General features: G+C 71.6%; 100 protein-coding genes, 1 tRNA gene and 1 pseudogene (2 of these 102 only partly in view). 35 read left to right on the top strand and 67 right to left on the bottom strand.

From position 1 onward, the window contains the following. From ACH414_RS09240 to ACH414_RS09230, 3 genes are all read right to left on the bottom strand, one after another. Positions 1–286, bottom strand: the 5' portion of a protein-coding gene (locus tag ACH414_RS09240; protein WP_382537996.1) for a DUF3817 domain-containing protein. 47 nt of this gene lie to the left of the window's left edge; the window shows 286 of its 333 coding nt (coding positions 1–286); its start codon is at positions 284–286; its stop codon lies off the left edge, out of view. Between the two features lie 64 nt (positions 287–350). Continuing rightward, entirely contained in the window at positions 351–860 is a 510-nt protein-coding gene (locus ACH414_RS09235; RefSeq protein WP_382537993.1) for a MarR family winged helix-turn-helix transcriptional regulator, read from the bottom strand. A gap of 9 nt (positions 861–869) precedes the next feature. Next, entirely contained in the window at positions 870–2,150 is a 1,281-nt protein-coding gene (locus ACH414_RS09230; protein WP_386565749.1) for an MFS transporter, read from the bottom strand. A gap of 78 nt (positions 2,151–2,228) precedes the next feature. Between ACH414_RS09230 and ACH414_RS09225 the strand changes: the two genes are divergently transcribed. Together ACH414_RS09225 and ACH414_RS09220 are read left to right on the top strand one after the other, a co-directional pair. Continuing rightward, the gene (locus ACH414_RS09225; protein ID WP_382537987.1) at positions 2,229–3,227 is read left to right on the top strand and encodes a DUF5937 family protein; all 999 of its coding nucleotides are present in this window, start codon (positions 2,229–2,231) and stop codon (positions 3,225–3,227) included. Between the two features lie 91 nt (positions 3,228–3,318). After that, entirely contained in the window at positions 3,319–4,332 is a 1,014-nt protein-coding gene (locus ACH414_RS09220; protein WP_382537984.1) for a glycoside hydrolase family 6 protein, read from the top strand. Positions 4,333–4,339: 7 nt separating this feature from the next. Here the strand turns inward: ACH414_RS09220 and ACH414_RS09215 are convergent, their stop codons facing one another. The 7 genes from ACH414_RS09215 to ACH414_RS09185 all read right to left on the bottom strand — a co-directional run bounded on the left by ACH414_RS09215 (position 4,340) and on the right by ACH414_RS09185 (position 11,137). Next, positions 4,340–6,307 carry a galactose oxidase-like domain-containing protein gene (locus ACH414_RS09215; protein ID WP_382537981.1) on the bottom strand — a complete coding sequence of 656 codons (1,968 nt, stop codon included), beginning with the start codon at positions 6,305–6,307 and terminating at the stop codon, positions 4,340–4,342. A 3-nt stretch (positions 6,308–6,310) separates the two neighbouring features. Then, positions 6,311–8,128: a glycosyltransferase family 2 protein gene (locus tag ACH414_RS09210; RefSeq protein WP_382537978.1), complete on the bottom strand. Its 1,818-nt coding sequence runs from the start codon at positions 8,126–8,128 to the stop codon at positions 6,311–6,313. Between the two features lie 102 nt (positions 8,129–8,230). Then, positions 8,231–8,839 carry a TetR/AcrR family transcriptional regulator gene (locus ACH414_RS09205; protein ID WP_382538450.1) on the bottom strand — a complete coding sequence of 203 codons (609 nt, stop codon included), beginning with the start codon at positions 8,837–8,839 and terminating at the stop codon, positions 8,231–8,233. A gap of 26 nt (positions 8,840–8,865) precedes the next feature. Beyond that, positions 8,866–9,561, bottom strand: a complete 696-nt coding sequence (locus ACH414_RS09200) for a DUF4166 domain-containing protein (RefSeq protein WP_382537975.1) — start codon at positions 9,559–9,561, stop codon at positions 8,866–8,868. Beyond that, the gene (locus tag ACH414_RS09195; RefSeq protein ID WP_386565754.1) at positions 9,558–10,280 is read right to left on the bottom strand and encodes a hypothetical protein; all 723 of its coding nucleotides are present in this window, start codon (positions 10,278–10,280) and stop codon (positions 9,558–9,560) included. The genes ACH414_RS09200 and ACH414_RS09195 overlap by 4 nt, the downstream gene beginning before the upstream one ends. Before the next feature lie 222 nt (positions 10,281–10,502). Then, positions 10,503–10,796 carry an MTH1187 family thiamine-binding protein gene (locus ACH414_RS09190; protein WP_382537970.1) on the bottom strand — a complete coding sequence of 98 codons (294 nt, stop codon included), beginning with the start codon at positions 10,794–10,796 and terminating at the stop codon, positions 10,503–10,505. Beyond that, a complete protein-coding gene (locus tag ACH414_RS09185; protein WP_382537966.1) occupies positions 10,793–11,137 on the bottom strand; it encodes a DUF3817 domain-containing protein in 345 nt (114 codons plus the stop codon). Before ACH414_RS09185 ends, ACH414_RS09190 begins: the two co-directional genes overlap by 4 nt. A 107-nt stretch (positions 11,138–11,244) precedes the next feature. Between ACH414_RS09185 and ACH414_RS09180 the strand changes: the two genes are divergently transcribed. The 4 genes from ACH414_RS09180 to ACH414_RS09165 all read left to right on the top strand — a co-directional run bounded on the left by ACH414_RS09180 (position 11,245) and on the right by ACH414_RS09165 (position 13,924). Continuing rightward, positions 11,245–11,883, top strand: a complete 639-nt coding sequence (locus tag ACH414_RS09180; RefSeq protein ID WP_382537964.1) for an AIM24 family protein — start codon at positions 11,245–11,247, stop codon at positions 11,881–11,883. Beyond that, a complete protein-coding gene (locus ACH414_RS09175; protein ID WP_382537961.1) occupies positions 11,883–12,533 on the top strand; it encodes an AIM24 family protein in 651 nt (216 codons plus the stop codon). Before ACH414_RS09180 ends, ACH414_RS09175 begins: the two co-directional genes overlap by 1 nt. Beyond that, entirely contained in the window at positions 12,530–13,315 is a 786-nt protein-coding gene (locus tag ACH414_RS09170) for an AIM24 family protein (RefSeq protein ID WP_382537958.1), read from the top strand. Before ACH414_RS09175 ends, ACH414_RS09170 begins: the two co-directional genes overlap by 4 nt. A 132-nt stretch (positions 13,316–13,447) precedes the next feature. Further along, positions 13,448–13,924, top strand: coding sequence for a MarR family winged helix-turn-helix transcriptional regulator (locus ACH414_RS09165; RefSeq protein ID WP_382537955.1), 477 nt, complete (start codon positions 13,448–13,450; stop codon positions 13,922–13,924). Between the two features lie 78 nt (positions 13,925–14,002). On the opposite strand, the gene meaB is transcribed toward ACH414_RS09165, so the two are convergent. Next, positions 14,003–14,959 carry a methylmalonyl Co-A mutase-associated GTPase MeaB gene (gene meaB / locus ACH414_RS09160; RefSeq protein ID WP_382537952.1) on the bottom strand — a complete coding sequence of 319 codons (957 nt, stop codon included), beginning with the start codon at positions 14,957–14,959 and terminating at the stop codon, positions 14,003–14,005. A 41-nt stretch (positions 14,960–15,000) separates the two neighbouring features. Then, the gene (locus ACH414_RS09155) at positions 15,001–16,203 is read right to left on the bottom strand and encodes an acetyl-CoA C-acetyltransferase (RefSeq protein ID WP_382537950.1); all 1,203 of its coding nucleotides are present in this window, start codon (positions 16,201–16,203) and stop codon (positions 15,001–15,003) included. A gap of 137 nt (positions 16,204–16,340) precedes the next feature. On the opposite strand from ACH414_RS09155, the gene mce reads away from it, so the two are divergent. The 7 genes from mce to ACH414_RS09120 all read left to right on the top strand — a co-directional run bounded on the left by mce (position 16,341) and on the right by ACH414_RS09120 (position 26,369). Then, positions 16,341–16,793, top strand: a complete 453-nt coding sequence (gene mce / locus ACH414_RS09150) for a methylmalonyl-CoA epimerase (RefSeq protein WP_382537947.1) — start codon at positions 16,341–16,343, stop codon at positions 16,791–16,793. 186 nt (positions 16,794–16,979) lie between these two features. Beyond that, a complete protein-coding gene (gene scy / locus ACH414_RS09145) occupies positions 16,980–21,359 on the top strand; it encodes a polarized growth protein Scy (protein WP_398941329.1) in 4,380 nt (1,459 codons plus the stop codon). Positions 21,360–21,473: 114 nt separating this feature from the next. Beyond that, positions 21,474–22,409, top strand: coding sequence for a cellulose-binding protein (locus tag ACH414_RS09140; protein ID WP_382537941.1), 936 nt, complete (start codon positions 21,474–21,476; stop codon positions 22,407–22,409). 69 nt (positions 22,410–22,478) lie between these two features. After that, positions 22,479–23,447, top strand: coding sequence for an ABC transporter ATP-binding protein (locus ACH414_RS09135; RefSeq protein WP_382537938.1), 969 nt, complete (start codon positions 22,479–22,481; stop codon positions 23,445–23,447). Between the two features lie 4 nt (positions 23,448–23,451). Next, positions 23,452–24,231 (top strand): ABC transporter permease, encoded by a 780-nt coding sequence (locus ACH414_RS09130; RefSeq protein WP_382537935.1) that lies wholly within the window; start codon positions 23,452–23,454, stop codon positions 24,229–24,231. A gap of 237 nt (positions 24,232–24,468) precedes the next feature. Beyond that, entirely contained in the window at positions 24,469–25,563 is a 1,095-nt protein-coding gene (locus ACH414_RS09125; protein ID WP_382537932.1) for an ATP-binding cassette domain-containing protein, read from the top strand. After that, positions 25,560–26,369, top strand: coding sequence for an ABC transporter permease subunit (locus tag ACH414_RS09120; protein ID WP_382537929.1), 810 nt, complete (start codon positions 25,560–25,562; stop codon positions 26,367–26,369). Before ACH414_RS09125 ends, ACH414_RS09120 begins: the two co-directional genes overlap by 4 nt. Positions 26,370–26,395: 26 nt before the next feature. Here ACH414_RS09120 and ACH414_RS09115 read toward each other — a convergent pair whose 3' ends face one another. Next, on the bottom strand, positions 26,396–26,722 hold the full coding sequence (locus ACH414_RS09115; RefSeq protein WP_382537926.1) for an ATP/GTP-binding protein: 327 nt from the start codon (positions 26,720–26,722) through the stop codon (positions 26,396–26,398). 208 nt (positions 26,723–26,930) lie between these two features. Here ACH414_RS09115 and ACH414_RS09110 point away from each other — a divergent pair, with 208 nt between their 5' ends. Beyond that, positions 26,931–27,965 (top strand): LLM class flavin-dependent oxidoreductase, encoded by a 1,035-nt coding sequence (locus ACH414_RS09110; RefSeq protein ID WP_382537924.1) that lies wholly within the window; start codon positions 26,931–26,933, stop codon positions 27,963–27,965. An 88-nt stretch (positions 27,966–28,053) separates the two neighbouring features. Here ACH414_RS09110 and ACH414_RS09105 read toward each other — a convergent pair whose 3' ends face one another. Further along, positions 28,054–28,446 (bottom strand): SCO5389 family protein, encoded by a 393-nt coding sequence (locus ACH414_RS09105; RefSeq protein WP_132913375.1) that lies wholly within the window; start codon positions 28,444–28,446, stop codon positions 28,054–28,056. 239 nt (positions 28,447–28,685) lie between these two features. Between ACH414_RS09105 and nucS the strand changes: the two genes are divergently transcribed. Further along, positions 28,686–29,366: an endonuclease NucS gene (gene nucS, locus ACH414_RS09100; protein ID WP_382537919.1), complete on the top strand. Its 681-nt coding sequence runs from the start codon at positions 28,686–28,688 to the stop codon at positions 29,364–29,366. 74 nt (positions 29,367–29,440) lie between these two features. On the opposite strand, the gene ACH414_RS09095 is transcribed toward nucS, so the two are convergent. From ACH414_RS09095 to ACH414_RS09080, 4 genes are all read right to left on the bottom strand, one after another. Then, positions 29,441–32,035, bottom strand: coding sequence for an ATP-binding protein (locus tag ACH414_RS09095; protein ID WP_398941326.1), 2,595 nt, complete (start codon positions 32,033–32,035; stop codon positions 29,441–29,443). Between the two features lie 199 nt (positions 32,036–32,234). Next, complete coding sequence (locus ACH414_RS09090; protein ID WP_024761898.1) at positions 32,235–32,558, bottom strand: STAS domain-containing protein; 324 nt, start codon at positions 32,556–32,558, stop codon at positions 32,235–32,237. Positions 32,559–32,731: 173 nt separating this feature from the next. After that, the gene (locus tag ACH414_RS09085) at positions 32,732–33,580 is read right to left on the bottom strand and encodes a 3-hydroxyacyl-CoA dehydrogenase family protein (RefSeq protein WP_398941324.1); all 849 of its coding nucleotides are present in this window, start codon (positions 33,578–33,580) and stop codon (positions 32,732–32,734) included. 181 nt (positions 33,581–33,761) lie between these two features. Continuing rightward, entirely contained in the window at positions 33,762–34,400 is a 639-nt protein-coding gene (locus ACH414_RS09080) for a TetR/AcrR family transcriptional regulator (protein ID WP_382537910.1), read from the bottom strand. An 84-nt stretch (positions 34,401–34,484) separates the two neighbouring features. Between ACH414_RS09080 and ACH414_RS09075 the strand changes: the two genes are divergently transcribed. From ACH414_RS09075 to ACH414_RS09065, 3 genes are all read left to right on the top strand, one after another. Continuing rightward, positions 34,485–35,258, top strand: coding sequence for an ABC transporter ATP-binding protein (locus ACH414_RS09075; RefSeq protein WP_382537907.1), 774 nt, complete (start codon positions 34,485–34,487; stop codon positions 35,256–35,258). 21 nt (positions 35,259–35,279) lie between these two features. After that, positions 35,280–36,029 (top strand): ABC transporter permease, encoded by a 750-nt coding sequence (locus ACH414_RS09070; protein ID WP_386565769.1) that lies wholly within the window; start codon positions 35,280–35,282, stop codon positions 36,027–36,029. Positions 36,030–36,144: 115 nt separating this feature from the next. Beyond that, positions 36,145–36,717, top strand: coding sequence for a cob(I)yrinic acid a,c-diamide adenosyltransferase (locus tag ACH414_RS09065; protein ID WP_382537901.1), 573 nt, complete (start codon positions 36,145–36,147; stop codon positions 36,715–36,717). Here ACH414_RS09065 and ACH414_RS09060 read toward each other — a convergent pair. Further along, positions 36,637–37,266 (bottom strand): hypothetical protein, encoded by a 630-nt coding sequence (locus tag ACH414_RS09060; RefSeq protein WP_382537898.1) that lies wholly within the window; start codon positions 37,264–37,266, stop codon positions 36,637–36,639. The genes ACH414_RS09065 and ACH414_RS09060 overlap by 81 nt on opposite strands. 151 nt (positions 37,267–37,417) lie before the next feature. On the opposite strand from ACH414_RS09060, the gene ACH414_RS09055 reads away from it, so the two are divergent. The 3 genes from ACH414_RS09055 (at position 37,418) to ACH414_RS09045 (ending at position 41,221) form a co-directional block, all read left to right on the top strand. After that, positions 37,418–38,614, top strand: a complete 1,197-nt coding sequence (locus tag ACH414_RS09055; RefSeq protein WP_382537896.1) for a sensor histidine kinase — start codon at positions 37,418–37,420, stop codon at positions 38,612–38,614. Then, positions 38,611–39,249 carry a response regulator gene (locus ACH414_RS09050; protein WP_382537893.1) on the top strand — a complete coding sequence of 213 codons (639 nt, stop codon included), beginning with the start codon at positions 38,611–38,613 and terminating at the stop codon, positions 39,247–39,249. The genes ACH414_RS09055 and ACH414_RS09050 overlap by 4 nt, the downstream gene beginning before the upstream one ends. Positions 39,250–39,457: 208 nt before the next feature. After that, positions 39,458–41,221 (top strand): glycosyl hydrolase family 18 protein, encoded by a 1,764-nt coding sequence (locus tag ACH414_RS09045; protein ID WP_386566032.1) that lies wholly within the window; start codon positions 39,458–39,460, stop codon positions 41,219–41,221. On the opposite strand, the gene ACH414_RS09040 is transcribed toward ACH414_RS09045, so the two are convergent. The 26 genes from ACH414_RS09040 to ACH414_RS08915 all read right to left on the bottom strand — a co-directional run bounded on the left by ACH414_RS09040 (position 41,218) and on the right by ACH414_RS08915 (position 67,768). Beyond that, positions 41,218–41,877 (bottom strand): 4'-phosphopantetheinyl transferase family protein, encoded by a 660-nt coding sequence (locus ACH414_RS09040; RefSeq protein WP_382537890.1) that lies wholly within the window; start codon positions 41,875–41,877, stop codon positions 41,218–41,220. The genes ACH414_RS09045 and ACH414_RS09040 overlap by 4 nt on opposite strands. Before the next feature lie 58 nt (positions 41,878–41,935). Then, the gene (locus ACH414_RS09035; RefSeq protein WP_382537887.1) at positions 41,936–42,382 is read right to left on the bottom strand and encodes a DUF2550 domain-containing protein; all 447 of its coding nucleotides are present in this window, start codon (positions 42,380–42,382) and stop codon (positions 41,936–41,938) included. A gap of 144 nt (positions 42,383–42,526) precedes the next feature. Next, entirely contained in the window at positions 42,527–42,901 is a 375-nt protein-coding gene (locus ACH414_RS09030) for a F0F1 ATP synthase subunit epsilon (protein WP_382537884.1), read from the bottom strand. A gap of 113 nt (positions 42,902–43,014) precedes the next feature. Then, positions 43,015–44,454 (bottom strand): F0F1 ATP synthase subunit beta, encoded by a 1,440-nt coding sequence (gene atpD, locus ACH414_RS09025; protein WP_382537882.1) that lies wholly within the window; start codon positions 44,452–44,454, stop codon positions 43,015–43,017. Then, complete coding sequence (locus ACH414_RS09020; protein ID WP_382537880.1) at positions 44,454–45,371, bottom strand: F0F1 ATP synthase subunit gamma; 918 nt, start codon at positions 45,369–45,371, stop codon at positions 44,454–44,456. Before ACH414_RS09020 ends, atpD begins: the two co-directional genes overlap by 1 nt. A 20-nt stretch (positions 45,372–45,391) precedes the next feature. Then, positions 45,392–46,987, bottom strand: coding sequence for a F0F1 ATP synthase subunit alpha (gene atpA, locus ACH414_RS09015; RefSeq protein WP_382537878.1), 1,596 nt, complete (start codon positions 46,985–46,987; stop codon positions 45,392–45,394). A 132-nt stretch (positions 46,988–47,119) separates the two neighbouring features. Further along, the gene (locus ACH414_RS09010; protein ID WP_382537875.1) at positions 47,120–47,935 is read right to left on the bottom strand and encodes a F0F1 ATP synthase subunit delta; all 816 of its coding nucleotides are present in this window, start codon (positions 47,933–47,935) and stop codon (positions 47,120–47,122) included. Continuing rightward, entirely contained in the window at positions 47,932–48,477 is a 546-nt protein-coding gene (locus ACH414_RS09005) for a F0F1 ATP synthase subunit B (protein WP_382537873.1), read from the bottom strand. Before ACH414_RS09005 ends, ACH414_RS09010 begins: the two co-directional genes overlap by 4 nt. A 41-nt stretch (positions 48,478–48,518) precedes the next feature. Next, positions 48,519–48,752 (bottom strand): ATP synthase F0 subunit C, encoded by a 234-nt coding sequence (gene atpE / locus ACH414_RS09000; protein ID WP_010474382.1) that lies wholly within the window; start codon positions 48,750–48,752, stop codon positions 48,519–48,521. Positions 48,753–48,846: 94 nt separating this feature from the next. Further along, positions 48,847–49,656 (bottom strand): F0F1 ATP synthase subunit A, encoded by an 810-nt coding sequence (gene atpB / locus ACH414_RS08995; RefSeq protein WP_132913413.1) that lies wholly within the window; start codon positions 49,654–49,656, stop codon positions 48,847–48,849. A 222-nt stretch (positions 49,657–49,878) separates the two neighbouring features. Beyond that, positions 49,879–50,292, bottom strand: coding sequence for a hypothetical protein (locus ACH414_RS08990; protein WP_382537870.1), 414 nt, complete (start codon positions 50,290–50,292; stop codon positions 49,879–49,881). A 274-nt stretch (positions 50,293–50,566) separates the two neighbouring features. Further along, a complete protein-coding gene (locus tag ACH414_RS08985; protein WP_382537867.1) occupies positions 50,567–51,898 on the bottom strand; it encodes an MraY family glycosyltransferase in 1,332 nt (443 codons plus the stop codon). A 107-nt stretch (positions 51,899–52,005) separates the two neighbouring features. Beyond that, the gene (gene glyA, locus ACH414_RS08980; protein WP_382537865.1) at positions 52,006–53,259 is read right to left on the bottom strand and encodes a serine hydroxymethyltransferase; all 1,254 of its coding nucleotides are present in this window, start codon (positions 53,257–53,259) and stop codon (positions 52,006–52,008) included. A gap of 259 nt (positions 53,260–53,518) precedes the next feature. Beyond that, a complete protein-coding gene (locus ACH414_RS08975) occupies positions 53,519–54,172 on the bottom strand; it encodes a protein-tyrosine-phosphatase (RefSeq protein WP_382537862.1) in 654 nt (217 codons plus the stop codon). Beyond that, entirely contained in the window at positions 54,169–54,816 is a 648-nt protein-coding gene (locus ACH414_RS08970; protein ID WP_382537859.1) for an L-threonylcarbamoyladenylate synthase, read from the bottom strand. The genes ACH414_RS08975 and ACH414_RS08970 overlap by 4 nt, the downstream gene beginning before the upstream one ends. Positions 54,817–54,859: 43 nt before the next feature. Next, positions 54,860–55,705 (bottom strand): peptide chain release factor N(5)-glutamine methyltransferase, encoded by an 846-nt coding sequence (gene prmC, locus ACH414_RS08965; RefSeq protein ID WP_382537856.1) that lies wholly within the window; start codon positions 55,703–55,705, stop codon positions 54,860–54,862. 48 nt (positions 55,706–55,753) lie between these two features. Continuing rightward, a complete protein-coding gene (prfA, locus tag ACH414_RS08960) occupies positions 55,754–56,830 on the bottom strand; it encodes a peptide chain release factor 1 (RefSeq protein WP_382537854.1) in 1,077 nt (358 codons plus the stop codon). A gap of 117 nt (positions 56,831–56,947) precedes the next feature. After that, on the bottom strand, positions 56,948–57,166 hold the full coding sequence (gene rpmE / locus ACH414_RS08955) for a 50S ribosomal protein L31 (RefSeq protein ID WP_382537851.1): 219 nt from the start codon (positions 57,164–57,166) through the stop codon (positions 56,948–56,950). A gap of 164 nt (positions 57,167–57,330) precedes the next feature. Next, entirely contained in the window at positions 57,331–58,422 is a 1,092-nt protein-coding gene (locus tag ACH414_RS08950) for an LCP family protein (RefSeq protein ID WP_382537848.1), read from the bottom strand. A gap of 205 nt (positions 58,423–58,627) precedes the next feature. Then, the gene (gene rho, locus ACH414_RS08945) at positions 58,628–60,640 is read right to left on the bottom strand and encodes a transcription termination factor Rho (RefSeq protein WP_398941316.1); all 2,013 of its coding nucleotides are present in this window, start codon (positions 60,638–60,640) and stop codon (positions 58,628–58,630) included. Positions 60,641–61,064: 424 nt separating this feature from the next. Next, on the bottom strand, positions 61,065–61,982 hold the full coding sequence (thrB, locus tag ACH414_RS08940) for a homoserine kinase (RefSeq protein WP_382537843.1): 918 nt from the start codon (positions 61,980–61,982) through the stop codon (positions 61,065–61,067). A gap of 259 nt (positions 61,983–62,241) precedes the next feature. After that, positions 62,242–63,312, bottom strand: a complete 1,071-nt coding sequence (gene thrC, locus ACH414_RS08935) for a threonine synthase (RefSeq protein WP_382537841.1) — start codon at positions 63,310–63,312, stop codon at positions 62,242–62,244. Between the two features lie 6 nt (positions 63,313–63,318). Continuing rightward, positions 63,319–64,611, bottom strand: a complete 1,293-nt coding sequence (locus ACH414_RS08930; protein WP_398941314.1) for a homoserine dehydrogenase — start codon at positions 64,609–64,611, stop codon at positions 63,319–63,321. 147 nt (positions 64,612–64,758) lie between these two features. Then, positions 64,759–66,150, bottom strand: coding sequence for a diaminopimelate decarboxylase (gene lysA / locus ACH414_RS08925; protein WP_382537835.1), 1,392 nt, complete (start codon positions 66,148–66,150; stop codon positions 64,759–64,761). 14 nt (positions 66,151–66,164) lie between these two features. Next, the gene (gene nrtL / locus ACH414_RS08920; RefSeq protein ID WP_382537832.1) at positions 66,165–67,208 is read right to left on the bottom strand and encodes an ArgS-related anticodon-binding protein NrtL; all 1,044 of its coding nucleotides are present in this window, start codon (positions 67,206–67,208) and stop codon (positions 66,165–66,167) included. Between the two features lie 92 nt (positions 67,209–67,300). Next, entirely contained in the window at positions 67,301–67,768 is a 468-nt protein-coding gene (locus ACH414_RS08915) for a response regulator (protein WP_398941313.1), read from the bottom strand. A 158-nt stretch (positions 67,769–67,926) separates the two neighbouring features. On the opposite strand from ACH414_RS08915, the gene ACH414_RS08910 reads away from it, so the two are divergent. Continuing rightward, positions 67,927–67,998 (top strand) — tRNA-Arg (locus tag ACH414_RS08910). A gap of 95 nt (positions 67,999–68,093) precedes the next feature. Here ACH414_RS08910 and ACH414_RS08905 read toward each other — a convergent pair. From ACH414_RS08905 to ACH414_RS08875, 7 genes are all read right to left on the bottom strand, one after another. After that, the gene (locus ACH414_RS08905; RefSeq protein ID WP_398941311.1) at positions 68,094–68,438 is read right to left on the bottom strand and encodes a hypothetical protein; all 345 of its coding nucleotides are present in this window, start codon (positions 68,436–68,438) and stop codon (positions 68,094–68,096) included. A gap of 242 nt (positions 68,439–68,680) precedes the next feature. Further along, the gene (locus ACH414_RS08900; RefSeq protein WP_386566033.1) at positions 68,681–70,222 is read right to left on the bottom strand and encodes a M4 family metallopeptidase; all 1,542 of its coding nucleotides are present in this window, start codon (positions 70,220–70,222) and stop codon (positions 68,681–68,683) included. 370 nt (positions 70,223–70,592) lie between these two features. Next, on the bottom strand, positions 70,593–71,249 hold the full coding sequence (locus ACH414_RS08895) for a disulfide bond formation protein DsbA (protein ID WP_398941310.1): 657 nt from the start codon (positions 71,247–71,249) through the stop codon (positions 70,593–70,595). Positions 71,250–71,340: 91 nt separating this feature from the next. Next, positions 71,341–71,691: a DoxX family protein gene (locus tag ACH414_RS08890; protein ID WP_382537769.1), complete on the bottom strand. Its 351-nt coding sequence runs from the start codon at positions 71,689–71,691 to the stop codon at positions 71,341–71,343. Between the two features lie 140 nt (positions 71,692–71,831). Then, complete coding sequence (locus ACH414_RS08885; RefSeq protein WP_398941308.1) at positions 71,832–72,869, bottom strand: methyltransferase; 1,038 nt, start codon at positions 72,867–72,869, stop codon at positions 71,832–71,834. Positions 72,870–73,179: 310 nt separating this feature from the next. Next, positions 73,180–74,109 (bottom strand): NADP-dependent oxidoreductase, encoded by a 930-nt coding sequence (locus ACH414_RS08880; protein ID WP_398941306.1) that lies wholly within the window; start codon positions 74,107–74,109, stop codon positions 73,180–73,182. A 51-nt stretch (positions 74,110–74,160) separates the two neighbouring features. Further along, positions 74,161–74,628, bottom strand: coding sequence for a luciferase family protein (locus ACH414_RS08875; protein WP_386565823.1), 468 nt, complete (start codon positions 74,626–74,628; stop codon positions 74,161–74,163). Between the two features lie 128 nt (positions 74,629–74,756). Here ACH414_RS08875 and ACH414_RS08870 point away from each other — a divergent pair, with 128 nt between their 5' ends. Further along, complete coding sequence (locus tag ACH414_RS08870; protein WP_382537757.1) at positions 74,757–75,122, top strand: winged helix-turn-helix transcriptional regulator; 366 nt, start codon at positions 74,757–74,759, stop codon at positions 75,120–75,122. Between the two features lie 216 nt (positions 75,123–75,338). Here ACH414_RS08870 and ACH414_RS08865 read toward each other — a convergent pair whose 3' ends face one another. The 12 genes and pseudogenes from ACH414_RS08865 to ACH414_RS08810 form a co-directional block, all read right to left on the bottom strand. Beyond that, positions 75,339–76,799 (bottom strand): multicopper oxidase domain-containing protein, encoded by a 1,461-nt coding sequence (locus tag ACH414_RS08865; protein WP_391769477.1) that lies wholly within the window; start codon positions 76,797–76,799, stop codon positions 75,339–75,341. Positions 76,800–77,099: 300 nt separating this feature from the next. Beyond that, a pseudogene (locus ACH414_RS08860) lies at positions 77,100–77,405 on the bottom strand (chorismate mutase); the annotation flags it as partial. A gap of 124 nt (positions 77,406–77,529) precedes the next feature. Then, complete coding sequence (locus ACH414_RS08855) at positions 77,530–78,897, bottom strand: class II 3-deoxy-7-phosphoheptulonate synthase (RefSeq protein ID WP_382537752.1); 1,368 nt, start codon at positions 78,895–78,897, stop codon at positions 77,530–77,532. Between the two features lie 89 nt (positions 78,898–78,986). Next, on the bottom strand, positions 78,987–79,667 hold the full coding sequence (locus ACH414_RS08850; RefSeq protein WP_398941301.1) for an FMN-dependent NADH-azoreductase: 681 nt from the start codon (positions 79,665–79,667) through the stop codon (positions 78,987–78,989). 54 nt (positions 79,668–79,721) lie between these two features. After that, entirely contained in the window at positions 79,722–80,648 is a 927-nt protein-coding gene (gene pheA, locus ACH414_RS08845) for a prephenate dehydratase (protein ID WP_382537746.1), read from the bottom strand. Between the two features lie 15 nt (positions 80,649–80,663). Beyond that, positions 80,664–81,068, bottom strand: a complete 405-nt coding sequence (locus tag ACH414_RS08840; protein WP_382537743.1) for a nuclear transport factor 2 family protein — start codon at positions 81,066–81,068, stop codon at positions 80,664–80,666. A 12-nt stretch (positions 81,069–81,080) separates the two neighbouring features. Continuing rightward, positions 81,081–82,007: an NAD-dependent epimerase/dehydratase family protein gene (locus ACH414_RS08835; RefSeq protein WP_386565832.1), complete on the bottom strand. Its 927-nt coding sequence runs from the start codon at positions 82,005–82,007 to the stop codon at positions 81,081–81,083. 26 nt (positions 82,008–82,033) lie between these two features. Further along, positions 82,034–84,796 carry an alpha/beta fold hydrolase gene (locus tag ACH414_RS08830; protein ID WP_398941299.1) on the bottom strand — a complete coding sequence of 921 codons (2,763 nt, stop codon included), beginning with the start codon at positions 84,794–84,796 and terminating at the stop codon, positions 82,034–82,036. Positions 84,797–85,059: 263 nt separating this feature from the next. Beyond that, the gene (locus ACH414_RS08825; RefSeq protein ID WP_398941297.1) at positions 85,060–85,764 is read right to left on the bottom strand and encodes a 4'-phosphopantetheinyl transferase family protein; all 705 of its coding nucleotides are present in this window, start codon (positions 85,762–85,764) and stop codon (positions 85,060–85,062) included. A gap of 302 nt (positions 85,765–86,066) precedes the next feature. Beyond that, positions 86,067–86,972: a hypothetical protein gene (locus tag ACH414_RS08820; protein ID WP_382537732.1), complete on the bottom strand. Its 906-nt coding sequence runs from the start codon at positions 86,970–86,972 to the stop codon at positions 86,067–86,069. Between the two features lie 44 nt (positions 86,973–87,016). Continuing rightward, positions 87,017–87,685, bottom strand: a complete 669-nt coding sequence (locus ACH414_RS08815) for a response regulator transcription factor (RefSeq protein ID WP_386565837.1) — start codon at positions 87,683–87,685, stop codon at positions 87,017–87,019. Between the two features lie 492 nt (positions 87,686–88,177). After that, complete coding sequence (locus ACH414_RS08810) at positions 88,178–89,347, bottom strand: Ku protein (protein ID WP_398941295.1); 1,170 nt, start codon at positions 89,345–89,347, stop codon at positions 88,178–88,180. A gap of 70 nt (positions 89,348–89,417) precedes the next feature. Between ACH414_RS08810 and ligD the strand changes: the two genes are divergently transcribed. The 8 genes from ligD to ACH414_RS08770 all read left to right on the top strand — a co-directional run bounded on the left by ligD (position 89,418) and on the right by ACH414_RS08770 (position 99,626). Continuing rightward, a complete protein-coding gene (ligD, locus tag ACH414_RS08805; protein WP_386565840.1) occupies positions 89,418–90,302 on the top strand; it encodes a non-homologous end-joining DNA ligase in 885 nt (294 codons plus the stop codon). Further along, positions 90,299–91,267, top strand: a complete 969-nt coding sequence (locus ACH414_RS08800; RefSeq protein WP_382537722.1) for a DNA ligase — start codon at positions 90,299–90,301, stop codon at positions 91,265–91,267. The genes ligD and ACH414_RS08800 overlap by 4 nt, the downstream gene beginning before the upstream one ends. Before the next feature lie 341 nt (positions 91,268–91,608). After that, complete coding sequence (locus ACH414_RS08795; protein ID WP_398941293.1) at positions 91,609–93,699, top strand: PBS lyase; 2,091 nt, start codon at positions 91,609–91,611, stop codon at positions 93,697–93,699. Positions 93,700–93,814: 115 nt separating this feature from the next. Continuing rightward, complete coding sequence (locus ACH414_RS08790) at positions 93,815–94,564, top strand: class F sortase (protein ID WP_398941291.1); 750 nt, start codon at positions 93,815–93,817, stop codon at positions 94,562–94,564. A gap of 37 nt (positions 94,565–94,601) precedes the next feature. Further along, positions 94,602–95,411: a hypothetical protein gene (locus ACH414_RS08785; RefSeq protein WP_382537714.1), complete on the top strand. Its 810-nt coding sequence runs from the start codon at positions 94,602–94,604 to the stop codon at positions 95,409–95,411. Further along, complete coding sequence (locus ACH414_RS08780) at positions 95,408–96,694, top strand: ATP-binding protein (RefSeq protein ID WP_382537711.1); 1,287 nt, start codon at positions 95,408–95,410, stop codon at positions 96,692–96,694. Before ACH414_RS08785 ends, ACH414_RS08780 begins: the two co-directional genes overlap by 4 nt. A 56-nt stretch (positions 96,695–96,750) precedes the next feature. Further along, complete coding sequence (locus ACH414_RS08775) at positions 96,751–98,151, top strand: FtsW/RodA/SpoVE family cell cycle protein (RefSeq protein WP_382537708.1); 1,401 nt, start codon at positions 96,751–96,753, stop codon at positions 98,149–98,151. Beyond that, the gene (locus ACH414_RS08770) at positions 98,148–99,626 is read left to right on the top strand and encodes a penicillin-binding transpeptidase domain-containing protein (RefSeq protein ID WP_398941290.1); all 1,479 of its coding nucleotides are present in this window, start codon (positions 98,148–98,150) and stop codon (positions 99,624–99,626) included. The genes ACH414_RS08775 and ACH414_RS08770 overlap by 4 nt, the downstream gene beginning before the upstream one ends. An 84-nt stretch (positions 99,627–99,710) precedes the next feature. Here the strand turns inward: ACH414_RS08770 and ACH414_RS08765 are convergent, their stop codons facing one another. Together ACH414_RS08765 and ACH414_RS08760 are read right to left on the bottom strand one after the other, a co-directional pair. Continuing rightward, positions 99,711–100,370: a hypothetical protein gene (locus tag ACH414_RS08765; RefSeq protein WP_398941288.1), complete on the bottom strand. Its 660-nt coding sequence runs from the start codon at positions 100,368–100,370 to the stop codon at positions 99,711–99,713. Between the two features lie 8 nt (positions 100,371–100,378). Next, a complete protein-coding gene (locus tag ACH414_RS08760) occupies positions 100,379–108,244 on the bottom strand; it encodes a ricin-type beta-trefoil lectin domain protein (RefSeq protein WP_398941510.1) in 7,866 nt (2,621 codons plus the stop codon). A 613-nt stretch (positions 108,245–108,857) separates the two neighbouring features. On the opposite strand from ACH414_RS08760, the gene ACH414_RS08755 reads away from it, so the two are divergent. Continuing rightward, positions 108,858–112,037 (top strand): DNRLRE domain-containing protein, encoded by a 3,180-nt coding sequence (locus tag ACH414_RS08755; RefSeq protein ID WP_382537700.1) that lies wholly within the window; start codon positions 108,858–108,860, stop codon positions 112,035–112,037. Between the two features lie 75 nt (positions 112,038–112,112). Here the strand turns inward: ACH414_RS08755 and ACH414_RS08750 are convergent, their stop codons facing one another. Then, positions 112,113–113,222 carry a ferritin-like domain-containing protein gene (locus tag ACH414_RS08750; protein WP_398941285.1) on the bottom strand — a complete coding sequence of 370 codons (1,110 nt, stop codon included), beginning with the start codon at positions 113,220–113,222 and terminating at the stop codon, positions 112,113–112,115. 111 nt (positions 113,223–113,333) lie between these two features. On the opposite strand from ACH414_RS08750, the gene ACH414_RS08745 reads away from it, so the two are divergent. The 3 genes in view from ACH414_RS08745 to ACH414_RS08735 are tightly spaced (at most 41 nt apart) and all read left to right on the top strand, a layout consistent with a single transcriptional unit that may run on beyond the window. Further along, a complete protein-coding gene (locus ACH414_RS08745) occupies positions 113,334–114,269 on the top strand; it encodes a diiron oxygenase (RefSeq protein ID WP_382537694.1) in 936 nt (311 codons plus the stop codon). A 41-nt stretch (positions 114,270–114,310) separates the two neighbouring features. Further along, positions 114,311–115,033, top strand: coding sequence for a TetR/AcrR family transcriptional regulator (locus ACH414_RS08740; protein ID WP_398941284.1), 723 nt, complete (start codon positions 114,311–114,313; stop codon positions 115,031–115,033). Positions 115,034–115,058: 25 nt separating this feature from the next. Then, a protein-coding gene (locus tag ACH414_RS08735; RefSeq protein WP_382537688.1) for a hypothetical protein crosses the window boundary here: on the top strand, positions 115,059–115,343 show its 5' portion. The gene runs 3 nt beyond the window's last position; 285 of the gene's 288 nt are visible here — the first part of the coding sequence; its start codon is at positions 115,059–115,061; the stop codon falls past the right edge of the window.

Below are 115,343 nucleotides of genomic sequence, written 5' to 3'. Positions count from 1 at the left end.
TCTCCCGGACGACCTTGCGCTCGACGAAGAAGGCGGCGGTCGGGATGGTGCCGGAGACCAGCACCCACAGGAGCTTCCCGAACGGCCACTTGGCCTTGGAGCCCAGGTCGAAGGCGAAGATCAGGTAGATGATGTAGAGCACACCGTGGGCCTGGGAGACCGCGAAGGTCAGGTCCTCACCGGTGTGGAAGCCGTACTTGGCGACCATGCACGCGCACAGGATCAGGAGCATGACGGCGGTCACGTAGGCCATGACGCGGTAGCGGGTCAGCACGCTGGATTTCATGCCGTCGAGCGTAACGGCACCTTCGGGGCGATCTTTCGCGGGGGTCTGCCCGCTTCCGGGCCGGTCAGCCCTCGTCGAAGTCGTGCGCCGCGACCCGCAGCGGCCGCAGCATCGCGAAGATCTCGCCGCACTCCTCGGCGTCGTACACCCCGAGGCCGAAGTCCATCTCCATCAGGTCCCGGGTGGCCGCCTCGACCACCTCGCGGCCCTTGTCGGTGATGGTGGCGAGGGTGCCCCGGCCGTCGTTCGGGTTGGGGCGCTTGGCGACCAGGCCGGACTTCACCAGGCGGTCCACCGTGTTGGTCACCGAGGTGGGGTGCACCATGAGCCGCTCGCCGATCTTGGACATCGGCAGCTCGCCGGCCTTGGAGAAGGTGAGCAGCACCAGCGCCTCGTAGCGGGCGAAGGTCAGCCCGTACGGCTTGACGACCGCGTCCACCTCGGCCAGCAGGATCTGGTGGGCGCGCATGATCGAGGTGATCGCGGCCATCGAGGGGACCGGACCCCAGCGCCGCTGCCAGAGTTCGTCGGCGCGGGCGATGGGGTCGAAGGGGAGACTGAGCGGCTTCGGCACGCGTCGACCTTACCCACTGGTCATATGACGGTCAGCCGCGTCTCGCCTTTCGGTCGCCTTGGCCTCCAGGACCAGCCCGAGCAGGCAGAGCGTCGCGAGGATCCCGGTGCCCGCGACCACGGTGTGCACCGGCGCGAACTCGGCGGCGAGCCCCGCGCCGGCCATGCCGACGCCCTGCACGGTCATCATGCCCGCGGTCATCAGGGTCATCGCCCGGCCGCGCTGCCGCTCGGGGACGGCGGCGACGAACCAGGCGTCGAGCCCCAGGCTGTACGCGCCGGCCGCCCCGGCCAGGAAGAGCGCGAGGGCCGCGAGCGCGAGGCCGGGGCGCAGCCCGTACAGCAGGAAGGGCAGGAAGCCGGCCAGGAGCAGCGGGTACACCAGCCGGGAGCGGGTGGCCGCGCTCAGGGCGGCGCCGGCCAGGAGCTCGCCGAGGATGGTGCCGACGGGCAGCGCGCACATGAGCAGGCCGAGGGCGGCGGTGGAGACGCCGATCTCGGCGGCGTACGGGGCGGCGAGCGCCTCCGGCACGACGAAGAAGAGCGGCGGCACCCAGAACAGCAGCATCAGCGCCCGGACCCGCCGGTCCCGCAGCACGCCCCAGGTGGCCCCGATGCCCTCGCGCCGCTCGGGGGCACGGGCGGGGCGGCGGGCGGTGCCGAGGCGCAGGAGCAGCGCGGAGAGCAGGAAGGTGGCGGCGGTGACGGCGATGGCGCCGCGCGGGGTGAGCACGCTGAGCAGCAGTCCGCCGACGCCGAACCCGGCGAGCAGGGCGCCCTGCGAGACGATCCGCAGCAGCGAGCGCCCGAGCACGAAGAGCTCGCCCTCGCCCAGGATGTCGGCGAGGGTCGCGATCCGGGTCCCGTTGAAGACGGGCGCGACGGCGGCGACGGCGCAGCGCAGCACGAGCAGGGCGGCGACGGGGGTGGCCGGCGCCACCATGAGCGCGACGCACCCGGCGCAGACCAGGTCGCAGACGACGAGCACCCGGCGGGGCGGGTGGCGGTCGGCGAGCCCGGCGAGCAGGGTCCCGCCGAGGAGGTAGGGCAGGAAGCCGAGGGCGAACGTGAGGGAGGACAGCAGCGGGGAGCGGGTGAGGTCGTAGACGAGCACGGTGAGCGCGAGCTCGCTGACGACGACGCCGAGGAGGGAGAGGAGGTGGGCGACGAAGACGAAGCGGAACTCGCGGACGGCGAGGACGGCGGCGTATCCGGGGGCGGCGGCTTCGGGCTCCCGGGCAGGGGCGGGCGCGGGCACCGCCGACGGCGCCCGGGTGTCGTTCGTGGGCATGGGAGCAGCGTGCCGCCCCCGGTGGTCCGGCCCTAGACTTTCGGCTCCAGCCGAATGTTCCGCAGCGGAGTCGTCCCCATGCCGTACCACCTGCACTTCGGCGAGGCCGACCCGTTGCGGATCCGCTTCGCGATCTCGCCGCTGTGGGAGACGCACTGCGCGGTGCGGGTGCTCGCGCGGCCTCGGCAGCAGGGGTACCACCTGCCGTGGCTGCGGCGGATCGCGGACGCGGCGGCCGGGGTGGACCTGGCGCCGCTGCACCTGCTGATGCCGTTGCGGGGGCACAGCCCGGACTTCCTCTATCCGCCGCCGATCGGGGCCACGGCCGGCTTCGAGCAGGAGATCGCTGCCGTGCGGGCGACCGACCCGGCCCTCGCCCTGGTCGACTTCCGGCGGGCGCTCGCCGAGACGCCGGGGGCGGCGGGGAGCGCGGAGGGCCGGCGGATGCTGGCGGATCCGGCCGGGTCCCTGGAGCGGCTCGCCGGTCTGCTGGAACGGGCCTGGGAGGCGCTGATCGAGCCGGAGTGGCCGCGGTTGCGGGCGCTGCTCGAGGCGGACGTGGCCTATCACTCGCGGCGGCTGGCCGAGGGGGGTCTCGAACGGCTGCTGACCGAGCTGCACCCGGCCTTCCGCTGGGCGGAGGAGAGTTCGACGCTGACGGTGGACTACCACGGCGAGCATGTGCGGGCCCTGGACGGCCAGGGTCTGGTGCTGATGCCGTCGGTGTTCACCTGGCCGGACGTGGTGAGCGGTTTCGATCCGCCGTGGCAGCCGACGGTGGCGTATCCGGCGCGGGGCATCGGCGGGCTGTGGACCGAGGCCCGCGACCGGACGCCGGACGCGCTGGCGCGGCTGCTCGGCCGGGCGCGGGCGGATGTGCTGTGCGCGCTGGAGGAGCCGGCCGGGACGACGGCGCTGGCCCACCGGCTGGGGCTCGCGCCCTCCTCCGTGTCGGCGCACCTGGCGGTGCTGCGGGCGGCCGGGCTGCTGACCTCGCGCCGCTACGGCCACCAGGTGCTGTACGAGCGGACGCCGCTGGGGATCGCCCTGGCGGTGTCGCAGCCGGACACCGACTGACCGTTATGCCAGGATGGCCCGGGTCTGTCCCTTCAGGCTCGCTCGTCCGACGCACGCTCACGCACTCCCGTATCCCGACCCTGGGGGCCGGATGTCCCGTCGCTCCGTCACCGCCGTCGCCCTTGCCCTCGCCGCCGCCCTGCTGCTCGGCGGCTGCGGCGACGACGAGCCCGTCTCCCCCGTCGGGCCGCCCGCCTCGCGCGGTGAGGCGGCGCCTCCCACGGGCGGCTCGCCCTTCTGGGTGGACCCGGACAGCGACGCGGCTCGGCAGGTCCGGCAGTACGAGGCGCAGGGCCGGACCGAGGACGCCAGGATCATGAAGCGGATCGCGGAGCGGCCGGTCGCCGACTGGCCGGCCGGCGACGATCCCGTACCGGACGTGACGAAGGCGGTGAAGGGCGCGGCGCCCGATCTGCGGACGGTGCTGTTCGTCGCGTACAACATCCCGCACCGCGACTGCGGCATGTACTCGGCGGGCGGGGCGCACGACGCCCAGGCGTACCGGAGCTGGGTGGATCGCTTCGCCTCGGCCATCGGCGACGCCCCCGCCGTGGTGATCCTGGAGCCGGACGCGGTGCCGCACATCGTGGACGGCTGCACCCCCGCGGAGTACCACGAGGAGCGGCTGCAGCTGCTGGCGGAGGCGGTGGAGCGGTTCAAGCGGCAGCCGCGCACCCGGGTCTATCTGGACGCGGGCAACCCGGCCTGGATCGAGCGCCCGGAGAAGCTGGTGGAGCCGCTGCGGCGGGCGGGCATCGCCAGGGCCGACGGCTTCGCGCTGAACGTGTCCAACTTCCAGACCAACGACGTGGTGCGCGGTTTCGGCGCCGGGCTCTCCCGGCTGCTCGGCGGCACCCACTTCACCGTGGACACCAGCCGCAACGGCGACGGTCCGCTCCCGGGCGACCGGCCGGAGGGCTGGTGCAATCCCCCGGGCCGGGCGCTCGGCGTGCCGCCGACGGACCGGACCGGGGACGAGCTGGTCGACGCCTATCTGTGGATCAAGCGTCCCGGCGACTCGGACGGCCCCTGCCGGGGCGGCCCGGCCGCCGGGACGTGGTGGCCGGACTACGCGCTCGGGCTGGCCCGCCGCGCGAAGGCCTGAGCCGGCCTCAGCCCTGCCCCACCTGGACCCACTTGGCCTCGGACGGGATCCCGTCCTGGTCGGTGACGAAGAGCATGTACCAGCCGGGCGGCACCAGGGTGCGGTCCTTCGGGACCTCGACGGTGACGGTCACCCCGTCCGGGTCCTTGGTCAGGCCGAGCTCCACCGAGCGCTGTTCGACGTCGGTGGTGTGGGTGACGGCGCTGGGCCGCATCAGCCGGGCCGTGGCGATCCGGGCGGCGTCCTTGGTCTTGAAGGTCGCGCGTCCGTTCTGGTCGAGCTCCTGCGGGCCCTCGCCGAGCACCGGCCGGTTGTCGCCGCCGCGGTACAGGGCGGGCGGGGTGAAGACCTCGATGCGCTGCTCGAAGGTGCCGAGCTTGGTGTTGTCGGCGTCGTCGAAGAGCGGGTCGGAGCCGAAGGTGGCGACCCGGCCGTCGGGCAGCAGCAGCGCCTCGGAGTGGTAGTTGCGGCCGACGGTGGGTTCGGCCGCCTCGTTGAAGGCGTTGGTCCTGGGGTCGTAGAACTGGGCCTTGAGGATGTCGCTGCCGCTGCGGCCGCGGTAGTCCCCGGAGCCGCCGCTGGTGAAGACGGTGTCGTCGGGCATGAGCACGCTGCTGAGGTAGCGGGTGCCCTGCGGCAGGGCGGGGCCGTCGCGGAAGACCGGGCTGTCCTTGGACAGGTCGACGATCGAGGTGCGGGCGGTGGAGGCCGGTGACTCGCCGACCCCGCCGCCGCCGAGGACCATCACCTTCTGCTGCTGGGCGGGCGGCAGCAGCAGGGAGGCGGAGGTCTCCAGCTGGTCGGGGTCGCTGAGCCCGCCCAGCTTGGTGAAGGCGTTCTTCTTCAGGTCCCACAGGCCCGGCTCGCGCCCCTTGTCGGCGGGGCCGTAACCGGCGTTGGAGCCGGTGTAGAGGAGCTTGCCGCCCTTGGTGAGGAAGAGCGAGGGGTAGGTGGGGAAGTAGCGGAAGGGGCCCTTGGACCACTTCTTGGTCTCGGGGTCGTAGATCTCGTTGTCTCCGGGGACGACGTCGCCGACGTCGTTGAGCCCGGAGACGGCGAGGACCTTCCCGTCCTCCAGGGTGACCAGGGTCGGGTACCAGCGGGCGTCCTTCATGGGCGCGACGGGGATGTACCGCTCCGCCTTGGGGTCGAACTCGTAGGCGGCCTTGATGCCCTGGAAGTCCTGCTTCTCGGTGGTGAGCTTCTGCGCGAGGCCGTAGACGTTGTCGGCCTCCTCGCCCTTGAGCCCGACCACCTCGTACTGGGCGGCCTCGGTGGTCAGCGCCTGCGGGCCCTCCTTCACGGCCTCCACGAAGACCCGTGCCTCGGCCGCGGTGACCTTGGTCTTCCAGGGCTTCATCTGGCCGGACTTGAAGTACGAGATCTCGAACTCGCGCTTGGCCTTGGGGACGGTGACATCGGTCTTGGAGACGTACTCGACCCCGGACGGGGAGCGGAAGACGGTGCCCTTCTTCAGGGTGACGGCCTTGTCGGGGCTCTCGTTCTTGACCCGCATGCCGCCGCCGGCCTTCTTCACCTCGCCGTCGAGGACCTCGTAGCGGGCGGTGCCGCCGGCGACGAGGAGCCGCCCGTCGGGCAGCGCGGTGTGGCCGGAGCAGAAGAAGTCCTCGGGGGTGGGGATCTTCTTGAAGGTGTTCTTCACCGGGTCCCAGAGGATGGTCTCGAAGGTGCCGGCGTCGAACTTCTTCTGGTTGTTGCCGGAGCCGGCGATCAGGAGCACCTTGCCGGTGTGCAGCAGGGCCGCGTGGATGGCGTTGATCCGGTACTGGTCGGGGACGTCCACCACCGCCCACGAGCCGTAGGCCTTCTTGTAGCCGGGCTGGGCGATCTTGTACGCGTGGTACTTCTCGGTGGCGAAGGAGACCGCGGCCGGGGCGTTGAGCGCCGCCAGGACGAGGACGGCGCCGCTGCCGAGCAGGGTCTTCTTGAACTGCTTGGACGGCCGGTAGGCCATGGCTCAGTTCCCTCCGGTCGTCGTGGGCGCGGGCGTGGTGGTGGGCGCGGGCTTCGCGGGGGTGGCCACGAGGGTGACGCCCTCGGCGGCGTCGGTCCGGCCACGGGCCCGGGCCCTGGCCCTGGCCTGTGCGCGGACCCGGTGCCGGCGCCTGTCGCGCAGGCTGGTGAAGGTCCAGATCGCGAGCGGCGCGAGGGTGATGACGAGGGCGAGGGCCGCCCAGGTGCGCATGGCGGCGTGGGTGTGCCCGAAGTGGACGGAGGCGACCAGGGAGGCGATGAGCACGGCCGCCCAGTAGAGGTGGATGCGGAAGGTGAGCAGGCGGTCGGGGCTGGCCTCGCCGCCCTTGGGGGTGACGACGAAGCGGCCGCGGGTGCGCAGCACCGCGGAGCCGAGGGACTTGAGGTAGATCGGCGCGGAGAGCGCGGACATCGCCATGCCGGCCAGGCCGCCGGAGCCCTCGGGTTCGTGGGGCGAGACGTTGTGGCGCCGGTTCCACAGGTAGAGGCCGATCTGGAGGGCGACGGCGTCGCTGTAGATCATCAGCCAGACGGCGGAGGAGACCTGGGTGCCGGAGGCGCCGAGCCACAGGAACAGCACGCAGCTGAGGATGCCGAGGAACCAGTTGACGGCCGTCATCGGGTAGTAGACCAGCATCAGCGTGTAGTTGAGCAGCCGGCCCGGCGGGGTGCGGAAGGGAGCCTTCCAGTACTGCCTGAGCAGCGTCTCGTAGGTGCCGCGGGACCAGCGCAGCTGCTGGGTGAAGAAGTCGGTCCAGGAGGCCGGTCCCTCGCCCACCGCGAGCACGTCGGGGGTGTAGACCGAGCGCCAGAAGCGCCCGGTCACCGGGTTGCGGCGGCGGTGCAGCTCGAAGCCGGTGGCCATGTCCTCGGTGATCGAGTCGTACAGGCCGCCGACCTGCTTGAGGGCGGAGATCCGCACGATGTTGTTGGTGCCGACGAACATGGGCGCGCGGTAGCGGTTGCCGGCCCGCTGGATGAGCGCGTGGAAGAGGAACTGCTGGGACTCGGCGGCCTTGGTGACGGCGGAGGTGTAGTTGCCGTACACCTGCGGTCCGACGACGAAGGCCACGTCGGGGTCGCGGAAGTAGCCGAGCATCCGCTCCAGGAAGTTCGGCAGCGGCACGTGGTCGGTGTCGACGGAGGCGAAGAAGTCGTAGCCGTCGCCGTGCATGGCGAGCCAGGCGTTGTAGTTGCCGTGCTTGGTGCGGGCCTTGTGGACGCCCTTCCTGCGGTTCCACTCGGGGACGCCGGCGCGGGTGAAGTGCCGGACGCCGAGCTCCTCGCAGAGGGCCTTCGCCGCGGCGTCGTCGCCCTCGTCGAGCAGCCACACGTCGAGCGGCCCCTCGTGCACCAGGCGGACCGCGCCTTCGAGGGTGGCGCGGACCATGGTGAGCGGTTCCTTGCCGGGCACGTAGGTGGTGAGGAAGGCGACCCGGGTGCCCTTCTCGGGGTACACGGGTATCGGGTCGCGGGCGACGAGGGTGGCGTGCGCGATCGAGGTGACGTTCACCAGCATGAAGAAGCAGATGAGCCCGATCGACACGAGCATCACGGTGTCGTACGGGACCCGCCAGCGGTCGTCGCCCTCGCGGACCGTCCAGTGGCTCGGCCAGACGAGGTAGGCCAGGAGCAGCGCGGAGAGCAGGGGCGCGAGCCCCATGAGGAGGACGGCTCGTATTCGGTGCGGCTCCTTCGAGAGCAGACTTCGGTACTGCACCCTGTAGGCGGCCGGGTCCGGTTCCGTGAGGGGACCGGCGAGTCGGCTGTAGGTGTCGTAGTCGTAGCCTCCCGGCCGCACGGTGCCTCCAGCTGTCGTCGAACGGGTCGATAAGCCCCACAAAAAGGGACATTCATCGGCGTGTCGACTGGAAGCGGCCGAGCTTCGGCCGAGCGGGGGTTTTTACGGAACGCCACTCTTCCGGCGCAGCGCGTAGCGCACGGCCTTCTGTGCCACCGGCCCCAGCTCGTCCAGCGCGGCCATCAGGCCGCCCAGTTGTTCGAGCGTGTCGAGGGCGGCTCCGGCACCGTCCGGATCGACCCCCTCGTACAGCTCCATGCCCACGAAGGACGCGGCGACGGCCCGGGCGAGCCCGGCCGGGTCGACCAGCCCGTCGACCGGCCCGCCGGCGAGCACCCGCCGGAGCACCCGCTCGATCTCGACGATCCACAGCTCCAGCCCGGCGGCCGTCGCGGGCGCGAGCCGCTCGTGGGTCTGCGCCCCGGCGAGCAGCTGCCCGAGCACGGCGACCTGTCCGGCCGCCCGCTCCTCCGCGTGCATCTCCCGCCCGAACGCGAGGAGTTCGGAGAGGCTGCCGACCGCGTCGAGCCGCTCCCGGTACCGGGCGACCCGCTGCTCGGCACCATGGCGGCAGGCCGCGGCGAGGAGCTCGTCGACCGAGCCGAAGTGGTAGAAGATCAGCGCCTGGTTGACGCCGGCGGCCGCGGCGACCGCACGGGCCGAGGTCTTGGCGATCCCCTGCTCGACGAGGGTGCGCAGCGCCCCGGCCATGAGCCGCTCCCGGGTGTCCTGCGCGCTCACGCCCGCACCTCCTCGCGCACCGGGCGCAGCCCCGGCCGCACCCCGCGCTCCCGGACCGGGGCGTACTCGGCGGCGAAGGACCCCTCGTAGCCGAACAGCGGCCCGACGTACCGGTTGACCACACGGACCCGGATGCGGAAGCGCCCGGTGCGCTCGTCGAAGGACTCCCGCACCTCGGCCTGGCCGCCGAGGAGTTCGGGCACCCGCAGGTCCACCGGGCCTTCGCGGAAGCGGTGTTCGCCGGAGCGGATGAGCAGCGAGCCGTCCGGCTCGGCGGTCATGCGCAGCTCGCTCGCCAGGTGCTGATGGGTGCCCAGGTAGTCGAGCACACAGCCGCGTTCGGGGCTGTGCACCATCGTCGCGTCGAAGCGGCGGGGCCCGCCGGGCAGCGCGAAGGTCCGCACGAAGGTGACGGTCTCGCGCCCGAACGAGTCGAGGTACGGCACGTTCTCGATGGTGAAGGGCACGTCGCGGCCGGTGCGCGGCAGCAGGATGTTGCGGGTCCCGCCGAGCGCGAGGAACGGCCGGACCAGCGGCCCCAGCGCCCCGCGCCGGCGCCAGATGCGCTCCATGACCCCCCGCCCGACGCACAGCTCGCCGCTCGCGAGCCCGACGGAGAACCGGCGCTGCAGCTCCGGGTGCAGCCGCCCGAAGGCGGCTTCCCCCATGGCGGTACGGAAGATCGAGCTCACGGCTTCTCCAGGGTGGCGAGGAGCCGCGGCGCACGGCTCCGGGACGGCGGGGTACGCAGACAGCGGCGCGCGGCGGGTGTGCGCGGGGACGGCGGTACGAGCAGGGCGGCGACGAGCCCGAGGACGGTGAGCGGCACGGCGGCGGGCGAGACGGCACCCGGTGCCAGGGAGGCCGCAGCGGCGGGCAGGGCCACCGCCAGCACCCGGGCGGCGGATTCGAGCAGCCAGTACCCGCGGGCGCGCTCGGGGGTCACCCCGTGCTCGCACCACAGTCGCAGCCGGTCGAAGGACCAGGCCGTGGCCCACCCCATGAGCGGCCGGAAGACGAGTCGGTCGGCGACCCGTCCGAAGCGGCCCCAGCGCGGCCGGTAGTCGTAGCCGGTGAGGAACCGGACGCCGCCCCCGTCGGGCACGTACCGCCAGTAGCCGCTGCCCTCGGCGAGGAGGGAGAGCGGATGCGGCGAGGCGAACCGGAGGGCGGAGACCCGGTCGCCGCCGGCCCGGTGGCGCTCCCCCGCGGAGACACCGGTGCCGGCGACGGCCAGGAAGGGCAGGACCCGAGTCGCGTACCGGAACCGCCGCGGCTCCCCCTCGGCAACCGGCAGATACGCGATCTCGGTGAACCTCAGGTCCCAGCGCTGATGCTGCGCCGGCTCCTGGGTCCGCTCCCAGAGCGTGTCCGGGTCGGTGCGCACCCGCGCCTCGACATACAGCCCCATACCCCATCCCCCCTGATGAGCGCCGTTTTGAGCGACCGCTCAAGAGGGACAGTAGCGAGTCTTGAGCAGTCGCTCAAGACGGAGGGCATGAAGACGGAAGCCCTGAAGACGGAAGCCGCGAAGACGGCAGGCATGAAGACCGCGGGCGAAGACGGCAGGCATGAAGTCGGACGGCATGACGAAGCCCCCGGCCCTGAGCGGGACCGGGGGCTGTGCGCGCGCTCAGGCGCCGAGGTGCCGCTCCACCGTCGCGACCTTGGCGTTCAGACCGTCGGTGACGCCGGGCCGGATGTCGGCCTTCAGGACGACCGAGACGCGCGGGGCGCGCGCCTCGACGGCGGCGACGGCGCGCTTCACGACGTCCATCACCTCGTCCCACTCGCCCTCGATGGAGGTGAACATGGCGTCGGTGCGGTTCGGCAGGCCCGACTCGCGCACGACCCGGACCGCGTCGGCGACGTACTCGCCGACCTCCTCCCCCACGCCGAGGGGAGTCACGGAGAAGGCGACGATCACGCGTTCACCACACCCTCGCGACGGGCGCGGGAGGCGATGACCGCGGCCTCGGCCTCGCGCTTGAGCTTGCGCTCGGCGAAGAAGCCGCCGAACGGCAGCACCGAGAGCACGAAGTAGAGGGCGGCCGTGCCGAAGCTCCACTTGGTCCGGTTCCAGGCGTCCAGCCAGAACAGCACGTAGAGGACGAAGAGCACGCCGTGGATCGCGCCCATCACCGGCACCGCGTTGAAGTCCGTCGTCCGCTTGAGCACCGAGCAGACGAGCAGCAGCAGGAACGACACGGCCTCCGGCGCCGAGACGAGTCGGAGCCGGTGCAGGGAGGAGGCGGTCTTGATGTCCACGGGAGGGGTCACCTTCGTTCGATCTTGTGAACGGATGCACAAGGGCCGTTCCATTGTGCACGCCGACTTTGCTGTCCCTTTGTCCGGGGGGCCAGTACCTTCCCTTCGTGGCAACGTTCCGACTCCAAGGCAGCAAAGTGCTCGCCGTGTCCATGACCGGCGACGCGGTGAAGGCGAAAAACGGCTCGATGGTCGCCTATGACGGCCAGATGGCCTTCAAGAAGATGTCCGGCGGCGGCGAGGGCCTGCGGGGCATGGTGACCCGCCGGCTCACCGGCGAGCAGATGGAGGTGATGGAGGTCCGCGGGCAGGGCACCTGCTGGTTCGCCGACCGCGCCTCCGAGATCAACCTCGTCCAACTGCACGGCGACAAGCTCTACGTCGAGGCCAGCAACCTGCTGTGCACCGACGCCGGACTGCGCACCGGCACCACCTTCACCGGACTGCGCGGCGGTGCCACCGGCAACGGCCTGTTCACCACGACCGTCGAGGGCACCGGCCAGGCCGCGATCATGTCGGACGGCCCCGCGGTCGTGCTCCGGGTCACCCCGCAGTACCCGCTGAACGTCGACCCCGGCGCGTACATCGCCCACCAGGGCAACCTGCAGCAGCACTTCCAGTCCGGTGTGACCTTCCGCACCTTCCTCGGCGAGGGCGGCGGCGAGGCCTTCCAGATCCGCTTCGAGGGCGACGGGCTCGTCTACGTCCAGCCCAGCGAGCGGAACACGATCGGGGGCGACGTCTGATGCCCTTCCGCGAGATCAACTCCAAGATGGTCGAGGCCCAGGTGATCCCGGGCCAGCGCCTGTTCAGCCAGCGCGGCGCGATGCTCGCCTACCGCGGTGACGTCACTTTCACGCCGAACATCGCCGGCGGCCAGGGCGGCCTGATGTCGATGATCGGCCGCCGGGTGGCCGGCGAGGCGACCCCCCTGATGACGGTCGAGGGCAGCGGCACCGTGATGTTCGGCCACGGCGGCCACCACATCCAGGTCATCGCCCTCACCGGCGACACCCTGTACGTCGAGGCGGACCGCCTCCTGGCCTTCGACGGCACCCTGGAGCAGGGCACCATGTTCCTGGGCTCCCAGGGCGGCGTCATGGGCATGGTCCGCGGCCAGGTCACCGGCCAGGGCCTGTTCACCACCACGCTCAGGGGCCACGGCTCGGTCGCGGTCATGGCCCACGGCGGAGTCATCGAACTCCCCATCACCCCCGGCCGCCCGGTCCACGTGGACCCCCAGGCCTATGTCGCCCACCACGGCGACGTCCGCAACAAGCTCTCCACCGCGCTGGGCTGGCGCGACATGGTGGGCCGCGGCTCCGGCGAGGCGTTCCAGCTGGAACTGAGCGGGAGCGGCGCGGTGTACGTACAGGCCTCGGAGGAGAAGCTGTGACCGGTCCCGTCGTCCTCGACCCGCACTCCCTCCCGTCCGACGACAACGTCAACGCGTACACCTTCTGCGTGGAGCTCAAGGGCTCCCAGTGGTTCCTGCAGAAGGGCAAGATGATCGCCTACTACGGGCGCATCGAGTTCAACGGCATCGGCCACGGCCGGCTCGACCGCCTGGTCCGCACCTCCTTCCACTCGCCGCTGCACGCGAGCGACTGGGTGGTGGCCGAAGGCAGCGGCAAGATGCTCCTCGCCGACCGGGCCTTCGACGTCAACTCGTACGACCTCGACGAGGGCAACCTGACGATCCGTTCGGGCAATCTCCTCGCCTACCAGCCGACGCTGGCGCTGAAGCAGTCGATCGTGCCGGGCTTCGTCACCCTCATCGGCACCGGCAAGTTCGTCGCCGCCTCCAACGGTCCGGTGGTGTTCATGGAGCCCCCGCTCCGCGTCGACCCCCAGGCCCTGGTCGGCTGGGCCGACTGCCCCTCCCCCTGCCACCACTACGACCACGGCTACATGACGGGCGTGATGGGCGGCGTCCGCGCCCTGACGGGCCTGGGCGGCACCTCGGGCGAGGAGCACCAGTTCGAGTTCGTCGGCGCCGGCACGGTGCTCCTGCAGTCGACGGAGCTCCTCATGCCGGAGCGCGCCATCGGCCAGCCGGGGGCCCAGCCGGGCGTGCCGGGCGGCCACGGGGCGCCCACTTCCGGCCAGAGCCCGCTCGGCCAGGTACCGCGCCTTCCCGGACAGCTCGGAGACCTCCAACGTCGCTTCGGCCTGTGAGCGGTAGTCTGCGGAGTGTGACGTCCTCGAACGTCTGCACCCGTCGAACGGGACTCGGGGGCCGGGTCCGGGTGCCCGGCGTCACACCTTCCCAGTTCGTCAAGTTTTCAACTTCTTAGGTAGAATCCATATATGGAGACCGAGACGGCCACCCCCTGGCTCACCGACGCCGAGCAGTGCGCCTGGCGCACCTATCTCGACGTCAACAGGATGCTGACGTACCAGATGGAGAAGGACCTCCAGCCCTTCGGCCTGACCATGAACGACTACGAGATTCTGGTGAATCTGTCCGAGTCGGCCGATCGGCGGCTGCGGATGAGCGACCTGGCCGCGGCGACGCTCCAGTCCAAGAGCCGGCTCTCGCACCAGATCACCCGGATGGAGAACGCCGGGCTGGTGCGGCGCGAGAACTGCGAGTCGGACCGGCGCGGTCTGTACGCCGTACTGACGGACCACGGCATGGAGACCATGCGCAAGGTGGCTCCGCACCACGTCGAGTCCGTCCGCAAGCACTTCATCGACCTGCTGAGCCCCGAGGCGCTCGGCGACCTCCACGAGTCGCTCAAGCCCATCGCCGAGCAGCTGCGCGGCCGGAGGGGCAAGCCCTGATCCGAGGGCGACATGACATACGGAGGGCCCGACACCTGACATAAGGTGCCGGGCCCTTTCCCGTGGGCGTCAGCGGGCTCAGTGGCCCGTCAGGCTCGCCGTCAGCTCGTCGGAGGCCGCGTACGGGTCGAGCTCCCCGGCCGTGATGCGCTCGGCGAGCGCGTCCAGGCGCCGGTCGCCGTGCAGGTCGCCGATCCGCTCGCGCAGGGCCGTGATGGTGATCGTCTCGACCTCGCGGGCCGCGCGGGCCCGGCGGCGCTCGGCCAGGACGCCGTGCTCCTCCATCCAGGCGCGGTGCTTCTCCAGCGCCTCGACCACCTCGTCGACGCCCTCGCCGCGGGCCGCGACCGTCTTGACGATCGGCGGGCGCCAGTCGCCGGGGCCGCGCGCCTCGCCGAGGCCCAGCATGTGGTTGAGCTCCCGGGCGGTGGCGTCGGCGCCGTCCCGGTCGGCCTTGTTGACCACGTACACGTCGCCGATCTCCAGGATGCCCGCCTTGGCGGCCTGGATGCCGTCACCCATGCCCGGGGCGAGCAGGACCACCGAGGTGTCGGCCTGGGAGGCGATCTCCACCTCCGACTGCCCGACGCCCACGGTCTCCACCAGGATCACGTCGCAGCCGGCCGCGTCCAGCACCCGGATCGCCTGCGGGGCGGACCAGGCGAGGCCGCCCAGGTGCCCGCGGGTGGCCATGGAGCGGATGTAGACGCCCGGGTCGGAGGCGTGCTCCGACATCCGCACCCGGTCGCCGAGCAGCGCGCCGCCGCTGAACGGCGAGGAGGGGTCGACGGCCAGGACGCCGACCCGCTTGCCCGCCCGGCGGTACGCCGAGACCAGCGCCGAGGTCGAGGTCGACTTGCCGACGCCGGGCGAACCGGTCAGGCCCACCACGTAGGCGTTGCCGGTCAGCGGCGCGAGCGCCGCCATCACCTCCCGCAGCTGCGGGGACGCCCCCTCCACGAGCGAGATGAGCCGGGCCACGGCGCGCGGCCGGCCCTCCCGTGCCTGGGCGACCAGAGCGGGGACGTCCACCATGTGCAGCTGCTCCTTGCCGGTTGGGCCTGCTGAGGGCCTGGTTACTTGCCGGGGACCTTGACGATCAGGGCGTCGCCCTGGCCGCCGCCACCGCACAGCGCGGCCGCGCCGACACCGCCGCCGCGGCGCTTGAGCTCCAGCGCCAGGTGCAGCACCACGCGGGCGCCGGACATGCCGATGGGGTGGCCGAGCGCGATGGCGCCACCGTTGACGTTCACCCTTTCCGGGGTCACGCCGAGGTCCTTCATTGACTGGTGGGCGACCGCGGCGAAGGCCTCGTTGATCTCGATGAGGTCGAGGTCCTCGACGCCCAGGCCCTCCTTGCCGAGGGCGTGCAGGATGGCGTTGGACGGCTGCGACTGGAGCGAGTTGTCCGGGCCGGCCACGTTGCCGTGGGCGCCGATCTCGGCGATCCACTCCAGGCCGAGCTCCTCCGCCTTGGCCTTGCTCATCACGACGACGGCGGCGGCGCCGTCGGAGATCTGCGAGGAGGTGCCGGCGGTGATGGTGCCGTCCTTGGCGAAGGCCGGGCGGAGCTTGCCCAGGGACTCCACGGTGGTCTCGGCGCGGATGCCCTCGTCCTGGGAGAAGACGACCGGCTCGCCCTTGCGCTGCGGGATCTCGACCGGGGTGATCTCGGCCTCGAAGACGCCGTTCTTCTGGGCGGCGGCGGCGCGCTGGTGCGAGAGGGCGGCGATCTCGTCCTGGACGTCGCGCGGGATGCCCAGGCGGGTGTTGTGCTTCTCGGTGGACTCGCCCATGGCGACGTTCTCGAAGGCGTCGGTCAGACCGTCGTACGCCATGGCGTCGAGCATCTCGATGGCGCCGTACTTGTAGCCCTCGCGGGACTTGGGCAGCAGGTGCGGGGCGTTGGTCATGGACTCCTGGCCGCCGGCGACGATCACGTCGAACTCGCCCGCGCGGATGAGCTGGGCGGCGAGCGCGATGGCGTCCAGGCCGGAGAGACACACCTTGTTGATGGTGAGGGCCGGGACGTTCATCGGGATGCCGGCCTTGACGGCGGCCTGGCGGGCGGGGATCTGCCCGGCGCCCGCCTGGAGCACCTGGCCCATGATCACGTACTGCACCTGGTCGCCGCCGATGCCGGCGCGGTCCAGGGCGGCCTTGATCGCGAACCCGCCGAGATCGGCGCCCGAGAAGGACTTGAGCGAGCCGAGCAGACGACCCATGGGCGTGCGGGCGCCCGCGACGATCACTGCGGTGGTACCGGTCGTTCCAGACATGAGGCACAGCCCCTTGGGATGAGGAGTGAACGAGGGTTTACCGCCAATGTACTGAGCGGTGCCGCGCGCGGTCACCGGCCTGCCGGTGTGACGGCGCGCACGTTGCGTAACCATCCGGGCGGCGCTGCACTGGAGGAATGCTGACGCGAATCGACCACATCGGAATCGCCTGCCGGAACCTCGACGAGACCGTCGCGTTCTACCAGGCCACGTACGGTTTCGAGGTCTTCCACGAAGAGGTCAACGAGGAGCAGGGCGTCCGAGAGGCCATGCTCAAGATCAACGAGACCTCGGACGGCGGCGCCTCCTACCTCCAGCTCCTGGAGCCCACCCGGGAGGACTCGGCGGTGGGCAAGTGGCTCGCCAAGAACGGCGAGGGCGTGCACCACATCGCCTTCGGCACGGCGGACGTGGACGGCGACGCCGAGGCCATCCGGGGCAAGGGGGTCCGGGTGCTCTACGACGAGCCGCGGATCGGCTCCATGGGCTCCCGCATCACCTTCCTGCACCCCAAGGACTGCCACGGCGTCCTGACGGAACTGGTCACTTCGGCGAAGCCCTCGGCTGACCACTCCTCAGCGGAGCACTGACCTCCGGATTCCCGGCCCGGTAGAGTGGGCGGCTCCGGGCCGGGGCCGGTCGGGGCCGCGTGCGCGCGGCACCGAAGTCGGGATGTCGGGGTCGTCCGATCTGCGCCGATTCCCCGGGGGTCCGTCCTCGGCCTTGAGGACGTGCTCGTTGGAGTGTTGCGACCAGGGGACGGATGGGACCGCGCAGTGCGGGGCTACGAACGCCAGGAGAGCCAGCGAGCTGAAGACGACCATCTCTCGCGGTTCGAAGCCGAGATGGACCGGCTGAAGACCGAGCGGGAGAAGGCCGTCCAGCACGCCGAGGACCTCGGCTACCAGGTCGAGGTGTTGCGCGCCAAGCTCCACGAGGCGCGCCGCACCATCGCGTCCCGGCCCGCCTACGACAGCGCGGACATCGGCTATCAGGCCGAGCAGATGCTGCGGAACGCCCAGGCACAGGCCGAGCAGCTGCGCCAGGACGCCGAGCGGGAGCTGCGCGAGGCCCGCGCCCAGACCCAGCGCATCCTCCAGGAGCACGCGGAGCAGCAGGCCCGGCTGCAGGCGGAGCTGCACACCGAGGCCGTCACGCGCCGCCAGCAGCTCGACCAGGAGCTGAACGAGCGCCGGCAGACCGTCGAGTCGCACGTCAACGAGAACGTGGCCTGGGCCGAGCAGCTGCGGGCCCGTACGGAGTCGCAGGCCCGCCGGCTGATGGAGGAGTCCCGCGCCGAGGCCGAGCAGTCGCTGGCCGCCGCGCGGACCGAGGCGGCCCGGGTCGCCGAGGAGACCCGGCGCCGGATCGGTTCCGAGGCGGAGGCCGCCCGTGCCGAGGCCGAAGCGATTCTGCTGCGTGCCCGCAAGGACGCCGAGCGGCTGCTTTCCGCCGCCTCCAGCCAGGCGCAGGAGGCCACCAGCCACGCCGAGCAGCTGCGTTCGAGCACCACCGCCGAGACGGAGCAGGCCCGCCGCCAGGCCGCCGAGCTGTCCAGGGCCGCGGAGCAGCGCCTCCAGGAGGCCGAGGAGAAGCTGCGCGAGGCCCGTGCGGAGGCCGAGCGGGCGCTGGTCGAGGCCAAGGAGTCGGCGGCGAAGCAGCTCGCCGCCGCCGAGTCGGTCAACGAGCAGCGCACCCGGACCGCCAAGGCGGAGATCGCGCGTCTGGTCGGGGAGGCCACCAAGGAGGCCGAGAGCCTCAAGGAGCAGGCCGAGGAGAAGCTGCGCGAGGCGACCGCCGCGGCCGAGAAGCTGGTCTCGGAGGCCTCGGAGAAGGCCCGTACGGTCGCCGCCGAGGACTCCGCCGCCGCGCTCGCCAAGGCCGCGCGGACCGCCGAGGAGGTCCTGAGCAAGGCGTCGGCCGACGCCCAGGAGACCACCCGTAAGGCGGCCGAGGAGGCGGAGCGGATCCGCCGTGAGGCGGAGGCCGAGGCGGACCGGCTGCGGTCCACCGCCGAGGAGCAGGCCGACGAGCTGCTGGGCTCGGCGAAGGACGACACCAAGGAGTACCGCGCCAAGACGGTCGAGCTGCAGGAGGAGGCGCGCCGGCTGCGCGGCGAGGCCGAGCAGCTGCGGGCCGAGGCGATCGCCGAGGGCGAGCGGATCCGCGGCGAGGCGCGGCGCGAGGCCGTCGGCCAGATCGAGGAGGCGGCGAAGACCGCCGAGGAGCTGCTCACCAAGGCGCGTACGGACGCCGAGGAGCAGCGGACCAGCGCGGCCGCCGAGAGCGAGCGGGTCCGCGGCGAGGCCATGGAGCGGGCGCAGACCCTGCGCACCCAGGCCGAGGAGACGCTGGAGCGCACCCGGGCCGAGGCCGAGCGGATCCGCGCCGAGGCGGAGGAGCAGGCCGAGTCGGTCAGGGAGGCGGCCGAGGAGGCCGCCGCCGCTCTGCGCGCGGAGGCCGAGCGGGCCGCCGCGGCCCGGCAGGCGGAGGCCGCCGAGGAGCTGGCCCGGCAGCACACCGAGGCCGAGGCGAAGCTGTCGGCGGCGGGCGAGGAGCTGTCGGACGCCCGTGCCGAGGGCGAGCGGATCCGGCGCGAGGCCGCCGAGGAGAGCGAGCGGCTGCGCACGGAGGCCGCCGAGCGGATCCGGGCGCTGCAGGCGCAGGCCGAGCAGGAGGCCGAGCGGCTGCGCGCGGAGGCCTCGCAGGAGGCGTCGACGGCGCGCGCGGAGGCCGAGGCCGCCGCGACGGCGCTGCGCGAGGAGGCCGAGGCCGATGCCGAGCGGCTGCGCTCGGAGGCCCAGGAGACCGCCGACCGGGTGCGGGCCGAGGCCGCGTCCGCCGCCGAGCGGGTCGCCGCGGAGGCCGCGGAGGCGCTGTCCGCCGCGCAGGAGGAGGCCAACCGGCGCCGTCGGGAGGCCGAGGAGACGTTGGACTCGGCGCGGTCCGAGGCCGGCCGGGAGCGCGAGCTCGCCCGGGAGCAGAGCGAGGAGCTGCTGGCCTCCGCCCGCAAGCGGGTGGAGGAGGCGCAGGCCGAGGCGCACCGGCTGGTCGAGGAGGCGGACGCCCGGGCCACCGAGATGGTGTCGGCCGCCGAGCAGACCGCGCAGGAGGTGCGGGACTCGGTCGCCGGTCTGCGGGAGGCCGCCGAGGAGGAGATCGCGGGTCTGCGCAGCGCGGCCGAGCACGCCGCGGAGCGCACCCGTACCGAGGCGCAGGAGGAGGCGGACCGGGTCCGCGCCGACGCCTACGAGGAGCGGGAGCGGGCCACCGAGGACGCCAACCGCACGCGGGAGCGCGCCCAGGAGGAGTCCGAGGCGGCGAAGGCGCTGGCGGAGCGGACGGTCGCGGACGCGCTCGCGGAGGCGGAGAAGCTGCGGGCGGACACCGCCGAGTACGCGCAGCGGGTACGGACCGAGGCGACGGACGCGCTGGCGTCGGCCGAGCAGGACGCGGCCCGCACCCGTGCGGACGCCCGCGAGGACGCCAACCGGATCCGTTCGGAGGCGGCCGCCCAGGCGGAGACGGTCGTGGGCGAGGCCCGCGCGGAGGCGGAGCGGATCGCCGCCGAGGCGGAGCAGGTCCTGGACGAGGCCCGGCAGGCCGCGGACAAGCGCCGCAGCGACGCCGCCGAGCAGGCCGACACCCTCGTCGGCGAGGCCACCGCGGAGGCGGAGCGGCTCGCGGCGGAGGCCGAGCAGGTCCTGGACGAGGCCCGGCAGGCCGCCGACAAGCGCCGCAGCGACGCCGCCGAGCAGGCCGACACCCTCGTCGGCGAGGCCACGGCCGAGGCCGAGCGGATCACCGCCGAGGCGGCCGAGCTCCTGGAGACCACGGAGCAGGACGCCGCCCGCCTGCGCACCGAGGCCGAGCAGGTCAAGGTGGACGGCGAGGCGCACGCCCAGGCGCTGCGCACCGCCGCGCTCGAGGACGCCGACCGGATCCTGGACGAGGCCCGGCAGGCCGCGGACAAGCGCCGCAGCGACGCCGCCGAGCAGGCCGACGCGCTCGTCGGCGAGGCCACGGCGGAGGCCGAGCGGATCACCACCGAGGCCGCCGAGCTCCTGGAGGTCACCGAGCAGGACGCCGCGCGCCTGCGCGCCGAGGCCGAGCAGGTCAAGGCCGAGGGCGTGGCGGAGGCGGACGCCCTGCGTGCCGCGGCCCGCGCGGACGGCGAGCAGGTCCTGGACGAGGCCCGACAGGCCGCCGACAAGCGGCGCGCGGACGCGGCGGAGCAGGCGGACAGCCTGGTCGCCGAGGCCACGGCCGAGGCGGAGCGGATCCGGGCCGAGGCGGAGCGGGTGAAGGCGGCGGCCGAGGCGGCCGCCGAGGAGATGCGCTCCGAGGCGCGTGCCGAGGCCGACCGCACGCTCGACGAGGCCCGGGAGGCCGGGGCGAAGAAGCGCGCGGACGCCGCCGAGCAGGCCGACCAGCTGATCGCGAAGGCCCAGGAGGAGGCGCTGCGCGCCACCACCGAGGCGGAGACCCAGGCGGACACGATGGTCGGCGCGGCCCGCAAGGAGGCCGAGCGGATCGTCGCCGAGGCGACCATCGAGGGCAACTCGCTGGTCGAGAAGGCCCGTACGGACGCGGACGAGCTGCTGGTCGGCGCGCGCAGCGACGCCACCGCCATAAGGGAACGGGCGGAGGAGCTGCGGGGCCGCGTCGAGAGCGAGATCGAGGAGCTGCACGAGCGGGCGCGGCGCGAGACGGCCGAGCAGATGAAGACGGCCGGCGAGCGCGTGGACAAGCTGGTGAAGGCGGCGACCGAGCAGCGCGAAGAGGCCGAGGAGAAGGCCAAGGAGATGATCTCCGAGGCGAGTTCCGAGGCGAGCAAGGTGCGCATCGCCGCGGTGAAGAAGGCGGAGGCGCTCCTGAAGGAGGCCGAGCAGAAGAAGGCGTCGCTCGTCGCCGAGGCGGAGAAGATCAAGGCGGAGGCCGAGCGGGAGGCCGAGCAGACCGTCGCGGAGGGCAAGCGCGAGCTGGAGGTGCTGGTCCGCAGGCGCGAGAGCATCAATGCCGAGATTTCCCGTGTCCAGGACGTCCTCGAAGCGTTGGAGTCTTTCGAGGCGCCGGGCGGCGGGGTTAAGGACGGGGCGAAGGCGGGCGCGTCGGTGGGGTCCACTCGTTCGGGTGGCAAGTCCTCCGAAGGCTAGCCACTCAAAAGGCTGGACATTCTCCAGATCAAACGGGCATACGCTCGATGACACGCCGCTTCGACCCCTAGGATTCCCTCTAACACCTCACCGGTCTCATTCGACAGGAACCCCATGAGCGACACTTCCTCCCCCTTCGGCTTCGAGCTCGTGCGGCGTGGTTACGACCGCGGTCAGGTGGACGACCGCATTACCAAGCTCGTCGCCGACCGTGACAGCGCCCTGTCCCGAATCACCTCTCTGGAAAAGCGCATCGAGGAACTCCACCTCGAAACGCAGAACGCCCAGGCCCAGGTCACCGACGCCGAGCCGTCGTACGCCGGTCTCGGCGCCCGGGTCGAGAAGATCCTCCGGCTGGCCGAGGAGGAGGCGAAGGACCTGCGCGAGGAGGCCCGTCGCGCCGCCGAGCAGCACCGCGAGCTGGCCGAGTCGGCCGCCCAGCAGGTGCGCAACGACGCGGAGTCCTTCGCGGCCGAGCGCAAGGCCAAGGCCGAGGACGAGGGCGTCCGGATCGTCGAGAAGGCGCAGGGCGAGGCCAACTCGCTGCGTTCCGAGGCGCAGAAGGACGCGCAGTCGAAGCGCGAGGAGGCGGACGCCCTCTTCGAGGAGACCCGCGCCAAGGCCGCCCAGGCCGCCGCGGACTTCGAGACCAACCTGGCCAAGCGCCGGGAGCAGTCGGAGCGCGACCTGGCCGCGCGTCAGGCGAAGGCGGAGAAGCGTCTGGCGGAGATCGAGCACCGGGCGGAGCAGCTGCGCCTGGAGGCCGAGAAGCTGCGTACGGACGCGGAGCGCCGGGCCCGCCAGACGGTGGAGACCGCGCAGCGCCAGGCCGAGGACATCGTGGCCGACGCGAACGCCAAGGCCGACCGGATCCGCAGCGAATCGGAGCGCGAGCTCGCGGCGCTGACGAACCGCCGCGACTCCATCAACGCCCAGCTGACCAACGTCCGCGAGATGCTGGCCACGCTGACGGGTGCCGCGGTGGCCGCGGCCGGCTCCCCGATCGACGACGAGCGGACCGCGGGCGTTCCGGCCCAGCAGTCGCGCTAGTCGCCCGCACTCGAAAACCCCCTGCCATTCCGGTGGCGGGGGGTTTCGCGTGCCCTTAGGTTGGTACGCATGATCGAGCTCGAGGGCCTCACCAAGCGGTACGGGTCGAAGACCGCGGTCGACCGTCTCAGCTTCACCGTGCGACCGGGGGTGGTCACCGGCTTCCTCGGGCCGAACGGGGCGGGCAAGTCGACGACGATGCGGATGATGCTGGATCTGGACAGCCCGACGAGCGGCACGGTCCGGATCGACGGCAAGCACTACCGCGAACTCCAGGATCCGCTCACGTACATCGGGGCGCTGCTCGACGCCAAGGCGATGCACGGCGGCCGCTCGGCGTACAACAACCTGCTGTGCCTGGCCCAGTCGAACCGCATTCCGCGGCGCCGGGTCGACGAGGTGCTCGATCTGGTGGGTCTGACGCCGGTGGCGAAGAAGAAGTCGAAGGGCTTCTCCCTTGGTATGGGCCAACGCCTGGGCATCGCCTCGGCGTTGCTCGGCGATCCCGAGATCCTGATGTTCGACGAACCCGTCAATGGTCTGGACCCCGAGGGAATTCACTGGATCCGCAATCTGATGAAGGCGCTCGCGTCCGAGGGCCGGACGATCTTCGTTTCCAGCCATCTGATGAGTGAAATGGCGCTGACGGCGGATCATCTCATCGTCATCGGGCAGGGAAAGCTGCTGGCCGACACGTCGATGGCGGATTTCATTCAGCAGAATTCGCGCAGTTACGTACGACTGCGCTCCCCCCAGCAAGAACGCCTGCGCGACGTGCTGCACGCCAACGGATTTCTCGTGGTGGAGGCCGGCGGCGGGACGCTGGAGATCGACGGGACGACGACGGAGAAGCTGGGCGAACTGGCGGCCTCGCACCAGATCGTGCTGCATGAGCTGAGCTCCCAGCGGGCCTCGCTCGAAGAGGCGTTCATGCAGATGACGGCGGGCGCGGTGGAGTACCACGCGCACGGAACGGACGTGGGCGCCGGCACCGGCGCCTCCGGGCCCCGCTGGGGCGAGAGCTTCGAGGGAGCCTGATTCGATGGCAGCGGCATCCGCGGTCCTCCAGTCCGAGTGGACCAAGATCCGGACGGTCTCGTCGACGGTCTGGACACTGGCGAGCGCCCTGTTCGTCACGGTGGCGATGAGCGCGGCGCTGTGCGCGCTGATGAAGTCGGAGTTCGACAACCTCTCCGACGTCGAGCGCGCCACCTTCGACCCCACCTTCCTCAGCTTCTCCGGGATGATGCTCGGGCAGCTGGCGATGGTGGTCTTCGGCGTCCTGGTGGTCGGCACCGAGTACTCCTCGGGCATGATCCGCACCTCGCTGGCCGCCGTGCCGCAGCGGGCGAGCTTCCTCTTCTCGAAGATCGCCGTGGCCGGCGCCCTCGCCCTGCTGGTGGGTCTCGCCACCAGCTTCCTCTCCTTCTTCCTGGGCCAGGCGCTGCTCGGCGAGCACCGCACCACCCTGGGCGCCGACAACGTGCTGCGGGCAGTGGTCGGCGGCGGTCTCTACATGGGCCTGATCGCGATCTTCTCGATGGGCGTGGCGACGATGCTGCGCTCCTCGATGCTCTCGCTCGGCATCCTGGTGCCGTTCTTCTTCCTGATCTCCCAGATCCTCTCGGCGGTGCCGAAGGCCAAGGAGGTCGCCCGCTACTTCCCCGACCAGGCAGGCTCCAAGATCATGCAGGTGGTGCCGGACGCGATGGGCTCGGAGAAGGCTCCGTACGGCCCGTGGGGCGGCCTCGGGATCATGCTGATCTGGGTGGTGGTCTCGCTCCTCGGCGGCTACCTGGTCCTGAAGAACCGCGACGCCTAGACCGCGGACGCCTGGCTCCGGACGCCTGGACCGCGCGCCCGGACCCCGGACGCCTGGACCGCGCGCCCGGACCGCGACGCCCGTCCAGGGGCGCCGAGAGGGCTCCCTTACAGGCGGATCACGATTCCGCTTCGGCGGAACCGTCAACGGCTGGATAAGCTCCTAGCTCATACGGGGGGCTCCGGCCACCGGCCACCACGCCCCGACGACGACCTGACCTGTCGATGGGGCTGGAGAATGATCGAGGCAGTCGGCCTGACGAAGCGCTATGGCGCCAAGACGGCCGTGTACAACCTTTCCTTCCAGGTGCGGCCCGGCCATGTCACGGGCTTCCTGGGCCCCAACGGCTCGGGCAAGTCGACGACCATGCGCATGATCCTCGGCCTGGACACGCCGACGGCCGGCCATGTGACGATCGGCGGCCACCCCTTCCGGCAGCTGCCGAACGCGCCCCGGCAGGTCGGTGCGCTGCTCGACGCCAAGGCCGTGCACGGCGGCCGCAGCGCCCGCAGCCACCTCCTCTCGCTCGCCCAGCTCGCCGGCATCCCGGCGCAGCGGGTCGACGAGGTGCTCGGGGTGGTCGGCCTCCAGGACGTCGCCAAGCGCCGCTCCAAGGGCTTCTCGCTCGGCATGGGCCAGCGGCTCGGCATCGCGGCGGCGCTCCTCGGCGACCCGCAGGTGCTGCTCTTCGACGAGCCGGTGAACGGCCTCGACCCCGAGGGCATCCTCTGGGTGCGCAACCTGATGAAGAAGCTGGCCGCCGAGGGGCGGACGGTCTTCGTCTCCAGCCATCTGATGAGCGAGATGGCGCTGACCGCGGACCACCTGATCGTGATCGGCCGCGGGCAGCTGCTCGCCGACATGAGCGTGAAGGACTTCATCTCGGCGAACTCGGCCGACTTCGCCCGGGTCCGCACCCCGGGGACCGAGCCGCAGCAGCGGGAGAAGCTGACCACGGTGCTCACCGAGGCCGGCGGGCAGGTCATGCCGGAGCCGGACGGCGCACTGCGGGTGACCGGGCTCGCGCTGCCCCGGATCAGCGACCTGGCACACGGCGCGGACGTGCGCCTGTGGGAGCTCTCCCCGCACCAGGCCTCGCTGGAGGAGGCGTACATGCGCATGACGCAGGGCGCCGTCGACTACCGCTCCACCGACGACCGCCTCGCCCACCTCCAGGCGCCGGCGCCCTACGGGCAGCCGCAGCCGCCGCAGGGGTACGTGGTGCCCGAGGTGCCGCAGCAGGGCTGGTACGCCCCGCCGCCGCCCGGACAGAACCCGTACGCCGCCGCTCCGCAGAACCCGATGGGTCAGAACCCCGAGGACGCCCGATGACCACCCCGTACGCGTATGTCTCCCCCATCCCGGTCCGCAAGGCGCACCTCGGTGACGCGCTCGCCTCGGAGTGGACCAAGATCCGCTCGGTGCGCTCCACGATGTGGACGCTGGGGGTCATGGTGCTGCTGATGCTCGGCATCGGTCTGGCGGTGGCCGGGGTGGTGTCGTCGTCCGAGGTGTCCACCGAGGGCGAGTCCGCGCTTGGCCTCGGCTTCTTCGGGGTGCTGCTCGGCTCGATCTGCGTGATCACCCTCGGCGTGCTGACCATCGCGTCGGAGTACGGCACGGGCATGATCCGCACGACGCTGACGGCCTGCCCGAGCCGGGGCCGCGTGCTCGCGGCGAAGGCGATCGTCTTCTTCCTGCTCGTCTTCGCCACCACCACCGTGACCGCGACCGTCGTCGCGCTCGCGCAGGTGGGGATGGTCGACGCCGCCGAGCCGACGGGCGCGGAGTGGCTGCGCGCCACCGTGGGCGTCGGCCTGTTCATGGCCCTGCTGGGGCTGCTCTCCCTGGGCGTGGGGGCGATCATCCGGCACTCGGCCGGGGCGATCACCATCATGATCGGGGTGCTGCTGCTGCCGCTGGTGGGCGCCATGTTCATGTTCTCGGAGTCGCTCGCCTCGGTGCGGGAGTGGCTGCTGGACTACGCGATCCCGAGCCAGCTGATCGCGCTGTACGCGGGCCGGGCGACGGTGACGACGGACGGCCCTTCGGGCTGGGACCCGGTGTGGATCATGGCGATCATGGCGGCCGCGGCGCTCGGCGGCGCCTTCGCCCTGCTGAACAGCCGGGACGTGTAGGGCGCCCGGGCCTGTCGGCCCCGGCCTCAGTACCTCGGCGCGTTGCGGGACCGCTGCACCCGACTGGTGCGGCGGTCCTTCGCGTTCCAGCAGGCCTTGTGCCAGTGCCGGCGGTCGTCCACTCCCCCGTACTCCGGCCAGGCCACCACGTGCGGGGCGCCGCCGGGGATCTCCTGGTCGCAGCCGGGGCAGCGGTAGCGCTTGCCGGGCGCGCTCGCGCCGGCGACATGGCGTACGTACCACTCCTCGCCCTGCCAGGTCTCGGTGCGCTGCGAGCCGCCGTACCGATCGCCCTGGTCGTCTTGCGGTGCGGACTTCGCGCCGCTTCGGGCGCGGTTGTGGCGCGGGGACACTTCGACACCTCACGGGGGGGAAGGACGGGCACGGAGGGCACTGGGCCTGACGGTTCCGTCCAGCCTACGGGCCGCGACCGGTCCGTTCCCCACCCGCCCGTGGCGGATCAGCCGAAAATCGCAAGAACTTCATGAACGCCCGTTGCCTTTGGCACGTGTCAGACGTTGTTGCCCATAGGACGCGTCGGCCGCAAGGAGGCACAAGGCGATGCGCGTGGGTACGTTCGTGCTGGCCGCCCAGTTCCCGGGCCAGGGCCAGCAGGAGGCACTGCACCGGGCGGTGCGGACCGCCGAGGTGGCCGAGGAGGCGGGGCTGGACTCCGTCTGGCTGGCCGAGCACCACTTCGTGCCGTACGGGGTCTGCCCGTCGGCCGTCACCCTGGCCGCGCTGCTCCTCGGCCGCACCCGCCGGCTGCGGGTCGGCACGGCGGTCAGCGTGCTGTCGAGCGCGCATCCGGTGGCGCTCGGCGAGCAGGCGGCGCTGCTCCATGTGACCTCCGGCGGAAGATTCACCCTCGGGGTGGGCCGGGGCGGCCCCTGGGTGGACCTGGAGGTGTTCGGCTCGGGGCTGGACGCGTACGAACAGGGCTTCCCCGAGTCCCTCGATCTGCTGCTCCGCTGGCTCCGCGAGCCCCGGGTCGGCGCCCAGGGGGAACGATTCGCTTTCCGTGAGGTGGCGGTCGTGCCCGGCCCGGGCGAGCTGATCGGCGGACCGGCCTCGCCCGAGGTGGTGGTGGCCTGCACCTCGCCGAAGAGCGTGCGGCTGGCCGCCGGGCGCGGGCTGCCGATGCTCCTCGGCATGCACTGCGGGGACGAGGAGAAGGCGGAGATGGTCGCCGCCTGGGAGCGGTGCGCCCGGGAGGCCGGCCGCTCGCCGGAGGAGATCGAGCGGATCGGCGCCTGCCATGTCTCGGCCGGTGTGGTCCAGCTCGCGGACCGCGCCGCGGACGCGACGGAGCTCCTGGTGAAGGCGATGCCGGGCTGGCTGAAGCAGGGGCTCGACGCCCATGTGACCGTGGACGGCCGGCACCGCGCGATGCGCGACCCGGTCGCGTACACGGAGTTGCTGTGCGGGCTGCACCCGGTGGGCACCCCGCGGCTCGCGGCCGACCGGCTCGCGGCGACGGCCGAGCGGACCGGCATCACCCGCTTCGCGCTGCTCTCCGAGGGCTCCGGCGAACTCGCCGCCACCGAGGAGAACGTCCGGCGCCTGGGCGCCGAGGTCCTGCCGCTGCTCGTCTGACACGTACGTGTGACGTGGAGGTGGACCGTGCTGCCGCTCCGGCATCATCCTGCTCTCCCGCGATGCGGAGCGACAGCACCAGGCCTTGTCAGCAGTCGCGCAGTTCCGGCGACTGGTTGAGGAGCTGTCCCCGGATGGAGGTGAAGCGGGCGAGCCGCTCGTCCACGGACGGGTCCAGCGGGAAGACCGCCACACGGTGGCAGTTCTGGAAGGCGAGACGCACCCCGAAATGCCGCTGCAGGGCACCGCGGATGGCGTCGCTCGCCAGTGCACGCAACAGCTGACCACGTGCCTGCTCATTCGGCGGCGGCGTCTGGTTGTCGGCGAACTCTCCGCCGTCGACCTTCAGCTGGGCCACCAGAGAACTGATCATCTCCCATGCGTAGGGCAGGGAGGTCCGGACGCAGTCGACGAAGTCGGCTTCGTCGACCTCGCCTCGCTCGGCCTGTTCCAACAGAGCCGGTGAGACGTCGAGCGACATGGGTTCTCCTCTCGCGGCCCCGACGGACGGGGCCTTGCGGGCAGGGGCAGAGGCCGGCGACGCGCACGCAGCGTGCACGGGCGACGACCTCCTGTCTTCCACGGTAAGCGCGCCGCTCTGCCCGCACCAGGAGATTGGGCACACAACCGGCCAATAAGTAGCGGTCGTTGGGCGTGCGCCCGGCGGGCGTTACGGCCCGAATCGCGCCGGAAGGCGTCCGTCTTGTAGCGTTGCGGACCATGCGTCTCGTCATTGCCCGCTGTTCCGTGGACTACGCGGGCCGGCTCACGGCCCACCTGCCCTCCGCACCCCGTCTGATCCTGGTCAAGGCAGACGGCAGCGTCTCCATCCACGCGGACGACCGCGCGTACAAACCGCTCAACTGGATGTCGCCGCCGTGCACGCTGAAGGAGAGCTACGACGGCGGGGACGGTGAGGCCGGCGTCTGGACCGTGATCAACAAAGCGGGCGAGAAACTGATCATCACGATGGAGGAGATCCTCCACGATTCCTCGCACGAGCTCGGTGTCGACCCCGGTCTGATCAAGGACGGCGTCGAGGCGCACCTCCAGGAACTGCTCGCGGACCGCATCGAGACGCTGGGCGAGGGCTGGACGCTGGTCCGCCGCGAGTACCCGACGGCGATCGGCCCGGTGGACATCCTGTGCCGGGACTCCGACGGGGCGACGGTCGCGGTGGAGATCAAGCGGCGCGGCGAGATCGACGGCGTGGAGCAGCTGACCCGCTATCTGGAACTGCTCAACCGCGATCCGCACCTGGCACCGGTGAAGGGCATCTTCGCGGCCCAGGAGATCAAGCCGCAGGCGCGGGTGCTGGCCAACGACCGCGGGATCGACTGCGTGGTGCTGGACTACGACGCGCTGCGCGGGATCGAGGACGACAAGCTGCGGCTGTTCTGACGTTACGTACACAGGTACGGCAAGGCCCGGGTGCTCTTCGGCACCCGGGCCTTTCGCGTGCGCGGTCCCCCGGGTCAGGCCGGGTCGCCGCTCGCGGGGGCGGTGGCCGGTTCGGAGCGGGAGGCGGAGGCGGAGCCGGTGGGGTTCTCGGTGGGCGGCGGCGTCGTGGTCGCGGTGGGCGGCGTCGTCGTCGGGGTGGGCGGCGGGGTGGTCGTCGCGGTCGGCGTCGGGGTCTTCGTCCCGGTCGGCCTCGGCGAGGGCGTGAGCGTCGGCCGGGGCGGCGGCGTGGTCGTGGCCGTCGGGTCGCTCGGGGTGGCGCTGCCCGTCGCGGACGGGGACCCGGAGGGCGTCGCCGAGCCGCTCGGGGAGGCGCTGCCGCCCGGGGTGGCCGTCCCGGTGGGCCCCGGGGAGGCCGGGTCGGAGGGGCGGCTGGTCGAGTCCTCGGTGGGCTCGTCGTCGCCGGGGGTGTCGTCCTCGGTGCCGCCCTGGTCGGCGGTGCTGTCGGAGGTCACCCGGTCGTTGGCCGGGGGGTCGTCGCTGCCGGAGGTGGCGCCGAGGGTGACGACCGTGCCGAGGACGGCGACGAGCAGGGCGCCCGCGCCGACGGCGGCCAGGTTGCGGCGGGCGCCGCTGAGGATGCCCCCGCGCAGTCCGGAGCGGCCCTCCTCCGGCTCCGGTCGGGTGAGCACGGTCGGGGCGCCGTCGGCGAAGGCGGCGGACGAGGGGGCGGTGGCGGGCGGGGTGGTGCGCGCGGCCGGGGCGCGGAAGTCGGCCGGGGCGAAGTCGTGGGGCGCGGCGAGCGCGGGGAAGGCGGACTTGGCCGCCGGCGGGGTGGCCGCCGGGATGCCGCGGGGCGGCGAGGCCGGGCCTTCGCGGCGGGCGGGCGGCGCCGGTGCGACGGGCGCGGCGGGCTCGACCGGGGTGGTCTCGCCGGTGAGGTCGGCGACCAGGGCGAGGGCGCGCCGGCCGGCGACGGTGCCGCGCTTGTCGGCGAGGGCGCCGCGCATGCCGATGGACGCCTCCAGTTCGACGCGGGCCCGCTGGAGGCTGCCGGCGCAGAGCGCGAGGATGCCCAACTCGTGGTGGAAGTAGGCCTCTTCGGCGACCTCGCCGGCCAGCCGAGCGGCCTCCTGGCCGCTGCGCAGGGCCCGCTCCCAGGCGCCCCAGTGCAGGCCGGCGGCGAAGGCGGGGGCGGCGGCGCGGGCGAGCAGGACGGCGGTCGCGGGGTGCTCGGGGGCGGTGCCGGGGACGAGGGCGGCCAGGGCGGCGAGCAGTGCGTCGGCCTCGGCGGTGGCGCGCTCGGGGGTGACGGAGGGGTGTCCGGCCCACCAGGCGTAGTGCTGGGCGACGGTGTGGGCGCGGCCGGTGGCGTCGTCCTCGTAGCCCTGGGCGAGGAGCTGGGTGAGGACCCCGGCGGCGAGGCGGTAGCGGCCGCCGACCGGGGAGAGCAGCCCGCAGGCCATGAGCTCGCCGAGGGCCGCGTCGGCGTGGGTGTCTCCGACGAGGGCGGGGAGATGGGCCTGGTGGGGCACCTCGCCGCCGAGGGCGACGGCGAAGCGCAGGGTGTCCTGGGCCGCGCGGCTGAGCCGGGAGGCGAGCAGCGAGGCGGGCGCGGCGCCCTCGCCCAGGCTGGGCAGCGGTATCTCGCGCACCTCGACGTCGGGGTCGTCGGCGGCGGCGAGGGGCTCGATGAGGGGGGTCCCGGGGGCGGCGGGGCCGCCGGAGGGGCCGAAGGCCTCCTCCAGGGCGCCGAAGGCGTCGAACTCGGCGGGGGCGACCCGCAACCGGTCGCGCTGCCGGAGCAGGGCGGCGGCCTGGACGAAGCGCAGCGGCAGGCCCTCGGACTCGAACCAGAGGTCGCCGGCCCAGTTGGCCTCCTCCTCGGTGAGGGGGCGGCCGACGGCGCTCTCCAGGAGCTCGACCGCGGCGGCGCGGCCGAGCCCGGGGAGGGCGACCTCTTCGAGGGCGGCGTCGGCCGAGGGGGCGGGGACGTCGGGGGTGACGCCGAAGAGGAAGGCGCAGTCGGGGGTGGCGGCGAGCAGCTCGTCGAGGGCGGCGCCGCCGAACTCGAGGTCGTCGACGACGACGATGGCGCCGATGCGGCGCACCTCGATGAGGAGTTCCTCGCGGTCGGGCCGGAAGCCGGGCGCGTGTCGGACGGCGTGGAAGAGCTCGTACAGCAGCTCGGTGGCGGTGCGGTGGCGGCCGGAGAGCCGGACGACCCCGTCGGGGGCGATCTCGGCGCAGTCGGCGGCGACCGCGGCGAGCAGGGTGCTGCGGCCGGAGCCGGCGGGGCCGGTGAGGCGCGCGGAGCGGCCGCGGCTGAGGTACTGGACGAGCTGCTCGCGCTGTTCCTGCCGTTCGAGCAGGGGCAGGGCGGGGGCGGCGGGGCCCGCGGGTACGGGGGGCGCGGCGGCGCGCTCGGCCTCGGCGCGCTCCTCGGGGGTGCGGCTGCGGGGGGCCGGCGGCTGTTCCCCGGGCGGGCAGACCTCGATCTCGCTGCCGTCGACGGGGTTGACGGTGAGCAGCAGGCCGCCGGCGACGACACGGGCCGTGCGGACCCGGGCGGGGGACGTGGACGAGGGCGCGGGCGCGGCGAGTCCGGGGCGGGCGTCCTCGCCCTCGGCGTCGTGACCGTACTCCTCGGGTCCCCGGTTGGTCGGGTCCATGGTCCAAGCTCCCAAGCGGCGGGCGATGTGCAGGCGAGCCGACCCTAGACGGTTGTCCGATGTCCGGGAACAGGCGGGGTGCCGTGGAGACCAAGACGTCACGGTCTTGTGAGGATTGAGCGTGACGCCTGGTTCTCACAGCAGCTTCACACATATGCCGGAGTCACATGCCCACCGGCCGCCCCTCGTTCGACCCGGGTCACACGCGGGGCAGCGACTCCGCGGCGAGGCCGCCCTCGATGGCAAGGATGCGGTGCAGCCGGGTGGCCACGAGGAGGCGCTGCATCTGGGGCGGGACCCCGCGCAGCACCAGGCGGCGGCCGCAGCGGCCGGCCCGGCGGTGGGCGCCCATGATGACCCCGAGCCCGGTGGCGTCCCAGGAGTCGAGGCCGGTCAGGTCGAGCACGAGGTCGCCGACTCCGTCGTCGACCGCCGAGTGCAGGACCGTTCGGGCGTCCGCCGCGCTGCGGACGTCGAGGCGGCCCCCGACGACCAGCTCGACGTGGTCGCCCCTGATGTGCATATGCGCTCCCCGAGAGTGCTCCGTCGTGTGCCCGTCTTCGCAACGACTGACTGCCGCATCGGCAGAAGCGTTGCGCCTTGTAAGCGAACCGATATCGAAATTCACCCCGAGGGGCGATGGCGCGGAGGGCGGTCGGACCCCTGTGCGGGTTCCGTACCGACCCCCGTGCGGCATCAGTACGTGTAGAAGCCCTGCCCGCTCTTGCGGCCGATGTCACCCGCGTCCACCATCCGGCGCATCAGCTCCGGCGGGGCGAACTTCTCGTCCTGGGTCTCGGTGTAGATGTTGCTCGTGGCGTTGACGAGGATGTCGACGCCGGTGAGGTCGGTGGTGGTGAGCGGCCCCATCGCGTGCCCGAAGCCGAGCTTGCAGGCGATGTCGATGTCCTCGGCGGTGGCGACGCCCGACTCGTACAGCTTGGCGGCCTCGACGACCAGCGCCGAGATGAGGCGGGTGGTGACGAAGCCGGCGACGTCGCGGTTGACGACGATGCAGGTCTTGCCGACGGACTCGGCGAACTCCCGCGCGGTGGCGAGGGTGGCGTCGCTGGTCTTGTAGCCGCGGACGAGCTCGCAGAGCTGCATCATCGGGACCGGCGAGAAGAAGTGGGTGCCGACGACGGCCTCCGGGCGCTCCGTGACCGCGGCGATCTTGGTGATCGGGATGGCGGAGGTGTTGGAGGCGAGGACCGCGCCGTCCTTGGCGACCTTGTCGAGGGCGCGGAAGATCTCGTGCTTGACCTCGAGCTTCTCGAAGACGGCCTCGACGACGATGTCGGCGTCGGCGACGGCCTCGAAGTCGGTGGTGGCGGTGATCCGGCCGAACGCGGCCTCGGCCTCGGCGGCGTCCAGCTTGCCCTTGGCGACGAAGCGGTCGTAGGACGTCTTGATGGCGTCGGTGCCCCGGGTCAGCGCGGCGTCGGTGACGTCACGCAGGACGACGTCCCAGCCTGCCTGGGCCGAGACCTGCGCGATGCCGGACCCCATGAGTCCGGCCCCGATGACGGCGAGCTTCCTGGCCACGTCTTCCACCCCTCAATGCCCTCAACAACTGTTCACTTCTGGCTCTTCGGCGGAGATTAGCGGGCGCGGGGCGCCAAGTGACCGTGAAGTAACGCGCGTCACGCCCGGTTTGACGGACGTCACACTCGCGACACCCCCTGCGGCGGGCGGACGGGCGCGCACAGGTGCGCGCGGGCGGGCTTCAGCCGGTCCGCACCGCGTAGCCGAGCACTCCCGCGCCGAGCAGCTCCTCGATCTCGTCGAGCAGGTCGAGGGCCTCGCGGGAGACCTCGTTCGCCTTGCCGCCCGCGGTCATCCGGGCGCTGACGAATCCGATGACGGTGTCCTGGATCCAGGCGATCTGGCCGCCGACGAGCAGCGGCATCGGGTCGTCGGGTGCGGCGCCGGTCTCCTCGCGGAGCGCGGCGACGGTGCTGTCGCGGACCTCCTGCTGGAGGTGGAAGAGCCGGGCCTTGAGGGTGGGGGCGTCCTCGATGACCCGCATGAAGTCGGCGTAGCCGTCCATCAGGCCGTACGCGGGCGAGACGGCGGCGACATGGCCGCGGATCTCGCGCAGGACGGCACCGGCCGCGGACTCCCCCGTGTCCCGGCCGCGGATCATCCGCGCCAGGCGGTGGGTGATGCCCTCCATCCGGTCCAGGAAGAGGTCCTCCTTGGCCGGGAAGTAGTTGTACACGGTGTTGACGGAGACGTCCGCCGCCTCCGCGATCTCCGCGACCGTCACGGCCGTGAAGCCGCGCTCCAGGAAGAGCCCGGTCGCGATGTCCGAGATCCGCTGTTTCGTCTGGCGCTTCTTGCGCTCCCTGAGCCCCTCAGCCATGGCCTCATCCTAGGCGCCGATCCAGGGGCCACTGAAAACTTGGAGTCATTGCAATTTTTCGGTGACTCTGTTTTTGTAGTCGTCATGGCAATCATCAGCACCTCCGGGCTTTCCCGGACCTTCCGCACGCCCAAGGGCGAGGTCGAGGCCGTCCGCGGCATCGACCTCACCGTGCGGCCGGGCGAGATCCTCGGCTTCCTCGGCCCCAACGGCGCCGGCAAGACCACCACCCTGCGGATGCTCACCACGCTGCTCCCGCCCACCGGCGGCACCGCCACCGTCGCCGGCCACGACCTGGTCACCGACCCCGTCGGGGTCCGGCGCCGGATCGGCTACGTCGCCCAGTCCGGCGGCGTCGACCCGCAGGAGACCGTGCGCTCCGAACTCGTCCTCCAGGGCCGGCTGTACGGGCTCTCCCGCGCCGAGGCCGCCGAACGCGCCGCCGAGCTCGCCCGCGACCTCGACCTCACCGGGTTCCTCGACCGGAGCACCACCGCCCTCTCCGGCGGCCAGCGGCGCCGGCTCGACCTCGCCCTGGGCCTGACCCACCGCCCCGAGCTGCTGTTCCTCGACGAGCCGACCACCGGCCTCGACCCGGGCAGCCGGGCCGCCCTGTGGGACCTCGTGCGCCGGCTGCGCGACGAGCACGGCACCACCGTCGTCCTGACCACCCACTACCTCGACGAGGCCGACGCCCTCGCCGAGCGGGTGGTGATCATCGACCGGGGCGTCGTCGCGGCCGAGGGCACCCCGGCCGCGCTCAAGGAGGCGCACGCCGCGGACACCCTCCAGGACGCCTTCCTCTCCGTCACCGGCCGTCGCCCCGCGCCCGCCGACCCCACTCCCGTCGCCGTCTAGAAACCGGTCCAGGAACCCCCGATGCCTCTCCACGACACCGCGGTCCTCTTCGGGCGCTACGCCCGCCAGACCCTGCGCTCCCCGTTCCAGATCCTCTTCGGCGTCCTCATGCCGCTGCTCTACCTCTTCTTCTTCGGCCCCCTGCTCACCGAGCTGCCGCTCGGCCGCTCGGGCGACTCCTGGCAGGTCCTGGTCCCCGGACTGCTGCTCCAGCTCGGCCTGTTCGGGGCCTCCTTCGCCGGCTTCGCCGTCATCATGGAGAAGAACTGGGGCGTCCTCGAACGCCTCCGGGCGACCCCGGTCAGCCGGGGCGCGCTGCTGCTCGGCCGGGTGCTGCGGGACACCGCGCTCTTCGTCTTCCAGGCCGTGCTGCTGGTCCTCGCGGCCCTGCTCATGGGCCTGCGGGCCCCGCTCGGCGGCCTGCTCATCGGCTTCGCGTTCGTCGCCCTGCTGACCTTCGCGCTCGCCTCCCTTTCGTACGTGCTCGCGCTGAAGCTGCCCAGCCCCCAGGAGTTCGGCCCCGCGGTCAACACCCTCGCGATGCCGTCGATGCTGCTGTCCGGCCTGATGCTCCCGATGGCCCTCGCCCCGGGCTGGCTCGACGTCCTGTCGCACCTCATGCCGTTCCGGTACCTCGTGGACGCGGTCAGAGACGCCTACGTCGGGCGGTACGCGACCACGACGATGCTGTACGGGGTGCTCGTCGCCGTCGGACTCACGGCCCTGGCCGTGACGGTGGGCACCCGCACGTTCCGGAAGGCCGGGGCGTGATCAGGGGGTGCCGTGCCGGTCAGGCCGGATCGGGGAGCGAGGACAACGCGGCGAGCGTGCGGGCCGGGTCCCGCGGGCCCGGCCTGACCGCCAAGGCACCCCCTAGGCTGACCCCATGGTCAATCTGACGCGCATCTACACCCGCACCGGCGACAAGGGCACCACCGCGCTGGGCGACATGAGCCGGACCGCCAAGACGGATCTGCGGATCTCGGCGTACGCCGACGCCAACGAGGCCAACGCCGTCATCGGCACGGCCATCGCGCTCGGGCAGCTCGACGAGGAGGTCGTGAAGGTCCTCGTCCGCGTCCAGAACGACCTGTTCGACGTGGGCGCGGACCTGTCCACCCCGGTGGTACCCGACCCGCAGTACCCGCCGCTGCGCGTCGAGCAGGCCTACGTCGACAAGCTGGAGGCGGACTGCGACCGCTTCCTGGAGCAGCTCGACAAGCTGCGTTCCTTCATCCTGCCCGGCGGCACGCCCGGCGCGGCGCTGCTGCACCAGGCGTGCACGGTGGTCCGGCGGGCGGAGCGCTCCACATGGGCGGCGATCGAGGTGCACGGCGAGACGATGAACCCGCTGACCGCCACGTATCTCAACCGGCTCTCAGACCTGCTCTTCATCCTTGCCAGGACGGCGAACAAGGAGGTCGGGGACGTGCTCTGGGTCCCGGGCGGGGACCGCTGACCGCCCGGCCCTCGCGGCGGGGTCCTTCTTCGGCCAGATCGCGTACGACAGCGCGATCAGGCCGTGGATGCCCGCCGCCCGCCAGGCGACGAGGATCCAGCCCCTGAGCGACTCGGTGCTGCCGGAGTCGCCCACGTACCCGATCGCCAGGAGCAGCAGCCCGCTCGCGACGGCGGCGGCGACCAGCGAGCCGAGCCAGACCCTGCCCTCGTGGCGGGCCCGGGCCATCCCGTAGCGCGGCGGCTTGGGGGGCGGCGGGCCGCCGGCCAGGCGGTGGGCGGCGTGGCCGTCGAGCCACTTCACCGTGCGGTGGCCGTGGCCGACCGTGTAGCCGATGTACAGCGCCGCGAGGCCGTGCTTCCAGCTCGGGTCGGCACCGTTCTTCAGGTCGATCGCGGTGACCACGAGCAGCACGACCTCCAGGAGCGGCTCGCACAGCAGCAGCGCCAGGCCGAGGCGCGGCATCTTCAGCAGGTAGCGGGCGGCCAGGCCGGCGGCCAGCAGGACCCAGAAGCCGATCTCGCAGATCACGATCAGGGTGACGATCACGGCACTCTCCTCTCGGTACCCGTTCAGCCTCCCGTGCGCCGCGGGCCGTTTCGTCGTCGGCGGTGAGGAACCGCGTCTACATCCTTCGACGGAGGCACGGCTCGGCCCGTACGAGGAGGCGGGGGGCGTGGCCGGCGTGTTGGATGGGGGTGTGCGCCTGCCCCGACCTCACCGTGACGATCTGTTCATCGCCGCCGGCGGCCTGGCCTGCGGCCTGCTGCTGTGGTCGTTCGGGCTGTACAACACGGCGGACCACGTCTTTCCGCAGCGCTGGGCGACGCTGGTCCCGCTCTTCGTGATGGCCTCCATGGAGGCGCTGCGGCGCACCGCGCCCCGGGTGGCGCTGCCCGTGGGGACCGTCGCGATCGTGGCCGACCAGCTCACCCACGGCAATCTCGCCACGGTGCTGATGTTCACGGACGTCGTCTACGCGGCCGTGGTGTACGGCTCCCCCGCCGCCGCCCGCCGCATCCCGTACACGACGGGTCTGATCACCGTCGGCGGCACCATCGTCCTGCTGGTGTGGTGGCAGAACGCGATCGCCCTGCTGGTCGGGGTGCTCAGCGCCATGGTCTCCTTCCTGCCCGCGGTGACCGGTGCCATCGTGCGCAACCACCGGCAGGCCGCCGACGCGGCGCGGCTGCGCGCGGAGCAGACGGCGCTGCTCGCGGAGATGGACCGGGCTCAGGCGGTGGGCGCCGAGCGCGCCCGGATGGCCCGCGAGCTGCACGACATGGTCGCCAACCACCTCTCGGCCATCGCGATCCACTCCACGGCCGCGCTCTCGCTCGACGACGCGGCCACCACCCGGCAGGCGCTGGGCGTGATCCGGGAGAACAGCGTGGCGGGCCTGGCCGAGATGCGGCGGCTCATCGGCCTGCTCAGGGACAGCGGCGGGGAGGCCGAACCGCTGGCCGCGCCGCGGCTCTCGGGCCTGGCGGCGCTGCTCGCGCAGGCACGGACGAACGGGGAGTCCAGCGGTCTCGCCTTCACGCTCGACGACCGGCGCGCGCAGGACGGACAGCCGCTGCCGGCGCCGGTCGAGCTGGCCGCGTACAGGATCGTGCAGGAGTCGCTGACCAATGCGCTCAAGCACGCGGTGGCCGGTACGGTCACGGTCTTCCTGGCCCGGGACGCACGGGCCCTCACGGTGCGGGTGACCAGCCCGTTCGGTGACCGGCCGGGACCGCGGGCACCTGGCTCGGGGGCCGGTCTGGTGGGGATGGGCGAGCGGGTGGCGCTGCTCGGCGGGACGTTCGAGGCGGGGCCCGTGCCGGGTGCGGACGGGACGAAGATCTGGCAGGTGCGGGCCGAGCTGCCCGCCGAGGAGAGGACACCGGAGGCATGACGATCCGGATCGTGGTCGCCGAGGACCAGAGCGCGGTGCGCGCGGGGCTCGTGCTGATCCTGGGCAGTGCGCCGGACATCGAGGTGGTGGGCGAGGCGGCGGACGGCGAGCGGGCGGTGGAGCTGGCCCGTGAACTGCGCCCGGACCTGGTCCTGATGGATGTGCAGATGCCGAAGACGGACGGGGTGACGGCGACGCGGACCGTGGTGTCGGAGGGGCTCGCCGACGTCCTGGTGCTGACCACGTTCGACCTGGACGAGTACGTCTTCGGGGCGCTGCGAGCGGGGGCCTCGGGCTTCCTGCTGAAGAACACCGAGGCGAACGACCTGATCGCGGCGGTGCGGACGGTGGCGGGCGGCGAGGGTCTGATCGCGCCCGCGGTGACCCGCCGGCTGATCGCCGAGTTCGCCGCCCCGAGCCGCCCGGCCCCGCGGCCGGGGGTGCTCGACGGGTTGACGCCCCGGGAGCGCGAGGTGCTGTCGGCGCTGGGCGGGGGGCTTTCGAACGCGGAGATCGCGGTACGGCTCGACATGGCGGAGGCGACCGTGAAGACCCATGTGTCGAAGGTCCTCGGCAAGCTCGAACTGCGCTCCCGGGTGCAAGCGGCGGTCCTCGCGCGGGAGTTGGGCGTCTGAGTCCAGGGTTCCAACGTTGGTCTGGACCTCTTGACGGCTGGTCCAGACCTTTCTACGCTCGGCGGGCGCGCGCACCTTCGGACCACCCCCACCCTTGTCGTCCGCAACTTGAGGAGCACCGTTGAGCACTCAAGCACCGACGCGCAGAGCAGGGTTCAGACACCGGGCCGCCGCCGGTCTGACCGCCCTCGTCCTGCCTCTGGCCGCCATGATCGGCCTCGCCGCCCCCGCCGAGGCCGCCACCTCGGCCACCGCCACGTACACCAAGGTCTCCGACTGGGGCACCGGCTTCGAGGGCAAGTGGACGGTGAAGAACACCGGCACCACGTCCCTCTCCTCCTGGACCGTCGAGTGGGACTACCCCTCCGGCACCGCGGTCACCTCCGCCTGGGACGCCACCGTCACCAGCTCCGGAACCCACTGGACCGCCAAGAACGTCGGCTGGAACGGCACCCTCGCCCCCGGCGCCACCGTCTCCTTCGGCTTCAACGGCACCGGCTCCGGAGCGCCCAGCGGCTGTAAGGTCAACGGCGGCTCGTGCGACGGCTCCACCCAGCCCGGGGACAACCCGCCCTCCGCCCCCGGCACCCCGGTCGCCTCCGGCATCACCGACACCTCGGTGAAGCTCACCTGGACCGCGGCCACCGACGACAAGGGCATCAAGAACTACGACGTCAAGCGGGACGGCACCACGATCGCCACGGTGACCGGCCTCACGTACACCAACACGGGCCTGACCGCCGGCACCGACTACAGCTACACCGTCGTCGCCCGCGACACCGTCGACCAGACCGGCCCCGCCAGCGGCGCCACCCCGGTGCGCACCACGGGCGGCGGCGGAGGCAACCCGCAGCCCGGCAACACGGTGAAGATGGGCTACTTCACCAACTGGGGCGTCTACGGGCGCAACTACCACGTCAAGAACATCGTGACCTCCGGCTCCGCGGCCAAGATCACCCACATCAACTACGCCTTCGGCAACGTCACCGGCGGCAAGTGCACCATCGGCGACTCCTACGCCGACTACGACAAGGCCTACACCGCCGACCAGTCCGTCGACGGCGTCGCCGACACCTGGGACCAGCCGCTGCGCGGCAACTTCAACCAGCTGCGCAAGCTGAAGAAGGCCTACCCGAACATCAAGGTCATCTGGTCATTCGGCGGCTGGACCTGGTCCGGCGGCTTCGGTCAGGCCGTCCAGAACCCGACCGCCTTCGCCCAGTCCTGCTACGACCTGGTCGAGGACCCGCGCTGGGCCGACGTCTTCGACGGCATCGACCTCGACTGGGAGTACCCGAACGCCTGCGGTCTGTCCTGCGACACCAGCGGCCCGGCCGCGTTCAAGAACATGATGCAGGCCATGCGCGCCAAGTTCGGTGCGAACGCCCTGGTCACCGCGGCCGTCACGGCCGACGCCTCCACCGGCGGCAAGATCGACGCCGCCGACTACGCGGGCGCGGCGCAGTACATGAACTGGTTCAACGTGATGACGTACGACTTCTTCGGCGCCTGGGCGGCGCAGGGCCCCACCGCCCCGCACTCCCCGCTGACCTCGTACGCCGGCATCCCGCAGCAGGGCTTCAACTCCGCCGAGGCCATCGCCAAGTTCAAGGCCAAGGGCGTCCCCGCCAACAAGCTGCTGCTCGGCATCGGCTTCTACGGCCGCGGCTGGACCGGCGTCACCCAGTCCGCGCCCGGCGGCACCGCCACCGGACCCGCGCAGGGCACGTACGAGCAGGGCATCGAGGACTACAAGGTCCTGAAGACCTCCTGCCCGGCCAACGGCACCGTCGCCGGCACCGCCTACGCCCACTGCGGCACCAACTGGTGGAGCTACGACACCCCCGCCACCGTCACCTCGAAGATGAGCTGGGCCAAGAACCAGGGCCTCGGCGGCGCCTTCTTCTGGGAGTTCAGCGGCGACACCGGCAACGGCGAGCTCGTCGGCGCCATCAACAGCGGGCTGGGCTAGCCCACGCTCCGGCGGGGGCGGCGCAGCACGCCGCCCCCGTCATGCCGGACGATCCGGCGGTCGGCGCCCAGCAGGGCGACGGCCCCCCGGTACCCGTCCCCCGCATCCAGGTCGTACAGCCGCACCGGCGGGTGCGGCTGTCCGCCGTCCCGGCCCCGCCAGGCCAGCAGCTCGGCCGGCCGGTCCGGCGCCGAGACCGTGAGCCGCGCGGGATCCACCCGCAGCCCCTCCCCGGTCGCCTTCAGCACGGCCTCCTTGCGCACCCAGTACGAGGTGAAGGCCGCCGCCCGCTCGGACTGGGGCACCCGGTCGAAGACGGTCCGCTCCTGCGCCGAGAGCACCGGCAGCGGCAGCCGGGCCGGCGCGGTGATCCGCTCGACGTCCACGCCCACCGGGGCGTCGGCGGACAGCGCGACGGCCACCAGCTCACCCGAGTGGGAGATCGAGAACTCGACCGGCGCGTCCGTGAGGTACGGCTTGCCGTACGGCCCCGCCGCGAAGACCAGACCCGCCGGATCCCGCTCCAGGGCCGCTCCGAGCACCGAGCGCAGCAGCGCGTGCGCGGTCAGGTACTGCGCGCGGACCGGGCCGTCGGCGAGGGACTCGTACACCCCGCGCTCCCGGACGTCGAGCAGCGCGTACAGGGAAGCGGACACGGAAACGGCCCGGGCGGTCCACACATGGCACTCGCCGGGCCGGGGAAGGTCTCGAAGGTCAGGCCACATTGACACGCTGGCCGGGCGGAGCCGCCTCCAGCCAGGCGAGGAAGCCGGTGAGCGCGTCCTCGCTCATCGCCAGCTCCAGTCGGGTGCCGCGGTGCATACAGCCCTGGATCACCGAGTCGGAGAGCAGCGCCAGCTCCTCCTCGCCCTCGGGCATCCGGCGCTCCAGGACCTCGATGGCCGAGCGCTCCAGGACCCGGCGCGGGCGGGGGGCGTACGAGAAGACCCGGAACCAGGCGATCTCGTCACCGCTGTAGCGGGCGACGCCGTACACCCAGCCCTTGCCGGACGGGTCCGGCTCCTCGGCCACGTTCCAGCGCAGGGAACAGTCGAAGGTGCCGCCGGCACGCTGGATCAGCCTCCGGCGCAAGCCGAAGACGAAGAGTCCGATCACCACCAGTGCGACGACCAGGCCGCACACGAGCAGAGCGAGGAACATCTTCACCGACCTCCTCGCTGCGTCCCGTAACCGGTGGACCCGGCCGTACCGAATACAACCTGCATCTGCATCGCCTCAGCCGCGGCACGGTCTGGAAAATTCCAGCCGTGCCGCGGCTGAGGGCTTGGGCTCTCGCGCGGTCCGCTAGCGGACCGATACCGCGCGCAGCCGGACCTCGGCGCGCCGCTCGGCGGCGGCGTCGGAGTCCGTCTTCGCGCGCTCCAGCGCGCGCTCGGCGCGCTGGGCGTCGATCTCGTCCGCCAGCTCGGCGATCTCCGCGAGCAGAGACAGCTTGTCGTCGGCGAACGAGATGAAACCGCCGTGGACAGCGGCCACGACCGTGCCGCCCTCACTCGTACGGATGGTCACAGGGCCCGACTCCAGCACACCGAGCAGCGGCTGGTGACCGGGCATGACGCCGATGTCGCCGGAGGTCGTACGCGCGATGACCAGGGTGGCCTCGCCGGACCAGACACTCCGGTCCGCGGCGACCAGCTCGACGTGCAGCTCAGCAGCCAAGGGTGGCTCCTCGGGTCACCACCCGGCGGTGCTGCCGGGTGTTGGGATCAATTCTAGAGGGCGTGAAGAGGGGGGCGGGAACGTCTCCCGCCCCCCTCAGGCGAGCACGGGGCTCAGGAGACGCCGAGCTCCTTGGCGTTCTTCTTGAGGTCCTCGAGACCACCACACATGAAGAAGGCCTGCTCCGGGAAGTGGTCGAACTCACCGTCGCAGATCGCGTTGAACGCGGCGATCGACTCGTCGAGCGGAACGTCCGAACCGTCCACGCCGGTGAACTGCTTCGCCGCGTGGGTGTTCTGGGACAGGAAGCGCTCGACACGGCGGGCGCGGTGGACAACGAGCTTGTCCTCCTCGCTCAGCTCGTCGATACCGAGGATCGCGATGATGTCCTGGAGGTCCTTGTACTTCTGCAGGATGCCCTTGACGCGCGTGGCGGCGTCGTAGTGGTCCTGCGCGATGTAGCGCGGGTCCAGGATCCGGGACGTGGAGTCCAGCGGGTCCACGGCCGGGTAGATGCCCTTCTCGGAGATCGGACGGGAGAGAACCGTCGTCGCGTCGAGGTGGGCGAAGGTGGTCGCCGGCGCCGGGTCGGTGAGGTCGTCGGCGGGGACGTAGATCGCCTGCATCGAGGTGATCGAGTGACCACGGGTCGAGGTGATGCGCTCCTGGAGGAGACCCATCTCGTCGGCCAGGTTCGGCTGGTAGCCCACCGCGGAGGGCATACGGCCGAGCAGGGTCGACACCTCGGAACCGGCCTGGGTGAAGCGGAAGATGTTGTCGATGAAGAACAGCACGTCCTGCTTCTGCACATCGCGGAAGTACTCCGCCATGGTCAGACCGGCCAGGGCGACGCGCAGACGGGTGCCCGGGGGCTCGTCCATCTGGCCGAAGACCAGCGCGGTCTTGTCGAGAACGCCGGCCTCCTCCATCTCGACCATGAGGTCGTTGCCCTCACGGGTACGCTCACCGACGCCCGCGAAGACCGACACACCCTCGTGCAGCTTCGCCACACGCATGATCATTTCCTGGATCAGAACGGTCTTGCCGACACCGGCGCCACCGAACAGACCGATCTTTCCACCCTTGACGTACGGGGTGAGGAGGTCGACGACCTTCAGGCCGGTCTCGAACATCTCGGTCTTGGACTCGAGCTGGTCGAAGGCCGGGGCCTTGCGGTGGATCGCCCAGCGCTCGGCGGACGCGACCGTGGACGCGTCCTCGTTCAGGACCTCACCCAGGGTGTTGAACACCTTGCCCTTGGTGACGTCGCCGACGGGCACCGTGATGCCGTCGCCGGTGTCGACCACGGGGGCCTGGCGGACCAGACCGTCGGTGGGCTGCATGGAGATGGTGCGGACCATGCCGTCACCGAGGTGCTGCGCGACCTCGAGGGTCAGCGTCTTGGTGCCCTCACCGGACGGGTCCGGCACCTGCACGTTCAGCGCGTTGTAGATCTCCGGCATCGCGTCGACGGGGAACTCCACGTCGACGACCGGGCCGATGACCCGGGCGACGCGGCCCGTGGCGGCGGCCGTCTCAACAGTGGTCGTCATTACTTGTCACTCCCCGCGGTCGCGTCGGCCAGGGCTGCGGAGCCACCGACGATCTCGCTGATTTCCTGGGTGATTTCGGCCTGGCGGGCCGCGTTGGCAAGTCGGGTGAGGTTGGTGATCAGCTCACCCGCGTTGTCGGTCGCCGACTTCATCGCGCGTCGCGTGGCGGCGTGCTTGGAAGCAGCCGACTGCAGCAGCGCGTTGTAGATCCGGCTTTCGACGTAGCGCGGCAGGAGAGCGTCCAGGACGTCCTCCGCCGACGGCTCGAAGTCGTACAGCGGGCGGAGCGTGTCCGACTCGCCGGCCTCCTTCGCGACCTCGTCGAGGCTGAGGGGCAGCAGCCGGGCCTCGACCGCCGTCTGCGTCATCATCGAGACGAACTCGGTGTAGACGATGTGGAGCTCGTCCACGCCGCCCTCGGCCGTGTCCTTCTCGATCGCCTCGATCAGCGGTGCCGCGATCTTCTTGGCGTCCGCGTACGTGGGCTCGTCCGTGAAACCGGTCCACGTGTCGACGAGCTTGCGCTCGCGGAAGTTGAAGTGCGCGACACCACGGCGACCGACGACATAGATGTCGACCGCGCGGCCCTCGCCCTCCAGCTTCTTGATCAGCAGTTCCGCCGCCTTGATGGCGTTGGAGTTGAACGCGCCGGCCAGACCGCGGTCGCTCGACAGGAGCAGGACCGCGGCACGGCTGGGGTTCTCCGCCTCGGTGGTCAGCGGGTGCTTGTCGCTGGCCCCCGTGGCCACCGCGGTGACCGCGCGGGTCAGCTCGGTGGCGTAAGGGGTCGACGCCTGCACCTTGCGCTGCGCCTTGACGACGCGCGAGGCGGCGATCATCTCCATCGCCTTGGTGATCTTCTTCGTCGCGGTGACGGATTTGATGCGACGCTTGTAGACCCGGAGCTGCGCTCCCATGAGTCAGGTCCCTTCCGTCGTCACTTCGAGACGTTGACGGCGGCAGCGTCCTCGCCGAGCAGCTTGCCGTCAGAGGTCTCGAACTGCTTCTTGAACTCCGCGATCGCGTCGGCGACGGACTGCAGCGTGTCGTCCGACATCTTGCCGCCCTCACGGATGGAGGTCATGAGGCCCGAGTGGTTCTGGCGCAGGTACGCCAGCATCTCGGCCTCGAAGCGGCGGATGTCGGCCACCGGGACGTCGTCCATCTTGCCGGTGGTGCCGGCCCAGACGGAGACGACCTGGTTCTCGGTCGGCATCGGCTGGTACTGAGCCTGCTTGAGCAGCTCGACCATGCGCTGACCGCGCTCCAGCTGCGCCTTCGAGGCGGCGTCCAGGTCGGAACCGAAGGCGGCGAACGCCTCCAGCTCACGGAACTGGGCCAGGTCCACGCGGAGGCGGCCGGAGATCTGCTTCATCGCCTTGTGCTGGGCGGAGCCACCGACACGCGAGACCGAGATACCGACGTTCAGAGCCGGGCGCTGGCCGGCGTTGAACAGGTCGGACTCCAGGAAGCACTGGCCGTCGGTGATGGAGATGACGTTGGTCGGGATGAACGCCGAGACGTCGTTGGCCTTCGTCTCGACGATCGGCAGACCGGTCATCGAACCCGCACCGAGCTCGTCCGACAGCTTCGCGCAGCGCTCGAGCAGACGCGAGTGCAGGTAGAAGACGTCACCCGGGTAGGCCTCGCGGCCCGGCGGGCGGCGCAGCAGCAGCGACACGGCGCGGTAGGCGTCGGCCTGCTTCGACAGGTCGTCGAAGACGATCAGGACGTGCTTGCCCTGGTACATCCAGTGCTGACCGATGGCGGAACCGGTGTACGGCGCCAGGTACTTGAAGCCGGCCGGGTCGGACGCCGGGGCGGCGACGATGGTCGTGTACTCGAGGGCACCGGCCTCCTCCAGCGCGCCGCGGACGGACGCGATGGTGGAGCCCTTCTGGCCGACGGCGACGTAGATGCAGCGGACCTGCTTGTTCACGTCGCCCGAGCGCCAGTTGTCGCGCTGGTTGATGATCGTGTCGATGCACAGCGCGGTCTTGCCGGTCTGACGGTCACCGATGATCAGCTGACGCTGACCACGGCCGACCGGGGTCATGGCGTCGACGGCCTTGTAGCCGGTCTCCATCGGCTCGTGGACCGACTTGCGCTGCATGACGCCGGGCGCCTGCAGCTCGAGGGCGCGGCGGCCCTCGGTCGCGATCTCGCCGAGACCGTCGATCGGGTTGCCGAGCGGGTCGACGACGCGACCCAGGTATCCCTCACCGACACCGACGGAGAGGACCTCGCCGGTGCGCTGCACCGACTGACCCTCCTCGATGCCGCTGAACTCGCCGAGGACGATCGCACCGATCTCGCGCTCCTCGAGGTTGAGGGCGAGACCGAGGGTGCCGTCCTCGAACTTCAGCAGCTCGTTCGCCATGGCCGAGGGAAGACCCTCGACCTTCGCGATGCCGTCGCCGGCCAGGCTGACCGTGCCGACCTCCTCGCGCGAGGCCGCGTCCGGCTGGTACGACTGGACGAAGGTCTCCAGCGCGTCCCGGATCTCCTCCGGCCGGATCGTGAGCTCCGCCATCTGGGTTCCCTGCTCTCCTTGTTGGGCCCGAAGTTTCTAAGGGGTCTGGGGGCCGACCCCCAGGAATCTTCTGCAATCTCTGCACGGCCCAACCGGGCCGCTGGTGTTGCCTGTCTTGCTGTGTGGCCGGTGTCAGCCGGCCAGTCGCCGGGTCGCCTCGTCGAGGCGCTCCGCGATGGTCCCGTTGATGACCTCGTCACCGACCCGCACCGTGATCCCGCCGAGGACCGTCGGGTCCACGTCCAGGTTCAGGTGCATCTGGCGGCCGTACAGCTTGGCCAGAACGGCACCGAGGCGCTGCTTCTGCTGGTCGGACAGCGGCACCGCCGAGGTGACGACCGCGACCATCCGGTCCCGGCGCGCCGCGGCGAGCTTGGACAGGGACTCGAGTCCCGCTTCCAGGCTACGTCCCCGGGGCTGGGTCACCAGACGGACGACCAGTCGCTCGGTGACGGCGTTCGCCTTGCCGCCGAGCAGGCTGCGCAGCAGCTCGCCCTTGGCGGTGGCCGTGGCCGTCTTGTCCGTCAGCGCCGAGCGGAGCTCGGGGCTGGACGAGACGATCCGGCCGAACCGGAACAGCTCGTCCTCGACGTCGTCGAGGGCACCCGCGCGCTGGGCGGCGGTGAGGTCGGCGATGTTCGCCAGCTCCTCGACCGCGTCGACCAGGTCACGGGAGCTCGACCAGCGCGAGCGGACCATGCCGGAGATCAGGTCGACGGTCTCGCCGCCCACCTGACCGCCCAGGAGTCGCCGCGCGAGCTCGGCCTTGGCCTCGCCCGCCTGCGCCGGGTCGGTCAGGACCCGACGCAGCGACACCTCGCGGTCGAGCAGCGCGGTGACCGCGGCCAGCTCACCGGCGAGCTTCGCCGCGTCGACCGACGTGTTGTCGGTCAGCGCGTCGAGGGCCTCGCGTGCGGCGCCCAGTGCCTCGCGGCTCGCTCCGCTCATCGGACGGCCTCGGCCTTCTCCTCGAGCTCGTCGAGGAAGCGGTCGATGGTGCGGCTCTGGCGGGCGACGTCCTCGAGGGACTCGCCGACCAGCTTCGCGGCCAGGTCGGTGGCGAGCTTGCCGACGTCCTGACGCAGCGCGGCGGACGCGGCCTTGCGGTCGGCCTCGATCTGGGCGTGACCGGCCGCGACGATCTCCTCGCGCTGGCGCTGGCCTTCCGCCTTCATCTCCTGGATGATCGCGGTGCCCTGCTCCGTCGCCTCCTGGCGGAGCCGCGCGGCTTCGTGGCGGGCCTCGGCGAGCTGGGCCTTGTACTGCTCCAGCACACTCTGAGCCTCGATCTGGGCCGACTCGGCCTTCTCGATGCCACCCTCGATGGCGTCGCGACGCTCTTCCAGAACCTTGTTGATGTTCGGGATGAGCTTCTTCGCGAGGAAGCCGAAGACGATGACGAAGGCGATCAGGCCGATGACGAGCTCATCGAGATGCGGGATGAGCGGAGGCTGGGGCTCCGCCGCTTCCGCAAGAAGCAGAGCGTTCACATCAGTGCCTTCCGTAAAAAGGGTCGGGCTGTCGGTCCGGCTTACTTGTAGACGAAGCCCATGACGATGCCGATGAGGGCAAGCGCCTCACAGAAGGCGAAACCCATGATCTGGTTGGTACGGATCAGGCCGGCAGCCTCGGGCTGGCGGGCGAGGGCCTGGGTGCCGTTACCGAAGATGATGCCGACGCCGACGCCGGGGCCGATGGCCGCGAGGCCGTAGCCGATGGAGGCGACGTTTCCGTTGACGGCGGCGAGAGTCTCGAGAGCGGACATGCCGGTTCTTCCTTCTCTTTCAAGGACCCGGTGGGGGTTGGCCACCGGACGACTGTTGGTTTGGGGGTGTGGTGCTGGCTCGGCCGGGACCGGCTCAGTGGTGCTCGGAGAGCGCGCCCTGGACGTAGCTGCAGGCCAGGAGGACGAAGACGTACGCCTGGACGGCCTGGATGAAGAGCTCGAAGGCGGTCATCACGAGGACCATCACGAACGAGGCGCCGGCGTAGACGAAGCCGAGGCCGTGCATGAGGTAGTACGTCGCCAGCGAGAACATCACGATCAGCAGGTGACCGGCGAACATGTTCGCGAACAGTCGGACCGCGTGCGTAAAGGGCCGGATGAGCAGGTTCGAGAAGAACTCGAGAACGACGACCAGGGGAAGGATCGGGCCGAGCGACTTGTCGTAGCCGACGATGTTCTTCCAGCCGCCGACGAAGCCGTGCTTCTTGAAGGTCAGCGAGACCCAGAGGACGTACACGATCAGCGCGAGGGCCGCCGGGAAGGCGATCAGCGAGGTGACCGGGAACTGGGCGAGCGGGATGATCGACCAGAGGTTGAGCATCCACACGAAGAAGAACAGCGACACCATCAGCGGGACGTACTTCTCGCCGTCCTTCTTGCCGATGATCTCGTAGACGATGCCGCGGCGCACGAAGTCGTAACCGGCCTCGCCGACCATCTGCATCTTGCCGGGGATCAGCTTGGGCTTGTTGAAGGCGGCCCAGAAGAAGCCGACGACCACGATCGAGCCCAGGATCGCGAGCAGCATGGGCTTCGTGAACTCGAAGCTCCCCCACGTGGCGATCGGCTCGTACATGAACGTGTGCAGGCCCGGCGCCGGGAAGCCGCATCCGGTGAAGATGTGGCAATCCGGGTCGAAGGCAAGCGTCTGGTCAGCACTCACCGCGGGCTCCTTCAGCGTGGCGCATAGGTACGGCAACCTCGTTGTGTCGGCGCGGCACGCAGCCGCGGGTCGGCACTGGACTGGTCTTACGGATAAGGGGGCGGCGGTTCGGCATCGAGCCTCGCGCTGGGACAGGCGTCTCGGATGCCCGCGCCCGCAGTGCCGCAGTTGGCACCGGACGATAGCAGGAAGCCGAACACGTCTTTATCCCGGCCCTACCCTTCACGACTTCGACCCCGTGTTTCCGGGCTCGACGTACATGATCTTGGCCTTCATGTAGGCCCGGGCCTGGGCGGCGACCCACACCACGGTCGTGGCGAGAAGCGTGAACGCGAAGGCCTTGAAGTCGAACGCCGAGGTGTCCTTCAGCAAGGCCAGGAAGATGAAGAGCACGAGCAGTTGGGCCGTGTAGAGCATCAGCCCCATGGCCTGGAACAGCTGCGGGAGCTTCTTCGCCGTCCGCTGCAGAACCACCAGCCCGAGTCCCATGAAGACGATGACGACCAGGGTGCCGACGACGGCGCCGAGAGCGCCCTTGCCGCCCGCGACGACACCGCTGACGACCGTGGCGATGACGCCGGCGGCAGCGGTGGGTACGGCGGTGTGCAGCAGTAGGCGTGCGTCGTTGGACGGCATGGCGGTGTCTCCGCTTGCTTAAGGGGGCGATGGTGTCGTCAAGGACGAGCGTAAGCCCGGTCCGAGGTGGGTCTCGGGGCCAACAGACCGTCGCACTACGGTCTTTCGGCACTGGCGCCGGGTCTCGTGAACCGTATCACAAACTATTTGAATAGGTCTTTACTCGGGGGGTGTGCCAACTGTCACACCTGAGAGTTACTGCGCGCGTGTGTGCAGGACAGCGGGGCGCCTTGTCTGGTATTGACCCGCGATGCGTTATTCGCGCACCCGTGCGTCAACCGCGCGCTCCGGCCTTACTTCGGTCGGAGAAGCGCGCCCGGTTGCCGATCGCGGTGGAGCCGTTGACCCCGGCGGGCACCGGAAGGTGCTCCTCCCCCGCCTCCTCGGGCGTCCCGGCGGCCGCGGACGGCTCCGAAAGCTCCGGCGCCACGGCGACCTTGCGACGCCGGTAGCGCGGCGGGACGACCGCCTCCGCCCAGCGCGGGGCACGCGGGGTGAACCGCGGCAGCAGGAGCAGCACCAGACCCACCGCGCTCAGGAAGACCACGGCGAGGACGATCCACATCGAGGTCGAGTGCACCGAGTAGGCCAGCGTGCCGAAGGCGATGAGCGCCGACCAGAAGTACATGATCAGCACGGCACGGCTGTGCGAGTGGCCGATCTCCAGGAGCCGGTGGTGCAGGTGCCCGCGGTCCGCGGCGAACGGCGACTGGCCCTTCCAGGTGCGGCGCACGATCGCGAGCACCAGGTCCGCCATCGGGATCGCGATGATGGTCAGCGGGAGCACCAGCGGGATGAAGACCGGCAGGGCCGCGTGGGTGGCCGCCTTGGTCGAGCCCTCGAAGATCTTCAGGGCGTCGGGGTCGACCTGGCCCGTGATCGAGATGGCCGACGCGGCCAGGATGAGGCCGATCAGCATCGAGCCGGAGTCGCCCATGAAGATCCGCGCCGGGTGCATGTTGTGCGGCAGGAAGCCCAGGCACATGCCCATCAGGATCGCGGCGAACAGGGTCGCGGGGGCGGCCGCCTCGATCGTGTAGCCGAACCAGATCCGGTACGCGTAGAGGAAGAAGGCGGCGGCGGCGATGCAGACCATGCCGGCGGCGAGGCCGTCGAGACCGTCGACGAAGTTCACCGCGTTGATGGTGAGGACGACCAGGGCGACGGTCAGCAGGGTGCCCTGCCACTGGGTCAGCGCGACCGTCCCGACGCCGGGGATGGGCAGCCACAGGATCGTCAGACCCTGCATGACCATCACGCCCGCGGAGATCATCTGCGCGCCCAGCTTGATCAGCGCGTCCAGCTCGAACTTGTCGTCGAGGACGCCGATCAGCCAGATCAGGGCGGCGCCGGAGAGCAGCGCGCGGGGCTCGTTGGAGAGCTCGAAGACGCTGTTGAGGTTCTGCAGGTGGTCGGCGACCAGGAGTCCCGCGCACAGTCCGAAGAACATGGCGATGCCACCGAGCCGCGGAGTCGGTTCTCGGTGTACGTCGCGGGCGCGGATCTCCGGCATCGCCCCGGTCGCGATGGCGAACTTCCGCACCGGACCGGTCAGCAGATAGGTCACCGCGGCCGTGACACAGAGCGTCAGCAGGTAATCACGCACGGGCTGCCCCACAGGAATCGCTGGCCATCTCAGCCCCACACCCTAGCCGGGCCGTCCCCATGCTTGAGGACACACGGGTCACGCGAACGGTTGCGGACGCCGCTGTTTTACCGTCCATACGGGGGAAATCGCCCGGCAAGATCGCGTACTTCCGCGCGGACCCTGGCCGTCTCCGCGGGGTCGTCCCGCAGCGCCGCGGTGAACAGCGCGGCGATCCGGGCCATCTCCGGCGACCCCATCCCCTGGGTGGTCACGGCGGCGGTGCCGAGCCGGATGCCCCGGCCGTCCCCGTACGGCAGCGCGCACGTGTCGAGGACCACTCCGGCGGCGGCCAGCCGGGACCGTGCGGTCCGCCCGTCGACGCCCAGCGGGGCCGGATCGGCGGTGATCAGGTGCGTGTCCGTCCCGCCGGTGGTCAGCGCGAAGCCCTCGGCGGCGAGCGCGGCGGCGAGGACGCGGGCGTGCTCGACCACCTGATGGGCGTACGCGGTGAAGGCGGGGGTGGACGCCTCGCCGAAGGCCACGGCCTTGGCGGCGATCGTGTGCATCTGGGCGCCGCCCTGGGTGAACGGGAACACCGCCCGGTCGACCTGCTCGGCCAGTTCCGCGCCGCACAGCACGAGACCGCCGCGCGGGCCGCGCAGGACCTTGTGCGTGGTGCCGCAGACGATGTCCGCGTACGGGACGGGGCTGGGGGCGGCGCCGCCGGCGACGAGCCCGAGCGGATGGGCGGCGTCGGCGATGAGATAGGCCCCGACCTCGTCGGCGATGGCGCGGAAGGTCGCGTAGTCCAGGTGCCGGGGATAGGAGATCGACCCGCAGACGATCGCCTTGGGCCGGTGGTGCCGGGCGAGCGCGGCGACCTGCTCGTAGTCGACGAGACCCGTCTCGGCGTCCACGCCGTACGGCACGAAGTCGAACCAGCGCCCGGAGAAGTTCGCGGGCGAGCCGTGCGTCAGGTGCCCGCCGTGGGCGAGGCCCATGGCCAGCACGGTGTCCCCGGGCCGCAGCAGGGCCGCGTAGGCGGCGAGCACGGCGGAGGAGCCCGAGTGCGGCTGTACGTTGGCGTGCTCGGCCCCGAACAGGGACTTCGCGCGGTCGACGGCGATCCGCTCGGCGGCGTCGGCGTACTCGCAGCCGCCGTGGTGACGGGCGCCCGGGTACCCCTCGGCGTACTTGTTGGCGAGCTGCGAACCGAGCGCGGCGAGGACGGCCGGCGAGGTGAAGTTCTCCGCGGCGATCAGCTGCAGGCTGTCCCCCTGCCGACGCACCTCCCCGAGCAGCACGTCGGCGACCTCGGGGTCCTGGCGGCGCAGCACATCGAGGTGGTTCTCGGCTTCTGGAGGCGCGGTGACCGGCATGGGGGACTCCGGGCGTGAGCGGGCTGGAAATCCACTGTAGGCACGCCGGGCCCACTTCGCCGCCCCACGTCCCCCATAGGCGGCTACCGCCGCGCCGGAACCCCCGTCAGCGCCGTCACCACCGGGTCCAGCGCCTGCTGGAGCCCCTGCCCCCGACGCGCCCCTCGCACTGCTCGGCCCCCGGGGGCCTCCCAGGCTTCGGCACGCCGCGCCGGCCTCCGGCCGGCGGTCCCGGGCGCGCGCCCGTCGCCTCGCGGGGTCACCGCCGCGCCGGAACCCCCGTCAGCGCCGTCACCACCGGGTCCAGCGCCTGCTGGATCTCGTCGCCGATCGAGCGGAAGAACGTGATGGGCGCCCCGTACGGGTCGTTCACCTCGTCCGCCTCCGCCGACGGGGCGAGGAGCCACCCGCGTAGAGCCGCGGCGGCGCGGACCAGGGCGCGGGCCCGGTCGACCGTGTCGTGGCCGTCCCGGATGTCCGGGAGGGTCGTCGGGTCTATCGCCCGGACGAGGCGGGTGAACTCCTTCAGGGTGAAGGTGCGCAGGCCCGCCGAGTGGCCCATCGAGATGACCTGCGCGCGGTGGTCGCGGGTCGCGGTGAGGACCAGGTCGGCGCGGATGACGTGCTCGTCGAGGAGCTCGCGGCCCACGAAGCCGGTGTAGTCGGCGCCGAAGTCCGCGAGGACCAGCTCCGCGTTGGCCTCCATGGGGGCGCCCTCGTGGCCCCAGGTGCCCGCGCTCTCCACGATGAGGCCGCCGCCGAGCGGATCGCCGAGACGGTCGCTCAGGGCATGGCGGGTCAGCCGCTCGGTGATCGGCGAGCGGCAGACGTTGCCGGTGCTGACGTGGAGGATGCGGAAGGTGTTGCCGTCGTACTCGTGCCCCGCTATGCCACGCCCCTCAGGGGCGGTCAATTCGCCACCTCGAGGTCGGGTACCACCTTCCGGAGCTCCTCCGCGCTGAGCGCGCCCGCGCGCAGCAGCACCGGCACCTTCCCCGTCACGTCGACGATGGAGGAGGGGACGTTGCCGGGCGTCGGGCCGCCGTCGAGGTACACGGAGACGGAGTCGCCGAGCATGCCCTGGGCCGCGTCGCACGTCTCCGGCGACGGGTGCCCGGTCAGGTTCGCCGAGGAGACCGCCATCGGGCCGACCTCGGTGAGCAGCTCGATCGCGACCGGGTGCAGCGGCATCCGGATCGCGACGGTGCCCCGGGTGTCGCCCAGGTCCCACTGGAGCGAGGGCTGGTGCTTGGCCACCAGGGTGAGCGCGCCGGGCCAGAAGGCGTCGACGAGCTCCCAGGCCTGCTCGGAGAAGTCCGTGACGAGGCCGTGCAGCGTGTTCGGGGAGCCGATCAGGACGGGGGTGGGCATGTTGCGGCCCCGGCCCTTGGCGGCCAGCAGGTCCGCCACGGCCTCCGCGCTGAACGCGTCCGCGCCGATCCCGTAGACGGTGTCGGTGGGCAGGACGACGAGCTCGCCGCGGCGTACGGCGGACGCGGCCTCACGCAGACCCGTCGCACGGTCCGTCGCCTCGTTGCAGTCGTATCGCCGAGCCATTATTCGCCTGCCTTCTCGTACGCGTCGTGCCTGGACTGGTTGCTCATGGGGTGGCCTTGCGGGCGGTCGCGAATCGCGGCCGGTTGTTCAGGTCGGGGTGGTCGGCGGCGTCCGCCCAGCCGGCCTCCTCGTTGAAGATCCACGGCACCTGGCCGCCCTGCGTGTCCGCGTGCTCGATGACGACGAGCCCGCCGGGCCGCAGCAGCCGGTGCGCGGTGCGCTCGATGCCCCGGATGGTGTCGAGGCCGTCCTCGCCGGAGAACAGCGCCATCTCCGGGTCGTGGTCCCGGGCCTCGGGCGCGACGTACTCCCACTCGGTGAGCGGGATGTACGGCGGGTTGGAGATCACCAGGTCGACCTGGCCGTCGAGCTCCGGCAGCGCGGTCAGCGCATCGCCCTGGTGCACCGTGACGCGCGAGCCCTCGGCGTTCTTGCGGGTCCACACCAGCGCGTCGTCGGAGAGCTCCACGGCGTGCACGCGCGAGCGCGGCACCTCCTGCGCCATGGCGAGCGCGATGGCGCCGGAGCCGGTGCACAGGTCGACGATGAGCGGCTCGACGACGTCCATGGCGCGTACGGCGTCTATGGCCCAGCCGACGACCGACTCGGTCTCCGGGCGCGGCACGAAGACACCGGGGCCCACCTGGAGCTCCAGATAGCGGAAGAACGCCCGCCCGGTGATGTGCTGGAGCGGCTCGCGCGCCTCGCGGCGCGCGATGGCCTCCCAGTAGCGGGCGTCGAAGTCCGCGTCCTTGACGTTGTGCAGCTCCCCCCGCTTGACGCCGTGCACGAACGCGGCGAGCTCCTCGGCGTCGAAACGCGGTGAGGGAACGCCGGCGTCGGCCAGCCGCTGGGTGGCCTGGGCCACCTCGGCAAGCAGCAGGTTCACGCTGGTCCTCCGTGGTGCGGGTGGGGCTTTACAAGGGCGTGCGCGGCCTTACGCGTTGGCGAGCTTGGCCGCCGAGTCGGCGTCGACGCACGCCTGGATCACCGGGTCGAGCTCGCCGTCGAGGACCTGGTCGAGGTTGTACGCCTTGAAGCCGACGCGGTGGTCCGAGATGCGGTTCTCCGGGAAGTTGTACGTCCGGATCTTCTCGGAGCGGTCGACCGTGCGGACCTGGCTGCGGCGCGCGTCGGCGGCCTCGGCCTCGGCCTTCTCCTGCGCGGCGGCGAGCAGCCGGGAGCGCAGGATGCGCATGGCCTGCTCCTTGTTCTGGAGCTGGCTCTTCTCGTTCTGGCAGGAGGCCACGATGCCGGTCGGCAGGTGCGTGATGCGGACCGCGGAGTCGGTGGTGTTGACGGACTGGCCGCCGGGACCGGACGAGCGGTAGACGTCGATACGCAGGTCGTTGGCGTGGATCTCCACGTCGACCTCCTCGGCCTCCGGGGTGACGAGCACGCCGGCCGCGGAGGTGTGGATGCGGCCCTGCGACTCGGTGGCGGGCACGCGCTGCACGCGGTGCACCCCGCCCTCGTACTTCAGCCGCGCCCAGACGCCCTGGCCGGGCTCGGTGGCCCCGTTGCCGCCCTTGGTCTTCACGGCGACCTGGACGTCCTTGTAGCCGCCGAGCTCGGACTCGGTGGCGTCGATGATCTCGGTCTTCCAGCCGACCCGCTCGGCGTAGCGCAGGTACATCCGCAGCAGGTCGCCGGCGAACAGGGCGGACTCGTCGCCGCCCGCGCCGGCCTTGATCTCCAGGATGACGTCCTTGTCGTCGCTGGGGTCGCGCGGGACGAGCAGCAGCCGGAGCCTGTCCGTCAGCTCCTCGCGCTGCTTCTCCAGCTCCTTGACCTCGGCGGCGAAGTCGGGGTCGTCGGCGGCCAGCTCCTTGGCCGTCTCGATGTCGTCCGCCGACTGCTTCCACGCCTTGTACGTGCCGATGATCGGGGTCAGCTCCGCGTAACGCTTGTTGAGCTTGCGCGCGTTCGCCTGGTCGGAGTGGACCGAAGGGTCGGCGAGCTTCTTCTCGAGGTCGGCGTGCTCGCCGACCAGGTCCTCGACCGCTTCGAACATCGGGTGCTCCTGGGGTGGATTTCGAAAAGGGGCTGCTGCGGGAACCACTGCGGGGACGGCAAAGCGCCGGTCCGGTGCCCCCGTGCGGGAGCGACCAAGGACCGGCGCAGTGACGTGCTACTTCTTGGCCGCAGCCTTGCCGAAGCGGGCCTCGAAGCGGGCGACGCGGCCGCCGGTGTCGAGGATCTTCTGCTTGCCCGTGTAGAACGGGTGGCACTCGGAGCAGACCTCGGCACGGATGGTGCCCTCGGTCAGCGTGCTGCGAGTGGTGAACGACGCGCCGCAGGTGCAGCTGACCTGGGTCTCGACGTACTCGGGGTGGATGTCGCGCTTCAAGGTGTCTCCTAGTTTCGGGAGGGCACCGGGTCGCCGTGCGGGATGCACCTGCGTGAACCGGGGCCGACGTACCAGTCTGCCAGGACCGGCCGCATCTCCCAAAACCGGGGGGTGGCCGGAAGTATTCCTGGGCGGCTCGGGGGCCGCCCGGGACCGCCGCCGGCCTACTTCACGAGGCCCTCGGCCTGGCCCGTGGCGGCGTCCTTGGTGGCCGAGGCGGGAATCGGCCTGTCGGCCTTCAGCGCCTTCCAGACCTGCCGCGACTGGGCTTCGAGCGGCACCACGCGGTTGGGGTCGCGCGGGTCGTACTCGACCGGCAGCGTGATCATGTGGACGTCGTCGGCGCCGAGCCCGGACAGGCCCTTGGCGAACCCCATCAGCTCGTTGACGGAGTCGAGCTCGGAGTCGGGCGTGATGGCCTTGGTGGCGGTGTCGGCGACGTCGAAGAGCTTCTTCGGGTTCGAGAAGACGCCGACGCTCTTCACCTGGTCGATGAAGGCCTTCATGAACGCCTGCTGGAGCTGGATGCGGCCGAGGTCGCTGCCGTCGCCGACGCTCTTGCGGGTGCGGACCAGGCCGAGGGACTGCTCGCCGTCGAGGGTGTGCGTGCCCGGTTCGAGGTCGAGGTGGCTCTTGGAGTCCTTGATGGCCTTCGTGGTGGTGACCTCGACGCCGCCGAGCTGGTCGATGAGCTTCTTGAAGCCGGTGAAGTCGACCTCGACGTAGTGGTCCATGCGGATGCCGGACATCGACTCGACGGTCTTCACGGCGCAGGCCGGGCCGCCGACCTCGTACGCCGTGTTGAACATGGCCCGGTGCTCGCCCGCCACGGTGTTGCCCTTGGCGTCGGTGCACCGCGGGCGGTCGATCAGGGTGTCGCGCGGGATGGAGACCACGGAGGCCTTCTTGTGGCCCTCGTAGACGTGGACCACCATCGCGGTGTCGGACCGGGCGCCGCCCTCGTCCTTGCCGTACGCGCCGTTGGCGCCGGAGCGGGAGTCGGAGCCGAGGACGAGGATGTCCATCGAGCCGTTGTCGACGTTCTGCGGGCGGTCCTTGCCGAGCTGGGCGTTGATGTCGACGCCCTGGATGTTGCCGTCGAGCTTGAAGTAGACGTAGCCGAAGCCGGTGCCGCCGAGCGCGAGGAGCGCGACCACGCCGCCCACGGCGATGGTCACCGCGCGCCGCCCCTTGGCGGGCGGCTTCCGGCGGCGGCCGGTGGCACGTATTCGGGTGCCTTGCTTCTGCTCGGTCATCGTCTTCCCTCGGGCCTCGGTTTCACCTTCTGTGATGGCGAAACACCCAAAAGGGTTGCACGGCAGCCTGTGAGGTTTCGGTGAGCGACGGCCCGTAACGCGACCGCGCCCACCGTGCGAGCACGGTGGGCGCGGTCGTTCGTGCAGGTCACGGCGGGGTTACGGGGCCGGTGCCGGCCCCTTGCCGTGTGACCGACGTCTCGCGTCAGTCGTTGTTCCCGGCTCCAGGGGTGGTCTTCTGGATCTGGAGCAGGAACTCGCCGTTCGACTTCGTCTGCTTGAGCTTGTCGAGCAGCAGCTCGATCGCCTGCTGCTGGTCGAGCGCGTGCAGCACCCGGCGCAGCTTCCAGGTGATGGAGAGCTCCTCGCTGCCGAGCAGGATCTCCTCCTTGCGCGTACCCGAGGCGTCGACGTCGACGGCCGGGAAGATGCGCTTGTCGGCGAGCTTCCGGTCGAGCTTGAGCTCCATGTTGCCGGTGCCCTTGAACTCCTCGAAGATCACCTCGTCCATGCGCGAGCCGGTGTCGACCAGCGCGGTGGCCAGGATGGTCAGCGAGCCGCCGTCCTCGATGTTGCGCGCGGCACCGAAGAAGCGCTTCGGCGGGTAGAGCGCGGTCGAGTCGACACCACCGGACAGGATGCGGCCGGAGGCGGGCGCCGCGAGGTTGTACGCGCGGCCCAGGCGGGTGATGGAGTCCAGCAGCACGACCACGTCGTGACCCAGCTCGACGAGGCGCTTGGCGCGCTCGATGGCCAGCTCGGCGACCGTGGTGTGGTCCTCGGCCGGGCGGTCGAAGGTCGAGGAGATGACCTCGCCCTTGACCGACCGCTGCATGTCGGTGACCTCTTCCGGACGCTCGTCGACCAGGACGACCATCAGGTGGCACTCGGGGTTGTTGTGGGTGATCGCGTTGGCGATCGCCTGCATGATCATGGTCTTGCCGGTCTTCGGCGGGGCCACGATCAGACCGCGCTGGCCCTTACCGATCGGCGACACGAGGTCGATGATGCGGGTGGTCAGCACGCCCGGGTCGGTCTCCAGACGGAGCCGGTCCTGCGGGTACAGCGGGGTGAGCTTGTTGAACTCGGGGCGGCCGCGGCCGGACTCCGGCGCCATGCCGTTGACCGAGTCGAGGCGCACCAGCGCGTTGAACTTCTCGCGGCGCTCGCCCTCCTTCGGCTGGCGCACGGCACCGGTGACGTGGTCGCCCTTGCGCAGACCGCTCTTGCGGACCTGGGCGAGGGAGACGTACACGTCGTTCGGGCCGGGCAGGTAGCCGGAGGTCCGGATGAACGCGTAGTTGTCGAGGATGTCGAGGATGCCCGCGACGGGGATCAGGACGTCGTCGTCGGAGACCTGCGGCTCGCCGGCGGCGAACTCGTCACGCCCGCGGCGCCCACGACGGTCGCGGTAGCGGCCGCGACGGCCACGCCGGCCGCCCTCGAAGTCGTCCTCGTCCTGCGGGCCGGCCGGCTGGCCGCCCTGCTGGCCCTGGCCCTGGCCCTGGCCCTGGCGCTCCTTGCGCTGGCCGCCCTGGCCACCGCCCTGCTGCTCGTCGCCCTTGCCGCGGTCGCGGCGGTCGCGCTGGCGGTCGCGGCGGTCACCGCGCTCGCCCCGCTCACCGCGGTCGCGACGGCCGCGGCCCTCGGCGGTGTCGACGGCGGCCTCGGCCTTGCCGTCGGCCTGCGTCTCGGTCTTGGCCTCGACGCGGGCCTCGGTCTTGACGACCTGCGCGGCCTCGGCCTTCGCCTCGCCCTCCGGCGAACCGGCGGGGGCGGTGGCACGACGGCGGCGGCGCTCGCCGGCCGGGGCGTCGTCCGAGGCGGGCTGGCCCGGGATCTCGATCTGCTGCTGGGCCACCGGCTCGGCCTTCTCGGCCTTCGGCGCGGCCTCGGCCTCGCCGGCACGGGCCTTGGAGGCGGCGGTGCGGCGCTTCGGCTTGGCCTCGGAGGCGTCGGCCGACTTGGCGGGCGCGGCGGAGCCCCCGGCCTGCGCCTCCTTGATGACCTCGATCAGCTGGCTCTTGCGCATCCGCGCGGTGCCCCTGATGCCGAGGCCGGACGCGACCTGCTGCAGCTCGGCCAGGACCATGCCCTCGAGGCCGGTGCCGGAGCGGCGGCGCCGTGCGGTGGTGCCGGAGGCAGCACCTGCGGCGGGCGCGGAGGTGTCGACACTGTTGTCGGCAGTCACGCCCATCAGATCGGTGGTGTCGCTCACGAAGGGTCCTTCCCTGGAGCGGACGTCGGCCATCTGGCTCGGCGACCGGTTGTGCTGTCCGGCAGCGGTCCTGTCTTGGTGGACCGTGTCGGGGCGGTGGTCCCGCCGGGTACGGCGGAAGAGAGAAAACGTGCTGTGGGTCCGGCCCGAGCGCCCCCTGCTCGGCCCTCGAAGAAGAAAAGCGAGGGGTGTCGTGCCGGTTCCGGAGCGTGCTCGAAACTGCTCAGGCAGGCTGCTCAGGCAGTGGAGGAGGCTCCCGGAAGAATTGGCGGTCCCTGATGGGGACACTCAGCACCGCGCCACAAAGACGTCGGGTGCAGACTTGAGGTTAACACTACCGGCTCCAACAAACATTCCCCCTCTCCGTCACCGGCAATCTCGTGTCCGCGCGGCCCCGGCTCCGGCAGGCCGCGCGGGACGCCCGTCAGGGCGCGAGCGGCAGGACGCTCGCCCCGGGCGCGTCGAGGTCGAGCCGGTTGGCCGCCCACCCCTCGCCCGCGAGCTGCGCGACCTTGTCGGCCGATCCGTGGTCCGCCAGCGCGAGGACCGTGGGGCCCGCGCCGGAGATGACCGCGGGCACTCCGTCCGCCCGCAGCCGGTTCACGAGGGCGATGCTCTCGGGCATCGCCGGAGCCCGGTACTCCTGGTGCAGCCGGTCCTCGGTGGCCGCGAGCAGCAGCTCAGGGCGGCGGGTCAGGGCCTCGACGAGGAGGGCGGCGCGCCCGGCGTTGGCCGCGGCGTCGACGTGCGGGACGGTGCGCGGGAGCAGTCCGCGGGCCGTCTCGGTGAGCACGGGCTTTCCGGGGACGAAAACCACCGGAACGATGGAATCCGAGGGATCCATCCTGATCGCCCGCGCGGCGCCGGACTCGGTCCAGGCGAGCGTGAAGCCGCCGAGCAGGCAGGCGGCGACGTTGTCGGGGTGCCCCTCGATCTCGGTGGCCAGTTCGAGCAGGGCCTTCTCGTCGAGCCGGGCGTCGCCGCCTATCGTCACGGCGCGGGCGGCGACGATGCCGGCGCAGATGGCGGCCGAGGAGGAGCCGAGGCCGCGACCGTGCGGGATGCGGTTGGCGCAGACGACCTCGAGGCCGCGCGGCTGCCCGCCGAGCAGGTCGAAGGCCGTGCGCATCGAGCGTACGAGCAGGTGGCTCTCGTCGCGGGGAAGGGTGTCGGCACCTTCACCGGCGATGTCGACGTGCAGCCCGGAGTCGGCGACCCGGACGACGACGTCGTCGTAGAGCCCCAGCGACAGGCCGAAGGCGTCGAAGCCCGGGCCGAGGTTGGCGCTGGTGGCGGGAACGCGCACCCGTACGGCGGCGGCGCGGAACGCGGGACCGGCCATCGCTCGATGACTCTCCTTGACTTGCGGGGATTGTTCGGGGGAACCGAGAACCCGGGGACCGCGTGCCTCACGGGCGACAACGGCAACAACACCGCGCATATGCAACGGGGCGGGTTCGGTACAGCCTATCGAAGGAAGGTTCTGTGGCGACATAGGGCGCACAGGAGGCGCACGATGCGTGTCGCGCGCCAACCTGTGCGCCTATGTAGGTTCCTGATCGGGTTTGACCCTTGATCAGGAACCGTACGGCACAACCGAATCAGGCCAGGCCGAGCCGCTCGGCGGCGGCCGCGGCGTCGACCGGGACGGTGACGGGCTGCGGGGCGCCCGCGACGGCCCAGTCGGGGTCCTTGAGGCCGTTGCCGGTGACGGTGCAGACGATGGTCTGGCCCGGGTCGACCTTGCCCTGCGCGGCGGCCTTCAGCAGACCGGCCACGGACGCGGCCGAGGCCGGCTCGACGAAGACGCCCTCCTGAGCGGCCAACAGGCGGTAGGCCTGCAGGATCTCACGGTCCGTCACCTCGTCGATGAAGCCGCCGGACTCGTCGCGGGCGGCGATCGCGTAGTCCCAGGAGGCCGGGTTGCCGATGCGGATCGCGGTGGCGATGGTCGACGGGTCCTTGACGACCTCGCCGCGCACGAGCGGCGCGGAGCCGGAGGCCTGGAAGCCCCACATGCGCGGGGTGCGGCCGGCGATGCCGTCCGCGGCGTACTCCCGGTACCCCTTCCAGTACGCCGTGATGTTGCCGGCGTTGCCCACGGGCAGCACGTGGATGTCGGGCGCGTCGCCCAGCATGTCCACGATCTCGAAGGCGGCGGTCTTCTGGCCCTCGATGCGGACCGGGTTCACCGAATTGACCAGCGCCACCGGGTAGTTCTCGGAGAGGCCGCGGGCCAGCGTGAGGCAGTCGTCGAAGTTGCCGTCGACCTGGAGGATCTTGGCGCCGTGCACCAGCGCCTGGCCCATCTTGCCGAGCGCGATCTTGCCCTGCGGGACGAGCACGGCCGACACCATGCCGGCGCGCACCGCGTACGCGGCGGCGGAGGCGGAGGTGTTGCCGGTGGAGGCGCAGATGACGGCCTTGGCGCCGTCCTCCTTGGCCTTGCTGATGGCCATGGTCATGCCCCGGTCCTTGAAGGAGCCGGTGGGGTTGGCGCCCTCGACCTTGAGGTGCACCTCGCAGCCCGTGCGCTCGGAGAGGACCTGAGCGGGGACGAGCGGCGTACCGCCCTCACGGAGCGTGACGACCGGCGTCGCGTCCGTGACCGGAAGGCGGTCCCGGTACTCCTCGATGATGCCGCGCCACTGGTGGGTGCCCTTGCTGGTCATGGGTCCTTACTCCCCTTCAACACGCATGATGCTGGCGACACCGCGCACGGTGTCGAGCTTGCGCAGCGCCTCGACGGTCCCGGAGAGGGCGGCGTCGGGCGCGCGGTGGGTGACGACGACGAGGGAGGCCTCGCCGTCCTTGCCCGTCTGGCGGACGGTGTCGATCGACACGCCGTGCTCGGCGAAGACCGTCGCCACCTGGGCGAGGACGCCCGGCTTGTCGGCCACGTCGAGACTGATGTGGTACCGCGTCACGACCTCGCCCATGGGGCTCACGGGCAGCTGGGTGTACGCGGACTCGCCGGGGCCGTTGGCTCCGTTGAGCTTGTTGCGGCACACGGCGACGAGGTCGCCGAGCACGGCCGACGCGGTCGGCGAGCCGCCGGCCCCGGGGCCGTAGAACATGAGCCGCCCGGCGGCCTCCGCCTCGACGAAGACGGCGTTGTACGCCTCGCGGACGGAGGCGAGCGGGTGGCTGAGCGGGATCATCGCGGGGTGCACGCGCGCGGTGACGGACCCGCCGTCCGCGGCCCGCTCGCAGATGGCGAGCAGCTTGATGGTGCAGCCCATCTGCTTGGCCGAGGCGAAGTCGGCGGCGGTGACCTCGGTCATGCCCTCGCGGTAGACGTCGTCGAGGCGCACCCGGGTGTGGAAGGCGATCCCGGCGAGGATGGCGGCCTTGGCGGCGGCGTCGAAGCCCTCGACGTCGGCGGTCGGGTCGGCCTCGGCGTAGCCGAGCGCGGTGGCCTCGTCGAGCGCCTCGGAGTAGCCGGCGCCGGAGGTGTCCATCTTGTCGAGGATGAAGTTCGTGGTGCCGTTGACGATGCCCATCACGCGGTTGATCTTGTCGCCGGCGAGCGACTCGCGCAGCGGCCGGATCAGCGGGATGGCACCGGCGACGGCGGCCTCGTAGTAGAGGTCCTCGCCGTGCTCCTCGGCGGACGCGTAGAGGGCCGCGCCGTCCTGGGCCAGCAGCGCCTTGTTGGCGGAGACGACGGAGGCGCCGTGCTCGAAGGCGGTGGTGATGAGGGTGCGGGCCGGCTCGATCCCGCCGATGACCTCGACGACGACGTCGATGTCCCCGCGTTTGACGAGGGCGGTGGCGTCGGTGGTGATCAGCTCGGCGGGCACTCCCCCGCGCACCTTGTCGGGCCGGCGGACGGCCACACCGGCGAGTTCGACCGGAGCGCCGATGCGCGCGGCGAGGTCGTCGGCGTGCGTCGTCATGATGCGCGCCACCTCTGAGCCGACCACTCCACAGCCCAGCAGCGCCACCTTCAGCGGACGCGTACGCATCATCCGACCTCGTTTCTCGGTACTTCTCGGTCTTCCGTATCGCTACGGTTCCTACGTTTCCTACGGTGGGAACCAGTCTCACTCACCGGACGGGCGATTCCGCCTCTTGTCCGGATCGTGAGACATCGATTCCATCACCTGACTATTTCATCACCCGACGTCGAGACGCAGGAGATCTTCCTCCGTCTCGCGCCGCACGATGACCCGCGCCTCTCCGTCCCGTACCGCGACGACGGGCGGGCGCAGCGCGTGGTTGTAGTTGCTCGCCATGGAGCGGCAGTACGCCCCGGTGGCGGGCACGGCGAGCAGGTCGCCGGGGGCCACGTCGGCGGGCAGGAAGGCGTCGCGCACGATGATGTCGCCGCTCTCGCAGTGCTTGCCGACGACGCGTACGAGCAGCGGCTCGGCGTCACTGGTCCGCGACACGAGCGCGACGCTGTACTCGGCGTCGTAGAGCGCGGTGCGGATGTTGTCCGACATGCCGCCGTCGACGGAGACGTACGTCCGCAGCCCCTCCAGCGGCTTGACCGTGCCCACCTCGTACAGCGTGAAGGCGGTGGGGCCGACGATGGCGCGCCCCGGCTCGACGGAGATCCGCGGGGTGCGCAGCCCGGCGGCCTCGCACTCGCGGGTGACGATCTCGCTGAGCGCCTTGGCGATGTGGTGCGGCTCGCGCGGGTCGTCGTCGGAGGTGTACGCGATGCCGAGGCCGCCGCCGAGGTCGATCTCGGGCAGCTCGACACCGTGCTCGTCGCGCACCTCGGCGAGGAGCTGGACGACGCGCCGCGCGGAGACCTCGAAGCCGGCCATGTCGAAGATCTGCGAGCCGATGTGCGAGTGGATCCCGATGAGCTCCAGCCCGTCGAGGCTCAGCGCCCTGCGCACGGCCTCCGCCGCCTGGCCGCCGGCGAGGGCGATGCCGAACTTCTGGTCCTCGTGGGCGGTGGCGATGAACTCGTGGGTGTGCGCCTCGACGCCCACCGTCACCCGGATCTGCACCCGCTGGCGCTTGCCGAGGCCCTGGGCGACGTGGGCGACCCGGACGATCTCCTGGAACGAGTCGAGCACGATCCGCCCGACCCCGGCCTCGACGGCCCGCCGGATCTCGTCCTCGCTCTTGTTGTTCCCGTGGAAGGCGATCCGCTCGGCGGGCATCCCGGCGGAGAGCGCGGTGCTGAGCTCGCCCCCGGAGCAGACGTCGAGGTTCAGCCCTTCCTCCTTGAGCCACCGCACGACGGCGCGGGAGAGGAACGCCTTGCCCGCGTAGAACACGTCGGCGTCCTTGCCGAAGGCGTCGGCCCAGGCGCGGCAGCGCGCCCGGAAGTCGTCCTCGTCCAGGAAGTAGGCGGGGGTGCCGAACTCCCGCTGCAGCGCGTCGACCCCGATCCCGCCGACGGTGACGACGCCCCGCTCGTCACGCTCGACGGTCCGCGCCCAGACCTTGGGGTCGAGGCGGTTGAGGTCGGCGGGCGGAGCGGAGTAGTGGCCCTCGGGGAGGACATCGGCGTGACGGGGCCCGGCGGGGTGTGCGGAACGGCTCATGACGACTGGCTCTTTCAGATCTGGTCGGGTGCGCTGATGCCGAGCAGGGAGAGGCCGCCGGCGAGCACCGTCCCGGCGGCTTCGGCGAGCGCGAGCCGGGAGCGGTGGGCGGCCGAGGGTTTCTCGTCGCCGAGGGGCAGGACGGTGTGCTGGAAGCCGAGAAGCGCGTCGGCGACGCCTTCGAGGTGCCGGGCGACCCGGTCGGGGGCGCGGTGGCGGGCGGCGGCGAGCAGGACGGCGGGGTGATCGCCGAGGAGGGCGGTGAGCTCGGGTGCGTCGACGGCCACCAGCGGCTCGCCGCGGAAGCCGAGCTGTGCGGCGTTCTCGGTGAGGCGCCTGGCCCGCGCATGGGCGTACCGCACGCGGAAGAGCGGATTGCGCTCGTGCTGGTGGAGCAGCTCGTCGGTGAGCCTGGCGTGGTCGTGCCCGGCGGTGGCGAGCAGGCCCCAGCGGGCCGCGTCGACGCCGAAGCGCCGGTGCAGCTCGGCGGCTCCGTACGGCACGGGCAGCGGGGCGATGGTGGTGGCGAGGCGACCGCGGGCGCCCGCGACCTCGGTCCGCGCGCCGAGCAGCCCCCACTCGGCATCGACCTCGTCCTCGCAGTACACCCGCACGGGGTGCCCCTGGGAGGCGAGGAGCCGGCGCACGGCATCGGCGGTGACGGCGGCGCGGACGTCGGCGCGATGGACGCTCTGCACGGGATCGCGGCCGGGCGGCAGATGCCCGTACCTCTCCCCCTCCCGCAGCACGGCCCGCACGAGACTCTGCTGCGCACCGGTGCGCAGGACGAAGTTGAGGAACCCGGGCCCGGTGATCTCGACCCGATCGAGCTCCGGATGCGGGAGAAGCCGCTCGACGAGGACCTCGGCGACCTGGCGCGGGGTCGACTCGGCGGCCCGGGCGAGCACGAGGGCGACGTTGCTGGCGTAGTCGCCGACACCGCCGGGCCGGGGCCTTTCGACCGCGACCCGCGGGGGCACGTCGACCCGCAACGCACCCTCGTCGACCGCACGGCGCACGGCGCGCAGCACGGTCAGGGAGAGGTCCGCGGGGGTCACGGGACCAGCCTAGGGGAGGAGGGGGGTCGGAACGCGAACCGGTTTCGGCATGTGGGCGCCGGGGTGACGTTTCCGCACCGCGAGGCCCCCGCCTATGTCACCCGGCCCCGCGCTCTTCTCGCCGCGGGCGGCTCGTCCCCGCCCTCCGGCTCCTGCCCGGCCCCCTCGCCGTGCCGCCCGCGCCGCTCCCGCTGCATGAGCTGCCGCACGACCCGCACGAGCTCGGACGGCTCGAAGGGCTTCGCGAGGAAGGCGTCCACCCCGGAGGAGCCGCAGCCCTCCGCCTCGTACTCGGTGCCGGCACTGATGATCGCCACGGGCAGATGACTGGTCCGCGGATCGGACCGCAGCCGCGCGGCGGTCTTCAGCCCGTCCAGCCGGGGCATGACGACATCGAGGGTGACGACATCAGGACAGACCTGATGCACGACATCCAGACACTCGGCACCATCGGCCGCGGTCACGACCTCGAACCCCTCGAGTTCGAGATTGACCCTGATCAGCTGGCGGATCACCCTGTTGTCGTCGACAACGAGCACCCGCCCCGACACGCCTGACACACGTCGAGAGTAGGTCTACGGGAAGGGCTGCGTCCGGGTTTTGCCCACTTCCGACCCGTGCGGGGGAACACCCGCTGGTGACGCGACGGAAATACCTGTTCACAGGCACGCCTCACAAGCTGGTAGGGTTCTACCCGTCGCCGCCGAACGCGGCGGACGCCCCCGTAGCTCAGGGGATAGAGCAACGGCCTCCGGAGCCGTGTGCGCAGGTTCGAATCCTGCCGGGGGCACTTCGCAGAAGTGCCACACAGACCCCGTCAACAGCGGAAACGCTGAGGACGGGGTCTTGTCGTATGCGCGGGCGGGCCTGGAGGTCCGCGGCGGGTCAGCCGCTGATCTCTCGCACCAGGTCGTTGTTCTCGTCGTTCAGTTCGAGCCCGTAGGGCAGCCCGAAGCAGCCGAGGAGCCGCCCCAACTCGTCCAGGCGGGCCGGGTCGACGACGCCGTTGAGCAGGATGTCCGGGCCGTCGATCTTCTCGATCTCCAGCTGGCACCAGCTGGTCTCCAGCTCGTAGCCGTACCAGGACGATGAACGGGAGCTCCAGCCCGCGCCGACGAAGCGGGCCGCCACGGCGGATGCGTCCCGGCAGCCGTGGAGGACGCCGTACACGTTGTTGCCGAGCTCGATCCACTGCCGGTCGAGCTCCGGGCCCCCATCGGATGTGTCCACACCCGGAGTATGCAGGAGCAGCCGCTCACGCTCCGCGAGTCGTCGGCGTCGTCGGTTGGCTGCCGGGGCGAGCGTGGCGTCCGCTTCGGCCCCGAAGGGCCCGAGTCGCCCCCGGGCGACCCGGCGCTCGGACGATGGACGCGGAGACGGAGGAAGTGCCGCATGGGGAGTGAGGGCCCTGACGTGCGCGAAGGGCCGCGCGGCACACCACCTGCCGCGCGGCCCTCACTGCTTTCCTGGCGTTACTTGACGTTGATCGCCGTCCACGCCTTCGCCACCGCGTTGTACTCGGCGCTGCCCGCGCCGTACAGGTCCGACGCCGCCGAGAGGGTGGCGGTGCGGGCGCCCGCGTAGCCGGTGGAGGAGGTCATGTAGGTCGTCAGGGCCTTGTACCAGATCTTGTAGGCCTTCTGGCGGCCGATGCCCGTGACCGTGGAGCCGTCGTAGGTCGGGGAGTTGTACGTCACCCCGTTGACGGTCTTCGTGCCGCTGCCCTCGGACAGCAGGTAGAAGAAGTGGTTCGCCGGACCCGAGGAGTAGTGCACGTTCAGGCGGCCGACCGACTTCGACCAGTAGTCCGCGGACTTGCCGTCCTTGCTCGGCTTGTCCATGTAACGCAGCGGCGAGCCGTCGCCGTTGATGTCGATCTTCTCGCCGATGAGGTAGTCGCCGGAGTCCGTGGCGTTGGCCGCGTAGAACTCGACCGAGGTGCCGAAGATGTCGGAGGTGGCCTCGTTCAGGCCACCGGACTCGCCGCTGTAGCGGAGGTTGGCGGTCGACGCGGTCAGACCGTGCGACATCTCGTGGCCGGCCACGTCGAGGGACGTGAGCGGGTGGGTGTTGCCGACGCCGTCGCCGTACGTCATGCAGAAGCAGCTGTCGTCCCAGAACGCGTTCACGTACGCGCTGCCGTAGTGGACGCGGGAGTACGCCGCGACACCGTCGCCGCGGATGCCGCTGCGGCCCAGCTCGTTCTTGTAGAAGTCCCACGTGACGGCCGCACCGTAGTGCGCGTCGGCGGCGGCGGTCTCGCGGTTGCTCGCGAGGCCGTTGCCCCAGGTGTCCGTCGAGTTGGTGAAGAGGGTGCCGGTGCCGGACGTGCCGCCGTTGAGGTCGTACGTCTTGTGGCCGCCGCGGGCGGCGTCGGTCAGCGAGTAGCCGGACGAGGTGCCGAGAGTCACCTGGCCGCTGTACATGGTGTTGCCGACGCCGGTCTCGATCGCCTCGTAGGAGTACAGCTCCTTGCCGCTGGTCGCGTCGGTGACGACGTGACGCCGGCTCGGGGTGCCGTCGGCCTGCGTGCCGGTGACGACGGTCTCCCAGGCGAGGACGGGCTTGCCGGTGGCGGCCCAGATCACCTTGCGGGCGGAGGAGGCGGCGGCGGCCTTCGCGCCCGAGGACGCCACGGCCGACTTGCCGACGGTGGCGGCGGACAGGGCCGGGGTCGTGTCGGCCACGGCTATGCGGGCCTGGGTCGCCTTGGTCGTGGAGCGGGCGCCGTTCTTCTTCAGGTGCACGACGAGGTCGCCGCCGAGGACCGGGAGGCCCTGGTAGGTGCGCTCGTAGCGGGTGTGGACGGTCCCGTCGGCGTCCTTGACGATGTCACGGGCGATCAGCTTCTCCTGGCCGGAGAGGCCGATGGCCCGGGCGGTGCCGGCCGCGTCGGCCTGCGCGTCCTGGATGGCGGCGGCGCGCTCGGACTTCGAGAGCGCGAGCGCGGTCGCGCCGGCCTCGCGCTGGGCGGCGGCGCTGGCGGAGCCGGACTGGACGCCGACGACGACCATGGCGGCCGAGGCGATCAGGGCGGCGGCGCGCAGGGTGGTGGTGCGGGTGTGCGAGGACTGCTGGCGGGTCACGCGGGCTCCTTCGCTGTGAAGCGTGGGGGTTTCCGTGGGGGGTGGTGCGGGTGTGAGCGTGCCAGCGAACGAACGTTAATGACAGGTTCGCAACAAGGATTTGACCATCAGTTGTCCGAAGGGCGGCCAACTCCGTCCGTTATGCGGGGAGCTGACCGCCCTGAGGGTCGTGCAGGGTTCGTACAGGGGTGGTACAGGGAGCGCGAGTAGGGTGCTGCACGGGTGACAAATGCCCATGGATGGGCTTCTTCCGGGCAGCGCCGGGCGGGTGCCGCCGTACGTTGCCCTCCCTGTTCGGTCAGTCGAAGACCGGGCCCGACACCCTCGCCCGCTTGAACTCCGCGAAGCCCGGCACCGACGCCGCCAGCACCGTCGCCCGCCAGAGCCGCGCCGCCTCCTCCCCCCGCGGCGCCCGCGAGAGGATCGGGCCGAAGAAGCCCAGCGACTCCCCGTCCGGGCCCGGCACGGCGAGGACCGGACTGCCGGCCTCCTCGCCGACGGCCGCCTGGCTCGCCTCGTGCGAGGCGCGCACCTCTCCGTCGTACGTGTCGTTCTCCACGTACGCGAAGAGCTCGGCGGCCGCCCCCTCCGGCAGCCCCGCGGCCTCCAGCGCCTCGCGGAGCACGTCGAGTTCGGGACCCCGGCCGCCCGGGTGGAAGCGCTCGCCCAGCTCCGTGTAGAGCCGGCCGGCCGCCTCGTTGCCGAACTTGTCCTGGACGGCGACCAGCGCACGCACCGGGCGCCAGCCCTTCGGGCCCAGCAGCTCACGGAACTGCTCGGGGATCTGGTCGATCCGGTCCTGGTTGAGGATCGCCAGGCTCATGACATTCCAGCGGACCTCGACCAGTCCCAGGCGCTCGACCTCCACCAGCCAGCGCGAGGTGATCCAGGTCCACGGGCACAGCGGGTCGAACCAGAAGTCGACCGGGGTCGGGCTCTCGGTGGCGGCGGTCATGGGACTCCTCCTTGCGGAAGTGCGGAAGTGCGGAAGTGCGGAACTGCAGATGTGCGGAAGGGCGGAGGTGCGGTGGTGCGGTGGTGCGGGACTAGTGGGCTGCGAGGCCGATGACGACCGGCGCGGCGGCGAGCAGGGCGAGGACCGCCGGGACCGGGGCGCCCTTGCCGTCCTTGGCACGGAGGTGCGTGATGATCGCGCCGAGGAAGTACAGGACGACGCCCACACCGGCGGCGATGCCCAGCGGGCGGAACCAGATGCCCGCGATCAGGCCGATCGCGCCGAGGATCTCCAGCGTGGCGAGCCGGGGCAGCCAGCTGTCCGGGACGTTGACCTTCTGCATGCCGGCGACGATCTTCTCGTCGCGCACCAGCTTGCCGCGCGCCGATCCGACGAGGACCAGCGAGACCAGGATCGCCAGGACGACATATGCGATGAACACGGTTGCTCCTTGAGCGGGTCAAGACGGGGATAGGGGGGTGGGGGGGTGGGGGGGCGGGGGGGCGGGGGGTACGTTGGGGTTGGAGTTGGGGTTGGGGTTGGGACGGGTGGTTCTGGGTGGGGTGCGTCGCAGCGGCGCGCTCAGCGCGTCGGGATCGACTCGACCACGCTGCTCGGCGACGCCGTCGGCAGGATCCTGGTGAGGGTGAAGCCCGCGGCGTCGAGCAGGGTGCGGAACTCCTCCGCCGTGCGCTCCTGACCGCCGCTGAGGACCATCATGTTGAGGTCGATGATCTTGCTCGGCGAGAAGCCGCCGCCTTCCGGCACGACCGTGTCCACCACCAGGAGGCGCCCGTCGTCCGGCATCACGCGCCGTACGGACTTGAGGATCTCGATGCTGGACTCGTCGTTCCAGTCGTGCAGGACCCACTTCATCGTGTAGAGGTCGCCGCCCTCGGGGACCTTCTCGAAGAAGCTGCCGCCGACCATCTCGCAGCGGTCCGCGAGGCCCGCCGCGGCGATCCTGGCGCGGCCGCCGGCGACCGAGTGCGGCAGGTCGAACACGATGCCCGAGGACGTGGGGTGGGCGGCCAGGATCGCGGTGAGGAAGCCGCCCTCGCCGCCGCCGACGTCGACGATCCTCCCGTACGAGGAGAAGTCGAAGACCTCCAGGACGGCGTCGGCGACCATGGCGGTCAGTCCGGTCATGGCCTTGCCGAGGTGGTCGGCCATCTCCGGCGTGTGCTCGAAGTACTCCCAGATCGGGCGCCCGGACGCCGCCGCGAAGACCGGCTCCCCGGTGCGGACCGCGTCGGGGAGCAGGCCCCAGGTGCCGTGGTGCGCGGGGCCGAGCTCCAACTGGACGAAGGAGGCCAGCGAGCCGGGTACGTCGGTGCGCAGGGTGTCGCCGAGGGCGGTGGTCGTGTAGCGGCCCTCGGCGTCGACGGCCAGCACGCCGACCCCGGCGAGCGCGCGCAGCAGGCGGTGCAGGGAGCGCGGGTCGGTGCCGGTCAGGGCGGCGAGCTCGGCGGAGGTCCTGGGCTGCGCGGCGACGTGGTCGGGCAGGCCGAGCACGGTCCCGGCGTGGACGGCACGGGCCACCCAGAAGCTGGTGACCATGTCGAACATCCGGCCGAAGTCGGGCTGTTGCTCGGGGGCGGCGCTGGTGCGTGCATCCATGGATATGTCTCGTCTCCGGGGCTCTGGCTGCGTGACGTCGTACGTGCGGAAGCTGCGTTGCGGTAGGGCGTGCTGTGCGGCGGGGCGTCCGTGCGGAGCGGGCGGGTGAGGCGTACGGCGGAGCGGGCGGGTGAGGCGTACGGCGGAGCGGGCCGGGCCCGCGGGGCCTTCGTGCGCGGCCGAGCGGAAGCGAGCGCGGCCGAGCGCGGCCGAGCGCGACCGAGCTGGAGCGAGCGCGACCGAGCGCGGCCGCGCGGGGTGGCCCGGCCCGAAAGGCCGGGCCACCCCGTTCGCCGGTGCGGTGCGGGTGTCAGGCGACCGAGACGCCGATCTTGCCCACCGTGCCCGCGCCGAAGGCGGCGAAGCCCTGGCCGACGGCGTCCAGGTCGTAGGTCGCGGCGATCGGCACCGTCAGGGCGCCGGAGACGACCGCGTCGGCGAGGCGCCCCAGCGTGGCCGGGTCGGGGTTGGCCATCACGGAGGTGACGGTGATGTCCAGCTCGGTGGCGGCCTCGGGGCCGAAGCCGAGGGTGGAGGCCAGCCGGCCGCCCGCGGCGACCAGGGTGGCGGCGGCGCCGGGGTCGCCGGCCAGGTGGGCCGCGGCGTGCACCCCGCCAGGCGAGAGCGCCCGGACCTGGGCGGCCAGGTCGCCGGTGTGGTCGACGACGTGGGTGGCGCCGAGGCTCTTGACGAACTCGGTCTCCGCACCCGGCTTGGCGGTGGCGATGACGGTCGCGCCGGTCCGGGCGGCGAGCTGCACCGCGTAAGCGCCGACACCGCCGGTCGCGCCGATGACGAGCACGTTCTCGCCCGGCTGCGGGGCGAGCGCGTCGATCACGCCGACGGCGGCCGAACCGGCCAGGCCGAGCGCGCCGGCGTGTGCGGAGTCCAGGCCCTCGGGGGCGGCCGCGATGCCGTACCCCTCGCCGACCACCACGTACTCGGCGAGGGCGCCGTCCTGCACGACCGGCTTCATGACGACGCCGAAGACCCGCTCGCCGACCGTGCGCCCGACGCCCTCGCCGACGGCCTCCACGGTGCCGGCGAAGTCCTTGCCGAGGGTCACCGGGAACTTGTGCTCAAGGACGTCCTTGAGGAAGCCGTAGACGACGGCACCGTCGAAGCCGTTGAGGGAGGAGTGGCTGACCTTCACCAGGATCTCGCCGGGGCCGGGGACCGGCTTGGCCACCTCGTTGACGGTCGGGGCCGCGCCGAATTCGTCGATGGTCACTGCACGCATGGGGTGTTTCCTCTTTCCGGAAGACAGTGGAGCGGACGGAAGGACGGCGGGTCAGGCCACGGCCTGCTCGTACGAGGCCTGCAGCACGGTGGCCGCGACCTCCAGCTCGTCCTCGTCGCGCGGCGCGTAGAGCATCACGATGCTGTTCGGGAACTCGGCGCGCCGGGTGATGGGGTGCGGCTCGATCCAGCCGAGCTCGGTGAGCGCCGGCAGGGCCTCGACCGGCACCGTGAGGTGCATGAACCCGGACCGGTGGATGTGCCCGAACTCGTCGACCGACGGGTGCAGGAAGGCCTCGAAGGGGCGGTTGCCGCGCTTGAGGCGCAGGGCGAGCGAGCCGGGCTCGGAGACCAGGCTGGGGCCGGTGAAGACGCCGGGCAGCTGCCGGGCGCGCGCCACCAGGGCGTCGCGGATCTCCGGCGGGGAGAAGTCCTCGAGCTGGTCGTGCGGGATCTCCCGGCCGGTCGTCTCGGGACGGGGCCCCTTTCGCGGCGGCAGAACGCTCAGGTCGACGGCCATGGTTTTCCTCCGGTGCGGCGCGGCAAAGCCGCGCACAATCAGTGCGCTGGTTACTTCTTGTTTCCACAAGAATTCTGGGCGATGCTGCTGGGGTGGCAGAAGACGGCACTTCAAAGATCGCAACGCACATGAATGTTCCTGACCAGGTCAGCGAGGGTCTGGCCATCTGTCAGCTGCGTGATGTGCTGGACCGGGTCGGCGACAAGTGGAGCGTTCTGATCATGGCGATCCTCGGGGACGGCCCCCGTCGCTATTCGGAGCTGCGGCGCTCGATCGACGGCATCTCGCAGCGCATGCTGACGCTCACCCTGCGCAGCCTGGAGCGTGACGGCCTGGTGATCAGGACGGTGACGCCCAGTACGCCGCCGCGCGTCGACTACGAGCTGACGCCCGTGGGACACACCCTGTCCACGGAGGTGGGCTCGCTGATCAGGTGGTCGGAGCAGCACCGCGAGTACATCAGCATGTCGCGGCGGACCTTCGACGCCGACTGAGGCAGGCCGGCTGAGGCAGGCCGGCCGAGGCACGCCGGCCGAGGCAGGCCGGCCGAGGCACGCCGGCCGAGGCAGGCGGCTCGCGCCACGCGGTCTGAAGCACGCGGACCGAGGCATACGGGCCGAGGCACGCGGCGGGGGCGGCACGCGCCGCCCCCGCCGTGTCCGGCCGTCCGGTCGTCCGGTCGTCCGGTCGTCCGGTCGTCCGGTCGTCCGTCAGACGATCTTCATGTTGGCCATCATGCCCATGGCCGCGTGGTCGAAGATGTGGCAGTGGTAGAGGTACGTCCCGCGGTAACCCGTGAAGGTGGCCTGGAGCTTGACCGTCTCCCCCGGGTTCAGGTTCACGGTGTCCTTGAGCCCGGTCTCGGGCCCCGACGTCACCGGCTTCCCGTTGCGTTCCAGCACCCGGAACTGCACCAGGTGGATGTGGAAGTTGTGCGGGATGATCTTGTTGGCGTTGGTGACGGTCCAGATCTCCGTGGTGCCGTAGACGATCTCGGTGTCGATCCGGTCCATGTCGTAGCTGAGGCCGTTCAGGTACCCCATGTCGGTGGGCTGACCGGTCTCGTCCATGCTCAGCACGACGGAGCGGTTCACCGTGGCCGGCGGCAGCGCCGGCAGGGTGCGCATCTGGTACGGAACGGAGCCGAAGTCCTGCGCTCCCGTGAGGCCGACCCGGAACTGGAGCACCTTGGTGATCTGGTCCGCGGGTCCGCCGGGCATCGCGTCGGCCGCGTTGACGAGCTCCACCTTGCTGCCGCGCGGGTACTCGAAGAAGTCGATGAGGACGTCGGCCCGCTCGCCCGGGGAGAGCTCCAGGGTGGAGACCTCCTGCGGCTTCTCCAGCAGTCCGCCGTCGGTGCCGATGAGCGTGAACGGCAGGCCGCCGGTCAGGCTGAGCTTGAAGTACCGCATGTTGGCGGTGTTGTAGATCCGGAAGCGGTACTGCCGGTGGGAGACGTCGAAGTAGGGCCACGCCTTGCCGTTGGCGAGGATGACGTTCCGGTTGAGGAAGTCGTCCATGGCGTAGACGAGCTGGCCCTGGTCGTCGAAGCGGGCGTCGCGCAGCTGGATCGGCACGTCGTACGCGCCCGTCGGCAGGCTGTTGGACTTCTCGACGTCGTCGGTGAGCAGGTACGTGCCGGCCAGGCCGCGGAAGACGTTCTCGGACTCCGCGTGGTGCGCGTGGTCGTGGTACCAGAGGTTCGCGTGCGGCTGGCTGTTCGGGTACGTGTAGGTCTTGGTGCCGCCGTTCGCCGCGATGAGGTCCATCGGGCCGCCGTCGCTGTCCGGCGGCACATGGGCGCCGTGCAGGTGGACCGAGGTGGCGACGGGCAGGTTGTTGGTCTGCTGCACCACGGTCCGCACGCCCGACCTGGCGCGGATCACCGGGCCCGGGAAGCTGCCGTTGAAGGTGCGGACGCGGGTGAGCCGGCCCGGCAGGATCTCCACGTCCGCTTCCTTCATCGTCATCGCGTAGTAGTCCGCGGTGCCGGTGGAGGAGTACGGGGCGAGCGTCGGCGGGACCGTCATCGGCTGGGTGAACTTGGGGATGCCGGCCGGGTCCAGGTCGGCCGCCTGAGCGGTGCCGCCGGCGGCCGGTATCAGCAGACCGGCGGCGCCCACGGCACTGGTGGCCACGCCCGCCTTGAGCACGTTTCTTCGACTGATCACGAAATCCCCCATGGTGGCCCGGGAAAGACGCCGGGTGTCCGTCGTGAGCGAGAGACCGGCCGCGGAGAATCGGGCCGGATCATGGCCTTGATTCTCCGGTGGCCGGAAACCTCGTTCAACGGAGGAGGATTCAGGAGTGTGCGCGTTTTCCCAGCTCATGCGCACCGCGTGTCGGTTTTCGCCAAGCGAATGTCAATATTCCGCCAGGACGGGCTCGGGAAGCGCTTCTTCACGAGCGGCCGGAATTCGCTGTTCCGCCGTTTTCGCGGCCGTGTTCGCGCCCATGTTCCCGGCGGCGTTCGGGGCCGTATTCCCTTTCGTGTTCCTCGCGATCGATTCATGGTGCCGGATCACTTCCGCCACGATGAAGTTGAGGAACTTCTCGGCGAACGCCGGGTCGAGCCGGGCCGACTCGGCGATGCTCCGCAGCCGGGCGATCTGCCGGGCCTCGCGCCCCGGGTCGGCGGGCGGCAGGCCGTGCCGGGCCTTGAGCTCGCCGACCCGGCGGGTGTGGGTGAAGCGCTCGGCGAGCAGGTGCACCACGGCGGCGTCGATGTTGTCGATGCTGTCGCGGAGCCGGCCGAGCTCTGCGCCGACGGCTGTCACGCTTCCTCCCTCACCGGGCTTCGCCGTACGGAGGGGTGGTCGATGATGCCCGCTGCCTCCCTCACGAAGGCAGCCGCCACCGCGCCCGGCCCCGTACGCGCCGCCGCCTGTCCGGCCCGCGTCGTCACGCCCCGTCCTCTCGGTGCAGGAACTCCGCGACCAGGAATGCCAGGTCGAGCGACTGGCTGCGGTTGAGCCGCGGGTCACAGGCCGACTCGTAGCGGTCGAAGAGGTCGGGGAAGCCCAGGTCGTGGCCGCCGCCGACGCACTCGGTGACGTCGTCGCCGGTCAGCTCCACGTGGATGCCGCCCGCGTGGGTGCCGAGGGAGTCGTGGACCTCGAAGAAGGCGCGGACCTCGCCGAGGATGTCGTCGAAGTGCCGGGTCTTGTGGCCGGACGGGGCGCCGACGGTGTTGCCGTGCATCGGGTCGCAGACCCAGGCGACCGGGGCGCCCGAGGCGGTGACCTTCTCGACCAGGGTGGGCAGCACCTCGTGCACCCGGTCGACGCCGAGCCGTACGACGAAGGTGAGCCGGCCCGGCTCCCGGTCGGGGTCGAGCCGGTCGATGAGCCGCAGCGCCGTGTCGGGGGTGGTGCCGGGCCCGAGCTTGACGCCGATCGGGTTGGCGATCCGGGAGAAGTACTCGACGTGGGCGCCGTCCAGGTCACGGGTGCGCTCGCCGATCCAGAGCATGTGCCCGGAGGTCGCGTAGAGCCGGCCGGTGTCGGGGTCGTGGCGGGTGAGCGGGGCCTCGTAGTCCAGCAGCAGGCCCTCGTGGGACACGTAGAACTCGGAGTCGTCGAAGGCGCGCGGGCTGGCGCCGGTGGCCTCCATGAACTTCAGCGCGCGGTCGATGCCGTTCGCGATGGCCTCGTACTGCTCGCGCAGCGGCGAGCCGGCGATGAAGTCGCGGTTCCACTCGTGGACCTGGCTCAGCGCCGCGTAGCCGCCCGCGGTGAACGCCCGTACCAGATTGAGGGTGTTGGAGGACGCGCGGTACATCCGCAGCAGCCGCTCCGGGTCGGGGACGCGGTCCTCGGCGGTGAAGGCGAGGCCGTTGACGGCGTCGCCGCGGTAGGTGGGGAGCGTCAGGCCGTCGCGGGTCTCGGTGGGCTGGGAGCGGGGCTTGGCGTACTGGCCGGCGATCCGGCCGACCTTCACGACGGGCAGCGAGGCCGCGTAGGTGAGGACGGCGGACATCTGCATCAGCGTGTTCAGCTTGCTGTGCACGGTCTCGGCGGAGACCCGGTCGAAGGTCTCGGCGCAGTCGCCGCCCTGGAGGAGCAGGGCCTCTCCTCTGGCGACGGCGGCGAGCCGGCTCTTGAGGCGGTCGGCCTCGCCGGAGAAGACGAGTGGCGGTGCGGCGGCGAGCTCGTCGGTGGCGCGGTGGAGCGCCGCGGGATCGGGGTACTCGGGCTGCTGGGCGGCGGGGAGCTCCGCCCATGTGTTCACCAGTTCGAATGCGGGGGTCTCGTGCTTCAGGGTCTCCATGGCGAACCTCTCGAAGAGGAAGGGGTCGGTGGGGGCGCTGTGCGGAGGGAAGGTGGTGCGGGCGGGATCGGGAAGGGGCCGCGGACGGGTCAGACGAAGACGCGCTGGGCCTGCTTGCGGGCCCCCTCCAGGGCCTCCTTCAGCGACTCGGCCGCGAGCTGCTGGAAGCCGGCCAGCCGGGCCACGTGTCCGGACTTCGTCATCTCGGCGTGCAGGAAGGTCAGGTCGTCGGCGAGCGCGACCATGCCGAGGGCGGCCCGCAGATACGGCTCCTGGAAGTCGTAGGCGTGCCGGGGCGTGCCCGGGCCGTACGCGCCGCCGCGTGCCGTGACCACGACGACCTGCTTGCCGGCCAGCGGCCCGGTGCCGGTCTCCGGGTCGACGACCAGCGGCGGGATGACGACCCGGTCGAGCCAGGCCTTGAAGGTGGAGGGCAGCGAGAAGTTGTGCATGGGCAGCCCGAGGACGATCGTGTCGGCGGCGAGCACCTCGTCGACCAGCTCCCAGGTGGTGGCCCAGCTCTCCTTCTCCCCCGCCGTCAGGGCCGCGTTCCGGGCCTCGTCCAGGTCCCGCACGCCGGCCGCCTCGATCCGCTGCATGACCGCGATCTGGTCGCCGTCGATGTGCGGTACGGGTGCGGCGCCGAGGTCGCGGTAGAGGGGGGTGCCGCCCTCGTTGGCGGCCCGCCAGGAGGCGGCGAACTCGGCGGTGACGCGGCGGGTGGTGGAGCCGAGGCGGGCGCTGGTGTCGATGTGGAGCAGGGTGGGCATGGGGATCTCCTTCGAGTGGGGGACCCGGGCACCTGCGCCGGCAGGGCGGCGCCGCTAGGCGCGGGTGCTCGGGGCGGGGTGGTCGGCACGCGGGCGCCCGCGCCGGTGCCGTTCCGCCGGGCGCTGCCCGCTCCATCGCGGATAGCTGCCCAGGAAGCGGGCCGACGCGCCCGTGGCGGTCAGGGTCGACAGGGCCCGGCGCACCGCCGGGTTCTCCACGTGGCCGTCCACGTCGACGAAGTAGCGGTAGCTGCCGAGGCGTTCGCCGGTGGGCCAGGCGTGCACGCGGCTCACCTCGATGTCCCGTTCGGTGAAGAGGCCGAGCACCGCGGCGAGCCGGGCGGGTCCGCCGTCCTCGGTGGTGACGACCAGCGAGGTGCGGTCGCGGGCCGTGCGGGCGGGCGGGAACCAGGCCTGGGAGACCGCGACGAAGCGGGTGACCGCTCCGCCGCGCCGCCCCAGGCCCTCGGCCAGGATCCGCAGGCCGTAGCGCTCGGCGGCCGGCGGGGCGGCGATCGCCGCCGCCGCGCCGGCCGGCCGCTGCGCCACCTCGTGCGCGGCGGCCGCCGTGGAGTCGGCCGGCACGGCCCGGGCGCCCGGCAGGTGCTCGTCCAGCCAGCCGCCGCACTGGGCGAGGGCGTGCGGGTGGCTGAACACCTCCCGCACGTCCGCGAGGTCCGTGCCGGCCGGGGCCATCAGGGCGAACACCACCGGGAGTTCGACCTCGCCGGTGATGTGCAGACCGGCCTCGGCCAGCTGGTCCATGGTGGCGGGCACCACGCCCTTCACCGAGTTCTCCAGCGGCACCACGGCCGTCGCGCAGTGTCCGAGCCGTACCGCGTCCAGTGCCGCGGGGACACTGGGGTACGGCACCCTGGGCGGCTCCTGACCGTGGGCGGCGTACGCGGGAAGCCTGCGCAGCGCCGCCTCGGTGAAGGTGCCCTCCGGGCCCAGGAATGCGTACGCGTTGGCGTAAGTCATGGCCGGAGGCGCCCGTCAGCTCTCGATGACCCGGTGGAACGCGACCGTGTCGAAGATGTCCTCCATGCGGATGGCCTTGCCGTCGCGGAACGTCCAGGAGTGGACGAACTGCAGGGTCTCGGTGTGGCCGGAGCGGGAGGTGACGTCACGGACGCCGAAGACGACGACCCGGTCGCCGTGGTCCAGGAACTCCAGGGGCTGGAGCTTCATGCCGCCCAGGACGGTCGGGACGTGGGCCAGGAAGGACCGGACGCCGGCGTGCCCGTGCTTGGTGCCGCCCAGGCCGTAGGCGTGCATGCCCTCGGGGTGGATCCACTCCATGTCCTCGGCCATGGTGGACAGGAGCGCGTCGACGTCGCGGTCGCGGAAGGCCGCGTACGCCGCGTGGATCAGGTCCAGGTTGCTGGTGGTGGTGGTCATCTGTGGGCTGCCTCAGGCCTTCTTCGCGTACTCGGGATACATGGACTCGACCGTGCGGCGGATGCCCTCGCGCCAGTCGACCTTGCAGGGGCCGGTGAGCTGCTTCCGCAGGGTCGGGTCGAACTGGTAGGTCTCGCGGGTGACCTCGCTCGGGACGAGCTTGGCCTCGACGCCGGTCAGCTCCTGCAGATAGCGGACGCAGTCGGTGATGCCGACCGACTCGTCGCCGCCCCAGTTGGTGAGGGTGGCCGGCACGGTCGCCGCGTTCCACAGGTGCGGGACCTGCTCGACGAGGTCGTCGGTGTAGAGCAGGGAGCACCAGTTCTGGCCCTCGACCGGGACCGGGATGGGCTCGCCGGCGAGCATCCGCTTGAAGTAGAGCATCGGGACGCCGCCGTAGCCGCCGGGGCCGTAGGCGATGTTGAGCCGGGCGATGATCGTGGGCAGGCCGAGGGTCGCCGCGAGGGCGCGCACCGCGCCCTCGGTGGCGATCTTGACGACCGGGTAGGCGGGCAGCCAGTCGGCGACGCCGTCGACCGGGTCGTCCTCCCGGTAGGCGTGGTCGAGCGTCTGGCGCTTGTAGAGGGCACCGGTGGAGACGTACAGGAACGCCTCCGCGGTGCGGCAGTGGGTCATCAGGCGGCCCGTGGCGATGGTGTTGACCTCGATCGCCTTGTTGAAGTCGCCGTCCTCGCCGCGGTTCACGGCGGAGTGGATGACATGGGTGAAGTCCTCGGGCAGGCCCTTGAGGCCGTCGGCGCCGGTGTCGTCCATGTCCCAGCGGAAGGTGGTGATGCCGTGGGCGCGCAGGGCGTCCTCGGAGCCGGGGGTGCCGAAGCGCCCGAGCGCCCACACCTCGTTGTTCTGGGCGAGCGCCTTGGCGACGGGTCCGGCCACCTGTCCCGTACCGCCGGTGACCAGGATCTTCTTGCCGTTCATCTGTGCGGTTCCCTCTCGTTTCGTGCTTACTTGCCGTCGCCGAGCGCCCGGTCGAGCTCCTTGCGGAGGATCGACTGGAAGCTCGCCACGTGCTGCGGGCCCATCAGCGTGTAGTGCTCGCCGGGGACGTCGATGAAGTTGACGTCGTCGGCGTGCTCCTTCCAGCGGCTGAGCTCGTTGTGGAGCCAGTCCTCCTTGGTGCCGCGCAGCGGGATCGCGTAGAAGACGGACATGCCCCGGACCCGGCCGGACGGCGCGTAGCTGCGGCCCAGGTTGGTGAGGCCGTCGGCGAGCTCCGCCCAGGCGGTGAACTTCGGCAGGTCCAGGTCGAGTTCGGCGAGCCGGGCCTGCGGCGCGTGCTCGATGAAGTAGGCGAGCTGCTCGTCCTTCGACAGGTGGCGCAGCTGCTCGGGCAGTTCGAGCGACTGCTTCTTGTCGATGAGCGCCAGGAAGAAGGCCAGGTTGGCGGCGGTCTCGACGAAGTCGAGCTCGTCCATGCGGTACTTGATGTGCGGCGGCAGGTTGAAGCTGCCGACGAAGTCGACCTTCTCGCCCTCGGCCTCCAGGACCTTGGCCATCTCGAAGGCGACGGCGCCGCCGTACGAGTAGCCGGCGAGCGCGTACGGGCCGTGCGGCTGCTTCTCGCGGATGGCCGCCACATAGGTGGAGACCATCTCCTCGAAGCTCTCGAACGGCTTCTCGCCGGGGTTGAAGCCGCGGGCGCGCAGGGCGTAGAAGGGCCGGTCGCCGACGAAGTACTTGGCGAGGTTGACGAAGACGAGGACCTCGCCGACGCCGGGGTGGACGCAGAACAGCGGCGTCTTGTCGCCGACGACCTGCATGGGCACGATCGGGTCGTACGGGCGGACCGCCGTCCCGCCGTCCTTGTCCTCGTCGAGCCGGGCGGCCAGGGCCCGCACGGTCGGGGCCATCAGGACGGTGATGATCTGGAGGTCGTGGGCGCCGAGGCGGCGGGCGACCAGGCTGCGCAGGCGCAGGATGTCGAGCGAGGTGCCGCCGAGGTCGAAGAAGTTGGCGGTGGCGCTCAGCTTGGCGGGGTCGGTGTCGAACATCTCCGCGTAGATCCCGGCGAGGACCGTCTCGGTCTCGCCCTCGGGCGCGGTGTAGCCGCCGAGGCGGCGCAGGATCAGGTCGGCGACGGCCTCGGCGGTCTCCGCGTACGCGCCGGCCTCCAGGCGCTTGCGCATGAGCGGGCGCTGGATCTTGCCGAGGCTGGTCTTGGGGAAGGCTTCCTTCGGGAGCGGAAGGATCAGCGAGGGGCGGAAGCCCCAGTGCATGACGACGCTGGCGCGGACGGCGGACAGGACCCGGTAGAGGGCGAGTTCGTCGCCCTCCTCGGTCTCCGGGTGGAAGGCGATGACCAGCTGCTCGGTGTCGGAGCCGGGGGCCCGGGTGGGGAAGGCGGCGACATAGCTGCGGGCGACGTCGTCGAGCTCCTGGAGCAGGGTCTCGATGTCGTGGCTGAAGTAGTTGACGCCGTTGACGATGATGCTGTCCTTGCTGCGGCCGACGAGGGTGAGCCGCCCGTCGTCGATCCGGCCCAGGTCGCCGCTGCGGAACCAGCCGTCGGCCGTGAAGGCGTCCTTCGTGGCCTGCTCGTTGTTGTGGTAGCCGGGGGTGATCATCGGTCCGATGAGCTGGAGCTCGCCGGTCTCGCCCTCGCCCAGCGGGCGGTCCTGCTCGTCGGCGACGCGGATCCGCAGGCCGTCGACGGGGCGGCCCAGGTTGGCGAACTCCTGGCCCTGGTCGGAGGCGGGGAACTCGCGCGAGTAGATCGACCCGGCGCAGGTCTCGGTCATGCCGAACGCGGGCCAGAGGCTGTCGCCCTTGAGGCCGTACGGGGCGAAGTTCGCCAGGAAGGCCTCGCCGGTGGTGCGGACCACGGCCTCGCCGCCGCTGATGATGTGCCGCAGCTTCGACAGGTCGACCGGACCGTACTCGTCGAGCCGGTCGACGGAGGCGTTCAGGAGCCCGAGCAGGAAGTTCGGGGTGAAGGTCATGGTGACGCCGTAGCGGGATATCAGCCGCAGGAAGTCCAGCGGCTCGCCGAGGACGACGGCGGCCTCGACGTGCAGCTGGGTGGCGCCGACGGACAGCGGCAGCAGGTGGCACTCCAGGAGCGCGGCCACGTGGTCGAAGGAGACCCAGTTGAGGGAGATGTCCTCGGGGCCGATGTGGTGGGCGCTGTTCTTGCCGACCATGGAGGCGAGCAGGTTGGCGTGGGTGAGCCGGACGGCCTTGGAGTTGCCGGTGGAGCCGGAGGTGAGGACGAGCACGGCGGTGTCCCCGGGGGCCGCGTCGTGGAGTCCGTCGGCCGGCTCGGCGGCGTACAGGGTCTCCAGGGCGGTCACGGCGAGGCCCTCGACGTGGGGCAGTTCGGCGGCGAGGCTGTCGTTGGTGACGACCAGCGGGCCGTCGAGGAGGGTGTGCACGTGGCCGAGCTGGGCGGCCCAGCGCTCCGGGTCGCCGCCGAGCGGGGCCATCGGGACGGGCACGTAACCGCCGAGGAGGCAGGCCCAGAAGGCGGTCAGGAACTCCTGCGGGCGCTCCAGGAGCAGGACGACCTTGTCCTGCGGGGCGAGCCCGCGGGCGCGCAGGCCGGTGAGGACCCGGCGGGACTCGTGCACCAGCTCGGGGTAGGGCTGGAGGTGCGCGTCCTCGGAGGCGGCGTCGCCCTCGTGGTAGAGGACGCCGTTGCCCGGGTGGGCCTCGGCGGCCTGGAGCAGCAGGTCCGCGACGGTCCGGGTCGATGGGATGGCCACGGTCATGGCGAAGTCCTCTCTCTGGTGTGCGGTGTGCGGTGCGGTGCGCGGGCCCCGCGGAGGGGGCGCGGCGGGGCGCCGGAACACGGCCGCCGCCGGCTGCGGGATGGGCAGCCGACGGCGGCGGTGAGATGTGGGGGGCGGCCGGGAGGAGGTGGCTCCGGCCGGGCGGGCCGGGCGGTGGAGACAGCGCACCGACCTTGGTCTCCAGCTTCTTCGGACGGGGCGCCGGGTTCAATGGGCGTTGTGTCAGAGTTCTGTCGGGTTTCTCAAATCCCGGTAGGGGCGGGCCGGTCGTCCCGGAGTGCGGACAGGGACTCCAGGTGGTTGACGACGGGGGGCCCGGTGACGGAGCGGGGCGCCCGCAGGGCCACGGCGCCGTGATGGCGCGGGCCGCAGGGCAGGTCGTCCACGGTCCAGCCCTCGGGTTCTGCCCCGAGGTCGTCCAGGGTGGTGTCGCGCCCGAGGCCGGTGCCGAGGCCCTTCAGATACGCCTCCTTGCGCGCCCAGATCCGCCCGAAGGCGGCGGCCCGCCGCCGGGGGTCGGGCTCGGCCGCGATCCCGGCGCGCTCGCCGGGGTGGAGGGCTGGCAGCAGTCCGGCCACGTCCTCGGGCGCGGGCCGCAGTTGGGCGTCGGCACCCACGGGGACGGGGGCGGTGGCGATGAGGACCAGACCCTCGGTGTGCGAGAGGGAGAAGTGCAGCGGCGGCTCGGGGACGGCGAGGACCGGACGCCCGTGCGCGGCCCCGCAGCAGGGGCAGGGTTCGCGGGCGAAGACCAGCTCCTCGGGTCGCTCGCCGAGGAGGCGGCCGAGGACGGTCCGCAGCGCGAGGTGCGCGGCGGTGTACAGCACCCGGTCGGAGGCCCGGACGAAGGAGGCGGCGCGGCGGCGCTCGTGGGCGTCGAGGGGGGTCGGATCGAGTTCGGCGGCGGACAGGGCGTCCGGCTCCAGGAACCAGGCTTCGGCCTGCATCGTGCGGGGTCCTCCTCGGGGTACGGCCGGGCGCCGGCGGACGGCGACGCCCCGCCGGCCCGGACGGAACCGGGGGCGGGGCGTCGGGGGGTGCGGGGCGGGCGCGTCGCGGTGGGCGTGCGTCGCGGTGGGCGTGCGTCGCGGTTTGTGTGCGTCGCGGTTTGTGTGCGGCGCGTTCGGTGTGCGGCGCGTGTGTGCGCCTGGGTGGTGCGCGTCGGTGGGGTGCGTGGGTGGTGCGCGTCGGTGGGGTGCGTCGCGGTGTCAGGGTGTCAGGGGCGCCTGGAGGCAGGGGCGTCGGGACTTCATTTCACGGCGTGAGATGTCACCTCGTGCCGCGCCGTGCGGGGGCGTCGTCTGCTGAAGCTGCCGTGGACGTCGCTCTCGGCGTAGTACGTGCGGCCGCACCGGTTCCGGCGGCGCCACCGCTGCTCGCTGGCGAGCCGGTAGACGGTCCCGGTCGGCGCGCCCCACAGGTCCGCGATGTCCCGTGCGGTGAGCCAGCGTTCGACCGGCTCGGGCGCGGACGCCGCCACCGGCCCCCGGCCCTGGGCGGGCACCCGCTGCCCCGGCATCGCGCGGCGCAGCCGGGTCCACTCGTGGCCCGCCCACTGGTGGGCCGGGTCCGCGTCGCACAGGATGCGCCGGGTCCCGGCCGGGACGGCGAGCCGGCCGGTGCAGCCGGGCTCCACGCAGGGGCCGACCGGAATGGCGCGGGCGGGTTCGCGGGCCACCCTGCGCGCGGCGCCGACGAGCCGGTCCAGCTCGCGGGTGGCGTCCGCGACGGCCGGGTGCGCGGCGAGCCACTCGGCGCTGCGCAGCAGGAAGGCCGCCAGGTGCGCGGGGGTCCGCCGGGGGGCGGGGAAGTCCCGCTCGTCGGCGACGAGTCCGCTCCAGGAGCCGAGCGTGGCGACGATCGCCGAACGCACCTCGGCCGCCGCGCCGTTGAGCGGGATCCCGGCGGGTCTCCCGCCGTTGCCGCGCCGCTCTCCGGTGCCGCGCGCCGGGCCTGCGCCGCCGAGCACCCGCTCGCACTCCGCGTAGAGGCCGGGAAGTTCCTCGAGGGCCGCGACGAGCCGGCCCAGACATGGGGGGCAGAGCCGGAGGTCCGGCCGTGCCCGTCGTTTGCCGCCGCCGTCGACGGCGCTCCGCCTGCAGTCCTCGCCCACGCACACGGCCCGCGGGGGCAGGTGCGTCGCCGGGTGAGCCATTTTCCGATTCTCCGTGTTCCGAAGCCGTGCACCGAAGCTGCTGATTACCCGTTGCCGAGCTTGAATCCCACACCACGAATGGTGACGATCCAGTCCCGGCAGCCGAGCTTGTTCCGGAGGCTGCTCACATGGGTGTCCACGGTTCTACGGGACCAGGAATCCCCCCAAATCTGCTGCATAAGCCTTTTTCGGGGGACAACGTTTCCTGGATTGGAGGCGAGGAGATAAAGGACGTCGAACTCTTTCCTCGTGACGTCGATCCGCTTTCCGTCGAGGCTGACCTGGCGGGCGCCGGCGTCAATACGGAGCGGCCCCTGGTCGATGACGTCCACGGTGCGCGGGCGGGGCCTGGACCGGCGCATGACGGCCTGCATACGGGCCATGAGCTCGCGGAATCCGTAGGGCTTGACCATGTAGTCGTCGGCGCCGGCCTGGAGACCGAGGACCCGGTCGAGTTCGGAGCCGCGGGCGGTGACCGCGATGATCGGGGTGTCGCCGGCGGCGCGAATCGCCCGACACACCTCAAGGCCGTCGAGATCGGGCAGTTCGAGATCGATCAGGACCAGGTCGGCCGAGGTGTAGACCTGGAGGGCGGCGCCGCCGGTCTCCACCGTCGAGACGTGGTGGCCGTGCCGGCGCAGGCTGGTCACGAGCGATTCCGCGTACCTGGGCTCGCTCTCCACCACGAGGATCCGCCAGGTGTCGGAACCCATGGAATCCCGACCGATATAAACGTCGGGTATCAGAGGTTTCGGTTTTTCCTGCGTACGCTGACTCATCGTCTCCCCCTAGACTGTCGTCCAACGAGTCTAAAAACCACCGCTTCGCTTTGTCAAAGATCCACGCCGTAAACGGGCTGTGTCCGCGAAGTAAAGGGGAATGTCGAATTCCGGTTGAATATTCCGGACCTTTTTTGATCCCCGAGGATACACGGACCCCATGTACGGCCCGTGACGGCCGAAGCATTCCGGACACGCCCGCCGCACCCCGGCCCCGCCGCCAGCAGGTCGGGGCCACGACCCGGCACCACGCTTCGCGACCGAAAACAGTCAGGAACACGCGTGTGCGCTACCCACAGATGTGTACGCAAGGTACCGGGCCCGCATATCGGGACACCCTCGTGGCATCATGGCGAATTCTTTACCCGCGCCCCCATTCCGGGTGTGTCAGGGGTCACTTCCGGCCACCCTCCCGGACCGCGCGGCTCATGCGCTGCGCTTGCGCGGGGCCGCCTTCTTCGCCGCCTTCGCCGTCTTCGTCGCCTTGGCCGCCTGCTTCCCGGCAGGCTGCTTCTTCGCCGACGCGGCACCCGCCGACTGCGCGGACTTCGCCGTCCTCGCGGTCTTCGCGGTCTTCGCGGTGCTCTTGGTCGCGCTCGTGCTCTTGGCCGAACTCCGCGCGGTGGAGGCGGACTTCGCGGTCTTCGCGGTCGACTTGCGGGCCGGCTCCGCCGTCTTCTTCGCCGCCGTCCTGGCCGTGGACTTCTTCGCGCCCGTCTCCTTGGGCGCGGCGGGCGCCCGCGCCGCCTTCCTGCGCGGCTTGAGCTCGGTCACCTCGGCCTCCGCGCCCGCGGCCTCCTCCCCCGCCGTCTCGCCCCGGGCCTCCTTGGCCGCGCGGACGCTGCTCTCCAGAGCCGCCATGAGGTCGATGACCTTCCCGCCGCCGGTCTCCTCGGGCGCGGCGGGCGCCAGGCCCTCGCCGCCCTCGGCCTTGGCGGCGATCATCTCCTCCACCGCCTCCCGGTAGTCGTCGTGCAGGGTCGAGATGTCGACCTCGCCCAGCGTGGCCATCAGGGCGTCCGCCAGGTCGAGTTCGGCCTCCCGCACACTGACCGGGGCCTCCGGGGCCACCCCCTCGGGGGCCCGGATCTCGTCCGGCCAGAGCAGCCCGTGCATGGCGATCACGTCGTCCACCACCCGCAGCATGCCGAGCCGCTCGCGCCCGCGCAGCGCGTACTTCGCCACGGCCACCTTGTCGCTGCGCTTCAGCGCCTCGCGCAGCAGGGTGTACGGCTTGGCGGCGGGCACCCCGTTGGCGGAGAGGTAGTACGCGGCGTCCATCTGGAGCGGGTCGATCTCCCCGGCCGGCACGAAGGCGACGATCTCGATGGTCTTCGCCGTCGGCAGCGGCAGCGCGGCCAGATCCTCGTCGGTGATCGGGATCATGGTCCCGTCGGCGTCCTCGTACGCCTTGCCGATCTCCGCCTGGGAGACCTCCTCACCGTCGAGCTCGCACACCTTGCGGTAGCGGATGCGGCCGCCGTCCTCGGTGTGGATCTGACGGAAGGAGACCGAGCGGCTCTCGGTGGCGTTGACCAGCTTGATCGGGATGCTGACCAGGCCGAAGGAGATGGCGCCGTTCCAGATGGATCGCACGATGCAGCACCTTTCGCGACGGATGATCCGGATCGTCCCGTTAAGTCGGGAATCGTGGGATTCTCATCGTATGACGCCCATCACAGAGGTGGAGGGGCGGCGGCTGGCCCTCAGCAACCTGGACAAGGTCCTCCACCCGGCCACCGGCACCACCAAGGGAGAGCTGCTGCACTACTACGCCACCGTGGGGCCCGCGATCCTGCCCCATCTGCGCGACCGCCCGGTCTCCTTCCTGCGCTACCCCGACGGCCCCGACGGCCAGCTCTTCTTCACCAAGAACCCCCCGCCCGGCACCCCCGACTGGGTGAAGACCACCCCGGTCCCCCGCTCCGACGACCCCCGGGCCCGGCAGGTGATGATCCAGGACCTGCCCTCGCTGATGTGGGCGGCCAACCTGGTCGTGGAGTTCCACACCCCCCAGTGGCGGGCCGGCTCCCAGGCCGTCGCCGACCGGCTCGTCCTCGACCTGGACCCGGGGCCGCCCGCGAGCGTCGTCGAGTGCTGCGTGGTCGCCCGCCACCTGCGGGAACGCCTCGCGGCCGACGGCCTCACGGCGTACGCGAAGACCTCCGGCGCCAAGGGCCTGCATCTGCTCGTCCCGCTGGAGCCGACCCCGTCGGAGCAGGTCTCCGCCTATGCACGCCGGCTCGCGGTGGAGGCGGAGGCGGAGCTCCCCCGGCTGGTCGTCCACCGGATGGCGAAGGCGCTGCGGCCGGGCAAGGTCTTCGTCGACCACAGCCAGAACGCCGCGGCGAAGACCACCGCCACCCCCTACACCCTGCGGGCCCGCCGGCTGCCCGCCGTCTCCGCGCCGGTCACCTGGGCGGAGGTCGAGGAGTGCACCTCCCCGGAGCGGCTCGTGCTGCTCCCGGACGCCATCGCGCCGCGCCTGGAGCGGTACGGGGAGCTGCTCGCCCCGCTCTTCGACCCGGCCGCCGCGGGAGTCCTGCCGTGACCCCCGGGCCCGCGACTCCCGAGCCCGGCGTCGTGCTGCGCCCGCCCGTCGACGTGATGCGCCCGAAGTCCGCCGACGACATCCCCGCGCAGGGCAGCGTCCCCGGCGGCCTGCAGTACTCGCTCAAGCTGGACGGCTTCCGGGCGCTCGCCTTCGTCCTCGACGGGGGCCAGGTCTTCCTCCAGTCCCGGGCCCGCCGCGATCTCTCCCCCGAGTTCCCGACGATCGCGGCCTACCTGGGCGAGCGGCTGCCGCCGGGGATCGTGCTGGACGGCGAGCTCTGCGCGTACCGCGAGGGCCGGGTGAGCTTCACCGATCTGCTGCGCTCGCACCGGGAGCGGGAGCGGACCGGGGTCCCCGTCTCGTACATCGCCTTCGACCTGCTCGCCCTCCCCGGCCACGATCTGCGGGCCCGCCCGCTGCGGGAGCGCTGGGAGCTGCTCGGCGCGGCCCTCGAAGGCACCGGCCCGCCGCTCCAGCGGGTGCTCGCCACGGAGGACGAGGAGACCGCCCGGGAGTGGTTCGGGAGCCTGCGGGAGGCGGGCGTGGAGGGGATCGTGGCGAAGTCCCTGACCTCGGCGTACCGGCCCGGCGGCACCTGGTCCTGGCGGAAGGTGCGGCACGCGGACACCCGGGACGCGCTGCTGCTCGGCGTCTTCGGCCCGCCCGACCGCCCGCACGCGGTCCTCGTCCGGCTCCCGGACGGGCGCACCCTGCGCACCAGTCCGCGGCTGACCGCGCCCCAGGCCCGCGACGTGGCCGAGCTGACGGCGGGGCTCCTCGCGGGGCCGATGGCCGACCCCGAGCACGGGACGGTGCGGCCGCTGACCGAGCCGCTGCCCGTCGAGCTGCGGCTGCCGTCGGGGCGTCAGGACACCGCGCGCTTCGTCCGGATACGGGACACCGAAGGCGACCTGGGAGCGGCCCCGGACACCGGCCGGGCCGCGAACGAGCCCCCTGGCTGAATCCGCCGCCCTCCCCGTCCCCCTTTCCCCGACGCTCCGTTCAGGACAAAGTCACGTGACGGCGCCGTGGCCGTCCGGGGCCGCACCCGGTACGGAACAGGGCCGGTCCGCCGTCCTGGAGGAGTGGTACGGACCGGGTGCGGGGGCCTGGCAGGGGTCCTGAGGGGGTCCCGAAGGGATCCCGCGGGGGTCCGGCGGGGCGGCGGGCGGGCCTCGGGGTGGCGCAAAGCGAGCGGCCGCAGGGGGGTTGGCCGACGCCGTCCGGCAGGCGCGCCCTCCTTCAGGGCACGTTGGTGCACACTTGCTGCCTGGTACAGCGCTCACGGGGAAGGCGGCCTGGCATGCTGACGGGGATCGAGGAGGTCGACTGGGCCTCGCTGGGGCATGCGTACGGCCCGGCGGACGATGTGCCGGAGCTGCTGCGCGGGCTCGCCTCCGCCGATCCCGCCGAGCGGGAGAACGCGCTCGACGGCATGTACGGGGCGGTGCACCACCAGGGCGACGTGTACGACTCGACGCTCGCCTGCATCCCCTTCCTGCTCGAACTCGTCGCCGACCCCGAGGTCCAGGACCGTGGCTGCATCGTGGAGTTGCTGACCAGCATCGGCGGCATCGACCTCGGCGACGACGAGGAGTTCGCCGAACTCGACGTGGAGGACGAGGAGTTCATACCTGCGGCGAACTACGCGATGGCCGCGGCCGCCATCGCCGCCGGCGCCGACGTCTTCCTCGGTCTGGTCTGCGACCCCGACCCCGAGGTGCGACTCGCGGCCCCGTGCGCGCTCGCCTCGCTGCACCCCGACCCGGTCCGGGTGCTGGGGCTGCTGCGGGAGCGGCTGACCGTCGAGCGGGACAACGAGGTGCGGCTCGCCCTGGTCGCCGCCGTCGGCCGGCTGGCGCTGCGGCACGAGTCGCTGCGCGCCGAGACCGCCGACTGGCTGGCCTGGCTGTCGAGCGCGGCGCAGGCGCCCGGGCTGCGGCTCGCCGCCCTGGCCCAGCTCGGCCGGGTCGCCCCCGCCGAGATCCCGGACGACGTGGTGGAACGGGTCACCGTGCTGCTCGACGAGGTGCGCACCGCGCCGGGCGAGGCGCCCGGGGAGAGCCCTCGCGGGGCCACCCCGACCCTGATCGGGCAGGTCCGCGAGCTCCTGGAGGAGCACTCGGCGGGCCGCCCCACGCCGTGGACCGAGGAGCTGCTGCGCACCCTGCACACCGCCCTGGACGACCGGGTCGACGACCGCATCGCGCTGATCCTCGCCCAGCTGCGCAGCCCCGACTGGGGGCAGCGCTCGGACGCGATCTGGCTGTGCGGCGCTTTGATACGGGTGTGGCGCGGGCGGTACGAGGAGGTGGTCCGGCTCGTCGGCGCGCAGCTGAGCGACCCGGAGCCGCGGCTGCGGGAGGCGGCCACCTCGTTCCTGGAGCGCCTCTTCGAGCTGGCGGTCCCCGCGGCCGACGCGCTGGCGGCCCGGCTCACGGCGGCTCCGCCGGGCCCGCTCGGCCTGCCCGGTCCGGGGGCACGCGCGGGCCGGGCCGGGGCCCTGCTCGCCCTCGCCCGCTGCGGGGACGCACGGGCGATCCCGCTGCTCGCACGCGCCCTGGAGGAGGGCGAGGTCCGGCGCGAGCTGCTGTACGCGGTGGACGCGCTGGGCCCGGCGGCGCTGCCGCTCGCCCCCGCGCTGCGGCGCAGACTGGCCGAGGTGGAGCTGGACGAGCTGCTCTACGACCGGGCGGCGCCGCTGCTGTGCGCGCTGGGCGCGGTCCGGGGCGTCCAGGCGCTGCCGGAGGTGCTGCGGATCCTGCGCGGGGCGCCGCCGAACCGGCGGGACTGGGTGCGGGAGGCCTGCCTGCGGACACTGGCGGCGTTCGGTCCCGCGGCCCGGGAGGCGCTGGACGACGCGCGGGCGCTGCTGGGTTCGGAGTCGGCGTCGGTGTCGTCGATGGCGGCGCAGGCGGTGTGGGCGATGGACGGCCCGCTGCCGGAGGCGCTTCAGGCCCTGGAGCGCTGGCTGCGGCCGGGCGCCTCGGGCGCGCAGTGGTGTGCGGCGGCGCGGGCGCTGGGGGCGATCGGCCCGGCGGCGGCCCCGGCGGCCCCGGCGCTGCGCTCCGGGCTGGGGGCGCGGGACCTGTGGGTGCGGGTGCGGTCGGCGGCCGCGCTGTGGCGGGTCTCGGGGGACGCGGCGGCGGTGCTGCCGGTCCTGCTGGCCGCCTGGGACGAGAACCGGCACACCCGGGTGACGGTGGCCGAGTGCCTGGCGGAGATGGGTCCGGCGGCGGCGGAGGCGGAGTTCGTGATCCGCACCGAGCTGGCCCGAAGACACCGGCACAACGCCCGCGAGGACGGGGCGGGCTCGCACGACGTGCACGACGACGAGAAGCTGCTCACGCTGTGCCGGGCCGCGCTGGACCGGATGGAGCGGCACCGGATGTGATCCGGCGGTTGTGACAGCTTCGCGGCTCCGTCTCCGGTCGACCGTTACACAACCGCAAAACCGGACATCTAGCTTCGTAACCGGTCAGCAGTCCCGTCCGGATCGGAGCCCTCCCATGAGCCGCACGTCGCCCCGCACGTGGAGCCGCCTGTCGAGCCGCCTGGCGCGCCGCACGTCGGGTCGCCCGGCGCGCGGCGCGTCGAGCCGCCCGTACGGCCGCGGATCCGGCCGCACCTCCCGCCGCCCCGGCCTCACCACCGGCCACCGCGCCCTGCTCGCGGGCAGCGCGCTCGCCCTGGCGGTCGGGGGCGGCCTCGCCGGCTGCGCCGAGTCGGGGGCGGCCGCCCTGGCGCCCGACGTGCGGGTGCCGCACGCCTCCGCGGCCCCCGTCGCCGACCGCGCCGCACCGCCGATGGCGGCGTCCGAGCCGGTCCGGCTGGTGGTCCCCTCGGCCGGGGTGGACGCGGGCCCGGTGCTGCGCCTGGGTCTGGACGCGAACCGGGAGCTCCAGGTGCCCTCCGCCGACCAGGCGGAGCAGCCGGGCTGGTACACAGGGAGCGTCACGCCGGGTGAGCGCGGGGCGGCCGTCCTGGTGGCCCACTACGACACGGACCGGGGCCCGGCGCTGCTGCGGGACGTGGCGAGGATCAAGACGGGAGCGCTGATCGAGGTGGGACGGGCGGACGGCACGACGGCCCGGTTCTCGGTCACCGAGATCCAGCAAGTAGACAAAAAGGACTTCCCTACGAATAAGGTCTATGGGAAGACCGACCGTCCCGAGCTGCGCCTCATCACCTGCGGCGGGCCCGTCCGGGACGGTCACCGGACCGACAACATCATCCTCTTCGCCGAGCTGGTGAAGTAGCGGTCCGGCTGGCGTAGGGACCAGGAGAGGGAGCGGAGTGGGAGCGCGCGCAGTGCGGCTCACCGGCACCGCGGCCGTCACGGCCGCGGTGCTCCTCGGCGCGCTCGCCGTGACCGGCTGCGGCCACCAGGGCGACCTGAAGAGCGCGGGCCCCACGCCCGCCGCCGTGGGGCCGGTCCGGCTCTGGCCGGACCTGCCGCCCGCCACCAATCCGCCGCTCGACTACGGCGAGTCCGACACCGAGCGGGTCCCCGGCATCAGGGTCCCCGACAACGACGTGCACTCCGTCGACGCGGTGGCGGTCGTCCAGGCCGAGGTCCGCGCCCACGGCGACGCCCGCAGCGGCGCGGACGGGCTGTACGAGGAGACCGCCCGGGCGATCGGCGCCTGCACCACCGACCGCAAGGCCTGCCCGGTCCTCGCCCCGTACTACCGCGACCTCACCGGGAACGGCCGCGACGAGCTGATCGTCGGCATCCGGATGCCCGGCCAGCAGCTCGCCGTCCGGGTCTACCTCGCCGAGAACGGCGGCCTCACCCGGATCATGGCCACCTCCGACCAGGTGGTGAGCGTCGAGCTGGCCGGCCGGGACCTGATCATGCGGGTGAGCTCGGCGGGTATTCCCGGCTACGAGTACCGGACCGCCTGGTCCTGGGACGAGCAGCAGCGCACGATGCTGCCCGCGCGGGACGAGATCGTCCGGATCAAGCCGCCCGGCGGCGGCCCCTCGATCGTCCCCGCGCCCGACTTCGTCAGCCCCAGCGCCACCCCGTCCCCGGGCACCCCGGCGCCGGTCGCGCCCGGGGCCGGGCAGCCCGACGCGGGACCGCCCGAGGTGGCCCAGTGAGGCGCCCCCGGCTGCCCGCCTGGACCGCGACCCTCACCTGGAAGTCCGCGGTCTTCATCACCGTGATGTGCTGCGCCCTCGCCGCGCTCCTCGGTGTGCTCGTCCATGTGTCGGTGGCCGGCCAGACGGTGAAGGACTCCCGCGACAAGGCCCTCACCCGGCTCGACGAGGTGGGCCGGCTCTACGAGTCGGGCGAGCCGCTGCCGCGCTTCGCCGGGGTGGACCCGCAGGGGCTGCCGGACTCGCTGCGGGCCCTCGCGCTGCGCGGCGAGCGGGGCACCATGGTCAGCGAGTACAAGGGCCGGCCGACGATGTGGGCGGCGGGCCCCGCGGACGGCAGGGCCCTCGCCGTACGCGTCGACTACACGACCAGCGCCGCCACCATCGACGGCCTCGACCGCTCGATCCTCGGCTCCTCCGTCCTCGCCATCGGGGCCACCCTGCTCGTCGGGGCCTTCGCCGTCACCCGGATCACCCGGCGGCTGCACCTGACCGCGCAGGTGGCCCGGCGGATCAGCGCCGGCGACCTCGACGCCCGGGTCAACGACCCGCGCACCAAGGACCCTTCGCGCCCCCAGGACGAGGTGGCCACCGTCTCCGGGGCGCTGGACACGATGGCCTCCTCGCTCCAGCGCAAGCTCCAGACCGAGCAGCGCTTCACCGCGGACGTGGCGCACGAGCTGCGCACCCCGCTCACCGGCCTGTCCGCGGCGGCCGAACTGCTGCCCGAGGGGCGTCCGTCGGAGCTGGTGCGGGACCGGGTGAAGGCGATGCGCGGGCTCACCGAGGACCTGCTCGAGATCTCGCGGCTCGACGCCGGCACCGAGACCGTCGACCTGGCGGTGCACGACCTCGGCCCGCTCGCCGAGCGGGTGGTGCGCGCCTCGGGGACCGCCACCGAGGTGCGGATCGTCCGCGAGTCCACGGTGGAGACGGACAAGCGGCGCCTGGAGCGGGTGCTGGGCAATCTGGTCGCCAACGCGCACCGGCACGGGGCGCCGCCGGTGGTGCTGAGCGTGGACGGACCGGTGGTGACGGTGCGGGACCACGGCGCCGGCTACCCGGAGTACCTGCTGGACGTCGGGCCGCAGCGGTTCCGTACCGAGAGCGGCGGCAAGGGCCACGGCCTCGGACTGACGATCGCGGTGGGCCAGGCCGAGGTGATCGGCGCGGAGCTGGTGTTCGCCAACGCCCCGGACGGCGGGGCCGTGGCCCGGCTCACGCTCCCGGAGTACGTGCGGCTCGCGGCGCCCGAGGGGGAGGACGGGGGCGCGGAAGGGTGACGGCACACCGTCACACAAAAGGGACATAAGGCTTACTGCTTGCTACGTTGCGGACCATGACCGCACCGCCGCCGACCAACACGAGGGACGCGCAGGACGCCCCGCCCCCGGGGCTGCGCATCCCGAGGCGCCGCGGCGTGGAACTCTCCCTCCTCATCGGCGCCGTTCTCATCTGCGTCTACGGCTACGCCGAGGTCGGGCTCGCCCGCAACGGCGCCGTCCCGCCGGACGCCGCACGCTACGGCGCCGGACTCGGACTGCTCGCGCTCCTCGCCCACCTCGCGGTCCGCCGGCGCGCCCCCTACGCCGACCCGCTGCTGCTGCCCATCGCCGTACTGCTCAACGGACTCGGCCTGGTCCTCATCTACCGGCTCGACCTGGAGACGCCCGGCGACCGGGCCGCGCCCACCCAGCTGGTCTGGTCGACCCTCGGCGTCGGCCTGTTCACCGTCGTCGTGGTCCTGCTGCGCGACCACCGGCTGCTCCAGCGGTACGCGTACCTCTCGGTGGCCACGGCGCTCGCCCTGATGATCCTGCCGATCTTCTTCCCGGCCGTGAACGGGGCCAAGATCTGGATCCGGATCGGCGGACTCTCCTTCCAGCCCGGGGAGTTCGCCAAGATCCTGCTCGCCGTCTTCTTCGCCGCGTACCTCGCCGCCAACCGCAACGCCCTCGCGTACACGGGCCGGACGGTGTGGCGGCTGCAGTTCCCGACCGGCCGGGTCCTCGGCCCGATCGTCGCGATCTGGCTGCTCAGCGTCGGCGTCCTGGTCCTGGAACGGGACCTCGGCACCTCGCTGCTCTTCTTCGGCCTCTTCGTGATCATGCTGTACGTGGCGACCGGCCGCACCGGCTGGATCGCCGTCGGGCTCCTCCTCGCCGCGGCCGGCGCCTTCCTGGTCGGCTCCCTCGAACCCCATGTCCACAGCAGGGTCCAGGACTGGCTCGACCCCTTCGCCTCGATCCGCGCCGGCGACGGCCCCGGCCAGCTCGCCCAGTCGCTGTTCGCCTTCGCCGCCGGCGGGATGCTCGGCGCCGGCCTCGGCCTCGGCCACTCCGTCCTCATCGGCTTCGCCGCCAAGTCCGACTTCATCCTGGCCACCGCCGGCGAGGAACTGGGCCTGGTCGGCCTGACCGCCCTCTTCCTGCTGTACGCCCTGCTCGTCGCCCGCGGCTACCGCGCCGGCCTGGCCCTGCGCGACCCCTTCGGCCGACTCCTCGCGATCGGCCTCGCCTCGATCCTCGCCCTGCAGGTCTTCGTCATCGCCGGCGGCGTGATGGGCCTGATCCCGCTGACCGGCATGGCGATGCCGTTCCTCGCCCAGGGCGGCTCCTCGGTCGTCACCAACTGGATCATCGTGGCCCTCCTGGTCCGGGTCTCCGACTCGGCCCGGGCGCCGCGCCCGGACATGGCGGACGGCGGGGTGATCGCCCCGATCCCGGAGGACGAAAGATGATCCGCTACATCCGCCGCGCGGCGGCCCTCTGCCTGGTCCTCCTCGTCGCCCTGCTCGTCAACGCGGCCCGGGTCATGGTCTTCGAGGCCGACGCCTACGACAGCAACCCGGCCAACCGCCGGATCGCGATCACCCGCTGGGGCGAGCCGCGCGGCGAGATCACGGTGGACGGCCGCCCGGTCACCGGCTCCCGCGACAGCGGCCAGCAGCTGCGCTACGAACGCACCTACACCCAGGGCCCGTTGTACGCCCCGGTGACCGGCTACGCCTCCCAGACCTACGGCACCACCCTGCTGGAGAGCGCCGAGGACGACCTGCTCTCCGGCACCGACCCGATGCTGGCCCCGCTCCCCCTCTGGAACGACGTCAGCCGCGGCCGACAGCCCGGGGGCGACGTCGTCACCACCATCCGGGCCCGGATGCAGGAGGCGGCGTACCGCGGCCTGGACGGCAAGCGGGGCGCGGTCGCCGCGATCGAACCGGCGAGCGGCCGCATCCTCGCGCTGGTGTCCTCCCCCTCGTACGACCCCGGCGTCCTGTCCGGCACGGGCGCCGCCGTCGCCGACGCCTGGAAGCGCCTCAACACCTCCCCGAACCAGCCGATGCTCGACCGCCCGATCCGCCAGACCTACCCGCCCGGCTCCACCTTCAAGATCGTCACCGCGGCGGCGGCCCTCGACGCGGGAGTGGTCACCGACGTGGACGCGCCCACCGACACCCCCGACCCGTTCATCCTCCCCGGCACCCGCCAGGTCCTCCCCAACGAGGCGAAGGGCTGCGCCGACGCCTCGCTCGCGTACGCGATCCAGTGGTCGTGCAACACGGTGATGGCGGGCCTCGGGGTGAAGGTGGGCCTGGCGGACATGGTGACGACGGCCGGGAACTTCGGCTTCAACGACACGGGCCTGAAGATCCCGTCCTGGGTGGCGAAGTCCAACTTCGACACCGACATGAGCGACGACCAGCTGGCCCTCTCCTCGATCGGCCAGTTCGACACCACCGCCACCCCGCTCCAGATGGCGATGGTCGCCGCGGCGGTGGCCAACAACGGCGAGATCGCCGCCCCCCACCTGGTGGAACGCACCACCACCTCCCGCGGCACCACCGTCGACACCACGGGCCGCAGCAGCTACCGCCAGGCCATGCGCCCCTCGACCGCGACCCAGCTGCAGAACCTGATGGTCCGCGCCGTCGAGGACGGCACCGGCACCAACGCGGCCATCCCGGGCGCCCGCGTCGGCGGCAAGACGGGCACCGCCCAACACGGCCTCGGCAACACCGGCACCCCCTACGCCTGGTTCATCGCCTGGGCCCAGGCCACCGACTCGGCCCAGCCGGCGGTCGCGGTCGCGGTCGTCGTGGAGGACGCGGAGGCGAACCGCACCGACATCAGCGGCGGCGGCAGCGCGGCACCGATCGCGAAGGCGGTGATGGAGGAGGCGCTGCGGTTGGAGGCGGAGGGGCGGGGGCGGTGAGGCGGGAACACGAAGGCCCCGGACGCGCCGAAGCCCTGCCGGGCGGGGCCCGGCAGGGCTTCGGTGGTCATACAGGACGCGGGATCACTGCTCGGTGAGCAGGTCCCGCACATAAGCGACCAGGTCGCCGGGCGGAACCGGGACCCAGGTGGCTCCCGGCACCCCCACGGCACGGACCTCGTAGCGTCCGGGCTCCTCCTCGCTCACCAGCACCTGCCGGCTCGCGGCGTCGAGCGCGTCCACCCGGAGGCGGACCGCACGGTGGCTGATCGAGGGGAAGCAGCCCCGGAGCGTCCCGTCCGCGTGGAAGAGGCGCAGCAGGGGCCACTGGTCCCGGTGGAACTCGGCCGACAGGAGGTCGGCCCAGGCCTGGGCGGTGGGTTCACCGCTGTCGATCGCCCGGCGGAAGTCGTCGAGCCGGAGGAACGCGAAGCGCGCCTCGAACTCGTCGTACGACAGGCCGTCCCGCCAGGCGACGACCGCCTCCACGACCGACCCGAGGTCGTCCGTGGAGCCGATCGGCCAGGTGTGGTCCGGAATGTGGATGGCCAGCAGGAACTTCCGCTCCCCCTCGGCCGGATCCACCATCACGACACCGCGTGACGTCTGGATCCTGACGACCTCCGGCTGGGGCAGGTACCCGAGGTCGTGTCCGCGCTGCCGCGCGACCTCCTCCATGGCAGGTCCGAGGCCGCCGAGCGCGGCCACGTCCGGGTACAGGCCCTCGTGTCGGTCATCCATCATTCCGCTCCTCAGCAGTGCGGGCAGAGACTGCCCAGGATGGAGCCCTTGACGGGCTTCATCTCACCGACCAGTTTCGACAGGTCCGGCATGTCCATATCCCTGCGCACCATCTTGTCGCCCGCCGGGAAATAGAACTTGACCGTGTTCCAGTCGCGCTGGCCGTTCACCAGAGCTCTGGCGATCATGGACATCTCGTAGTCCGTGGCGTGTCCCGCTTCCCCGAACTTGAGACCACGCTGGGCGGCGTCGAAGAAAGTCCCGTGGTCCTGCAACCCCGACATGTTGATGTGCAGGGTCACGTTGGGGTCGGCCACGTCCTTCTCCACCAGCTTGGCGTAGTCCTGCGGCGACGAGCCGGAGTAGGTCGTGAACTTGTTCTCACGCGCCCAGTCGTCGAGCTTGCCGTTCCGCTGCCATCCCAGGGCCGTGTCGCAGTTGTGCACCAGGACCGGGGTGGCACCCGCCAGCACGTAGTACGTGTGGACGTCGGAGACCGTCAGGTTGTGGACGGAGGCCTGTACGGCCGTCCATCGATCGACCGCCGTGATCTGGACCCGGCTGCCGGAGCGGGTCTGCAGCCACTGGCCGGACTGGAGGTCCGTGGCCTTGACCCACTCGCGCAGCTCGGGCACCCAGATCGGGTGGCCGTCGGTCGCGGTGACCTGGGCCGTCTTCGTGCCCTTGGCACCGTCGACGTCCACGGTGATCTTGACCAGGTGCTTGAGGCCCTTGCCCTTGATCTCCGCGGTGACCGTCTCGACGCGGGTCTCCCCGCTCCTCGGGTCGGTCGCGACGACCTTGTCACCGGCCTTGACCTTCTCGATCGGCTTGGCCGAGCCGTCGGCCATCAGCACCTTCGTGCCCGGCACGAAGCTGTTGCAGGTGGCCCCTTCCTCGACCTTGCCGGCACCGCCGTTGCCGCTGGAGCCGCCGTTGTTACGGGAGGAGCCGCCGGACTTGCCGCCGCCTCCGCCACCGGAGCTCTTGCTGGCGCTGCTCTTGCCGCCCGCCCCGCCGTGCGAGGAGGCCTTCGGCGCAGCCTTGGCCTGAGCCTGCTTGTGGACGGGGTTACCCGTCTTCCGCTTCGCGGCGGCCGCTGCATCGGCTCGGCGCTTTGCAGCCTCGGCAGCCTTCTTCTTGGCCCGTTGCGCGGCCTCCTTCTTGGCCTTCTCGATCGCCAGCTTCTTGGCTCTCAAGGCTGCCGCCTCCGCGGCCTTGGCTGCCTTGAGCACGGCCTCGGCCGCCCGCTTCGCGGCCTTGAACGCCTGGATGGCGTCGATGGTGCGGTTGATGGCCTTCAGGACCGACGGAATCTTGCCCAGCTTCGTCCACGGAATGGCGTCCATGATGATGCTGGCGCACGACCACATGTCGCCGCCGAAGCAGGCGATGGCGTCGTTGATGCCGATGAAGTCCTTCAGCGTCTCCCACGCGATCGAAAGGATGACGGACGTGAGCGACTTGCCCTGCATCGCCTTCGCCGCGGCGACCTGCGCCGCCGACAGGCCCGCGCCCGCGAGGGCGGCAGCCTGCTCCGAAGCCGTCAGGACGATCGACTCGCCCGTCGGATCCGAGTACGTGATCGGGTTGTTCTGGGCGTACGCGTACCCGTTGGACTGCTGCGGGTCGTTGATGTCGACGATCGGGTCGGGGGAGATGAAGCGTCCGACGACCGGGTCGTAGAGACGGGCGCCCAGCGGCTGGAAGCCGGAGGCGTCTTCCCTGATCTTGCCCAGGAAGCCCTGGTGGGTCTGGACGTTCTGGGCCGCCGTGTCAGCGCCGCGCTGGTTGCCGAACGGGTCCTGCTTGCGCACCCGGACCGGCTGACCGCTGTAGAGGCCGATCTCGGCGTAAGCGCTGCCCTGGTGGTCGGCGGCCACGGCGACGAGCGTCGCACCGCCGGTGCCGTTGGCGTAGCGCATGACCGAGCCGCCGGGCGACGCGTAGTAGCGCTCGGTACGGACCAGGACGCCGCCCTGCTGGACGGTGATCTGGGCCTCGCCCAGGCTCAGCGTGGCCTGCTTGCCCTGGATGGTGAGCAGGCGGCTCCCGTCAGGGGCGTAGATGTGACGGGTGTCGTTCTGCGGCAGCCACTGCTGGGCCGCGGAGGCGGCGTCACAGGTGGCGAGGACGATCGGCGTCTGGTTCACGTTCGCCGCGCCCTGCACCGCGAAGCACAGGCCGGAGGCGACGTGGGTCAGCTGGCCGGTGGCGTTGCGCTTGAGCTGCTGCGCGGTGGTGCCGTTGCACTTCTGCAGCTGCACCGCGGAGCCCGCGGTGTTCGCGGCAGGCTGGAGGCACCAGTTGTCGTAGACCTCAAGGGTGCCGAGGTTGGCGTCCGCCTGGCCCGGGGCCGGGTCGAAGTGCCAGGCCTGCGCCACCGTGCCGTTGCACGCGTAGAGCCAGACCGGCTGGCCGGCCGCGGCGAGACCCGACTTGAGGTCGAGGCACTTCTGGCCCAGACCCACGTACGGGGTCTTGCCGCCGGTGCCCTGCCCGGTGATCCGGTCGATCTTGCCGTCCGGAGTCCAGCTCAGGTCCTGCTTCTCGCCGTTCTGGACCGAGGTGACCGACTTGGTCTCGCCGGTCAGCTCGTACAGACGCGTGGCCTCGGCCGTGACCTGCGCCCCCGCGGGGGTCTTGTAGGTCTTCGACACCTTGGTCAGCGTGTGCGGCTGCGTCTTGGCCGCGTCCTTGCCGTACGAGTACGTCGTGACGGCGTTCTTGGTGGTGTCGCCGGTCAGGTCGTTCTCGGTCAGCTTGGTGCGGTTGCCCAGCAGGTCGTACTCGTACTCCTGCCAGTAGCCGGAGCCATCGGCGCCCGCGGCGACCCGCATCGTGCCGTCGGTGTTCTTGTTCAGCGTGCCGTCCGCGTTGCGCGGGTTGACACAGGTCGTCTGGTCCTTGGAGGTCCAGGCCGACTTCAGCTGACCGATCGGGTCGTAGACGAAGCACTGGCGCTCGTCGATCCCGACGGACTTCTCCTGGATCGAGGTGACGTTGCCGGCCGGGTCGTAGGTGTACGCCCGGTTCGACACCAGGTTCCCGCCCACGATGCTGGCGGTGTTCTGCTCGCGGTAGACCGACGACTCGGTGAGCGCACCGCTGCCCTCGTCGTAGGAGCTCTGCGTCCACACCCGGTAGGGCTGCGCGCCCAGGGTCGAACGCAGCACCTGACCGTACGGGGAGTACATCGTCTCCGAGCCGTACCAGTCCTTGCCCGAGATGGAGAGCGGCTTGCCGTCCTTGTTGTAGCGGACGACGACCTTCTCGGAGGAGAAGCCGCCGGCTTCGGGAAGGGTGGTCTCCTCCAGCGCACCCGTGTCCGAGTACGCGTAGGTGTAGGTGTAGTCCTTCTTGAAGCCCCACGTGTCGACGATGGACTGCGGAAGGGACAGCGTGGTCGAAGTCGGCTGGTAGTCCTTCGTGTAGCCGTTGACCGACTGGGTGTACAGCTGCCCGTCCGTGTAGCGCTTGGCGGTGGCGGGCATGCCCTTACCGCCGGGAACGGTGTCGTACGTGAACTCCGTCAGCACGGTGCCGTTGGCGTCGTTCAGGCGCTGCTGCTTCGCCCGGGACAGCTCGTCGTAGCTGTTCCAGACCTTGATGCCACGCCCGTTGGTGGTCGTCAGGACACGACCGCGGCTGTCGTACTCGGTACGGCTGGTGCCCGAGTCCGGGTCCGTCGCCGTCTCGACCTGGCCCGCGTGGTTGTACGTCCAGGTCCACGGGTGCGTCGGGTCCGCCGAGGCGGTGGCCTTCACGGCCTCGCCGCGCGCGTTGTACTCGAAGCTCGTCGACGTGAAGCCGCCGGGCGCCGCCGGGTTGAACGTGTCCGTGCGGACGGTGCGGCCGAGCGCGTCGGTCCAGACGCGGTAGGACGAGTCGCCCTCCGGGTGGATGACCTTGGACCAGTCCTCGCCGTACTCGTACTTGGTCGCCCGCTCCTCGAACGCCACCGACTGGGATTCCCCGGTCTGGACGTTCGTGATCTTCCTCAGGTACGGGGTCTCCTTGACCACGCGACCGAGACCGTCGTAGTCGTACCGCGTGATGTTCGGGATCGCGGTGTCGGCGAGCGGGGTGAACAGCTCGCCCGGCTTCGCCTCCTTGGTCAGGTAGGCGTTGTTGGTCTGCCAGACCTCACCGGAGCTGTTGTACAGCGTGTCGGTGACGAGCCAGCCGGCGTCGTTGTCGGCCTCCTCCAGCGACTGCCGCTCACGGCCCATGCCGTCGTACAGCGTCACGGAGGTCTCGACCCGGTCCTCGTAGCCACGCGAGTAGGTCGTGACGAACGGGGGCTTGCGGACCTTCTTGGACGGGTCGTCCGGGTCGGTCTCCTCCGCGGGAATCGTGTAGACCGCGCGGAAGTCCGGCACGACGCCCGCCGCCGGGGCACGCCCCGGTGCCCAGGCCTCGGCCAGACGGCCCAGCGGGTCGTACACAGCCTCGCTGACCAGCCCGTTGGCGTCGGTCGTCTTCAGCGTCACCGCGCGGCCCGGCTCCAGCTCCTGGACCTGGGTGTGGCCCAGCAGGTTGGTCATGGTGACCTTGAAGACCTGGCCGGTCGGCGGTTCGTAGGCGATCGTGGAGGACTTCGGCGACGCCTGGGCCATCTGGTCCGGGTCGGTCTCCTTGATCACACGGCCGACGGCGTCGAAGCCACGGGTGCCGTTGGTCTGGAAGCCCGTGCCCGCGGCGTTGAGCTCCCAGGACTCGGTGGCCAGGCCACGCGTGGTGTCGGCGAGTGCGGTGCCGTAGGCGGTGCCGTCGTAGGCGGTGCGGTTGGCACCGCTGAGGGTCGACAAGTCCGCCCAGTTGGCGCTCGCGCAGAGCGTCGGCGAGACCAGGACCTGCTTGGACAGACCAATGAGGTTCTTGGCGGTCTGGTGCAGGTACTCCAGCTTGGTGCAGGACTCGTCGCCGGTCTTGCCGGTGTCGCCGAGGACCTCGACCTGCGTGGGCAGACCGTAGGTCGGCTCGTAGGTCGTGAAGGTCTTCACCGTGCGCAGGGTGCGCGGGTCGTCGGTGTTGGTGCCGGAGGACTTGGTGTAGGCGATCTCCTCCGGCTCCGTGACGCGCCAGGCCTTCAGCGGGTCCAGGCCGTCGTCGCGGTTGCGCCGGGCCAGCTCGGTGGCCTCGGGGATCGTGATGCTCCGGGTCAGCCAGTTCGTGTCGGCGTCCGTCGCGTTGGAGTACGTGAGCTCCTCGGCGATACGCCCGGCGAAGGGCTCACGGTCGTAGACGGTCGAGCCGTCCTTGGCCGTAATGGTGTTGCCGTGGACGTCCTTCATGGGGACGGTGTCGCCCATGCCGCGGAAGAAGCGGGTGACGGCCTTGGACTGCTTGCTGTGGACCGCCGGGTCCTCGGCGCCGGTGAGCACCGTGGTCTGCTCGAAGCCCGCGAACTGCGACCACGTGCGGGTCGACTTCTTCGTGAACTCGGCCTCGGCGAACTTCCAGCCGGGGTTCTTGTACTGGTACGCCGTCTTCGTCGAGTACGAGCCGGCGACGTTCGGGAGCTCCTCGATGCTGTCCACGACGTACTTGTGGAACCAGTCGATGTCCTCGACCTCGGGGTCCGGGTTCCAGAACGACGGGTAGCAGAGCTCGTTGTTCGCCTTCAGGCCGACGGTGTCCGTCTTCGACGGCAGACCCGTGCCGGAGAGGCACTTGCCCTCGATCGGCTTGTAGTTGACGTAGGTCTCGCCGCCGTACTCGTTGATGACACGCGCGATGCGCAGCCGGGAGAAGCCCGGACGCTGCGGGTTGACCGCCTTGACGCGGTTCGGCATGTCCTCGACGTTCGGCTCGAAGCGCACCGGGTTGAGCGAGACGCTCGCGTCGGTGGAGCCGTTGCGGGCGTAGCCGGTGCGCTGGATGGACTCCAGCCACAGGGCGGTGTTCGGGCCCGTCTTCAGCTCGGCGAAGGACTGCTTGAGCTGGTACTCGTCGACGACCTGACGCGCGGTGGTGTCGGTACGGCGCTGGGCCGAGGTCGTGATCTTGTCCAGACGCTTGCGCGTCCAGAACGACGGACCCGCGTTCCAGCACTTCTTGCCCGACTCACAGCGCAGGTCGACGGGGGTGTCGAACCACGGCCGGTACTGACCGGGATCCTTGGACTTGAAGTTGTCCTCGGTGCAGTTGACGCCGGCAACGGGGTAGCAGCGTTCGGCGACGGTGAAGCCCACACGGGCCGGAGCCGTCGCGGTGAAGATGCTGTCGCTGCGCTGGCCGTAGTAGATGTGCGACAGGTAACCGTCGCGGTCGTAGACGACCGGCGCCTTGAAGTTGAAGTTGCGCGCGTAGTAGTTCTGGTCCTTCTTCCACCACAGCGACATGGCGTTGCCGTGGACGTCCTCGACGTAGTCGAGGCCCCAGCGCCAGCCCTGGTTGCAGTAGGAGTTGGTCCAGTCCGTGGTCGTCGGGCCCTTGTAGCAGTCCTCGCCCGCGTGGTTGCCGTAGACGGGGACCGTGAGCACCGAGTCGGTGGTCGGGTCGTCGGCGGCGGTGCCGTGGTCCGACCAGCCCGGCAGCTTGTTCAGGCCGAAGTGGTACTTGATGCCGTCCTTGGTGGTGACGATCCAGTACTCACCGTCCTTGGCGCCGTTGCCGGTCGCCTGGCCCTTGACCTGCTGGACGACCGAGCCGTCGCCGTTGGCCGTGAACCACTTGTTCTTCGAGGCGTCCCACACCAGCTCGGTGGTCATGCCGCCGAGGGAGAGGGTGGCGTTGTTCGAGCCCCAGCACAGGTCCGCCGTCTTGTGCGTGGAGTTGTTGGAGCCGGCCTTCTTGGAGTCCTGGCGGCAGTTGACGTACGTACGCGTGATGGAACCCGCGTTGTAGTCCCAGCCGTCACCGATCCACGAGGCCTGGTTGTTCGACGACGACGTACGGCCGTCCACCGACTGCGAGGAGTAGGAGAGATTGACCTTCGGCATCAGGCCGCCGGCCGTCTCCGGGACCTGCACCTGGTAGCCGTAGGTGAAGGCACCCGAGGACGAACCCGCCGACCACGAACCCGAGGACAGCAGCGGCGAGGCCGTGAAGTCACCCTGCACTGAGGAGCCGGTGTCGAGCATGCCGACCGCCGAGCCGCCGGCCGCGTTGGCGACCGGCTGGACGCCGTCCTTGAACGAGGCCTTCGTCGGCTTGGCCGTGAAGCCCTCGCCCAGCAGGCTCGCGACCGGCACGGTGCCCGTGACGATCTTGCGGGTCTTCTCGTCCTTCGCCGCGGTGGACTTCGTCGGCGCCTTCGACGCCGGGACGGTCTTCACCGTAGAGCGCAGGCGCTGGAAGTGCTCCTTGCCGTTCTTGACGTCCTTGTCGGCGTCGGAGAACGACATCGGGGTGGTGCCGCCGTCGTCCGCGCAGTCACCCGTGGTCGGGGACGAGTAGACGCACTCCGGCAGCAGCATCAGACCGAAGCGGTCGGCGGCCTGCGGTCCGTAGAGGTCGGCGAAGCCGGTGGTGTCGACGGTCAGGGCGACCTCGGCGGCCGGGTCGACCGTCGCCGGCGGGGTCACCTTCATGACCAGACCGGAGACACCCGCGTCCTGCGAGGTCGTCGTCGGGGCCAGGCCGACGGTCCAGTCGCCCGCGAGGGCGGCCGGGTCACCGCCCGCCGGCACACCGATGGCGATCGGCAGGTTGTTGGTAATGGGCACGGTGGCACCGGGTGTGCTGGTCGCCGTGAGCGTCGCCGAACCCGTACCGGAGGGCCACGCGTTGGCGTTGTCCTCCGAGTACTGCGGAATCTTGGTCTCCTGCGCCAGCGTCAGGTCCTTCTGCGCCGTCACATCGCCTTCGAGCTCCGTGCTCTTCGGCAGCTCCGGCAGGTCGACCGTCGTGGTCGACTCCTCGCGGTTCATGCCCGGGCCGGGAATGGCCAGCGCCTGCCCACCGAGGCTCGTCACCGTCAGCGTGGAGGACAACAGCAGGACGATCGCCGCGCGGCTTCGCCGCCGGCGCCGTCGTTGTGACTCTGTCAGGGCTGGGCGTCCTCGCCCCAGCCATGACAGTGGACTTGAAGCACGCATGCGCGTCGACTCCCACCCTGACAAAACAGACAACGGACGAGGTGCGGAAACACCAAAGGGCACACGCCTGGCTCAGACGTGTGCGTGGGCACTCTCTGTCATGTCCGGTGCTAATTCAAGATCGGTTCCGGCGCCCGACGGGCCGTCAAAGTGATGTCCACCACGGTGCGAACCGTCGCAGACAGCAGCACTGACGACTATTCCGGTAGTCCGGTTGTCTCATCCGAAAGCGACCGTATCGCCACCCCGTAAGCCCTAAACCGGTCTCAGACGCGAGCGGCCGCGACCAGGTTCCGCCTTCACATAACGGATTCATCAAATCCTCATCTGTGGACGCCCCGTTTCGCATGTGTGATCGTGTGCGCGCCTCTCATGCCCCGCGGCCTGCCGTTGGGGCTGTCTGTGCTGTCCTCAGTCCGACTGGTTCACACGGGAGTAGACCGCCGTGACCGCGCCGCCTCGTTTTCTCAGCCCATTCGTGCGCACGCGCACACGGCTGTCATTGACCCTCGGCCTCGTACTGGCCGCCCTCACCGCCGCCCTGTTGCCCTGGTGGCAGCCCGGTGCGGCGCCGACCGTAGTCGGTGGTGGGGCCACCAAGGCCGACACCGCCTCGACCGGCCCCAAGGACAAGGCCACCGCGATGGCCGAGGCCATTCGCACCCGCAAGGAAGTTCTCGTCGATTCCGAGACGACCGCCACCTCCACGACGTGGGCCCGCCCCGACGGGCAGCTGCGGACGCGGATGACGGCCACGCCGACCCGGGCGAAGAACGCCGCGGGCAAGTGGGCCCCCATCGACAACACGCTCAAGCGGTCCGCCAAGGCTCCGCGCGGGCTCGGGATCGCTCCCGCGAACGCCGTCGTTCCGGTGCGCTTCGCAAGCGGCAACGTGGAGAAGGGGCGTGCGAACCGCTCCTTCGTCCGTGCCGCCGCCCCGGGCGAGACGCTGCTCGCCGAGGTCGAGCTCGACGGGCACACCGTCGCCTACACCTGGCCGGGTGCGCTGCCCGAGCCGGTGCTCGACGGCCCCCGCGCCCTGTACTCCGAGGTGTTCCCGGGCGTCGACCTGCTGCTCGTCGCGCGCGAGGAGGGCGGCTTCGCCCAGGTCCTGGTCGTGAAGAACGAGAAGGCCGCGCAGCAGGACGCCGTCAAGAACGTCTCGTACGGGCTGCGTTCCGCCACCGCGACCTTCCGGCAGGACACCAAGGCCAGCCGGGTCCAGGTCCTCGACAAGGCCGGCAAGGAGGTCGGTTCCATCCCGACCCCGTTCGCCTGGGACTCCAGCGGCCGTGACCCCGAGCTGCCCCCGGGCACCCCGGCGCACACCTCCACCGCCACCCCGGCCGACGTCCTCGAACTGTCCGGCCTCACCGGCATCGAGCCGGGTGCCGCCTCCGCGCCGCTCCCGGTCGAGCTGGCCGGCGCGAACACCGGCAGCGTCCGCCTCGGACTCGGCGTCGCCGAGTCCGGGCTCCTCGCCCGCAAGGGCGTGAAGTACCCGGTCTTCATCGACCCGCCGCTCAACACCGGCTGGCAGGCGTGGACGGTCGCGTACAAGCCGTACCCGTCCACCAGCTTCTACAACGGCACCAACTTCTCCTCCGGCACCTCCGACGCCCGCGTGGGCCACGAGAGCGACACCGGCGGCACCGCCCGCTCCTTCTGGCGCATGGGCTGGGACAGCAAGATCAAGGGGTCGACGGTCTCCTCCGCGACCTTCAAGGTGCTGAACAACCACTCCTGGTCCTGCACGGACCGCGAGTTCCAGTTCTGGCTGACCGGGGCCATCTCCTCCGGTACGACCTGGAACGCGCAGCCGAGCTGGTCGAGCGAGATCCAGCGCAAGTCCTTCGCGCACGGCTGGTCGACCTCCTGCCCGGACGACTACGAGTCCTTCAACATCAAGGCCACCGCCCAGAAGGCCGCCGACAACGGCTGGTCGAACATCACCATGGGCATGCGCGCCACCAGCGAGTCGGACACGCAGACCTGGCGCAAGTTCCGCGCCACCTCCGCGACCGTCGAGGCCGTCTACAACACCGCCCCGAACGAGCCCACCAGCGGCTCCACCACCCCCGGCGGCGCCTGCACGCCCGGCCCTGGCGCGGGCATCACGGTCGGCAAGACCAACATCACCCTGAAGGTCACCGCCAAGGACCCCGACAACAACCTCAAGCAGGTCCGCTTCCGCTTCTGGAAGACCGGCGGCACCGTCCCGGCCGGCTGGCTCGTCCCCGCCCCCGCGGCCGGCGGCACCGTGTCCTACACGGTCCCCGTCACCTTCCCGCTGGAGGACAAGGCCACCTACTCGTGGGACGCCCAGGCGCAGGACTCCGCGTCCCCGATGGCCGTCTCCACCAACTACCCGGCGGGCACCGAGCCCTGCCGCCTCACCATCGACGGCTCGGCCCCGCCGCAGCCCGACGTGGACGAGAGCACCACCCCGTTCAAGCGGGCCACCTCCGACGGCGCCACGTGGGCGACGGTCAAGTTCGGCCAGACCGGCCCGATGACCTTCTCCGCGCCGGGCGCGGTGAAGTTCACGTACGCCTGGGGCGGCGTCAGCCCGACCCCGATCAACGCGGACGCCAACGGCAACGCGACCGTGACCGCGCTCGCGCCCCCGAACGCGGGCCCGAACACGCTCCAGATCTACGCGTACGACAGCGTCGGCAACCCGAGCGTGCGGACCGACTGGACCACCTACGTGCCGCCGAAGGACGCGGCCGACGGCCCCGGTGACGTCGGCGGCGACGGCACGCCCGACCTCCTGGTCATCGACCCCAGCGGCAACCTGCGCTCCTACGCGGGCCAGCCGGGCGGCGAGCTGTACGGCAGCCTCGCGGCCGCGTACACCAGCGACAACAAGCTCAACCCGACCGGCCACTGGTACGACGCCACGTCCACGATCGGCAACGGCGGCGCCGCCCTGATCGCGCACTACGACGACGCCTACCCGGGTGACGGCACGACGGACCTGTTCGCCCGCACCCCGGACGGCGGTTTCTACCTCTACCCCGGTGACGGCTACGGCTCCTTCAACGTGGACCAGCGACTGAAGGTCCGCCTGCCGGCGGGTGCCCCGGCGCCGTCCACGTGGACCCAGCTCAAGGCCGTCGGCGACATCACCGGCGACAAGATGCCCGACCTGGCGCTGCGCGCCGGCACCGCGTTCTGGGTGCTCTCCGGCTACTCCGGCGCCAGCTTCCAGACCGCGACGCTCATGGAGGGCACCGCCTGGGCCCGCCGCGACATCGTCAACCTCGCGGACATGGACAAGAACGGCACGCCCGACCTGCTGTGGCGCAACCTGGACAACGGCAACATGTACGTCCGCCACGGCAAGCCCGGTGCGGTCGCCGGCAGCGTCGACCTCGACTCCATCAAGGTGGCCGCCAACGCGGTCGACGGTGACGTCGCCTTCGGCACCGGCTGGACCGACACCAACGTCGACGCGGCCATCGGCATCCCGGACATCAACAAGGACGGGATCCCGGACATCTGGGCCCGCTTCGCGTCCGACGGCCACATGGCGATCTACAACCCGTCGACCACGAACACCAACCCCCCGGTGAAGACGGTCATCTCCTCGGGCTGGGGGGACAAGAAGGCCTTCGGCTGATCCCCGGCCCCCGCACCACACCGAGCCCCCGGCGCCCCCAAGGCGCCGGGGGCTCACCCCTTTCCGGACCGGGACCTACGCGGAGGCCCCGCCCTCCGCGATGGCCCCCGCCACCTCCGCCTCCCGTGCCTCCTCCTCCGCCGCGAAGCGCTCGCGGTCCAGGGCCTCGGCGATCTCCTCGTCCTGGGTCATCAGCAGGTCCAGGTTGGAGTCGCCGAGGTCGAAGACGCCCATGTCGAGGTAGGCCTTCTGCAGGCGCTCGCCCCACAGGCCGATGTCCTTGACGCAGGGCACGATCCGGCTGAACAGCAGCTTGCGGAAGAGGTGCAGGAACTCGCTCTGCTCGCTGAGCTCCTCGGCCTCCTGCTTCGGGATGCCGAAGTTCTCCAGGACCTCGACCCCGCGCAGCCGGTCGCGCATCAGGTGGCAGCCCTCGATGACGAACTCCTCGCGCTCGCGCAGTTCGGCGTCGGTGAGCTGCTTGTAGTAGTCGCGCAGCGCCATCCGGCCGAAGGCGACGTGCCGGGCCTCGTCCTGCATCACGTACGCCAGGATCTGCTTGGGCAGCGGCTTGTCGGTGGTGTCCCGGATCATGCCGAAGGCGGCCAGCGCGAGGCCCTCGATGAGCACCTGCATGCCGAGGTAGGGCATGTCCCAGCGGGAGTCGCGCAGGGTGTCGCCGAGCAGGCTCTGGAGGTTGTCGTTGATCGGGTAGAGCATCCCGATCTTCTCGTGCAGGAAGCGCCCGTAGATCTCGGCGTGCCGGGCCTCGTCCATGGTCTGGGTGGCCGAGTAGAACTTGGCGTCCATGTCGGGCACCGACTCGACGATCCGGGCGGCACAGATCATCGCGCCCTGCTCGCCGTGCAGGAACTGGCTGAACTGCCAGGAGGAGTAGTGCCGGCGCAGCTCGCCCTTGTCCTTGTCGGTGAGCTTGGCCCAGTGGCGGCTGCCGTACAGGGCCAGGGCCTCGTCGGGGGTGCCGAGGGGGTCGTACGGGTCGACCTCCAGCTCCCAGTCGATCCGGGTGGCGCCGTCCCACTGCTTGTCCTTGCCCTTCTGGTAGAGGGCGAGGAGACGATCGCGCCCGTCGTCGTAATCCCAGTTGAAACGGGCTGATCCGCTCGCCGGCACCTGCCAGACGGGCTCCTTCGGGGCGTTCGCATAGAGGTCGTGCGTCGACACGGACGGCTCCTTCCCACGGTTTCCAGCAGGCTCACACGTTGGTAGACGCAGGGTCAACAAGTCGTGCGCGAGGGATTGACGCCATTACTGACGAGGAGTCTTATAAGTTTCATGGCCAGTCTCACCGAGCCCGACTTCGCCCTTCTCCGGGACGCCCTCGGCCCGTTGCGCGACCGCGAGCAGGTCGCCGAGCGGCTCCTGGAGTCCTCCCTCAAGCACTCCTTCGACCCCGAGACCGAACTCGACTGGGACGCCCCCTTCGAGGACGGCAAGTGGTTCTGGCCGCCGGAGCTGGTCTCCCTCTACGGCACCCCGCTCTGGCGGAGGATGTCCGAGGAGCAGCGGATCGACCTCTCCCGGCACGAGGCGGCCTCGCTGGCCTCGCTCGGGATCTGGTTCGAGATCATCCTGATGCAGCTGCTCGTGCGGCACATCTACGACAAGTCGCTGACCAGCAAGCACGTCCGCTACGCCCTCACCGAGATCGCCGACGAGTGCCGGCACTCGATGATGTTCGCGCGCCTGATCACCCGCGGCGGCTCGCCCGAGTACCCGGTGCCGCGGGTCTACCACAACCTCGGCCGGGTCCTGAAGACCGTCTCCACCACCCCGGGCTCCTTCGCCGCGACCCTGCTCGGCGAGGAGATCCTGGACTGGATGCAGCGGCTGACCTTCCCCGACGAGCGCGTCCAGCCCCTCGTCCGCGGCGTCACCCGGATCCATGTCGTCGAGGAGGCCCGGCACGTGCGGTACGCCCGGGAGGAGCTGCGCCGGCAGATGGCGACGGCCCCGCGCTGGGAGCAGGAGTTCACCCGGCTCAGCTGCGGCGAGGCGGCCCGGGTCTTCTCCACCTGCTTCGTCAACCCGAAGGTGTACGAGAACGTGGGCCTCGACCGGCGCGAGGCCGTCGCCCAGGTGAAGGCGAGCGGCCACCGGCGGGAGGTCATGCAGTCCGGGGCGAAGCGGCTGACCGACTTCCTCGACGACATCGGCGTGCTGCGGGGCGCCGGGCGCCGGCTGTGGAAGTCCTCGGGGCTGCTGGCCTGAACGCCCGCCTGAGCCGGCCCGTACGGCGTTACGCTGCGGACATGACGAGTCCCGCCTCGCCCGCGTACCGCCGGCTCAGCGTCGAGGAGCGGAGGCGCCAGCTGCTCGACGCCGCACAGACGCTCTTCGCGCACCGGGCCCCCGAGGACGTCTCGCTCGACGACGTCGCCGAGGCCGCGGGGGTCTCGCGCCCGCTCGTCTACCGCTACTTCCCCGGCGGCAAGCAGCAGCTGTACGAGGCGGCCCTGCGCTCCTCGGCCGACGCCCTGGAGCACTGCTTCGCCGAGCCGCCCGTGGGGCCGCCGACCGAGCGGCTCGCCCGGGTCCTGGACCGCTACCTGGCCTTCGTGGACGGGCACGACGCCGGGTTCGCCGCGCTGCTGCGCGGCGGCAGCGTCGCCGAGACCTCCCGGACCTCCGCCATCGTCGACGAGGTCCGGCGGGCCGCGGCCGAGCAGATCCTCTTCCACCTGGGCGTGGAGCGGCCGGGGCCGCGGCTCGGGATGATGGTCAGGACCTGGATCGCGGGCGTCGAGGCGGCCTCCCTGATCTGGGTCGACGAGGGCAAGCGCCCGCCGGCCCGGGAGCTGCGGGACTGGCAGGTGGACCACCTGGTCGCGCTGCTCGCCGCGACCGCGGCGAGCGACCCGGAGACGCGCGGGGTGGTGGAGCGGCTGCTCTCCCAGGAGACCGCGTCGGGTCCGGTCGGCACCCTGGCCAGGAACGTCATCCCGGTGGTCAGCGAGGCCGCGCACCTGCTCTGAGGCCGGCGGAGGGGACACTGGTGGGGTGAGAAGCGAGAACACCCCCTTCCGCGGCGGCCCCCTCGACGGCCGGGTCCTGCCGATCCTCCTCGGCCCGACCGGCCACCCGCCGAAGTGGTACGAGGTCCCGGTCCCGGCCCACGAGGGCCGGCCGGCGACGGTCCACGCCTACCGTCGCGAGCCGGCCGGGTACGGCAAGCGGCTCGGGCTGCAGAAGGGCTGGGTGTACGAGTACGCCCCGGACGGCCGTGAGCGCCGCGAGATCCGCTGGCCCTGGTCGAAGCCCCGCCCCTCGGCTGCGCCGGAAGAG

It is taken from the genome of Streptomyces sp. NPDC020422, assembly GCF_044386705.1.
Lineage (GTDB): Bacteria > Actinomycetota > Actinomycetes > Streptomycetales > Streptomycetaceae > Streptomyces.
Note: the sequence above shows the minus strand (reverse complement) of the source record. Positions and strands in the feature narration are given on the sequence as shown.

Bases quoted from the DNA above. Each gene is read 5' to 3' on its own strand.
- ACH414_RS09230 (WP_386565749.1), bottom strand. From the start codon at position 2,150: ATGCCCACGAACGACACCCGGGCGCCGTCGGCGGTGCCCGCGCCCGCC.
- ACH414_RS09225 (WP_382537987.1), top strand. From the start codon at position 2,229: ATGCCGTACCACCTGCACTTCGGCGAGGCCGACCCGTTGCGGATCCGC.
- ACH414_RS09220 (WP_382537984.1), top strand. From the start codon at position 3,319: ATGTCCCGTCGCTCCGTCACCGCCGTCGCCCTTGCCCTCGCCGCCGCC.
- ACH414_RS09215 (WP_382537981.1), bottom strand. From the start codon at position 6,307: ATGGCCTACCGGCCGTCCAAGCAGTTCAAGAAGACCCTGCTCGGCAGC.
- ACH414_RS09205 (WP_382538450.1), bottom strand. From the start codon at position 8,839: ATGGCCGGGGCGCTGCGCACCCTCGTCGAGCAGGGGATCGCCAAGACC.
- ACH414_RS09195 (WP_386565754.1), bottom strand. From the start codon at position 10,280: ATGGGGCTGTATGTCGAGGCGCGGGTGCGCACCGACCCGGACACGCTC.
- ACH414_RS09175 (WP_382537961.1), top strand. From the start codon at position 11,883: ATGCCCTTCCGCGAGATCAACTCCAAGATGGTCGAGGCCCAGGTGATC.
- ACH414_RS09165 (WP_382537955.1), top strand. From the start codon at position 13,448: ATGGAGACCGAGACGGCCACCCCCTGGCTCACCGACGCCGAGCAGTGC.
- meaB (WP_382537952.1), bottom strand. From the start codon at position 14,959: ATGGTGGACGTCCCCGCTCTGGTCGCCCAGGCACGGGAGGGCCGGCCG.
- ACH414_RS09155 (WP_382537950.1), bottom strand. From the start codon at position 16,203: ATGTCTGGAACGACCGGTACCACCGCAGTGATCGTCGCGGGCGCCCGC.
- mce (WP_382537947.1), top strand. From the start codon at position 16,341: ATGCTGACGCGAATCGACCACATCGGAATCGCCTGCCGGAACCTCGAC.
- ACH414_RS09140 (WP_382537941.1), top strand. From the start codon at position 21,474: ATGAGCGACACTTCCTCCCCCTTCGGCTTCGAGCTCGTGCGGCGTGGT.
- ACH414_RS09135 (WP_382537938.1), top strand. From the start codon at position 22,479: ATGATCGAGCTCGAGGGCCTCACCAAGCGGTACGGGTCGAAGACCGCG.
- ACH414_RS09130 (WP_382537935.1), top strand. From the start codon at position 23,452: ATGGCAGCGGCATCCGCGGTCCTCCAGTCCGAGTGGACCAAGATCCGG.
- ACH414_RS09125 (WP_382537932.1), top strand. From the start codon at position 24,469: ATGATCGAGGCAGTCGGCCTGACGAAGCGCTATGGCGCCAAGACGGCC.
- ACH414_RS09120 (WP_382537929.1), top strand. From the start codon at position 25,560: ATGACCACCCCGTACGCGTATGTCTCCCCCATCCCGGTCCGCAAGGCG.
- ACH414_RS09110 (WP_382537924.1), top strand. From the start codon at position 26,931: ATGCGCGTGGGTACGTTCGTGCTGGCCGCCCAGTTCCCGGGCCAGGGC.
- ACH414_RS09105 (WP_132913375.1), bottom strand. From the start codon at position 28,446: ATGTCGCTCGACGTCTCACCGGCTCTGTTGGAACAGGCCGAGCGAGGC.
- nucS (WP_382537919.1), top strand. From the start codon at position 28,686: ATGCGTCTCGTCATTGCCCGCTGTTCCGTGGACTACGCGGGCCGGCTC.
- ACH414_RS09095 (WP_398941326.1), bottom strand. From the start codon at position 32,035: ATGGACCCGACCAACCGGGGACCCGAGGAGTACGGTCACGACGCCGAG.
- ACH414_RS09090 (WP_024761898.1), bottom strand. From the start codon at position 32,558: ATGCACATCAGGGGCGACCACGTCGAGCTGGTCGTCGGGGGCCGCCTC.
- ACH414_RS09080 (WP_382537910.1), bottom strand. From the start codon at position 34,400: ATGGCTGAGGGGCTCAGGGAGCGCAAGAAGCGCCAGACGAAACAGCGG.
- ACH414_RS09075 (WP_382537907.1), top strand. From the start codon at position 34,485: ATGGCAATCATCAGCACCTCCGGGCTTTCCCGGACCTTCCGCACGCCC.
- ACH414_RS09070 (WP_386565769.1), top strand. From the start codon at position 35,280: ATGCCTCTCCACGACACCGCGGTCCTCTTCGGGCGCTACGCCCGCCAG.
- ACH414_RS09065 (WP_382537901.1), top strand. From the start codon at position 36,145: ATGGTCAATCTGACGCGCATCTACACCCGCACCGGCGACAAGGGCACC.
- ACH414_RS09050 (WP_382537893.1), top strand. From the start codon at position 38,611: ATGACGATCCGGATCGTGGTCGCCGAGGACCAGAGCGCGGTGCGCGCG.
- ACH414_RS09045 (WP_386566032.1), top strand. From the start codon at position 39,458: ATGATCGGCCTCGCCGCCCCCGCCGAGGCCGCCACCTCGGCCACCGCC.
- ACH414_RS09035 (WP_382537887.1), bottom strand. From the start codon at position 42,382: ATGTTCCTCGCTCTGCTCGTGTGCGGCCTGGTCGTCGCACTGGTGGTG.
- atpD (WP_382537882.1), bottom strand. From the start codon at position 44,454: ATGACGACCACTGTTGAGACGGCCGCCGCCACGGGCCGCGTCGCCCGG.
- ACH414_RS09020 (WP_382537880.1), bottom strand. From the start codon at position 45,371: ATGGGAGCGCAGCTCCGGGTCTACAAGCGTCGCATCAAATCCGTCACC.
- atpA (WP_382537878.1), bottom strand. From the start codon at position 46,987: ATGGCGGAGCTCACGATCCGGCCGGAGGAGATCCGGGACGCGCTGGAG.
- ACH414_RS09010 (WP_382537875.1), bottom strand. From the start codon at position 47,935: ATGAGCGGAGCGAGCCGCGAGGCACTGGGCGCCGCACGCGAGGCCCTC.
- atpE (WP_010474382.1), bottom strand. From the start codon at position 48,752: ATGTCCGCTCTCGAGACTCTCGCCGCCGTCAACGGAAACGTCGCCTCC.
- ACH414_RS08990 (WP_382537870.1), bottom strand. From the start codon at position 50,292: ATGCCGTCCAACGACGCACGCCTACTGCTGCACACCGCCGTACCCACC.
- glyA (WP_382537865.1), bottom strand. From the start codon at position 53,259: ATGCCGGTCACCGCGCCTCCAGAAGCCGAGAACCACCTCGATGTGCTG.
- ACH414_RS08970 (WP_382537859.1), bottom strand. From the start codon at position 54,816: ATGGCTCGGCGATACGACTGCAACGAGGCGACGGACCGTGCGACGGGT.
- prfA (WP_382537854.1), bottom strand. From the start codon at position 56,830: ATGTTCGAAGCGGTCGAGGACCTGGTCGGCGAGCACGCCGACCTCGAG.
- ACH414_RS08950 (WP_382537848.1), bottom strand. From the start codon at position 58,422: ATGACCGAGCAGAAGCAAGGCACCCGAATACGTGCCACCGGCCGCCGC.
- thrB (WP_382537843.1), bottom strand. From the start codon at position 61,982: ATGGCCGGTCCCGCGTTCCGCGCCGCCGCCGTACGGGTGCGCGTTCCC.
- thrC (WP_382537841.1), bottom strand. From the start codon at position 63,312: ATGACCAGCAAGGGCACCCACCAGTGGCGCGGCATCATCGAGGAGTAC.
- ACH414_RS08930 (WP_398941314.1), bottom strand. From the start codon at position 64,611: ATGATGCGTACGCGTCCGCTGAAGGTGGCGCTGCTGGGCTGTGGAGTG.
- lysA (WP_382537835.1), bottom strand. From the start codon at position 66,150: ATGAGCCGTTCCGCACACCCCGCCGGGCCCCGTCACGCCGATGTCCTC.
- ACH414_RS08900 (WP_386566033.1), bottom strand. From the start codon at position 70,222: ATGGTCGTCGTCGGCGTCCAGTCCGGCTCCGCCAGCGCCGCCGCCCAG.
- ACH414_RS08895 (WP_398941310.1), bottom strand. From the start codon at position 71,249: ATGACCGCCGCCACCGAGAGCCCGACCCCGGTCGACTTCTGGTTCGAC.
- ACH414_RS08885 (WP_398941308.1), bottom strand. From the start codon at position 72,869: ATGGATGCACGCACCAGCGCCGCCCCCGAGCAACAGCCCGACTTCGGC.
- ACH414_RS08880 (WP_398941306.1), bottom strand. From the start codon at position 74,109: ATGCGTGCAGTGACCATCGACGAATTCGGCGCGGCCCCGACCGTCAAC.
- ACH414_RS08875 (WP_386565823.1), bottom strand. From the start codon at position 74,628: ATGGCCGTCGACCTGAGCGTTCTGCCGCCGCGAAAGGGGCCCCGTCCC.
- ACH414_RS08870 (WP_382537757.1), top strand. From the start codon at position 74,757: ATGAATGTTCCTGACCAGGTCAGCGAGGGTCTGGCCATCTGTCAGCTG.
- ACH414_RS08855 (WP_382537752.1), bottom strand. From the start codon at position 78,897: ATGGAGACCCTGAAGCACGAGACCCCCGCATTCGAACTGGTGAACACA.
- ACH414_RS08850 (WP_398941301.1), bottom strand. From the start codon at position 79,667: ATGCCCACCCTGCTCCACATCGACACCAGCGCCCGCCTCGGCTCCACC.
- pheA (WP_382537746.1), bottom strand. From the start codon at position 80,648: ATGACTTACGCCAACGCGTACGCATTCCTGGGCCCGGAGGGCACCTTC.
- ACH414_RS08840 (WP_382537743.1), bottom strand. From the start codon at position 81,068: ATGACCACCACCACCAGCAACCTGGACCTGATCCACGCGGCGTACGCG.
- ACH414_RS08835 (WP_386565832.1), bottom strand. From the start codon at position 82,007: ATGAACGGCAAGAAGATCCTGGTCACCGGCGGTACGGGACAGGTGGCC.
- ACH414_RS08830 (WP_398941299.1), bottom strand. From the start codon at position 84,796: ATGACCGTGGCCATCCCATCGACCCGGACCGTCGCGGACCTGCTGCTC.
- ACH414_RS08825 (WP_398941297.1), bottom strand. From the start codon at position 85,764: ATGCAGGCCGAAGCCTGGTTCCTGGAGCCGGACGCCCTGTCCGCCGCC.
- ACH414_RS08820 (WP_382537732.1), bottom strand. From the start codon at position 86,972: ATGGCTCACCCGGCGACGCACCTGCCCCCGCGGGCCGTGTGCGTGGGC.
- ACH414_RS08815 (WP_386565837.1), bottom strand. From the start codon at position 87,685: ATGGGTTCCGACACCTGGCGGATCCTCGTGGTGGAGAGCGAGCCCAGG.
- ligD (WP_386565840.1), top strand. From the start codon at position 89,418: ATGACGCCCATCACAGAGGTGGAGGGGCGGCGGCTGGCCCTCAGCAAC.
- ACH414_RS08795 (WP_398941293.1), top strand. From the start codon at position 91,609: ATGCTGACGGGGATCGAGGAGGTCGACTGGGCCTCGCTGGGGCATGCG.
- ACH414_RS08790 (WP_398941291.1), top strand. From the start codon at position 93,815: ATGAGCCGCACGTCGCCCCGCACGTGGAGCCGCCTGTCGAGCCGCCTG.
- ACH414_RS08775 (WP_382537708.1), top strand. From the start codon at position 96,751: ATGACCGCACCGCCGCCGACCAACACGAGGGACGCGCAGGACGCCCCG.
- ACH414_RS08770 (WP_398941290.1), top strand. From the start codon at position 98,148: ATGATCCGCTACATCCGCCGCGCGGCGGCCCTCTGCCTGGTCCTCCTC.
- ACH414_RS08765 (WP_398941288.1), bottom strand. From the start codon at position 100,370: ATGATGGATGACCGACACGAGGGCCTGTACCCGGACGTGGCCGCGCTC.
- ACH414_RS08760 (WP_398941510.1), bottom strand. From the start codon at position 108,244: ATGAACCGCGAGGAGTCGACCACGACGGTCGACCTGCCGGAGCTGCCG.
- ACH414_RS08745 (WP_382537694.1), top strand. From the start codon at position 113,334: ATGGCCAGTCTCACCGAGCCCGACTTCGCCCTTCTCCGGGACGCCCTC.
- ACH414_RS08740 (WP_398941284.1), top strand. From the start codon at position 114,311: ATGACGAGTCCCGCCTCGCCCGCGTACCGCCGGCTCAGCGTCGAGGAG.